This window comes from Candidatus Eremiobacteraceae bacterium, assembly GCA_035295225.1.
Taxonomy (GTDB): Bacteria; Vulcanimicrobiota; Vulcanimicrobiia; order Eremiobacterales; family Eremiobacteraceae; genus JABCYQ01.
This window is the reverse complement of sequence record DATGJI010000055.1, coordinates 1-115343: the sequence shown is the minus strand read 5'-3', so window position 1 is coordinate 115343 and position 115343 is coordinate 1. Positions and strand designations below refer to the sequence as shown.

Here is a 115343-nt window from a genome sequence, read left to right as displayed (position 1 = left end):
TCCTCGAACCCGGCGATTTCGCAGCCGCTGAAGCGCCGACGTATTTCGCAGCGCTCGAAGTCTTCGACCAGCGACGCGTCTCATGGGTAAATCTATCCGGCGACGCGGACGGCGTGCGGCCCGGCTCCGTGCGCGACGGCACAAAGCGCTTCTCGCCACGGCTCATCTACTTGAACACCGCGGCGCACAATCCGAGCGGCGCGTTTCTGTCGCGATCTCGCCATCGTGCGATTCTCGATGCGGCGCGCGAGAGCAAAGCCATCGTCGTCGAAGATCAGACCTGTTGGCCGCTCTGCTTCGACGGCGAGGCACCGCCGCCGCTCATCGCGTCATCGGACGGCGGTCAAGTCGTCTTGATCGAGAGCCTGTCGAAACTGCTCTTCCCAAGCCTTCGCATCGGCTACATCGCCGCCCGCGGCGCCGCGATGCGGTCGCTGTACGCGGCCAAACTGCGCGCGGATACGTTCACGACCACCGTCGCGCAACGCGCGCTCGTGCGATTCCTCGAATCGAAATCCGCCGCGCGCCATCTCCGCAACGCGCGCTTCCTCTATCGCCGGCGGCGCGACGCGCTGCTCGGCGCACTGCGGCGCGTCGTACCGGAAGGTTCCGCCATCAGCGCGCCGCGCGGCGGCGTGAACATCTGGCTTGAGCTGCCGAAGGGCTGGTCATCGGTGGAATTGTTCGGACACGCAGCGCGCGAAGGTCTGCTCTTCTTGCCGGGCGCGCCATTCTATCCGACGATGCCTGCGCACAACACGCTGCGCCTCTCGTACGGAACGCTGCCCGAAAGTGCCGCAAGCGACGCCATGGCGCGTTTCGGCCGCGCGCTTCGTTCGTACGTGGCGGCGCGCCGATCCGGCTCAGCGCTTGCAGGCGACGACGCCGGTCGCGCGATCGTCTCCGCGGTGTGAGGCGCTTGCTCGGCTGTCGGGTTCGTCGTAGCGTGGCAGCGATCCAGATCCGTCCGCCCAAGGTATGCCCGCTCGGGCACGCTGAAGTATCGTCAGACAACACCATCGGGAGAAGAATGAAGACATGGCAACACTGATCGCCGAAATCGCGCCGTTCGCCAACGAGCCCATCCTCACGTTCCGCGACGAGCAGTCCAAACGCGCCATGCGCGAGGCGCTCGAAAACGCGCGGCGCACGTTCGGCGCCGAATACGATCTCATCATCGGCGGCAAGCACGTGAAATCGCCCACGCAATTCGCGTCGCGCAATCCGGCCAAACCGACGGAGATCGTCGGCAACGTGCAGTCCGCCACGGTGGAACAAGCGCGCGAAGCGGTCGCCGCCGCCGAAAAGGCATTCGCGACGTGGTCACGCGTGCCCGCAACGCAGCGCGCCGAGGTGCTCTTCAAAGCTGCAGCCGAAGTCCGCCGCCGGCGTTACGAGTTCGACGCACTGCTCGTTCTCGAAGTCGGCAAGAGCTGGGTCGAAGCCGACGGCGACACGGCCGAAGGCATCGATTTCCTGGAGTACTACGGACGCGAGATGCTGCGCTACGATGGCGTGCATCCGGTCACGCCGATCACCGGCGAGAAGAACGGCATGCGCTACATTCCGCTGGGCGTCGGCGTCGTCGTGCCGCCATGGAACTTCGCGTTCGCGATCCTCGTCGGCATGACGGCCGCGGCGATCGTGACGGGCAATAGCGTCGTGCTCAAGCCGTCGAGCGATTCGCCCGTCATCGCTGCGAAATTTGTCGAACTACTCGAGAGCGTCGGTCTGCCGCCTGGAGTCGTGAATCTGATCACGGGTTCCGGCGGCGCCATCGGCGACGAACTCGTGAAGCATCCGCGCGTGCGCTTTATCGCGTTCACCGGCTCCAAAGAGATCGGATTGCGCGTCAATCAGCTCGCCGCGGAGCCGCGGCCGGGCCAGATCTGGATCAAGCGCGTCGTGGCGGAGATGGGCGGAAAAGATTCCATCGTCGTCGCCGCTGACGCGGACCTTGACGCTGCCGTCGAAGGCGTAGCGCAAGCCGCATACGGCTATCAAGGGCAGAAGTGCTCGGCGTGTTCGCGCGCCATCGTGGAGGCGCCGATCTACGACGAATTTCTGCGCCGGCTCGAAGCGCGCGTCAAGACGATCACCGTCGGCGATCCGGCGGAACCAGACAACTACATGGGACCGGTCGTCAACGAGCGTTCGCTGCAGAAGATCCTGTCATACGTTGAACACGGCAAGAAAGAAGGAAGGCTCGTCACGGGCGGACAGCGCGCCCCGGGCGAGGGTTGGTTCGCGCAGCCCACGGTGTTCGCGGATATCCCGCCCGACGGCAAGCTCGCGCAGGAAGAGATCTTCGGTCCGGTGCTGGCGGTGATCAAGGCAAAGGACTACGATCAGGCGATCGATATCGCGAACAACACGGAATTCGGACTGACGGGAGCGGTCTATTCAAGCGATCCTGCCAAGCTCGATCGCGCGCGCGAAGAGTTCCACGTCGGTAATCTGTATCTGAACAGGAAGTGCACGGGCGCCATGGTCGGCGCGCACCCGTTCGGCGGATTCAATATGTCGGGAACAGATTCAAAAGCTGGGGGCCCGGACTACTTGCTGCTGTTCATGCAGGCGAAGTCCGTCAGCGAGAAGGTCGGCTAGAAGAAGACGCCGGCGGCAGTCAGTGCCGGCGGAACCACACGTGGAGGCCGTTGCACGCGCCGAATGCGACGATCTCTTCTTCGAGACCGCGCAGCCACTCGCGCGACGGAACCGTGCGCTTATCCCATGATATCGTCACGCCGCTCAGTCCGGCCGTGATCTGTCGCGAAACGGTGACACCCGCGAGGTCGGCAGCGGCGCCGATGAACTGATCGAACGCGGCGCCCATCTCCGGCGGCGTGGCCATTGGGCGCGTGAGCACGAAACGCAGCGGATCGGATGGAGCATTTCGATCTTGCTTGGCAGTCGAAGTGTTCCGAGATGGATTCGACATCGTCGTAGTCGCTGAAACAGGCATGCAACGTTCCCCTTGGCGTTCGCCCCCGACGCGGTTTCGGTTCGTTCATGATACCCAACTGAAAACGAAATGGGAAGCGGGCGGGGTAAGAAGTGACGAGCGTCGTACCGCTTTGGTCCAATGCAGCGCTGTGTGCAAGCAGAATTCATGGATGACGAGGCGACCGGCACGATCGCGGACCTGCGCGACAATCTGCGCGACCTCGCTCGCATCAACGCCTGGTTCGGCGGGACACATTCGATTCTCCGCGCGATCGACGCGCTGCCCGTGATGCCGCGCACCATTTTGGACGTCGGGTGCGGCGGCGCCGACGTGACGCGCGCGGTGCTTCAGCATCTGTCCGCCCGTGGTTCGCGCGCGCGCTGCGTGGCGCTCGACCGCTCTCCGCGCGTGCTCTCATACGCGGCGGCCGCGGTGCGCGGCTGCGACGAGATATCGACCGTGCAAGGCGACGCGACCGCCTTGCCGTTCGAAGCGGGCGCGTTTGACCTCGTGATGTGCAGTCTTGCGCTGCATCATCTCACGCCGCTCGACGCCGTCCAAGCGCTAAGCGAGATGGCGCGCGTGGGGACGCACGTGATCGTCAGCGATCTTCGCCGCAGTCACACTGCATGGCTGGCTGCGCGCGCGATCCTCCCGCTCATCACGCGTAATCGCTTCACGCTGCACGATGGACCGATCTCTGTACGGCGCGCGTACACGCCGGACGAAGTGCGATCGATGGCCGAGCAGGCCGGCTGGACGCGCATCGCCGTCCGCTCGGCCTTCGGTGCGCGGCTCTTGCTCACCGGTGGCGAATGACTGCGGACGTCGTCGTCGTCGGCGCGGGGCCGGCCGGCTCGTCGGTCGCGCTGCGGCTCAGCCGCGCCGGCATCGGCGTCGTGCTGCTCGAACGCAAGCGTTTTCCGCGCGACAAGGTTTGCGGCGAATATCTGAGCCCGGCGGCGCTCGCCGCGCTCTCCGAACTGGGAGTCGGTCGTCGCGTCGCTTCGCTCGGTCACCCGATCCGGCGAGTCGCGCTTGCCGCGTTCGGCAGCGGACCGGTCACCATGGCGTTGCCTGCAGGCGGGGCGCTGGCGCTGTCGCGCGCCGACCTCGATTCGATTTTGCGCGATGCGGCGATCGCAGCCGGGGCCGAACCGCTCGACGGCATTTTCCGAGACCTCCGCGATGAAGGTGCGGGCTGGCGCGTTTCGTATCGCGACGGTTCCGGCGTCGAACGGCACTGCACGGCGCGCGCTGTCGTCGGGGCCGACGGCGCATGGTCGAACGTCGCGCGCAGTGCCGGCCTAGCCGGCGACGCGCGGCGGGCAGGCCGTTGGGCTGTCGGCGGACACGTCCGATCGCATGAGGCGAACAGCGATACGCTGGAGATGTTCGTCGGCGCAGGCGGATACTATGCGCGTAATCCGCTCGGCGGCGAGCATTGCAACTCGATGCTCGTCATGCCGAAACCCGTCGCGGACGATGCGCGCGCCGATGCGATCGTCGACGAGGTCACCGCAGGAAGATATCGCTTCGAAGGCGCGTCGCTCATCAAGCGAGTCGCGGTCGGACCGCTGCGCTACGCGCCGCATTCGGTCGCCGCACCCGGCGTCACGCTGACAGGCGATGCGGCCGGCATGCTCGATCCGTTCGTCGGGCAAGGCGTCGCGGTCGCGCTTGAAAGCTCCGTGACGTGCGCGGCCGGCGTCATGGCGCATCTCGCCGGAGCCCCGACGCGTGAAACGGTGAGCGCGATCGCGGCAGCCCGTCGACGCATCGAACGTCCGCGGCGCATGCTCGCGGCCGTGGTCGACTTCATCGTGCGCACACCGCCTTTGCGAGCACTCGCGCTGCGACGAGCCCGCCGCGACATCGCGGCCGCCGAGATGGTGCTTGCCGCGGTCGCAGGCGCGGTGCCGAGCGCGCAGACGATGTCGCCTGCCGCTCTCGTAAGGCTTCTCGCATGATGCGCACCGCGTCGTCCGTCGAGATCGCCGCCGAGCCGCGCGCGGTCTACGATCTCGTCGAGGACATCGCCCGTTGGCCGCAGCTCTTGCCGCACTACCGATTCGTTCACGTTCTGCGCGAGGAGCCGACAGAGCGCATCGCCGTCATGGCGGCGCGGCGCGGCAGCATACCCGTGCGATGGACCGCTGCAGAGCGTCTGTTTCCCGGCGTGCCGCGCATCGAATTCACGCACGTCGCAGGCTGGACAAAAGGCATGGAAGTCGCCTGGCGCTTCGAGCCGGTCGCCGCGGGCACGCGCGTCACGATAGATCACGAGCTCGACCTGCGGCGCGTGCCTCTTGTCGGGGACTTCCTCGCGCGCAGGGTCATCGGCGATTTCTTCATCCATGCGATTGCGAATGCGACGCTCGCGCGATTCAAACAGCTGATGGAGCGCCCAGCGTGAGCCGGGTCTTCGTCACCGGCATCGGCGCGATCACGCCGATCGGCATCGGTCGGAAAGCCCTTTGGGAGGGCGCCATCGGCGGACGGCGCGGCGTCAAATCGATCGATCGATTCGACACGTCGGAGATGCGTTCGAAGGTCGCGGGTCAAGTGGACGATTTCGACGCGACTGCATTCCTCGACCGCAAGCAGGCCCAGCGCACGGAGCGCTTCAGCCAGTTCGCGATCTCGGCGGCGCGCATGGCGTTCGACGATGCCGGCATGCAACTGAGCGGCGACCACGACGATATCGGCGCGTGGATCGGCACGGCGCTCGGCGGCGTCGTGTTCGCCGAGTCGCAGTACAAGAATTATTCGCAGCGCGGGCTGCGCGGCGTCCATCCGACCCTCGCGCTGAACGTGTTCGGCGCGTCATCGTGCTGCAACGTCGCGATTCACTTCGGTCTCCACGGGCCGACGCAATCCAATTCGAACTCGTGCGCCGCGGGAGCCGTCGCGATCGGCGACGCATTCCGCGCGGTACGCGACGGCGTGTGCCGCGCAGCGCTCGCCGGCGGTGTCGAAGCACCGCTCGCTCCGCTGACGTTCGGCGCATTCGACATCATCAAGTCGATGTCGACGCGCAACGCCGATCCGGAAAGCGCGAGCCGGCCGTTCGACGCGGGGCGCGACGGCTTTGTCATGTCGGAAGGCGCATGCCTCTTGCTGCTCGAGCGCGAGGAAGACGTGATCGCGCGAGATGCCACACCTTACGCGGAGATCGCCGGCTACGCATTGACCAACGACGGCGAACACATGACCGCGCCGCGCGACGACGGGCGCGAGGCCGCGCGGGCCATGCTGCGAGCGCTTGCGGAGGCGCGCGTTTCGCCGGACGACGTGGATCACGTCAACGCCCACGGATCGGCAACGCCTCTCAACGACTCGACCGAGAGCCGCGCGATCCGCGCGGTTCTCGGCGCCGCCGCCGATCACATCATCGTCTCCGGTACGAAGGGAATGACGGGGCACGCGCTCGGCGCGACGGGCGCGATAGAGGCCGGGCTCTGCGCGATGTGCATCAAGGAAAGCACGGTCGTTCCAACCGTCAATCTGGAAATGCCCGGGCCCGACTGCGATTTGCGCTATTCCCCGGAAGTCGCGACGCCGCTCGAACAGAAAGTCGTGTTGTCGAACAGCTTTGGTTTCGGCGGCCTCAACGCGGCGCTCGTCTTCAAGTCGGCCTAACCGCGCTCGCCCTAAACAGATCCGAAAGCAGATCCGAAGGGGCCGACGCCAGTCGGCCCATCGAACGAAACCTGGGCCGACTAGCGTCGGCCCCTTCAGACGAGTCTTTCCGGCGCGGCGATCATCAATTCAGCGTTGCGGCGATGAATGGCTTGGTGGTCGGAGCTTTTGATCCGCCGGCGGGCTCCACGGTGACCGCAAGCAGCGTGCCCTTCGGTTGGTGACCCGGCACGGTCGCGGCGCCGTGACCGTGCGCATCGGCTTCGAACGTCGGCTCGGGAACAGGCTTGCCGCCGGGCTGGATGATCCAAGCCTGATACACTTTTCCAGGCGGTAGTGCCGACAAGCCGGTCGCTTCCAATCGCAATACGCCGTCGGCGGCGATGACTCGCCCGCTTGCGCTGCACGCCGTCGCGCCCGGAAGACACGCGATCGCCCACGATTGCTCGCGGTTGCTCGGCGATCCGAAGACGATCAGCGCGGCAATCGCGGCGGCGACCGCGACGATCGCCGCGTAGAAGCGCTTGCGCCGGAACAGCGAAACCGGTGCGCTTGCCCGCGAGCGAGCCATGGCGGCGCCGAGGACGTGTGCTCGAAGCGCTGCCGGCGGTTGCTCGGCGGCAGCTGCGGCCAATCCGCCGGTGGCCGCAAGCGCGGCTGCATATTCGTCGGCACACACGGGGCACTCGCGGATATGCGCGAGCGCGGTCGCCCGCTCGCTTTCGTTCAGCGCATCGAGCGCACAGAGCGAAGCGAGCTCGAGCAGTTCGTCGGTGTGCGCGGTTGTCACGACGGCACCGCCTGATGGAGCGACTCGAATAGTCGGCGCAAGCCGATCCGGATCCGGCTCTTCACCGTGCCGAGAGGCGCGTTGAGCCGTTCGGCGACTTCGCGATACGACAGCCCGCCGAAATACGCATACTCGATCGCTTGGCGCTGATCGTCCGGGAGCGCCGCGACCGCGACTTTGACCGCTGCCGAGCGCGCCTGCTCAAAGACCTGATCTTCGAGCGCGATCTCGGACGGCATCTCTGTCGGCATCTCGGGTTCGCGTTTGCGGACCGCAGCGCTGCGTAAGACATCGAGCGCAGCATTGCGCGCCACGCGCGCGAGCCAACCGGCGAAATTTCCGCCGGCGAATGCCTGAGGCCGCGACCAGATCTGCAAGAAAACGCTTTGCGTGATGTCCTCGGCCTGCTGCTGATTGTCGAGAACACGCCGTGCGATGCCGTAGACCAGAGCTGCGTGGCGATCGTACAGCGTTGCGAACGCATCGTGTTCGCCCGCCGCGACCCGTTTGACGAGCTGCGTATCGTCTACGGCCATGTCCTGCGATTCGCTCGAACGGCTCCGGCCGCCTGGCGTCGCAGGACCGCACCATCGTGGGCAAGCGATGCTCGCCCTCATGCGGCGTGGGTAGGCGATGCTTGTCGTACCGCGCGCTTCGAAATTTGCGAGCGGAGCGAACGCGACTGGTCCGCGGGCGATGAACTGCAGCATGGCTGCATGTGTAACGAACGAACGACCACGACGGCTTGCGATTCACATCACTATCGCGAAGGTTCATCCGCTTCAACCCTTCGTCCGTTACCCCAATGCGCACCAGACGCTTGAGGGAGCCCTATGGGATTCGTTCGCCGCGGTTTCTGCGCATCGATCGCGATTGCCATCGCGATGTGGTGCAGCCCCGCTCTTGCGCATCCGCTCGGCAATTTCACGATCAATCACCTCGTGAAAGTGCGCCAATCCGGAAATCACCTGGATATCCGGTACGTCTTGGACATGGCGGAGATACCGACGTTTTCTGTGATGCGCGCGCGCAGCGCGAGCGCGTCGCTCGATCAAGCGGGGCTGCGCGCATGGGCCCATGACGAGACGCAGCTGGTCATCGACGGTCTGGATGTGGAGAGCGGAGGACGCCGCATCGCCGTCGAGCCGATCGGCTATCCCGCGGTGCGCACGCGGCCCGGAGCAGGCGGGTTGCCGACGCTCTACTACGCCGCCAACTTCTCCGTGCTGCCGCCGAGCTCGGACACGACGATCGCGGACCAGACGTATCCGGATCGCATCGGCTGGAAAGATGTCGTCGTCTACCCGGCGACGGAGCCGACCGCAGAACTCACCCACTATCCGACCGCGCTGCTCGCATCACCGCGAGATGTGACGACCGCATCGCTGACGCGCGCATCTGGCGGGCGCTGGACATTATCGCAGGGTTCGGCTGATCGCGCAAGCGCGACGTCGCAAGGCGCTCCATCGCAGATCCGGTCCAACGTCTTGGCGGACATGCTGGCGCGCGGTCCGAGCAGCGCGGTCGTCATCGCGCTGACGCTGCTCGCCGCGATCGGCCTCGGCGCGTTGCATGCACTCGAACCCGGCCACGGCAAGACGCTGCTGGCGGTCTCGCTCGTGGGAGCGCGCGCGACGCCGAAGCAAGCCGTGACGCTCGCCGCGGCGTTGACGATCGCGCATACGGCCGGAGTCATCGCGCTCGGCCTTGCCTTGCTCCTCGCGGCTCGCTGGATCGTGCCGGAGAACATCTATCCCTGGCTCACCGCCGCGTCAGGACTTTTGGTCGTCTGCCTCGGCGGCGGCGCGCTCGCGCGCTATGTGCGATCGCGTCATCGCGCCGCAGACGGCCATACCCATCATGGCGATCACGACCACGCGCATGACGGCGGCGCGGCACACGGCCATTCGCATGCGATTCCCGGCGACGCACCGCTCTCGTTCGGCAACGTCGTCTTGGTCGCGATGAGCGGCAACATCGCGCCGTGTCCGGCAGCGCTCGTCGTGATGCTCGCGGCGCTCGCGTTGCATCAAGTCGCCTACGGCATCGTTATCATCGTCGCATTCGGCATGGGGCTTGCCGCGGTATTGACCGGCTTAGGTCTCGCGCTCGTCCGCGGCACGGCGTGGATCGCGCGCAGCCGCGCGGCAGAGCGATTCATGGCGCACGGACCAGTGGTGTCGGCGTGCGTCATCTCCGTCATCGGCGCGATCATGTTGGGTCAAGGAATCGCGGGCGGCATCATCCGAGTGCAATCCTGGGCCGTTATCGCCTTGACATTGAGCGCGATCGCGGGCTACGCGATGCACGCAAGCCACGGCCATACGCACCGGCACGAAGGAAGTCACGCATGATCGGTCCAGCAGCGCCCCTCAGCATCGGTGCTACGGTCTTCACCGTCTTCGCGCTCGGATTGCGGCATGGCGCCGACCCCGATCATCTCGCAGCGATCGACAATTTGACGCGCAATGGCCTGTCAGCCGGTCAAAAGGTCAGCCGATTTTTCGGCGCGCTCTTCGCCGGCGGCCACTCGGTCATGGTCTTGTCGATCGCCGCGCTAGCCGGACTTCTCGGCAGCCATCTCGCGCTGCACGGCGCGCTGATCGAGACGGTCGGCACCTGGGTCAGCATCGTGACGCTCTTCGCGATCGCCGCATTCAACATCAAACAGTTGCGCTCGGCCGAAACGAGCGGATCGATCAGCCTCAAACTCGCGCTGCTGCCGCCGCGCCTTCGCGCAGCGACCGGCCCGCTCGCCGCGATGCTGGTCGGACTGCTCTTCGGGCTGGGCTTCGACACCTCAAGTCAGGTCGCGGCATATGCGCTCGCGTTCACCACCGGAAGCGGCGTGATCGGCGCGGTCATCATCGGTCTGATGTTCTCGATGGGCATGGCCGTCACCGACACGCTCGACAGCCTGCTCGTCCACAAATTGTACAGCCGTCATCCGCTCGAGCTCGTGCGCGCGACGCGCACGTGGATCATCGCGGTGACCGGATTGGCGATCTGTGTGGGCGCATACGAATTGGCACAGGTCCTCGGCTGGCAATCGCCCGTGCCGGATCTTGCCGTAAGTGGTGTTCTCGTCACCTCGTTGCTCGCGGTGTTCGCTTTCACGCTTCTCAGTCTCGAGAAGAAAGCGGACGCCGCGGAACTCGTGGCGTGAACCTCAGTGGCGGGCGCGGCCGGCCACGAACTACCGAAGAGGCGTCCGTTGGAACCCGGCCGTCAGCTTCATCCGGAGGTGCGAATAAAGGAATGAACTCTCGTATCATAAGGTCCGCCGGCGGTCTAACGGCGATCGCGGCGCTTGCCGCCGCGGCCTTCATCTATGCGGGCCACGCCGCGCAGGCATCGGACCATCAGGACTCGCCGACCACCGTCGCGCGGCCGGGCGCGGACATCACGGACGTTTTCGTGTATCAGGCGCCGGACAACGCGGCGAACGTCGTTTTGCAGATGAATGTTCACCCGCTCATCCCGACAGGAATGGGTCCGTCCACGTTCTTCGATCCGGCCGTCATGTATCAGTTCAAGGTCGAGAACAACTCGCCGCTCACCGGCAACGAAAACCTCGTACTGCAATTCCAAGCGACGGGCACGGGCGCGTCGCAGCAGATCAACGTCTACGGTCCATCCGCTCCGCTCGTCACGGGAACCAACTCCAGATTCGTGGCGAAGGTCGGATCGGTCACCTATAACACGGTCGCGGGCGCGCTGCCGAATGGCATCCGCGTATGGGCGGGACCGGAGAAGGACAATTTCTTCTTCGACTTAGCGCGTTTCTTCCAGATCTTGCCCGACCGCAATTACCAGAACCAGCCCAACCCGCCGCCGCCGGACCCAGCGCTTGGTTTCCGCGGATTCACGTCCGCCTACAACACGCTGCACGGCACGTCGTGCGACACGTCGGCCTCGCAAGACATCCTATCCGCCAACGGTTTCAACGTCCTCGCCATCATCGCAGAAGTTCCGAAGTCGATGCTGGGGACCGGCAAGATCGGCGTATGGGCCACCACCAGCACGGTCTCCGGTCAATAGGAAGGACACGAAACATCATGCGCATTTCGCTCTCACAAACGGTCGCGCTGACGGCCGTGCTCGTCGCGCTCGCCGGCTGCAGCCACGCGTCCACGACACCCGGGCCGCAAACCGTCAAGACGTACAAGCAGATCGAACGGCTCTCGGAGCCCGCGGTCAAGGAAGCGTTCGAGAATTTTACGGATCACGACGCGACCAACCGCACCACACCGGCGAACGACAGCCTGCTCCAAGGCGAAGTGAACACGTTCATGACCACGGTGGCCGGCCGCAGCCAAGCGACGTCCAACGCGATCATCTCCGTTCTCTTCCCGTTCGAACTCCAGGCCGACATGAGCGTCAATCTTCCCGCCGGCGGACAGCCTGCCGGGCAGTATGGCGCGTATCTCGGAATCCAGACGGGCGGCGCCACCGGTAATACGTTCGGCGGCCGCTGGCTGAACGACGATACGATCAAGACATCGCTCGGCGCGATCTTCGGGAACACGCTCGCGGCGCTCGGCGCCGCCCCCGAAGACAACCACGAGTCGTGGTGTCTCGCCGACGACAACCTTTCGAACGGCCAAGGGACGTTCCAAAGCTACAGCAACACGTTCCCCTACGTCAACGCGCCGTACTGATCGGCGCCGCTGTGAGACGATCGCGGGCCCCCCTGGGCATCCTCGCCTTCGCGCTGATCGCGCTGGCGGCGTGGCCCGCGTTCGTCACACGCATGAACGCCGATGCCGCACCGGCGTCGGTCGTCTCTAACTTTACTCCCGCGCCGGTCACGCGCGATTATCTCGTCCGCGATAACCTCGTCGCGTTTTACGAGCGAGCGGTGCGTCGCACACCCGATGATCAGATCATGGCGCGCATGCTCGCGGGCCAATACCTCATGCGCTTCCGCGAGCGTGGCGATGTCGGCGATTTGAAGCGAGCGCGAATCGCCGCGTCGCGCTCCCTCGTCTTGCAGCCGCGTCACAACGACGGCGCGGAGAGCGAACTCGGGTCGGTCGCGCTATCGCTGCACAACTTCCGCGCGGCGAAAGCCTATTATGAAGACGTGACGCGCATGGCGCCGTGGAATCACGACGGTTGGGCGAATCTCGCCTCGGCAGACATGGAACTCGGTGAATACACGGCGGCTCGCGAGGTTCTGGCCAAATCGCAGGGACCGAATGTCGATGCCGCGTGGGAGACTTCGCTCGCCCGCTACGACGAGCTCACCGGAGACTTGAAAGGCGCGCAAGCGCACCTCACGATCGGCATGCAACAGATCGACTCGGTGATCGACAACCCTGCAGAAGCGCGAGCGTGGTATCATTTCCGCGCGGGCGAGCTCGCCTTTGAGAACGGCGACGCTGACATGACGGTGCGTGACTTGCGCGATGCGCTCACGATCTTCCCCGACGATGCAAGAGCACTCAACACCCTCGCGCGCGTCTATTGCGCGACCCATCGCTGGCACGAAGCGCTCGAGGCTGCAGAGAAGGCGGCCGAACTCGTGCCGTTGCCGGAGACGCTCGGCTACGAAGTCGACGCGCGACGCGCGCTCGGCGACAAAGCCGGCGCCGACGAGACGCAAGATCTGATCTTCGCGATCCAACGCATCGGCAACGCGAACGGCATCAACGATCGCGCGATCGCGGTCTTCGAAAGCGAACACGGGATCCGGCTCGACGATGCAGTCCGCATCGCGCGTCGAGACCTCGCGTCGCGAGACGACCTCTACGCCGAGGACACGCTCGCGTGGGCGCTTGCGATGGATGGCCGATTCGCGGAGGCGCGCTCGCATGCCGCAAGAGCGGTCGCCGTCGGCACGCGCGACTCGCGCGTGCTCTTCCACGCGGGTTGGATCAGCTATCGTCTCGGCGACAAAGCCAAGGCGCGGCTGCTCTTGCAGAGCGCCCTCGCCGCAAATCCACAATTTCATCCGTATTATGCCGATTGGGCTCGTGCTGCGTTGCACGGACTCGCGATGTCCCGTTAAGCGGCACACCGGTCGGTAATTGGGCTGAAATTCTCGTGTAAGACGGCGCAAAATCTGGGCCGAACCTTGATTCTTCGTCCCTCCGCCACGCGACGATTGCAGGGGCCGCGGCGAATATAGTCTGTCCGCAGAAACCGCTCGAGATCAACGCTCGGAAAGCTACAAGGCCCGTCCATGTCACCGCGCCGGAACGACTCCATCCCCGCGATGCATCAACTTCGTAATGGATTGCGCATCGTCAGTACTCCCATGTCCAGTGCCCGCACCATGAGCATCGCATTTGCGGTCCGTGCGGGATCCGTCTACGATCCGCCGCGCTCGGCCGGGCTCGCACATTTCCTCGAACACCTCGTCTTCAAGGCGACGGACGACTTCTCGCGCCCCGAACTCGCGGAGGCGATGCAACGTTGCGGCAATCGATTCGACCCCACCACGGGGAAAGAGACCATCTCGATCGCGGGGACGGTGCCGACGAGCAAGCTGGACGACGCGCTCGCTCTTGTCGCAAGCGTGACACAGCGTCCGCGCTTCGATGGCGATGACGTCGAGACCGAACGACAAGTCGTGCTGGAAGAGCTGCGCGACTGGGAAGACGATCCGAGCAAGCGTATCGAGGCGCTTGCCGACCGCACGTTGTGGGGCACGCATCCGCTGGGCCGTGACACGGGCGGCACGCGATCGAGCGTGCGCGCGATTTCGCGCGCGCAAGTGCGACGCTTCCATCGCCGCTACTTCCATCCGCGCAATGCCGTGCTCAGTCTGGCCGGACCGATGTCGCACCGCGACCTTATTGGGATCGCGCGCAAGCATTTCGGAGACTGGCGGCCCGAGGCCGCGGCGGTTATGCCAAAGCGGCATCCGATCTCGGCCGATGCGCCTGCATTTCCGCAGGGACGTCGTTCTAAGGTATTGCGCCGCAGCGACACGTCGCAAGTCTGGTTTTCGGTTTCCACGACGACGCCATCGTATCGCCACGGCTACGACGCGGTTTTGCGCGCGCAACTGGCGCAGGTGCTGATCGGCGATGGCGATGGAAGCCGCCTCTGGGACGGACTGCGCGAGCGCATGGGGCTGGCGTATGAAGTATATGCCACGCTCGACTTTTACGGCGAATCCGGCGTGATGAGCGCGCTGTGCGCCGTGGGTCGCGGTCGCGCGAGCGCCGCTGTGCGTGAGATGAAGCGTATCTTGGATGAGACCGCTGACGGATTCACACGCGAGGAGTTCTCACGTGGGAAAGCGGCGCTCGGTGCGCAGATCGAGTTGAGTTCAGACTGGAACGCTGCAAATGCTGCGCGCTACGCCGAGCTCGCGCTTTTCGATCAGCCGCTCGTGACGCCGGCGCAGGAATTCGCGATGCTCGATAAAGTGCGCCCGCCGGAATTCAACCGCTTCGTCAAAACGAATATCCGCTGGGATTCCGCGGCGGTCTGCGCGATCGGCGGCGGCCCCGCACTCGCAGCCGTCCGCGACTAACGCTTCACCGCGCCGCTATTAACGACGCGTTGCTCGTCAGTGCTTCATGGCGACTCGAGGATTCGCCGCGGGTTAATAAGGAACAGGCCGCAAAACGGACTTGCCATCTGTCGAAGTTGGCAACGACACGGCCTAGAAATCAAACGCCCTCCCGGGCAGTTAAGATTCACCTCCGAGAACAGGCAACGAGGATCTTAGCCTTAGAAGAGCGCTGGAGAATCCAGCTCCGACCGGACAACTTTGATACGTAGTGAACGAGTCGCTAACAATGCCTCTACCAACTCTATTTGGTCGTCTCGGCTCCCCGGGCTCACGTATACGCTAGTTATGAGCCGGTCCAGAGAAATAGGAAACGAGACACCAACTTTCGTCTGCTCGCCGAGGTCTGGCCATTGACCGACTTTGGGATCTTCATGCAGCAACCTAAACTCGTTCTCGTATAAGTAAGATCGGCGCTTATGGATGTATGGATACAATCCATCGTCTTCCGGTATCATCTCCTTATCATAGTCGATGTACTTGACAAGGCTCCCGTAGAATCTCGTATCACGATTGCCGTCCAGAGCCCAAGTAAGCTGCGCAATCGTTGAGCGTATCGCGACTCCCTTGTTCTGGTCGGCATAAATGTGCCACAGCGCCGCTGACTCGTGCTCATTTAGATGCCAGCAGTTAACAAAGACGAACTGCCTCCACGATCGAAAGAAATCACTTAGCTTTTTTTCCGGATCCTCTCCGGGGTGCTCTTTTTTCCACTCAGGTATGCGGTCGTGGTATCGCGAAAGCCTCGTTTCGATGTTTTGACGCGGAAAAGTCCCCTCGAACCGATCGCCGAGACAATCAGCTCGAGAAAAGAAAAGGCTAGACTGTTCGATTAGGAAGCGAAACCTTTCCAAAGCCATGTAACGCCAGATTGACGCGTCGAGGTTCGGAGGATTATTAACCACACGATTGCTAACGATCATTGCTCATCATCGAAGTCGCATGCGAATAAATCTTAATTACGGCCCAGCCCATCCTATCGAGTGAATTCTCGAGCTATCTCGGTTCCCTTTGTCCCTGCTCTCAAGCCCTGAATTGCTGTGTCGATGGCTTCGACCGTCGGAAGGCCATCCACGACTATTCTTGCGATAAACCCCACACGAGATCCAGCAACCGATAACATGCTGTTGATCATCGACACTATTGAGGCTAAAAGCCGCGCTCTGAATCGTTGCATCCCCAACCATCTATAAACGTAGTAGGTGTCCGAAACGACTTTCGGCTTGAGACTTATTCGGTGGATCCAAGGTATCGGTGATGTTATCCTCAGCCGAGCAATTTCGACGAACTGTCTTTGCGTCTCAAAATTGAATCCCGGTGTCAACATGAGCCTACTGTTCAGACTTGAATTGTCAATATCGGCGAGAAGTTGCAGCATTTGCCTCCAACTGCCGGCCGAGATGCCGGGTAGTTGGATGCAGAAGATTCTCTCTCGATTTAGCTGACGGACTTCTGGGAGGATGCTGGCCGAAGAGAGTAGCTGGCACGGATGGCCAAAAAAGTACCGAATTGATCGCGGCATTATACGGTTAATTCGAAACTTGAACAGATTTCCTGTGTTCGAAGGCGAAAACACGACTTCAAAACATGCCTCGCCATGTGTAACTAAATCGCGAGCCACATCTCGAATGTAATTCGCCATCTCGCGCGTCAAGCCCCCAGGTCCGCGGCCCCGCGTAAACGCAGACGCAATTGCTTCCCGCGAAATACGATCATCGGCCCCGTCGATTTCACAACGCAAGAAACTGTGCCCGACAGGGTCATGCGCCCGATCTTCGACGAATTCGAGTGATCAAACCAGATGTTCCCGTCTGGGCCGATCGCGATGCCGCGCGGCCCTTCTCCCTGCGGCAGAATTGGGAACACGTTCGGATCGAGCGGATAGATCGTGATGAGACCGAGCGGCGTCACCTGCGCGATGGCGTTGAGTTGCGCCATCGAGACGTACATGTTGCCATCGGGGCCGACCACCATATCGGTCGGTCCGGCGCTGCAGGCGGGCGGATTTAGACACTGCGGATCCGACGGGAAGGCCCACGCCGAGACAAGGCCGCTGGAATTGTAGCGTGCGATTTGATTGCTGTTGTAAACGCTGACCCACATGTCTTGATCGGGCCCCATGGCGATACCCGGCAGATATTCGTTCGGATCGAATGTTTCAGGCATGGGAAAGCTCGTCGCATACGCGACGGGCACCGGTGGATTGGCAGGCGTCTTCAATTGCTCGGTATGCTCGTGAGGTCGAAGCGGCGGCAGCGCCGATTGCTTCCCGCCAAAACCCGAGCATCCCACGAGCGCAAGGCCGAGCGCGATGGCACCGCCTTTTAATGCCGCGCGATGAAGATCAGACATCTTTGCGATGCGATTCATTGAAAGCACTCTCACCTTTCTCGGCTCGCTGTGATGCGCTAGTTCGCCTGCGTGCGATGAGGCGATGCAATTCTAATCCATGGTCCGCAACCCAGGCGCGATCGCGATCCGAGGCGTTCGGAGGGGCCTTGGAGGGATCACGACGCTCATTCTCCATGTAATAAGCCTCACAGATTCGGGGTGGCGTCCACTTCAATTGACGACAATGGTCGTGGATGCCGGTCGCCAGTCACTCCAATGCACCTCGACCGTATATGATCCCAACTTATGCGCGCCGAAGGCGGTTGTGTGACCGACCAGTGGATGAAGGTGGCCTCCGTTGCTCGACCACGTTCCCACGATGTCATAAATCTTTGGAGGGCCGACGCAGTCAAAATCAACAGATCTTAAGATATATTCGTAGACTGAAAGGCTGTCGTTCTGCCCCGGACGTATCGTTCCCGACGAGGCGCGGAGAACGAGGAATTCGCATGGTTCTTGGACCGCTGGTTTGGCAAAGGAGTTCTCCGCAACGGACGCACCCGGGGGCGACAAATTGAGGCCGCCGACATCGCCGCTACAGGCCGTTAGAACGAACGTGAACGCGAATAGAAAACAAACTCTCGTTCTCATCAGCTTTCTCCTCGATCCGGCGGGTTGAAGCGCGCAGACCGACCGACGGCTAAATCGTATCATGCACCCCGCGACGCGAGCATCGGTATATGTACGTAGAGCTTCGAACTTGGGACGGCTTAGGGGGTCAACGCAGCCTCGACCGCCATGTCCTCGGACCAAGCCGAACCTTCGACGAGCAACTCGTCGAACTCAATCGGGGAAAGCCGTTTTCGGAGCTCCTCCAGCAGTCGCATATACGCCCATTTTTCCGTCGCTTCGCGTTCGAGAGCGAGTCGCTCGTATTGCGCGTTGACGTAGCCCAAGATGTTAGCCGCCGACGTGGCCCCACCGCTGATCGCTTTTAGCAATGCGAGATGTTGCAGTGCCACATAGGTATTCCACTCGTTGCGCTCACCACGCGCACATCGCAAACCTGCTTGGGCCGATTCTCTTGCGTCCTCCAATCGTCCGAGCGCGACGCAATACGCGGCGCGATTATTGTGGTCAATCGCGAGGTTGGCCACTTCCTTGCCCCGCGACGTGATCTCAAGCGATTCCGTCACGAGTCGAAGCGCGCGTTCAGGATGACCGTCCGCGAATTCGAGCTCACCAAAATTGCCAAGTACGTCCGCCGTGGCAAGTTCGTCGCCGATCTCTCTGCACGCGGCAACGGCCTGGATGTAGTGTCGCCGTCCGGCCGCGAGGTCGCCTTGCGCATATGCACTCACGCCGAGAAGACCGAGGCACGACGCGATGCCGACCTTGTCCCCCCGCTCGCGAAACGCGGCGACAGCACGCTCGATGACGCGATGCGCTTCATCGGTGCTGCCGGTTTGGAGCAAGCTATACGCGAGCATGCGGAGAGAGTAGGCCACGCCGCGCATGTCGCCGACGCGCTCGTAGAGTTTGAGGGCTCGCTCGGCGCTGGCTCGCATCGGTTCGCCCTGCATGAATCGCGCGCGCGCGCGCCAGAGCCGGGCCGCGATGGCCGGTTGGCGTTCTTCATCGATGGATTCGAGGCCGAGCGCGACCCAAGCCCGCGCCTCACCCGCAAGTCCGCCGAGAAACCAAAGCCGCTCTAGGTGACCGGCGATGGCGGCGCCGGTCGCGATGTCGTTCCGCGCGCTCAACCCCCAGCGCATCGCGGCGCGGTAGTTCTCTATGTCGAGCTCGACCGTTGCGAGCCAAACAGCGGCAGACCCATATCCGTAGCGTTCATCGGCCTGGATCGCTTGCTGCAAAAAATAGTCGGCGTGCCGTCGAGCGAGCAGCTGCCCCTCTCCCGCGATCGCAAGCTCCTCAAGCACGTACGCCTTGGTCGTCTCAAGGAGACGGAAGCGCTCCCCGCGTGGCCCCGCCTCAACCGCGACAAGCGACTTGTCGACCAGCGCGGCCACGAGATCAACGAAATCATCGGAATTCAGCCCTTCGCCGCCGCAAACCGCTGTTGCCGCATCGAGCGTGAAGCCGCAAAAGACGCCGAGCCTGTTGAGCAGCCGCCGTTCGTCCGCAGATAAATGGTCGTAACTCCAGTCGATCAGCGCGGTGAGCGTCTTATGCCGCGGCAACGCGGTCCTTGCCCCACCGGTCAGCAGACTGAAACGGTCCCCGAGCTTACGCGCAAGGCTGTGGACGTCCAGCGTGTTGGTCCGGCTCGCGGCCAACTCGATCGCAAGCGGAATGCCATCGAGGCGGATGCAGATCTCGGCGACCGCGGCGACGTTCTCGTCCGTAAGCGCGAAGCGCGTGTCTGATGCGCGCGCACGATCGACGAACATCTCGACAGCGCCGAATGTCGCGGCCTGCTCGGCATCTAAGACCGCAACGTTCTCCGGCACAGACAACGACGGCACCCGGTGCACGACCTCGCTTTCGACGCCAAGCGATTGGCGGGACGTCGCGATAATAGAAACACCGGGGCATCTTCGTAGGATTTCATCGATCAACGCCGCGGCGCTCTCCAGCACGTGCTCGCAGTTGTCGAAGATGAGGAGCGACTGCGCGTTGGCGAGGTTATTGACGATGCTTTCGGTGGGCGTCGCTCGGAGAACGTCGCGGGTTGCGAGCGTCTTCGCGACGACCGCCGGCACGAGCGAAGGATCGGTGAGCGGAGAGAGATCGAGGAACCACACGCCGTCGCGGTGACGATCCAACCTGTCGAGGCCGACGCGAACCGCAATTCTCGTCTTGCCGACCCCTCCTGATCCGGACAGCGTGAGTAAGCGGCTGCCATCGAGCAACGCTTGCACGACCGCTAACTCCTCAGTCCTCCCGCTGAGTGCGGTGAGCTGGATCGGCAAGTTGTTCTTCTGCGAAACGGACATCCGGGCGGGTGCGGCCGCCTCGAGCAGACCGAGCCGCCCGGCTTCGACCACCGCCCTTGTGCGGGTCGTCGCGCCGAGTTTATCGAGAAGATGATGGATATGCGTCTCGACCGTGCGGCGACTAATCGCCAGACGCTGTGCGATCTCTTTGTTCGTCAACCCGTGCCCCATCAATGCAAGAACTTCGAGCTCGCGTTGAGTGAGCAACTCACCCGCTGAAAACGGTTCGTCGTGCGCCGTCTGCGCGGACGCATTTGTCGATTCGAGGTCCTGTGTCATCGCTACACCGCTAGAGAAGCCGACCCCGCCAACAGAAATAACCACGGCGGCCAAGAACTGACCGCGCACGGTGACCAGCGCGTTTCACTCTGACCGACGAGTTACCCTGGCGTCACCACACCGCGAAGGTCTTTGGAGCGTATCTTAAGAGAAAAGCGGAACGGATCTACGCGGGGACTCGCATCGCGTGGAGGACTGCATCGGCGGCGGCGTCGATGCCGAGGCGATCGGTGTTAACGATCAGATCATAGTTGGACGCGTCGCGCCAGTCGACGTGATAGTAGGTCTGCATGTACGCAGCGCGGTGCGAATCCGAGCGCTTGATCTCGCGTAGCGCTTCTTCGCGCGTCGGCGTTCCCCGGCGCATGAGCCGCGCGATGCGGCCTTCGTGAGAAGCGGCGACGAAGACCCGAAAGACATCCTGTCGGTCGCGCAGCAAAACGGGCGCGCCTCGGCCGATCACGACGAGCGGCTCGCCGCAAGCTCGTTCCTTGATAATGCTCTCGGTGAGCTGCACGAGCCGCTCTTCGGACCAGTCGGGCAGACCGTCAGGACCATACGATTCGGGATAGGCCGCCGTGATCACGCGGAATAGGCGATCGACAAAACTTTCGACGTGTTCATCGCGCGAGCGCACGAATGCAGTCGGCGCGCCGATGCGTGCGGCGACAAGATCGACGATCTGATTGTCGAGCAGCTCAGCATGCATCGCACGAGCAAGCCGCTCGCCGACGTCACGGCCGCCCGATCCCAGTTCACGCCCGATCGCCACGATCATAAGGCGCAAATGATTCGCAGCAAGGGCAATCCGCGCCTTGCGAGGCTTTTCCGAACGCGCTTTCGAAACGGCCGCCGATGCGCCGGGTCAATCGCTTACGGTTGGCCTCCGACCGCGTCGTGGAAATGCCCGTGCTTACGAATAATATGCTCTCGATACGCCGGGGCAAGCGATGCTTGCCCTAGTACGAGCTCTATAAAGTGCCGACTTGAGCGACGCTGCAATGGCGCTGCCCCTGGCGAGGCGCATCATCGTGGACGGGCTTTTGGCTAGCACCGAAGACGCCGACGCGCTCGTGTACAGAGTGACGCCGCGCGGTTTTTTTCTCGCACCTCGGGAACCGGGGCGCGTTCATGATTATCGCTACGACGACGATGCCGAGACGTTCCACGTCTTCGACCAGTTCGGCGATCCCGTCGGCGTCGTTGCGCTCGACGACGATGAATGGGTCGCCGTGTTGCGCGGATTCAACCGCGTACCGTTCCACTTCGGCGGCGCGCAGCTGCTGTTAGCCGCTCTTTCGGCTAAATAACCGACGTCATTGAAGGAACCGACGCTCATCGGCTCTCGCCGGTGTCGTGAATGTCGCGCCTGCGTGCAGGGCGCATACTTTACCGACAAAAAGATGCGATGGTTCGCATTTGCACTCCGCACGACGAGGACACCACATGTCCGGCAATACGCCCATCACCGTCGCTTACGGCGACGGCATCGGCCCAGAGATCATGGCGGCCAGTCTCGACATACTCAAGGCCGCGGGCGCGCGCCTCGACATTCACGTCATAGAAGTCGGCGAGAAGGTCTATCTCGCCGGCAATTCAGCCGGCGTATCGGCAGACGCGTGGGATAGCATCCGCCGCACGAAAGTGTTCTACAAGGCCCCGATCACCACGCCGCAAGGCGGCGGATATAAGAGCCTCAACGTCACGACACGGACCACGTTCGGCCTGTACGCCAACGTGCGGCCATGCGTCGCGTACGCGCCCTTCGTCCGCACGAAGCATCCCGGCATGGACGTGGTCATCGTGCGCGAGAACGAAGAAGACGTCTACGGCGGCATCGAGTACCGTCAGACGCAAGACATGACCGAGTGCCTCAAGTTGATCTCGCGGCCCGGCAGCGAGAAAATCGTGCGCTTCGCGTTCGAATATGCTCGCCGAAACGGACGCAAGAAAGTCACATGCTTCACCAAAGACAATATCATGAAGATCACCGATGGCACGTTCCACCGGATCTTCGACCAGATCGCGGCGCAATATCCCGATATCCAGAACGAACACTGGATCGTGGACATCGGCTCGGCGAAACTTGCCGACACGCCTGAAGCGTTCGACGTGATCGTCATGCCGAATCTCTACGGAGACATTCTGTCCGACGTCGCGGCGCAGATCGCCGGCTCGGTCGGACTTGCGGGCTCGGCGAACATCGGCGACACGGCCGCGATGTTCGAAGCGATCCATGGCTCTGCGCCGCGGCGCGCGGGCCAGAACGTGGCGAATCCATCCGGCTTGCTGCTCGGCGGCGTCCTTATGCTCGTGCACATCGGCCAAGGCGAAGTCGCCACGAAAGTCCACAACGCGTGGCTGAAGACGATCGAAGACGGCATCCACACGTACGACATCTTCCAAGAGGGCCTGTCCAAAGAGAAAGTCGGCACGCACGAATTCGCGCAGGCGGTCATAGCGCGGATCGGTCAAGCGCCGGCCACGCTGAAACGCGTCGACTATCCGGCAGCAGCGCCAACCGAGGCGGCGAGCGTCGTCTCAACGCGCAGGCCGGAGAAGAAGAATCTCGTCGGCGTCGACGTGTTCTTGGACTTGACGCGAAGCGTGCCCGACGAACTTGGTCAACGCCTGCAACCCGCAGCGGGCGACCTGAACCTCGCTGCGATCTTCAATCGCGGTACCAAGGTCTGGCCAGGCGGCGCCGCCGAGACGTTCTGCACGGACCATTGGCGTTGCCGATTTGTCTCAAAGACCCCAGGCGGCGTCATCGCGCACGGTCAGATCCTCGGTCTGCTCGCTCGAGTGGCCGATGCTGGATTCGATTTTATCAAGACGGAGAATCTGTACGACTTCGACGGCAAAGCCGGCTATTCGTAGAGGAGAATCACCTATTCCGTCGGTTCGATGACCGTCGCAAAACCAGCGTCACGCAGTGCCTGGACGACGGTCTCGATCTTCTGCCTCCACTTCAAGAAGGCGTCTTCGACAGCGCAGTCCCCGTTCTGAGATAATCGAGGCGCGGTCGCCGCGGTTCGGCTACGAACGACACGCAATGCTTCGTCGCGTCGATCTCCCCAGTCCACGGTGATGCGCCTCTCCACGAAATCCTTGGGAGTGCTAGCGATCAGGAAATGACCTAAACGGCTCGGAAGGAATTTCCGAAAATCAGAACTTCTGCGGATGGTCACCTCTAAGCGAGCGACTGTTTCAAGATCCAGACCGCTTGCGATGCGGACGAGCATTTCGCAGACGAAGGGTGTCGAGAGCGCAAGCAAGTCAAAGACGAGGGTCGTGAGCGAGGCCCAAAAGAACTCGGGCGTCACCTTTCGGAAAATCACGAACAGCGCCACAGCCGCCACGAGCATTAAACAGAGCAACGCCGCGACCAATTTCGATTCAAGTGGGATGCGACCCCCGAAGATCGGTTGATCCGCGAACTCGCTTCGGCCGAGCGAGCTTCTTGCGATGTGGAACCCGAGGAACCCAAGCGAAAACGCATACCCGATACCGACCTGGTTGCCGCGCAAGAGCACAAAGACGACGACCGCTGCCGCAAACGCACCGCCGCTCATATACGCCGCGAGCACCTTTGCGATTGCCCGCAGCATGTGCGCTTTGGGGTTAGGAAACGACGCTACGTCATCCACGATCGTACGCGATCTCTATACGTTCGCGTGAGCGAGGGGACGAGAACTGAATTTCGGCTGCCACGTCCTCACCGGTATGCTAGCGCGGGCGTTTTGGACGGACCGAACCGCTCGGCCTTGCGACTATCGGCGCGGTCGCGGCGAGGCGTCGGAAAGCTCGTGGGCGAAACGGCTACCGCTTTGCGTAAAGCGCCAGAGATAGAAACGGAGCAGCGCCGTGAAGAGCAACCAGGACAGTTTCGGCAGCAAGTCCATCCTCAAAGTCGGCGATAAGCGATACGAGTATTATCGCGTCGAGGCGGCCGGCCCGAACGTCAGATGGTTGCCCTTCAGCCTGAAGATACTGCTCGAAAATCTCTTGCGCTACGAAGATGGTCGCTCGGTCAAGAAAGACCAGATCGAATCGCTCGCAGGCTGGGACCCGAAGCGGCAGCCCGACAGCGAGATCGCATTCCGGCCCGCGCGAGTACTGCTCCAGGATTTCACCGGCGTGCCCTGCGTCGTAGACCTTGCGGCCATGCGTGACGCGATGGCCGAGATGGGCGGCGATCCGGAAAAGATCAATCCGCTGCAAGACGTCGAGCTCGTCATCGACCATTCGGTCATCGCCGACGCATACGGCTCGGCCGGTGCGTTTGCGATCAACGCCGAGCTGGAATTCCAGCGCAACGGCGAGCGCTACCAACTCCTGAAATGGGGACAAGAAGCGCTGCGCCGGTTCCGCGCGCTGCCGCCGGACCAAGGCATCGTCCATCAGGTCAACCTCGAGTATCTCGCGCGAGTCGTTTTCGAGAGAGAACACGATGGAATCCGGACGGCATATCCGGACACGCTCGTCGGGACCGACTCGCACACCACGATGGTCAATGGGCTCGGCGTGCTCGGATGGGGCGCGGGCGGCATCGAGGCCGAAGCGGCCATGCTCGGTCAGCCGGTCTCGATGACCATACCGGAGGTCATCGGATTCCGGTTGACCGGTTCGATGCGCCCCGGCGCGACCGCCACGGATCTCGTACTGACGTGCACGGAGATGCTTCGCCGTAAAGGCGTCGTCGGCAAGTTCGTCGAGTTTTTCGGCCGCGGCCTCTCAAATCTGAGCCTTGCCGATCGCGCAACCGTGAGCAACATGTGCCCCGAATACGGCGCGACCGTCGCGTTCTTTCCTATAGATGAAGAAACGCTGCGCTATCTTAGGCTGACCGGGCGCGACAAGGCGCGCATCGAACTGGTCCGCGAGTATGCCGTCGCACAAGGCCTCTTCCGCACAGACGAGACTCCAGATCCGCAATTCAACGACGTGCTGGAACTCGATCTCGACAGTGTCGAGCCGAGCATCGCCGGGCCGCGCCGGCCGCAGGACCGCGTGCCGCTGACCGTCGCGAAGGATTCGTTCTGCAAAGCGTTCGGCGAGTTGAGCGAACGGCGTGAGGCCAAAGTCGCGGCTGCCACGACCTTCGATGCCGAAGGCAACGAAGCGGCGCTCGCAATGGCGGACCGGCGCGTTGCTTCGTATAACGACGGCACGGCCGTGCACGACCTCGCCGACGGCGCGGTGGTCATCGCGGCGGTCACGAGCTGCACGAACACGTCCAATCCGAGCGTCATGGTCGCGGCGGGGTTGCTCGCGAAGAAGGCCGTCGAGCGCGGCTTGCGCGCAAAGCCGTGGGTGAAGACCACGCTCGCGCCCGGATCAAAAGTCGTGACCGACTATCTTGCGAAAGCCGGGTTGACGCCGTATCTCGAACAACTCGGATTCTACCTGGTCGGCTACGGCTGCACGACCTGCATCGGCAATAGCGGCCCGTTGGCCGATCCGATCGCGCAGGCGGTCAACGACAACGATCTGATCGTCGTCTCGGTGCTCTCGGGCAATCGCAATTTCGAAGGCCGCGTGCATCCGCAAGTGCGCGCGAACTATCTCGCGTCGCCGCCGCTCGTCATCGCGTATGCGCTTGCCGGCCGGATGGACTGGGATCCGATCGCCGAACCGATCGGCCACGATACTTCAGGCGCGCCTGTCTACATGCGGGATCTCTGGCCGACGCCGCACGAGATCGACGAGACGGTCGGGGCGTGCGTCGCAGAGGCGATGTTCCGCCGCCAATACGCCGATGCGTTCGGCGGCGACGAGCGGTGGAAATCGCTGCGCGTGCAGCAAGGCACGCGCTTCGCGTGGGATCCGGCGTCGACGTACATCAAACGCCCGCCGTTCTTCGACGGCATGAAGAAGGACCCGGCCCAACAGGGCGACATCCGCGGTGCGCGCGTTCTGGCGTTCGTCGGCGACAGCGTCACGACGGATCACATCTCACCGGCCGGCAGTATCGCGAAGAAGTCGCCGGCGGGCGAATATCTCATCGCGAACGGCGTCGAGCCGAAAGATTTCAATTCATATGGCGCACGGCGCGGCAATCACGAAGTGATGGCGCGCGGCACGTTCGCCAACATTCGGCTTCGGAATCGCCTCGTGCCGGGAGTCGAAGGCGGGGTCACGCGCCATCTGCCGGACGGCGCGCAGATGACGATCTTCGATGCGGCACAGCGCTACGCTGAGGAAAACGTGCCGCTGATCGTGCTCGCGGGAAAAGAATACGGCGCCGGTTCGTCGCGCGACTGGGCCGCGAAAGGTCCGCGATTGCTCGGCGTCCGCGCGGTCATCGCAGAATCGTTCGAGCGGATACACCGCTCGAATCTCATCGGCATGGGGATCATCCCGCTGGAATACGAGAAGGGGCAGACCGCCGCTTCACTCGGACTTTCGGGCGAAGAAGAGTTCACAATCTCTGGTCTGCGCGATGGAGTTCGTCCGGGGGCGAAACTGCGCGTCGTCGCGACCGCGGCGAGCGGCGAGCGAATCGAGTTTTCAACGACCGCTCGGATCGATACACCAGATGAAGCCGAGTACTATCGCCACGATGGCATCTTGCCATATGTTCTACGGCAACTGAACGCTCGCTAACATCTCGATTCGCTGCCCACAGCGGGATGCTTCGCGGTACCGGCGAACTGGTCGCGTGATGCGAGGTTTGCGTTCGTTCGCGTTCGGCCTTGCGGCGTTATTCGTCGTCGCCTCGATCGCGCAAAGTTCAGCGCTCGCATGCGCGACCGCGCGCGGCAAGCGCGTTGAACTCACGTCGCAATCGCTCGATCCGGATGTGTTCGTCTGGGATTCGATGGCGCGCCTCATCAATTACCAGTCAGGCAAATTCGTCACCGACGACGTCTTGCATCATACACTGCTCGCGCCCGCGGGCACACGCGCCGTCGTTCTCACCTGCCGCGATCGCGTCGTCCACCCGCGTTTTGTGAACGGGGTCGCAGATGCGGTCGGGGTGCGCCTCCTGAGCGGTCGATACCGCGGCCAGTATGGCTGGGTGGTGTCAGAGGACCTCCATATGCTGTTGGGCTCACCGGCCCCCAATCCGCCGCGCTGAAAAGGCGGTGCCCGGGCTCGACCGGAGGTCGCCGTTCCCGGGCGGACGAATCAAAGCGGCCGCATCGTCGACGGGGCACCTCGAAGCTTTGACACGAGCCGCATGCTGAATTACACGATTCGCCGCACGTTCCAAGCGCTGCCATTGCTCTTGCTCATCAGCATCATGATGTTCTTGATTCTGAACAAGATGCCGGGCGGGCCGCTTGCTGCGTACATGCAGAACCCGCATATCACGGCAGCCGATATCGCACGGCTGAGGCACAATTTCGGCCTTGACCGGCCGCTCTACGTGCAGTACTTCGATTGGCTTGGTAAGGCGCTGCACGGCGATCTCGGCTGGTCGCAAGTGAATTCGACGACCGTGGTGGAGGCCATGAGCGAGCGGCTGCCGGCCACGTTCGAGCTTATGAGCGTCTCGTTCGTCCTCGCACTCGCGATCGGCATGACGTTCGGCCTCATCGCGGCGATCAAGCCGTATTCCGGCTTCGACTATTTCGTCACGACGTTCGCATTCTTCGGGATGTCCATGCCGGTGTTCTGGCTCGCGATCATGATGCAGATGCTGTTCTCGGTCAACGGCATCCATTTTCCGCCGGCCGGGATGGAGAAATACACCTTCGGGTATAGGCTGGACTTCTCGCTGCCCTCGGCCGGGAATGTCTCGACCGGCGGCGGCGATTTCTGGGATCATCTGAGGCATCTCATCATGCCGGCGACGGCGCTCGCATTGCTGAACATCGCGACGTGGTCGCGTTTCACGCGCGCATCGATGCAGGAAGTTCTCCACACCGACTATATGCGCACCGCGGCGGCTAAGGGATTGACGTTCTCCAAGATGCTCTTCAAGCACGGCATGAAGAACGGGCTGATGCCAGTCGTCACGATCATAGCGCTCAGTTTGCCGGGTCTGGTCAGCGGTGCTGTCGTGACGGAAACCATCTTCGCGTGGCCGGGCATGGGCCGGCTCTTCATCGTCGGACTGCAGCAGCAAGACTTCCCGCTCTTGATGGGCTACCTGATGATCGTCTCCGTGCTCGTCGTTCTGTTCAACTTGCTGGCCGATCTTGCATACGGCTGGCTCGACCCCCGCGTGAAGTACGACTGATATGGCAGTTCAGACGGGCCAGATCGCTCCTAACCTCGCGCACATCGCCGTCGCCGTGCAAGACGATGACTACGCGCGCGAACGCCATCTGACGTGGCGCAAATTCAAGCGGCACCGTCTCGCCGTCGCCGGCGCGGTGGTGCTGCTGATCATTATCATCGGCGCCGTCTTCGCGCCCGCATTCACCCGGTTCGACCCGGCTGCGATCGACAATGTCTGGCAGGGAACACCGCTTGCTCCCGGTGTCGCCGGGCACTGGCTCGGAACGGACGAAGTGGGCCGCGACCTGTGGGCGCGTCTGCTCTTCGGCGGCCGCATCTCACTGACGATCGGTCTGTTCGCCGTGATCATCGAGGTGCTGCTCGGCAGTTTTATCGGCGCGATCGCGGGATACTTCGGCGGCTGGGTCGACGGTGTGCTCATGCGCATCACCGATGCATTCTTGTGCATCCCGCTCTTACCGCTCTTGCTCGTGCTCACCGCGATCGTGGCGGCCGAGTCGACGAAAGCCGCGCTCAACTTCGGGTCGATCGTGCTGATCATCGGGTTCCTGTCGTGGATGCCGGTCGCGCGGCTCGTGCGCGGCGCGTTCTTGAGTCTTCGCGAAAAAGAATTCTGCGAGGCCGCCAGGGCGATCGGCAGCAGTCATTTTCGCATCATGTTCCGGCATCTTCTGCCGAACGCGATGGCGCCGATCGTCGTTCAGGCGACGCTCGACGTGGCGAACGTCATCATCCTCGAGTCGGTGCTCTCGTTCCTCGGCTTCGGTATACAGCCGCCGACGGCGTCGTGGGGAAGCATGCTCGCGAACGCGCAGGAGAACATCTCCATCGCGTGGTGGGCCGCGGTCTATCCGGGCCTCTGCATCTTTGCGACAGTCCTTGCGATCAACTACATGGGTGACGGCCTGCGCGACGCGCTGGACCCCAACGTCCGATAGATGGTATAATTTCCTCCGTGTGCCCAGGTGGCGGAATTGGTAGACGCGCTAGTTTGAGGGGCTAGTCGGGTAACACCGGTGCAGGTTCGAGTCCTGTCCTGGGCACCATTACAGACGCTAGGACGAAAGCGATGAGCGAACAGAGTACAAAAAAAATTGAGGCGATTTATGCGCTGCGAAAGGCTGCGGAACAAAAGGGCAAGGCGGAACTCGTCGTCGACGAAGAGCCCAGCGCAGAAGCTCGGGATGCGCTCCTCGATGCACAGCTGACGCTCGAGGACTCCACGGTAGAAGCTATCAAGGCCTGTCACGAATGCGGTCGCGAGCACGGTCCGAGCGAACCGCACTACAAAGCCAACGATTGAACGTCGACCACTTATTGAGGTAGCCGCTTCATCAAGCGGAGGCGCGAGCCGTTCTCGCTGTACGAAATGCTATCCATGAGCTCGCGCATGATGAAAATACCGTAACCGCGTTCGGCGCTCGCCAATGGCCGAGTAGCATCCGTCGCGCTCCAACTCTCGAACCCAGGTCCGCTGTCCTTGACCTCGATGACGAATTCGCGCCGCTCAACATAGCAGCGTAATTCGATTTCGCCATCCGAGCCGGCGCCGTGTTCCGCTGAATTGGATAAGGCTTCGCCGACGGCCGATTCGATGTCGGCGAGTTCCTGTCCTGAGAACAATTGAGCCGCGTGCTTGCGTACATCGGCGCGCGCCTTCGCGATGTTCTTCGCTGTACTCTTAAATGTTGATTGGTATTTCGACATGATTCCCGTTCGGCCCGGCGTTGTTTGTGGTGCCAGTGCGTTTGTCATGTCCTCTTTGTCATGAAGTGCGTCGCGCTTTCTGTTTTCTTCTTCCCACAAAGCAAGAAGATACACATAAAGGAGGAAGCAGGCGAGCGCCACTCTTAACCTAGGAGCACGGATGAAGTACGCTATCGGGATCGATCTCGGCGGTTCGCACACGATGGCGGCGATCGTCGACGAGCGCGGCCGGATCGTGAGCAAGTTCAAGAGAGAGCTCACAGCCCACGATCCGTCGTATGTGGTAGCCGAAATCGCGAAGGTCGTCGGCAAAGCGTGTCGTGCGCTTCGCGGCAAGAACCTTGTCGGCATCGGGCTCGGTTCGCCCGGCAACATCGACGGCAAGTCCGGCGTGATCCGCTACTCTCCGAACTTCGGCTGGCACGACGTTCCGCTCGGCGCGCTCCTGCACAAGAAGCTCGATCAACGCGTCCACATCCTCAACGACGCGCGCTGCGCCGCGCTCGGCGAATATGAGCATGGATCCGGCCGCGGCACGAAAGACTTCGTACTGATAACCTTAGGAACGGGCATCGGCGGCGGCATCGTCGCCGGAGGAAGGCTCGTCCTGGGCGCTTCGATGGCAGCAGGCGAGGTCGGCCACCATCAGATCAGGCCTACGGACGGATTTGTCTGCAATTGCGGCAAGACGGGATGTTTCGAAGCGCAGGCGTCGGGCACCGGCATGCTTCGTCATGCGCTCGCCCTTGCACCGTCATTTCCGCGCAGCGTGCTGCTCGCCGGCGATCCGGCGGCATGGGGATCGAAGATGATCCGCGAGGCGATGCTGGCGGGCGATGGGCATGCGGTGGCGACTTGGGCTCGCTGGCTTGACGATCTCTCGGTCGGTGTCGCAAATATCATCGCGTTCGTCAACCCCGAAGTCATCGCGCTCGGCGGCGGGGCCGGACAGGCGGATAAACGGGTTCTTGCCGCACCGTTGACGCAGATGGTGGACAAGCTCACGACGATGTCGCCGCGCGGACAGACGAAGATCGTCTCCGCGAAACTCGGCAACGACGCCGGCGCGGTCGGAGCGGCGACGCTCGCGTTCCGCGGCGGCATCAAAGCTCTCCGCTAGGATTGGAAAGGCGCTAGGATCTGAAGGGGCCGACGTCAGTCGGCCCTTCAGGCGCCGCGAACGGCGGCGGCCACCGAAGTCTTCATGAGCTCGAGCAAGAGTTCGCCGATACGTTGGGCCGCGTCGGGCCGCGCGCTCGCGAGCGCTTTGGCGCGCATTTCTTCCAGCGTCCTTTCGTTTCCCGACGCAAAAAGACGGCGAAGAGCAGAATCGACCGAACCCGGATCCATCGCGACGATACCGGCGCGCCGTGAGATCACGTAGTCGAGATTGCCCGCCTCTTGACCCGAGATAAAATCGCAGACGATCACCGGCAGACCGCACGCGGCGGCCTCCGCGATCGTGCCGGGCCCGGCTTTGGTCAACAGCGCATCGACGGCGCGCATATAATCCGCGACGTTCTCCACAAATCCCAAGATGCGCGCGTCGCGACCGAGGGTTTCGCCGAGCGCTCCGAGTTTGCGCCGCAATCCGACGTTCTTGCCGGCGATCGCGACGATCTGTAGATCGAGCTCGCGCAGCACCGGCGCGATCCCCTGAAGGAGCCGCGGAACGCGGCCGCCGCCTTCGCCGCCCGCCATGACGAGCAACGTGCGGCGAGAGGGATCGAGTCCGAGCGCGGCTTTCGCATCATGCCGGTCAGCAGGCGCCGGCGAAAATCCCGCGCGGATCGGCAGGCCGAAATCATGGATCCGCGAGAGCGGGATGCCGCGATCGGCGCAGACGCCGCGCGCTTCAGGCGATCCCACGACGTAGTGATCGGCTGCACCGGCCGCGGTCCAACTGTGATGGATGGTGACGAGATCGGTGATCACCGTGACGAGCGGCGCGCGCGATCCCGCTGCATCGAGCATCTGTCGCGCGTAGACGTTCAAAAGCGGATGGACGGAGACGACGAGATCCGGCTTGATCTCCTGGAGCATGCGCCGGAAATTGCGGCGGATGAACGGTTTGCCCAACTCGGCGATCACGCGAAAGCGCGTGCGGCCATTGGTGAGATGGAAAATCGCAGGGTATGGGCTCGGCTGCACTTTCAGCATCGAGCCATATGACGCCACGCCCTCGCGCAATGGAAACGTACCGCACGACGCAAACGCATCGACGTGTTGAGTCCGGATCTTCAGGGTCGTGGCAAGTGCGCGCAAACCCGCGTCTATCGCGAGCGCGGATGCGCGATGACCGCCGCCGGTGTCCGAGAACAGGAAGAGGATGCTGCGTTCTTTGGTCGCCGGGCGCTCACCCAGGATTTGCACGATGACGTGTTTCGCATTCGCGCAAACGCTCGCCTCCGCGTGTCCCGCGCACTCCTGCCGCTTAAGCGCGTACCTCGTCGCGGGAAGGCTCCGGATTGCGGCGAAGTGCGCCGCTGAAAGGTAAGGTGTAACGTCAAGAACAGCTCGATCACGGTCAACCCAGGTCTGGAAGGCGTCGTCGTCGGGGAAACAGCTTTAAGCCTCGTCGCAGGCGAGGAAGGCCGCCTCACCTATAGAGGCTACGACATCTCCGATCTGGCACAACACGCATCGTTCGAAGAGACGTCATATCTGCTCTGGAACGGCCGCCTGCCGAATGCGGCGGAGTTAAGCGAATTTCGCAGCCAGATGGCGTCACGCCGCGCGCTGCCGGAATCCATCCTGCAAGGTCTACGCGGTGCGCCGCACGATGCGTGGCCGATGGACGTCCTGCGGACTATCGTTTCGGCGGTCGCGCTGCACGAACCGGTGCGTGCGGACGGCACGCACGTGTCGGACGTGAACACGGCGATGCGACTGACGGCCGTTGCCGCCACGGGCGTGGCCGCATGGGACCGGATCAGACACGGACTCGAACCGATCGCGCCGCGAACCGATCTCGGGCACGCCGAGAACTTCCTGTACATGAAGAACGGCGAACCCCCGAGCAAACTTGCGGCACGCGCATTCGACACCTACCTCGTCCTGCTCGCCGATCACGGCTTCAACGCATCGACATTCGCGGCGCGCGTGGCGACGAGCACGTGGTCCGACATGTACGCCGCTGCGACGGCAGCAGTCGCGACGCTCCAAGGTGATCTCCATGGCGGCGCTCCAGGCAAAGTCATGAAGATGATCCTCGACATCGGATCGCCGGATAAGGCCGAAGCATACGTCCGCGCCATCGTGGACAAGGGCGGCCGGATCATGGGCATCGGCCATCGCGAGTATAAGGTGCGCGATCCGCGCGCTGAACCGCTCGAGAAGATGGCAAGCGAACTCGGGCGCGCGGCTGGAACGCCGCAATGGTACGATATCGCGCGCAAGCTCGAAGACGTCTCCGTCCAGGTGCTCAACGAGAAAAAACCTGGCCGCCGGTTGTATGCGAACGTCGAGTTCTATACGGCGCCGACGCTGTACGCCTTGGGCATCGAACCGGACAGCTTCACGTGCGCGTTCGCCTGTAGCCGGATGGCCGGCTGGACGGCGCACGTCATGGAGCAGATGAACGACAACCGGTTGATCAGACCGCAGGTGAAGTACACGGGTCTTGTCGGATTGCCGTGGCTGCCGATGGAGAAACGGTAAACCAAAAAGGCGGACCATAAAGGTCCGCCCTACATTTCGGCGCCCAAAAAGGCGGACCATAAAGGTCCGCCCTACATTTGCTAAGCCACCGCTTGTCCCAACGGCGCCCCGTCCTCGCACACCACCGAATAGCCGTGTCGGATCGCGACGAGATAACACGCCGAGCAAATCCTGAACTGCGGCGGACCCGCCGAGATGAAGTTCAAGAACAGGTTCGAGCGTGTGGCGTCAGATCGGCAAAAGGCGCAATTGTGCATGGTCGGTTTCCCTCTCAGTGGTTAGACGCGCAACGCGGCGCGCCGTGACGCGGCCCTTCGGCGTGCGACGAGCGTCACACCGCGGCGGCTGCCATACGGTCCACGATCGAGGCCGCGCGCTCACGGTGTTCGGGCTTCATGAGCACGCTGCGCAGCACCGCGCACTCCTCGCTATCCCATACGACGTCCGGCAGCGCCCTTGTGCCAAGACTGCGGGGGAGCCGCCAGATCGCCACATACAGCGGATCGGAATCGTCGGCGGCTAACGCGTCGAACGCGGCCTGCGTTCGCGTTGAAACGGCCGACGCGCGGTCGCGAGCGCCGCGGGCAAGCGGTGCAACGGTGAAAATGTCGAGCGCCGGTTCGACGACCGGCGTCAACGCCGGCAGCGCGCACGCGCGATCGAACGCCGCGAGCGCCGCCGCTCTGCTCGCCAACAGCGCGCGGCCGAGTCCGTCTTCCGTCAGCGGCAGGCAGCGCAGCGTCGTCCACAATGCGGCGGCGCTCGCGCCGGCGCGCGAACACTCGAGGCTGATCTCGCCGAGATGGAGCTCCTTGGATGTGAAGTATGTATACGGCGAGTCGTGTTTGTAGAACGCGCCGACCGCGGCATCGCGGAAGAGCACGCAGCCGCAGCCGTACGGCTGCAATCCGTGTTTGTGCGGATCGACGACGATGGAATCGGCGGCCGCGAGCGCGAGCCATGGGGCAGCATCCATGCGCGCCTCGGCGGCAGAGGCGATGATCCGGAAGAATCCGCCGTACGCCCCGTCGGCGTGCACCCGCCAGCCGCGCTTCGCCGCGACGTCCACGATCTCGTGAAGCGGGTCCACAGCGCCCGAAGCGGTCGTGCCCATCGTCGCGACGACCGTACCGATCTGATCGGCATCCGGATTAGAGACGAGCCGCGCGACGTCCATGCGACCGCGCGCGTCGACGGGCACGACGATCGTCGGAAGACCGAGCACCGCGCACATGCGTCCGTGCGTGTAGTGCGCCTCTTCAGAGAATGCGACGGCGCCGCCCGGGCGCAAGCGCGACGCGATCCAGAGCGCCTCAAGATTGGCGATCGTGCCGGAACTTGTGAGATGGCCGAGGCAGTCGACGGGATAATCGAACATCGACGCGATCTGCGCAACCGCTTCACGTTCGAGCGCTGCAGTGGCGCGCCCGCCGTCGAGCGCGTGATTGTTGGGGTTGATCCTCGCCGCCATCGCGTATGCCGCAAGCGCGACGGGATGCGGCGGTTTGATCATCTGCCCAGCGTATGCGGGGTGGAAGTACGGATAGTTGTCGCGCAGTCGAGTCCCTAGCTCGTCGATCGCCGCGGCCGCACGCTCGAATGGCACATCGCCGGCGCCTGAACGATCGAACGCAGCCCAGCCGGACTCCCATCGAGCGATCGCGTCCATGCCGCGCTCGAGCAGAGCACGGAATTCAAGATCATCCACCGCTGGGAGCGTTGATCGAATACACGAGGTGCGTCCAGCCGACCCGCTGCGTCGTGCGTTCCACGGTCATACCGACGCGCGTTGAGACCGCGCGCGAAGGCGCGTTCTCGGGCCGGATGAGCGAGATGAGCTTCGGCTGTTTGAGCACGTTGAAGCCGTAGTCGCGACACGCGATCGCGCTTTCGGACGCATAGCCGCGGTGCCAGTGCATGCTCTTGAAAAGATAGCCGATCTCGACGAGCGCGTCGCCGTCGACATCTTGTTGCAGAAAGCCGCAGATCCCAAGGAAGACCCCGTCGCTCAATCGTTCGACGGCGAACAACCCGTAGCCGTTGGCCTCATAAGCGGCGAATACGAAATCGAACCACTCTTGCATCCGCTCGCGCGTCCGCAGCGCCTTATAGTACCGCATGCAGAGCGGATCCGAATAAATGGCGAGGATGTCGTCGAGATCGCGCTTTTCTATGAAGCGCAGCCGAACTCGAGCGGTGCGCAGAACTTCGCCGGTCTTTACCACGTCTCGCTAGTCACCGATCGGCGCGAACAAGTCGTCGAGATCCGCGCGCGTGAGGCTCTTGGCAAAGGCCGCATCGGTTGCGATCACGGAATCGGCCAGCGCTTGTTTGCGCGCTTGCAGCGATTGGATCTTCTCCTCGACCGAGCCGAGGGTCACGAGCCGATACGCGGTGACCGGCTTTGTTTGGCCGATGCGATGCGTGCGGTCGATGGCTTGGCGCTCGATCGCGGGGTTCCACCACGGATCGTACAGGATGACGTAGTCCGCTTCGGTGACCGTTAGGCCGACGCCGCCCGCCTTGAGACTCATGAGAAATACGGGCGGCCCATCCTCGCGTTTGAAATCCTCAAGCACTTTCGGTCGGTTCTTCGTGGCGCCGTCGAGATATGAGTACTTGAGCGATCGCGCATCCAGTGCTTCGCGCATGAGCCCGAGCATCTCCGTGAACGACGAGAAGACCAGCACGCGATGCCCCGACTCCACGATCGAATCGATGAGCTCCAGGAATGCCGCGAACTTGCCGGACGCATCCGGGTCCTCGCGCCAATGATCGCCGACGAGGCCTGGGTGACAGCAGATCTGGCGCAGCTTTGTGAGCGCGGCGAGGATCGAGAGCTGCGCGCGTCCGATGCCGTGTTCGTCGACTTCGCGTAAGATCTCGCGCCGCGCGCGCAGCACGATCTCGCGATACGCTTTTTTCTGCGCGGCGGTCATCTCGCACTCGATGGTCTGCTCGGTCCGCGACGGGAGATCGGCGGCCACTTGCGTCTTCAGGCGCCGGATCATGAAGGGCTGCACGCGTTTTGCGAGCCGCGACTGCTTTTCGACATCGCCGTCGCGCATGATCGGCGTCTCAAACACGGAGCGGAAATGACTTTCGTTGCCCAGCAATCCAGGCATGACGAAATCGACGATCGACCAGAGGTCGAGCACCGAATTCTCGATCGGCGTGCCCGTGAGCGCGAGCCGCTGCTCCGCTTCGATGGACTTGATGACCTGTGAGATCTTGGCTTGCGGGTTCTTGATCTGCTGCGCTTCGTCGAGGACGACCGCGCGAAAACCGATATTCGAAAGCATCTGCGCGTCGCGCCGCGCGAGCGCATAGGACGTGACCAAGACGTCGTACTGATCGGCCGTCTTGTAGATCGCTTCGCGGCCCGAGCCGGCCGAAAGCAGAACGACCTTCAGCTCGGGCGTGAAGCGCGTCGACTCGTTGAGCCACGTGTGCGTGACGGAGGTCGGACAGACGATGAGATTCGGGGCGCTGCCGCGAGCTTCGCGGCGGTTCTCGAGATACGTGAGGACTTGGAGCGTTTTGCCGAGCCCCATGTCGTCGGCGAGAATGCCGCCGAACTTATAGCGCCCGAGATACGAGAGAAAATCGAGGCCGCGCCGCTGATAGGGCCGCAGAACTTTGTCGAGATGCGCGGGTGGATCTACTTCGGCGATGCCGGCGAAATCGCGCACGGCCTCGCGCAGTTCGCGAAGCGGCGCGGGGAGCTGTGTATCGCCGCACGCCTTTGCGAGGTCGTCGTACACCGATAGCATCTGCGCCGCCGTGAGGCGCGCTTTTCCGCCGCGCTCGAGCGTGCCGCCGAAACCTCCGGTCGCTTCGCGCAGCAACGCGAAGGACGAGAGGTCGATGAATCTGCCGTCGGAGAGGCGATGGTATCTTCCCGTGCTGTGCCACAGCGCCTTGAGGTCGTCGGGCGAGAGCTGCTGACCTTCGAGAAGAAGCTCGACGGAGATCTCCAACCAGTCGATCGGCCCGGTGGATACGGCGGATGGACGTTTCGCCTTCGGCTTGCCGTCGGGCTGTTCGCGCGCCGTGTCGACCGAAACCGAAACTTTGAGCGTCTTGGGTCCGTCGACGAGCGACGCGACCGTGTCATCCATATCAAGCTGGAACTCGGTGCGCCATTGCGGCAGCACTTCGGTCCCGAACGCGTACGCTGCGTCCGTGGGTTCGATGCGCCATGCGGTTTCGTCGTAATGAGGCGGAGCGTCGGCCGCTTGTTCGTCGTCTGGACTTTCGAGGAGATCGCGCCAGGGCACGAGCCCGGCGGCTTCCAACCGCTCGCGGACGTGAGCCGCCTCGGCCGGGTCGCAATGCGCGTAGCGCGGCACGCTACCGGGCACGCCCGTGTCAACGCGCAGGAGCGTGGAAAATTCACTCGGCGTGACGCGCCAATTGGCGCCGCTTGCGGCGTCTTCGATGGCAGCACAGGCGGTGATGCCGTCGCCTTGCCAGCGTAGTGTGAGCAGAACCTGCCGGCGCATGTCGGCGGGCATGAGCATGAGCGACGCTGCCGTGGGCGTGTCGAGCAGTTCGTGCGCGCGTTCCAGGAATTGCGGCACTTCGGGCGGCGTGAGAGCGATGACGGGCGATGATTTCAAGCGCTCGAGAATTCTCAGGCTGAAGCTGCCGTTGTGCAGATGGAAGGTGGCGCCGTCGAACAGCCACGCCGGCGTGCCATCGACCGATCGTACCATGGCCACGTCGACCGGCGATTCGTCCGGCCGCAAGAAAGTGCCGGTGAGGTGCAGGTCGCCTTTCTCGTCGCGCGAGCCCGAGAGACGCAAGCGCAGCGGCGCGAGGACGATCTTCACCGCCGGCATCTGATCCGGCGATGCGGCGAGATGATCGTCGAAGCGGACACGCGGATGAGCGATGAGGCGCAGCAAGAGCTGCGCGAAGTTGCTGCTGAGGCGCTGCGTATGCTCGGATGTCGCGCGCGCAAGCGCATAGTCGGCGGGCGTGCCGAACATCGCGCCGAGCGTGGAGTCTGAAAGCAGCGCGGCATCGTGGCGATCCCATTCCTCGCCCCCGAGATTCGCCTGCCGCGTGGTCCGATACAACTGCTGCAGTTCGGCGTGCGTGCGCGCGACGCCGTGCAGCTTCGGAGCGTCGAGCCGCAGCTGAGCGTGGAACACTCCGAGACGATCGTCGAATCCGAAGACCACCCAGAGCCTGCGCCGCGGAACGACCGCCTCGTGATGCGGAGCGAGCATGTCGAGCAGATCGCGCAACGCGGGTGGCGCTGCCGGGCCCGAGTGGCCGTTGGTGGCGGCTGCCGAAGCGCGACCCGGTTCCACCGTCGCGGTGGAGTGGCCGTTCGTGGCACTCGCCTTCGCCTGATCGGTCCCAGCGTGTCCGTTCAAGACAGCGCCGCTGCCGTTCGTGCCGTCGGGCGGCGGCTCGGGAGTCTGCGATGCGAGTTCGATAAGCATGTACAGCGCAGCAACGGCGTGCTTGCAGTCGTATCCGTACCTGCACGTGCAGTTGCAGCGAAGGCCGAGCGGCGGACGCGACGTGTCGCGCGTCAATGTGGTGGTGTGCGTCTCAGTATCGGCGACGGTCGCGACGAGATCGACACGGCGAAGATTCAACGATCGGACTTTGCCGCGCTGATACGCAGCAAGACCCTGAGCGATGATCGGTTTGGGAAACGTTCCTTCGATTGCGAGCGGCATCGGCAGCCATGCCTGCCAGGGTCCGAGCGGCGGACCACCGCGCTCCGGAGCAACGCCCTCTTCGAACCGAAGCATCACTGGCTGGTGCGGCTTGGTTTGCGGACGAATTGACATACTTGCCATAATTCGGCGACGACGTGCGGCCTCCCGCCGGAATGCTTGGAATAGTGCGGACGGCCCCCAGACGTCCCAGGATGAAGAAGGCATCGAGGCAAAACATCATCCAACGACAGACTGCGCTTTGACAGGAGCTGTGTTGTGATCCGATTTTCTCGGGTTCAATTGGCATTCGTCGCCGCCGGTATCGTCGCGATCGCACTCGGAGCGAACGCGCCGCGCGCCCTCGGCAGCAGCGACGCGCTGCAATACGTCACCAATTCTACCGTCCAGATGCCCGGTATTCTGAAAATGTTCGGAGCCGGCAAGAACGCGTCGTCGACCTCGACGACGACGATCTCGGCAGAGCGCACACGTCACGACGACGGCAAGGGGAACACGGTCATCGTCCAGTGCGATCTCAAACGCGTCGTCAATATCGACGACAACGCGAAGACCTACTCCGTCCTCAATTTCGACGATATGATGAACGAGATGTCCGCAGCGATGAAGGCCGCCCAAGCCAAGTCCGGCAGTCCGGCGCCCAAGATCAACGGCAGCGGCAGCATGACGTTTTCGTTCGATGAGAAGCCCGACGACCAGACTCAGACGATCGCTGGAATGACGGCCCACCACGCCGTCGACACGATGACGATGACGTCGACCGGCACGGGCGACTGTCCGAGCGCGTCGTTCAGCATGTCGATGGACGTCTGGTACGCGCCTTCGCCCATCAAGATGTCGTGCCCGATGAAGCTGCCGTCGGCAGCGCCGTCCGGCCACGCGGCAAACCCGTGCATGCAGAACATGATGGTGCAGGCGAGCAACGTGCGCGGCACACAGGGCCGCATCCCGCTGAAAACCGTCATCAGCATCCCGATGGGACCGATGACCATGACGACGACTGAGCAGGTCACCTCGGTCAAGACGATCCCATATGATGCGTCCTTCTTCGACATCCCGGCGGGCTACACAAAAGTAGACGCCATGACCTCGACAACGCCGCACTAGGGACGACAGCGGTGGGAGATCGCGCGGTGAGCGTCCGCATCGCGCAGCTGTTGGCCGCGATCGTCCTTGCCGTCTCCGCGATCTTCCTCTACAAGTTCTACGACGCGTATCTCGACACCGCGGCGTCCAACGCGGTGCGCGCGATCGGCACGCGCGCGGCGCAGCGCGAGTCGGCACGCATCGAAGGCACGCTCAACGGAATCGAAGCGCTCGCCGCTGCGGTCTCGTCGAACGGCTATCGCCGCGACACGTTCGCGGCGGCAGCGCGCGAAGCGCTCGCGCGCGACCCGTCGCTGCAGTCCGTCGACTACTTCAACGCCGACGGCACGCACGTCATCCAGATAACGCGAAACGGTCCGACCGATCTCACCCATCCAGCTGCGCGACCGCTCGACGTGTCATTTGAAATGGTCACGGCGGTGAACATCGTCCTGGAACGCGCGGACCTCACGCATTCGACAACGGCCTCCGACGTGCTTCGGCCGCCGCGCCGGCGCGGCGAAAACGAAAGTCCGCTCTGGGTCTTCGCCGCGTCGCCGATCATCACGAAGCGGGAGCCGAACGGCGAGATCGTCGGAAGAATCGACATCCGCTCGCTGATCATCAACGATCTGCGAGCCGTCGTTCCGCCCGCGAAGTTCACCCTGGACGACAGCACCGGTCGCCTCGACACGAGCTGGCCGCCAAGCGGCTGGACTCCCGACCGGTCGGCGCAGGGCTTTCCGATAACGTTTGCCGACCGTCAGTGGCGCGTGCTCGTCGAACCGGCGGAGCCGATAGGCCCGGCGCAAGTGGGCTGGTTCATCATCGGCGCGATCGCGCTCTGGCTGCTCTTGGCGTGGCCGATAGAGATCGTCGGTCAGATCAACCGCCGCGTTCGCGTGCTCAACGAAGGCCTCGAAGAGCGAGTAGCCGCGCGGACCAGGCAGCTGCAGACGACCGTCGCTCAGACGCGCCGGCTCGCCGCCGTCGTCGAATCGGTCAGCGAAGGCGTCATGCTCGTGGACATGGATGGGATCGTGCGCTATGCGAACGCCGCGCTGGGCAAAGAATTGCGTTGCGGCGCGCGCGACCTCGTCGATAAGGCCGTCGTGGATCTCGCGCCGCTCGCGCTGTCGCGCAACGCGCTCGACGAGATACGCTCGACCGTCGCCAAGCTCGGCTACGTGTACGTCGAGACGGCGCGTACGCGCACGGACGGCAGCAGGTACTGGGCGGGGATCGCATATACCGCGCAGCGTGACCAAGACGGCAGGATGGTGGGCCTCATCGGGGTGTCGCGCGACATCACGGACCGGCGTGCGCTCGTGGACCAGCTCGTGACGGCGAAGGAAGATCTCGAGCGGCAGATGCGCGTCCGCGCGGATTTCATCGGCACAGCCAGCCATGAATTGCGCACGCCCGCCACGACGTTGCGCACGCTCTGCGCCTTGCTCGTCTCCAAGATCGCGCCGCGGTACGCGCTCGCCGAGGACGACAGAAATCTCATCAGTCTCTTCGATCGGGAGACAAAGCGCTTGAGCGATCTCGTCGACGACCTGCTCGAGGTAGGTCAGATCGACGCCGCGCAAGCGCATCGGCCTGAGGCCGACGTGGATGTCGGCCTTGTCGCTCGATCCGAAGTCGAGAGTTTCCGTCACCTTGACGACCCCGACGGACCGCCGATCGACCTTCGTCTATCGAGTCGGCCGGCCATCATGCGCGGCGACGAAGTCGGCGTGCGTCGCATCGTGGTCAACCTCATCAGCAACGCGCGCAAGTTCACGCCGCGCGACGGAAGCGTGCAAGTCTCCGTCGAGCGATCCGCGAGCGGCGTGCGCCTCGCTGTCACCGACACGGGCGCCGGTATACCGGAAGCGGACCTTCCGCATATATTCGATCGCTTCTATAGAGTAGACAGGCCGGGAACGGCCATCCGCGGCACCGGCTTGGGGCTTGCGATCGTCGCGCGCTTGGTGGAGCAGATGCACGGCCGCATCGCCGTGTCGAGCGAAGTCGGCAAAGGCACGACCGTATCGATCGAATTTCCCGCCGTTGACGCACGTGCTGTCAACGGCGAGCTGGCCCAGCCGACGAAGACCGCGTGAGGCGCGTCCTGTTGGTCGACGACGAGCCGGTTCTGCGCTCTGTCGTCCGGCAGTTCTTGGAATTCTCCGGATACGAAGTTGCGGAAGCAGCCGACGGTCGCCACGCGTTGGCGCTTGCGCGTGAGCGCCCGCCGGAGATCGTGCTGACCGATCTGCTCATGCCGAATATCGACGGTCTCGATTTTTGCCGCGCGCTCCGATCTGACGCCGCTACGCGCGACGTGCCGGTGATCTTCGTGACGGCTCGCAATGCGGATGCGCTGCAGCGCGCGGAAATGGCTCGCCTCGGCAACGGATTCATCATGAAGCCCTTCGAACCCGATGACCTCTTGAAGATCATCGACGAAATCCTCACCCGCGCATAATCTGTTGGGCGGACCTTTATGGTCCGCCGTGTGGGGCGGACCTTTATGGTCCGCCGTGTGGGGCGGACCTTTATGGTCGCCGTGTGGGGCGGACCTTTATGGTCCGCCGTGTGGGGCGGACCTTTATGGTCCGCCTGACCTTCTCGCCGCCTTCGCGTAATCCATCAGGATCCGATTGAACGCCGCCGTGTCTGCGCGGTCGGCATCGTCGAGATTCAACCTCAGCGAAGCTTTCGCGTCGGTGGCAGTGAGCGGGTTCACGGCGTTGAGCTTCACGATCGGCGGGCTTGCCGTCCACGGCGTGAGATCCGGCGCTGCCGCAAGATCCTTTTTCATAGTCGTGGCCACGGCGTCGAACTGGCTCATCGGCTGGAGATGCAGGAGCATCTCGATCGTAGCGATCATCCCGCTCGTCGTGTAATGCGTGCTGTCGACGAACGATCTCTTGATCAAGGATCCGACGATAAGCGCTTCGGCCCGATGATCGCTCACGTGGTCCGGCCCAGCCTGCGCGTCATCCTCCACGACGAATACGATCGTATCTTTCCAATAACGGCTGTGACTCAATGCCTCGATCATGCGGCCGAGAGCGTAGTCGTTGTCGGCGACCATCGCAAACGGCGTGGGCATGCCGGGCCGCGTCGCCGATGTGTGATCGTCGGGAAGCCGCACGATCTCTAACACGGGCATGTTGCCGTTCTTGACAAAGCCGCTGAACTCGCGCAGCCATTCATCCATACGCGATTGGTCGGTCACGTGAAGATCGAAACCGCGATAATGCGTATCGAGCCGGCCGAGAAGCGAATCGACCACCGGCTTCTCGGGCTGGCCTGCCTTCGTCGCGAAATCGGTGTACTCGCCGTAATCCCGAACCGACAGGCCCTTGGCGATCGCATCATCCCAGAGATATCCGGCAGAAGGGCGCGACGCGGCGCTGCCTTCGAAATCGTAGTCGCGGCCGCGGTCGGAGTAATTCGACGGCCAGAGCTTGTCGACGTAGTCCGTGGAGTATGCGGCCGTCGACCAATTGTGGCCGTCGGCCGAGACTTCGGCGTCCACATCGAAGTTGTCGAGCAGCACAAATGTGTTCGCGAGCCTGTGGATGTTCGGCGTGACATTCCGGCCGAAGATCGCAAGCGAGGCATCGCCGTTGCCGCGCGGGTCATCGCCGAGCACTTCATCGTACGTGCGATTTTCCTTGATCACGTAGATGACGTGCCGCAACTGCCCAGTCATAGCCGCAGGGAGATTCGGGCTGTCGACAACGGCGGTGCGATTCACAAGGTTTCTGTTCTCGAGAGCCGTCTGCAAGCCGGATTGGAGCGTCGAGTCCATCGGCATCGGCACTCGCTGGAGGTCGCCCGTGGCGAGCTCCGCGACGTAGTATTGTCTGGGATCGGTTCCCTGCTTTGCTTTCGACCACGCGTCGGGATGAGGAAATTGCGGATTCGCGTGGCCTGCAACGCCGTGGCCGTCGAGCGCGATCAATTGCGAGCCGTCGCGAGAAACAAGGATGTCGGTCGGATACCAACCCACCGGCACGGCGCCTTTGAGGTTGTGGGTCGTAAGGTCAATCGCAACGATCGCATTCACGCCTGCGTCTGCGACGAACAGCGTCTTACCGTTCGGCGAAAAAGCAAGCCCATCCGGCGTAGAGCCTTCGGGTAGATTCGGCGCAAGGCCGACGTCGATTTTGTCTCGCACCGTGTTCGTCGCCGTGTCGATCGAATAGACCGTGTTCTCGTTCGCGCACGCGACGTACAGCGTGGCGCCGCCGGGAGTCACAAGCAATGCGTTCGGGTGCGCGCCGACCGCGACCCGAGCGATATTTTCGCCGGACGCGGCATTCACCACATCTACCGCAGAGCCCGTCCAATCGCTGACGTACGCGAACTGGCCGTTGGGAGAGACGGCGACCGCATAGGGCTGAACACCGACCTTCGCCGCCCAAAGTTTGGCGCCGCTCGCGCTGTCCACGGCAACGAGTTCATCCGTGCCGTTCGACGCGGCGTAGACGATCTTGCCGTCCGGTGAGACGGCGAGCCCGGCGATCCACTGCGGCCCGGTGCCGATCGTCCACATCCCAAGATCCTTGAGCGTTCCTTCGCTCGCGTCAAAAGCGAATCGCTGAATGCCGCCGTCCGCGGCGGTCGAAGCGTACAGCGTCTTGCCGTCGGGCGAGAACGCAAGGCCATAGAAGGTCTTTGCGATGGGCGATGTGTCGGCGACCATTCCGGATTTTTCGTTGACGATGGTGACCGTCTGCACTCCGTAGCCCGCGTTTGAAACAGCGACCCAGCGTCCGCTCGGATCCTCGACGACGCGCAGCGGCAGCGTGCCGAGCGGCGTGACCGCGCCCGCGGGGGTGATGGTCCAACCGTTCGGCAAGATCGTTCCGCCGGCAGCGCGCAGGCAAGTAGCGGAAGAACCGGCGACCAAAGTAGCAACGATCAGCACCAGAGCAGCGGGGCGCACGCGTATCATCATAAACAAGAGTTTGGGCGGCGATTGCGCCGCGCCTGCCTTGAGGCAAGCGTGCAAAGAATCCTGATTCTCGGCGGTGGCTTCGGCGGCGTCTACGCGGCGATGCGGCTACAGTCGCGCCTCAATCATCGGTCCGATCTCGACGTGACGCTCGTCAGCCGCGACAACTACTTTCTCTTCACCCCGATGCTGCCGCAAGTCGCCACAAGTTCGGTCGACACGCGGCACATCGTGCAGACGATCCGCAGGATCTGTCCGCGCATCAAACTGCTGCAAGCAGAGATCGAGACGATCGACCTCGCCACTCGCACAGTGACGATCAGCCATGCCGAGGGCCACCGCCACCAGTTGGGCTACGACCAATTGCTGATCGCGGTCGGCGGCGTCACCAATTATTTCGCTCTGCCCGGCGTGGCCGAACATGCGCTGCCGGTCAAGACACTGACCGACGCCATTCGCATCCGCAACCACGCTCTCGACATGCTCGAGCAAGCGGAGCTCGAAGAAAACGCCGGGCTGCGCGGGCAGCTGCTGACCTTCGTCGTCGCCGGCGCTGGCTTTGCGGGCGTCGAGACCGCGGCGGAACTTGATATCTTCGTCCGGCGCGCGGCGAAGCTCTACCGAAATTTCACCGCAGCGGATATCCGCACCGTCCTCCTCGACGCGCAGTCGCGCGTGCTGCCCGAGTTGAGCGAGCAGCTCGCAGCGTTTACGCAAGCCACGCTCGTCAAGCGCGGCATGGAAGTGCGGATGGACGCGCGCGTACGGAGTGCCGATGCGGAGGGAATCGATCTCGCCGACGGCACGCGCATTGCTACGCGCATGTTCGTCTGGGCCGGCGGAGTCGGGCCGAATCCGGTGATAGCGGCGTTGCCATGCACCAATTCGCGTGGGCGGATCCCCGTGGACGAGAATCTTGCCGTGTCCGGTTATCCCGGGGTGTGGGCGATCGGCGATTGCGCCGAAGTCGCGTCGGCGCCCGGCGCAAAACCGTATCCGCCGACGGCGCAGCATGCTTTGCGCGAGGGGCAGCAGGTCGCAGACAATATGATCGCCCTGGCGGACGGCGAACAACGCAAGCCGTTCGCCTTCACGATGATCGGCCAGATGGCAAATCTCGGCGAACACAAAGCGGTCGCGATGGTCGGCGGATTCAAGATCTCGGGCTTTCCGGCGTGGTGGCTCTGGCGAACGTACTATCTTTCACGCATACCCACGCTCGAACGCAAGATCCGCGTGGCGATCGACTGGACCCTCGACCTGCTGTTCTCGCGCGATACGGTCAAGCTCTCGATGCCGGCAGATCCATAAGGGGTTTTGCGTCGTGTCGAGAACGCTCGATGCGATAGGCGGTTACATCGAGATCGTGGACTCAGGCATAGCTTCTCAAGACCGGACGTGGGCCGTCGTCGCGCATCTCGCCGCGCTGACCGGGCATCTGATCCCATTCGGCAGCCTCGTCGGACCGCTCGTCATCTGGCTCGTCAAACGCGACGAATCGGCTTTCGTCAACGAGCACGGCAAAGAAGCCGTCAATTTTCAACTGAGCACGTTCTGCTACGGCGTTCTCTACTTCGCGGTCGGCCTTGGCGTCGTCATAGAAGCCGGAGTTCACTCGGCTAACATCGCGGTTCTCCCGGTCTCTCTCTACTGGGTTATCGCGCTGGGGATGCTCTTGTGGCTGAGTTGGACGGTCTGCGTCATCGTCGGCGCCGTGACGGCGGCCGGCGGAAAGCCGTTCCGGTATCCCTTATCGATTCGTTTCATCTCGTAGCAGGCGGCCGCGGCATCTATCAGACAGGCGACGATCGCAGCGCTTGCGGGTGGTTGCGGCCCTAGCTTAAACCAGATGAGTGAAAATGCGCGGGCGCCGGGTGCGTCGAACGAGCGGCCCACGATGATCATCCGCGCGGAGCACCTGACCAAACAATTCAAGACCTTGCGCCGCAAAGACGGCGCGTGGGCCGCGCTTGCCAATCTCTTCTCGCGCGATTATGAGACCAAGGTCGCGGTCTCCGACGTATCGTTCGACGTCGCCGAGGGTGAGATCATCGGCTACATCGGTCCGAACGGTGCCGGCAAGTCCACCACCATCAAGATGCTGACCGGCATTCTCGTGCCCTCGAGCGGCACATGCACGGTGAACGGCATCGTGCCTTGGAAAGACCGCCAAGGGAATGGCCGGCAGATCGGCGTCGTCTTCGGTCAACGCACGCAACTGTATTGGGACCTGCCGCTCATCGAATCGTTCCGGCTGCTGCGCGCGATATACGGTGTGCCGGAATCCGTCTACGATCGAAATCTGGCCGAGTTCACGGAGATACTCGGCCTGGACGAGTTCATCCGCACGCCCGTCCGTCAGCTGAGCCTTGGGCAGCGCATGCGGGGCGACTTCGCCGCCGCGATGCTGCACGAACCAAAAGTCGTTTTCCTCGACGAGCCGACGATCGGACTCGACGTCGTGGCCAAGGAGGCGATACGCCGCTTCATCCAGCGCGTCAATCGCGATCGCGGCACGACGATCCTTTTGACGACCCACGATCTGAACGACATTGAAAAACTGTGCGAGCGCATCGTGCTGATCGATCACGGTCAGAAGCTCTACGATGGAAGCATCGACGGCATTCGCGATCGTTTCGGCCGGAAGCGCGTGCTCACCGTCGAACTCACCAGCGATTGCGCGAACATCCGCGTGGACATGCCGGGGTCGAAAGTGGTCTCGCGCGACGGCCCGCGCATGACGATCGAGTTCGACCGCGATGTCGTCCGCGCCGAACAGCTGATCACCGCCCTCGCAGCGCAATGCGAACTTAAGGATATCACGATCGCCGAGCCGGAGCTCGAGACGATCATCCGGCAGATCTATCAGGGTGGTGCAGACGTAATGAAGGCGGGTTTGAGCCCGACGCTGGCGGTGACATGACGCAACGGATTTTTGCGATGGTTGCCGCCGCGGCGTTCGGCGCGCTCGTCATAGGGCAAACATCGCTTGCCCGCTCGTCGCATTATGCGACTGATCCAACCCCAGCGCCGTCGTCGGCAGCCACGCCCATGCCGTCTGCCGCGCCGGAGCAAACCGCCGCTCCTGCATCGTCACCAGCGCCGGCTTCGACGACCGCGGCCACGGCGACGCCCGACGACTATGTGCTCAGACCGGATCTCAACAACGGCCGCTGGGTCGAGGGACCCACGTTGCCGTCGCCGCGCCAGAACGCGGCCGTTGCCGTGCTGAACGGCCGGATCTATCTCATCGGCGGCTTCGGTTCCGATTTGCGGCAGCACGATACAACTTTCGTTCTTCAGCCGCCTCTGGTCACGAGCACGCCGATTCCGGAATTTCAAGGCGGTCCGATTCCCACGAATGTCGGTACGTGGCAGACAGCGGCGCCAGTACCGGAAAGCGTGGACAACGCCGCCGCCGCCAGTTACCTCGGCTATATCTATCTCGCCGGCGGCCGCATCGAAAACAAAGTCACGAACAAGGCGTGGCGCTACGATCCGGTCGACGACCGCTGGGCGGAGCTGCGCTCGATGCCCGTTCCGCGCCACGGCGCGACTCTGCAGGCGATGGACGGCAAGCTCTACCTCATCGGCGGCGCCGCATCGCACGGCAACGATGACACCTCGATCGAGGTCTTCGACATCGCGCACAACAGTTGGAGCCTCATCCAGAACGCGCTTGGCAATGCGCGCATCGGCGTCGCGTCGACTGTGACCCAAGGGAAGATCGCGGTCCTCGGCGGCATGACGCGCGAAGGCGCATTTCTCTCGTCAACCGACTACTACGAACCGCAGCGCAATCGATGGTCGAGCGCCACGAATATGCGCACTGCCCGCGCGAACTTCGGACTTACGATCGTCGAGAACCGGCTCGTCGCGATCGGCGGCATCACCCCGCCGCCAACTCCCGACGAGGAACCGGCGCCAACGCAGACTATGGAGATCTCCGCGGGCTACGGCAGCGGTTGGATGACCGGACCGTGGATGCCGTTTCCGCGGCAAGGCATGGCGGTCGCGGCGCTCGGCGACGTCATCTATATCATGGGCGGTTCGCCCTGGTATGGCGTCGGGCCGATCGCCGACGTCCGCCGCTACGTGAGCCCGCTGATCAAAGTCCGCTTCGGCGCTCGCGCGCACTGATGGCGGCGGGCGCCTACGTCGAATTTGCGCGACGCGCGTTCAACCGCGAGAGCGTCTACCGCGTCCAGGTGTTCACGCGCATCGGTTCCATCTTGCTGCGCGTCTTTCTCATGGCGACGCTCTGGACTGCGCTCTACCGCACGAACGGGCAGCAGGCCGGCATCACGCTGCCCGGCATGATCACCTACGTCACGCTCGCGCTCGTCATCGGTCTCATCTACAACGTGGACGGCGCATACGTCATCCGCGAGAAGATCCGCGAGGGGTCGATAGCGATCGATCTGATGCGTCCGATCAGCGTGCCGCTCTATGTCTTCGCCGACACCATCGGTCAGACGCTGTTTTCGGTCGTCCAGATCATTCCCGCATTGCTGTTATCATTGCTGATCGTCCGCATTCAGCCGCCCGTGAACCTTGTGGCGGCCGGCGCCTTTCTCGTCAGCATCTGCCTCGGATTCTTGCTCAATTATTTCATCGATCTCATCATGGCCACGATCACGTTTTGGACCATGGAGATCTTCGGCGTCCAGATCATGGTGCAGTTCATCGTCTCGCTGCTTTCAGGCGCGCTCGTTCCCCTGACGCTCTTCCCGCAAGGCCCGCTGCAGCGCATCGTGCTCGCGTTGCCGTTCGCCGGACTCTACAACGATCCGATCTCGATGTACATCGGGCTCATCTCCGGGCCGGCGATCATGCAGCATCTCGCGATGCAGGTTATCTGGGTCGCCGTCTTCGGCGCGTTCGCGACGCTGCTCTGGCGCATCGGCGAGCGTCGCGTGGTGGTGCAGGGTGGCTAGCCGCGCAGCAACCGCCGGCGACTACTGGCGCGCGTATCGAGAGTTCTGGCGCCTCAACTTCCTGACGCTCATCGAATACAAGGGGAACTTCTTCATCTGGCTCTTGTTCAGCTTCGTCTACCACGGCGTCGCGATCGGCGCGATCTGGGTGACGATGACGCGCTTTCCCTCCATGATGGGCTGGACGTATCAGGAAGTGTTCTTCCTCTACACACTGTTCATGCTCGGGCATACGCTGAACAACACGCTGTTCTTCACGGTCGGCAACGTGCCGGAGCTGATACGCGAGGGCACGTTCGATCGCTACCTCGTGCGACCGCTCAACCCGCTTTTCCAAGTGCTGTCCGCGCCGGGGCAGATCTGGCCAGACGAGCTAGCGCTCGCGCTCGTCTTCTTCGCGATAGCCCAAGCCGTCGTGCACCTGCAATGGTCGATCGCGACCGTCGGGTTGCTGTTCGCCGCGATGATCGGCGGCGCGTTCATCGACTTCGCCGTTCAGCTGGTGGTGGCGACGCTCGCGTTCTGGTTCATTCGGCTCGACGCGCTGCGTTGGGTCGTGATGTCGCTCGAAAACGATTTCACGCGCTATCCGCTCTCGATTTATACGCGCAGCGTACGCATCGTTTTGGGCTATGTCTTCCCGTTCGCATTCATGAACTATTTCCCGGCGACGGCGCTCTTGCACAAGACCGCCGAGGCCACGTACGCGCTCAATCCGCTGCTCGGCTGGTTGACGCCGGTGGTAGGAGCAGTATGGTTCGGTGCCGCGTACCTATTCTGGAGACGCGGACTGGACCATCATCAGAGCACAGGATCATAGCGCAAAGGCGCTACCAGTCGATCGCCCGGTCCATGAGCCACCGGTAATAGGTCTGATTCGGCGACTCTGTTGGGTGCGGCCAGAGGTTCAGTCCGCACACGATGCATTGAAGTTCGTGCTCGCTGTAGCCGAGCACCGGATAGCGATACTCGGTCTTGGAAAGGCCGGGTGCGCGGCACTTCGGACAACAGAGCTTGAGCGACGTCTCAGCGATCACGCGCGGTGCCTTTTGCCCGGCGCGGGCCTGTTCCTTGAGACGGCCGTCAACGAAATGAGAGACTCGCGGGAGCGCGAGCGGCGAGCATATAAGTCACAGACATGGATCTTACCAAGGAGTTCCCGCGCGGCCCGCGCGAGAGGCTCGCGGGATTGAACATGCTCGCGCGCACGATCGACAAGGCGCGCGCAAAACAGGCCGGCTCGCTCGGGCCGTATATATTCGACTGCTCGATGGATCGCCGCCTCTTCGAAGCGCTCCGCACGGACGGCGAGGAGTTCTTCGCCGTCGTCGCCGAGACAGAGGACGACGACGCGCGAGTCGTCTCATGGCTTTCGCGCACAGGCCACATGCCTACCGGCGCCGTGCTCGATGCGCTCAACGCGGACATCGACGGCTGGGCGCCGAAAAACGAAGATTCGCGCGCGCGCTTCGAACGGCAACGCGACGAGATCGCACCGGGAAGGCGCGATGTGCAGACCTGGACTGATCTCATCGACCTGGAGGAAGGCCGGCTCAAAGCGAGATGAAGCGCTTTGCGATCGAGGATCGCGTGCGCTGGAGCGACATCGACGCCGCCGGAGTGATCTTCTACGGCGCGTATGTCAGGTTCTTCGAGATCGCGGAAAGCGAATTGTTCCGCGCCGCCGGGATGTCGCTCGGCGATCTGTACAACAGTTTCGATTGCTGGCTGCCGAGGGTGCGTTACTCGTGCGAATTTCGCGCGCCGGCGCGGCTCGACGACGTGCTTCGAATTTCCGCGTGGTTCAAGCGCCTAGGCGCGCGTTCGATGACCTTGGGTTTCGAGGTGGAGAAGCAGGACGGCGTGCGCGTTGCGGACTGTGAGATTGTGCTCGCATGCGTCAGCCGCGCGACGTTCCGCGCGATGCCGCTGCCCGATGCGCTCCGCGCCGCGCTTGCGCCGTTTAGTGATTGACGTCTAGGTCCGCAAGACAGACGCCGCACGGTTCCATGCCGACCTCGTGTGCTTGAGCGGCGGTCAGGTTAAGCAACGGGCCCGTCCCGTCTTGTTCGAGTTTGCGGTGACAATCGCTGCCGACGCGGTGATAGAGCCGGTCGCCGATCTTGCATATAATCTCCATAAAATATGACATTCGCGCGCCCGGAGGAGCGAACCCGCTTTCGCTCATCTGAATGAGAGTGCGATAAGAATCGCTTGCGTGGGAATCGCCGGTTAGGAATACGGCGTTACGATAGTCGAAGGGAGTCCACGTCATGATCGTACACACGTCGCCGATACGAGGCGGCTGGCGCAGATTGAAGATCGAGCAGCACCTCGACCACGTCGCCGCACCCGCCGTGCTCGATGAGGTCATGCGCGCCGCGCATGACGGCTGCCCGAATCTGCTCATCGACTTAGACGCTGTGGACTCGGCCGACGATCATGGCATCGCGGCGCTCGTCACGGCCATCGGTCGGATCCGCCGCATGCGTGGGAACACGCGGGTGGCGGTGCTCGTTCGCAGCGCCGAACTCGCCGATGCCGTAACCCGTGCGTTGCCGGTGTCCGGCGTCGACATCTGCCGCGATCCGAGCGCGGTCGGCTGTTCGATAACCGAAGTCTCCGCGGCGTAAGCGCCGCGGGATATCCAGCCGGCTCGCCGAAGCGGCCGGCGTGACCAAGAAGGATGTATCGATGAAAATTCTTTGCCGCAGTGCACGCGCGACTCTTTGCGCGTTCGTCGCCGCCGCCGTCGCCTCTCCGTCTGCAGCACTCGCCGCCGGAGCGACATTGCCGCTCAGCGTCGGCATCGGCGCGTACGTGCCCGCATCCGCCGGATCGTCGATCGAGTCCGTCGCTACGCCGCCCGGCGTGAGCGTCAAGCAACAAGGCAACGTGGCGATCGAGTTCGCAATCGAACCGAATCTTCTGTCCGGCGGGTATCGCATCGACGCGGGCTTCATCTCCAGCCGCGAGGCCGTTTCGACGCCGGGCGGCCAACCGGTGTCGCTTGGGCCGATGGCGCCCATCTTCACGCCGGGTTCCGAATCGATCACGCAGATCCCAATCACGTTGGAGCAAGACGCCGGCGTCGGCCACCTCGTGCGCCTCGGCGGCGGCCTCGGCTATGATTTCGTCAACATCAGTGGAGGGAACAACGGCGGTTCGGGTATCAGCCGGCCGGGCAGCGGATTCGTGGCGGACGCCTTCGGTCAGATAGGCCTGGGCTCGTCCTCGGCATTTGAGGTCAAATACTACCTCACGCAGCACTCGGCTCTCAACGGCTTTGTCATCGGGCTGACGACGCGACTCTAGTCGGATAGTTTTGGAGGCGGCCCCGGATACCGGCGTACCGATGCCGAAGTGCACTCGGTGCGAATATTGGTCACCGGGGCGACCGGCTACATCGGGGGTCGGCTCGTACCCGCGCTCACCGCTCTCGGACATCGCATCCGTTGCATGTCACGCGATCCAAAGAAGCTTGACGGACGGTTCGAAGGCGTAGAAGTCGTCGCCGGCGATGCGTTAGACGATGTGTCGCTCGCAGCCGCGTTTGCGGACGTGGACGTCGCGTACTACCTCATCCACTCAATGGGTTCCAAGGAGGGTTCGTTCGCACAACGCGATCGCGATGCCGCGCGCACGTTCGCGAGTGCGGCAAAGTCGGCCGGAGTTCGACGCGTGATATACCTCGGCGGTCTTGGTGAGCCGGATGCAAACCTCTCCGCGCATCTGCGCAGCCGCCATGAAGTAGGGTCCACCTTGCGCGAGTTCGGACCGCCGCTGACCGAGTTTCGAGCAGCGATCATCGTGGGCTCAGGGAGCGTTTCGTTCGAAATGATCCGCTACCTGACCGAGCGTTTGCCGGTGATGATCGCACCGAAGTGGGTGATGACTCTGTCGCAGCCCATCGCCGTTACGGATGTGATCGAATATCTCACACGGGCGCTCGCGCAGCCGCAAACCGCCGGCAAGATATATGAGATCGGCGGTCCCGACGTGCTCACGTATCGAGAGCTGATGCTTCAATACGCGCGCATCCGCGGTCTGAAGAGAACGATGCTCATCGTGCCGTTCTTCACACCGCGGCTCTCATCGTATTGGGTTCACCTCGTCACGCCGATTTCGGCCGGCATCGCGCGACCGCTGATTGACGGGTTGTGCAGCGAGGTGATCGTACACGACGACGCGGCACGGCGCGATTTCCCGGTCGAGCCGATCGGGTACGATCAAGCGGTGAGGCTTGCGCTGGACCGCTATCAAGCCGACGGACCGCAGACCACCTGGTTTGACGCAGTCGACACGCGGTCGCGTACGGAGGATTTTCACGAAGTCACGCAAGGTATGCATATCGACCGTCGCACGCGCGAGACCACAGCGGACCAAACGGCGCTCTTCGACGTCGTGCGCGGGCTAGGCGGCAGGCGCGGCTGGCTTTTCGCGAATTGGCTGTGGGCGCTCAGAGGCGCGTTGGATCGACTCGTCGGAGGCGTTGGCCTTCGCCGGGGGAGGCGGTCGCCGACGCAGCTTCGCGTAGGCGACGCCTTAGATTTCTGGCGCGTCGAAGCGGTGGATTCGCCGCGTTTGCTACGGTTGCGAGCAGAGATGAAGCTGCCGGGAAAAGCGTGGCTCGAGTTCGCGATTGACCCTCACGAGGGCGGTGCCGACCTGCGACAGACGGCGTTCTTCGAACCGCGTGGTCTGCTCGGTCAAGTGTATTGGTACGCTGTCATGCCGTTCCACAATTTCATCTTCGGAGGCCTGGCAGAACGCATCGTCGCTGAAGCCGAAGCCGCGTCCGCGCCGCAAAGAAGCAGGACGAATGCCTGAAAAAATCGTCGGCCTTGGCGTATCACTCGTCATCTGCTTCGCGGCGGCCGGTCTCGGCTCGCTCGTCACGGCGCCGAACATACCTGGCTGGTACACGCAGCTCGTAAAGCCATCGTGGAATCCGCCCTCGTCGGTGTTCGGGCCCGTATGGACCGCGCTCTTCGGGACAATGGCTGTGGCCGCTTGGCTCGTGTGGCTCGACGCTGGATCCGGCGCGCGTATCGCGCTCATCGCGTTCGCAGCGCAGTTGGTGCTCAATATAGCCTGGTCAGCGCTGTTCTTCGGCTTACACAGCCCGCGCGCGGCGCTCATCGAGATCGCAGCACTTTGGCTGACAATCGCGCTCACGATAGCAGCCTTCGCGTCGGTCTCGCGGGCCGCAGCGTGGCTCTTGGTCCCGTACCTCCTCTGGGTGACGTTCGCAGCGTATCTGAACTACACTATCGTTCGGCTCAATCGGTAGGGCCATAAAGAGGGCACGTGTCGAAACGTATGTCAGGAGGATCGCCGATGAAAAATCCAATGTGCACCCACCTCGATCACATCCACAACGTCAAGCCGAGTGCGAACGGCTGCGAGGACTGTCTCAAGATAGGCGCCACCTGGGTCCACTTGCGAGAATGTCTGGAGTGCGGCCACGTCGGCTGCTGCGATGATTCGGTCAACAGACACGCCACAAAACACTTTCACGCGACGAAACACCCGATCATGCGATCGGTGGAGCGCGGGGAATCGTGGAAATTCTGCTTCATCGACCAAGTCATGTGGGAGTAGCGCCTCGTTACTTTGTATCACAAAGTAAGCCGATTTACAATCTAATCCGCCTGTAGCCACGCTTCGCTGCGCAAAGGCTAACTTGACGATGAGCCGCCGTACGGTGTATACTGAAGGTTCCGTTAGTTGGAAACTTGCAGAGCTGGTCACAGACCGCTCTTACCGTTGTGCGGAGATTATGAAAGATCCCAAAAATCACTCCCAGTTCGGAAACATCGATAACCTGCTCGCTCAAATCGACAACAAGTATTTGCTGGTGAACGTCGCGCGCGTACGCGCACAACAGCTCGTCAATCACACCGAACCCCTCGTCGAAGGCTCCAATCCGGAGAAAGCCGTGAGCACGGCGTTCGCGGAGATCGAAGAAAAGAAGCTCGACGTCACGATGGACGAGAACGCGGTTTAGTAGTTCGGCCAGAGCCCGGGCGTAGCCAGTTCGATCAGATGGCCGTCCGGATCATCGAAGTAGATGCTCCTTCCCCCGCGCGGCCAACGCACCTCGCTCCGAATCTTGACGCCAAAAGACGCTAGGCGATTGATCCAAGACTCGTAAGAGTCTTGCGGAATCGCGAATGCCATGTGCACCGGACCTGCGCCATCGTGACCGGGGACGGTGCCCCCCTTTGTCTCCACGTCCTCAAGCGTTGCGCCGCGCTGGAACAGCAGCAGCGAGCCGGATCGCTTTGCGTCGAGCGCGATCAGCCGCTCGCTTTCGAACATCGGCGTAAGACCAAGCACGCCGCAGAAGAACCCCGCCGACCGGTGCACGTCTTCGACGTACAGCGCCGATTCGAGCAGACCGGTGATCTGCGGGGGTGCTGCGCCGGAATGCTCGCCATCAGGCGCGGTCACGCCGCCACCTAGCCGCCGCCCGCGGGGTTTCGCGCACGATCACCTCGTCGATCGACACCCGCGCGCCGACAGCCGCTTGCAGCTTCTCGGCCAATACCGTGGCGATGTTCTCGGCCGTTGTCTGCCGATCGGCGGCGTTGAACTCGGCCCGCTCGTTGAGATCGCAGTGATCGAACTCAGCGACCGTCCGTTTGAGGATGTTGTAATCGACGACCATGCCGTGTTCGAGCCGCTCTGCGGACGCGCAGATCTCTACGGTGTAGCGGTGGCCGTGTCGCCGGTTGCATGGCGAGTCGTACGGTAGAGCGAGCTGGTGGGCCGCATCGAAATGGCACGAATACTCGATCGAGATCATCGGCCGGCGGCTCCGCCCCACATGAGAAAGTGCAGCTGCGGAAGCACACGAACGTCGAAACGGCGCCAGCGAGAATCGGCAAGCACGGATTCCGCAAGTTTTCGGAGCGCCGCATGATAATCCGTGCCCGAACCAGCGCTGCCGCTCTCGGGCTGCAAGACGATCGGCGTGCCGGCGGGCAGCACGGATTCCAATCCGAGCAGACAATCGAGGGTCTCTTCGAGATCGCGCGCGTCGCTGATGACGAACTTGAGCTGCAAGCGGCCTTTCGCCGCGGCGAAGAATTTCTGCAAGATGATCGGCTTCGGCTTGTAGCCTGACGATCCAACTTTCGGACTGACGCTGAACAGCGCAACGCGCGGAATATCCGCGAAGATCGTGCCGCTGGTCTCGACGGTGACATGCGTCTCGGCATCGAGCGCGTCGACCAGCGGACCGATGTCTTGGGCGAGCGGTTCACCCCCGGTGATGACGACGCGGGGCACGCCGTGCGCCTGCGTCGCGAGCGCGTCCACGTCGGTCACCGTGCCCTTCGTGCCGTCGAGCGCGTATGGCGTATCGCACCACGCGCAGCGAAGCGGGCAACCGTCCAGCCGTATGAAGAAGGTAGCGGCGCCGCTCAGCGTCCCCTCGCCTTGGACGGAAAAAAACGTCTCGTTGACCCGTAGTGTCGCGGATTCGCGCATCGAGCGAATGTTCGCGTCATCCGCGAGGCGCCCCCGCCGCGGGCGTCGAAGCCCAGGCGCCTCTTACGCGACAAGCGTTTTTCGCCGTTCTCTTCAGACGGCTTGCCCGAGGAGTACACACGCATGGCGGCTCCAAGCGTTGGGGGTGTCCGCAACGTCGCCTTCGTCGGTCCGCATCACAGCGGAAAGACGACACTCGTCGAAGCGCTGCTTGCGCTCGGCGGCGCGATTCCCCGCAAAGGCGCGGTGACCGATGGGACCGCGACGACGAATCACGATGCGGAATCCATCGCTCATCAGATGTCCGTGGCGCCGGCCTTCGCCCACCTCCAGGTGGGCGACATCCGCGTGAATCTCATCGACTGCCCAGGGGCGGTCGATTTTTTTGAAGAGACGAAATTCGTGCTCTTGGCTGCTGACGCCGCCGTCATCGTCGTCGAAGCCGATCCCAATCGTCTCCCGCTCGTCGAGTCGCTCGTCGATTACGTCGAGCGGATGCGCATGCCGCACTGCTTTGTCGTCAACCGCATGGACCGGCCCGGCGCGGACTTTCCGACAACCTACGCGCGCCTGCGCGAGAAATTCGGCGGGCACGTGGTCGCAGAGCAGGCGCCGATCGGGCAAGGCGACTCGTTTGCGGGCTTCGTCAACGTCGTGAGCATGCAGGCGTTCAAATACGGCGCCGACGGCAAAGCCGCTCCGACCGCGCTGCCGGGCAACGCGGAAGATAAAACTCACGAGCAGCTGCTGGAAGCGCTGGCCGATTTCGACGATCATCTAATGGAAGAGATCCTTGAGGGCACGGAGCCTCCGCTCGAAGAGGTCGAGCGCGATCTGAGCGACGACGTGAGCGCCGACAATATCATCCCCGTCGTCGTCGCAAGCGGCATACGGGGCTGCGGCGTGCCCGAGCTCCTCGACCTGATCGTCCGCCAATTCCCGGACGGCGCGCAGGTGGCGCGAACGGCCGAGGACGGCACGAAAGTCACGCCGGCGCAAAGCGGTCCGGTCATCGCTCAAGTCTGCAAGACGTTCGTCCACCCGCAAAGCGGCAAACTCTCGGTGGCGCGCATCTTCAGCGGCACGCTGACTCCCGATGCGCAGCTCACGAGCGTCGGTCATCCCGATGTCAAAGAGCGGCCCGGCGGACTGTACGACCTGCAAGGCAAGACCCAGTCAGCTATCGCAGCCGCCGGGCCCGGAAGCGTCGTCGCCATCGCACGGCTCGAGGCCACGCATACTGGCGACACGCTGTGCACGGGAACCGCGAAAGTCCGCATGCCGGTTCCGAAATTGCTCAAGAGCGCGTTCGCGATGGCCGTTCGGCCGCACGATCGGGCCGACGAAGCAAAACTTTCGCAGCTGATCGTGCGCATGAAAGAAGAAGATCCGAGCATCGCTGCCGAGCGCGCCGAATTCACGGACGAGCTCGTGCTGCGCGGTCACGGTGAGATGCACCTCACGATCACGGTCGAACGGATGCAGCGCAAGTACAACGTGCGGTTGGACACGCAACTGCCGCAGGTGCCGTACCGCGAGACCATCATGACCAAGACGCAGCAGCAGGGTCGCTACAAGCACCAGACCGGCGGACACGGTATGTTCGGCGACGTGCACTTGGAGATCCAACCGCTGCCGCGCGGAAGCGGCATCAAGTTCGCCGACAAGATCGTCGGCGGCGTCGTTCCGAAGCAGTTTTTCCCCGGTGTTGAGAAAGGCGTGCGCGAGGCGCTCGAAAAGGGGCCGATCGGCGGATATCCCGTTGTCGATGTCGGCGTGACCCTCTACGACGGTTCGTATCACAACGTCGATTCCAACGAGGCCTCGTTCAAGATGGCGGCCGCGCTTGCGATGCGCGAGGGGTTGCCCAAATGCCGCCCCAGTCTGCTCGAGCCCATCCAGCGCGTTGAGATCACGGTGCCGAGCGGCTACACGAGCACGGTGATGCAGCACGTCACGGGCAAGCGCGGACAGATCTTGAGTTACGGTGCGAGTGAAGGCCGCGAGGGCTGGGATACGGTGCAGGCGCTCGTGCCGCAAGCAGAGCTCGGCCGATATCTGACCGAACTGCGCACAGCGACTCAAGGGCTCGGATACTTCGTCGCCGAGCACGATCACTTCGAGTTCGCGCCGCCGAAAGTCGTCCAGACGGTCACCGAGGCGCGACGCGAGCCGGTCGCCGCTCGATAGCCCGATCTAAAAACCAAGAAGCCGCGATCGCCAGCCGCTTTATGAAGGATGGTCCATGACCCACGCCTACTGCCGACGCGCCGACGCTAGCGCCGCGCCGAGCGGCAACGGACGCAAACCTTTTGCTCTTCCGGGAGCAAAGCAGCGCTACGCGCCGGACCGCCCTGCACGTGTCGATCACATAGCGCTGACGCTCTCGTTCGACTTCGACGAAAAGATATTGTTCGGCAAGTGCGCCACGACGTTTACCGCCGTGGGCAAGCAGCTGAGCTCGATCGAGTTCGACGCGGCGCAGCTGACGATCCGTCGCGTGCGCGGCCCGCGCGGCGCGGCGCTGCCGTTCAGCATGCAAGGTGCGAAACTCCGCGTGCAGTTGCCGAAACTCGCGGCCGGCCGATCCACATCCGTTATCGTGGAGTACGAAGCGCGCCAGCCGCGCCAGGGCATCTACTTCATCGGTCCGGATGAAGGCTACCCGGCCAAGCCCGTCCATGTCTGGACGCAAGGCCAGGATCAAGACGCCCACTACTGGTTTCCGTGCATCGACTATCCCAACGCCAAAGCCACGACCGAAGTGACTGCGACGGTGCCGAAAGCGTTCTTCGTGCTCAGCAACGGACGGTTGATCGGCACGACTGAGAACAAGAGCGCAAAGACCAAGACGTATCATTGGAAGATGGAGACGCCGCACGTCACGTATCTCGTGTCGTGCGTCGCGGGAAAATTCTCGGGTCGCACGTCCACGGTGAAAGGAACGCCCGTCTCGTACTACGTCCATCCTGGACGCGAGGCCGACGGCGAGCGATCGTTTGGAAAGACGCCTGCGATGGTGAAATTCTTCAGCGATCGTCTCCGCTTTCCGTATCCGTATGCGCAATACTCGCAGATCGCCGTCTCGGATTTCATCTTCGGCGGCATGGAGAACACCACCGCGACAACACAGACCGACACGACGCTGCACGATGCGCGCGCGCATCTCGATTTCTCAAGCGATGGACTCGTGGCCCACGAATTGGCCCACCAATGGTTCGGCGATCTCCTCACGTGCAAAGATTGGTCTCACGCCTGGCTCAACGAAGGCTTTGCGACCTATTTCGAGGCGCTGTTCAAAGAATTCGATCTTGGGAAAGATGAGTTCGACTATTATCGCCTTGAGATGCAGGCGCGCTACCTGCATGAGGATTCTCAGCACTACCGCCGGTCGATCGTCACGAGCATTTTCGGCGAACCGGTCGAGATCTTCGACCGCCATCTGTACGAAAAAGGAGCCTGCGTGCTCCACATGGTCCGGGCGGAACTCGGCGACGACCTCTTCTGGCAATCGCTGCACGCATACGTCACGACCAATCAGCGGCGCAACGTGGAAACCGTGGATCTCGGCCGCGCGATAGAAGAGACGACGGGCCGCAACTTTGCTCCGTTCTTCGACCAATGGGTTTTCAAGGCCGGCCACCCGGAGTTTCGCGTGCGTTATACCTGGGATGCCGAAGGTGGTCAGGCTCGCGTCGATGTGGCGCAAGCGCAAACGGTCGACGATGCGACGCCGTTGTTCCGCGTGCCTATCGCAGTCGAATTCGGCTTCGGACGCGGCAAATCCGAACGACGCCAGATCGTCTGCGACGCCTCGCAGCAGACGTTTGCATTCGCCCTCGCTTCGGAGCCGCAGACTTTCTGTTTCGATCCCGACGCTGATATCATCAAGACGATCGAACTCGAAGTTCCGACCGAGATGCTCGTGCGACAATTGGAACGCGACTCGCGGATTGCCACGCGCATACAGGCGATCAGAGCGCTTGCCAAAGAGGCGTCGCCTGATGCGGTGGCGGCCATCGCGCATGCCTTGCAGCGGGACCCGTTCTGGGGGGTCCAAGCAGATGCTGCGCGCGCCCTTGGCCGGATCCGAGGTGCCGAGCCGTTTCGCGCACTGCTTCGGGCTCGTTCGGTCAAGCATCCAAAGGCGCGCCGCGCCGTGGCGGAGGCGCTCGGCGAGTTCCACACCGACGCCGCCTTTGAAGCGCTCGAACCGCTCTTGAAGAAGGATGCATCCTATTTCGTCGAGGCACAGGCCGCGCATTCCATCGGCAAGACGAAGGCGAAACGCGCGTACGCCACGTTGACGAGCGCACTTGCGAAGAAAGAATCGTGGCAGGAGGCGATCCGCGGCGGCATTTTCGCGGGCCTTGCCGATCTAGGCGATGAGCGCGCGGTACCGACTATTCTCGCGTGGACGGCCTACGGACGTCCGGCCGCCGCACGGCGCACCGCCGTGACCGCGCTGGGCAAGCTCGGTGAAGGACGCAAGGATGTACGGGATACGTTGCTGGACCTGCTGGACGACCGCAACTATCATGTTCGCATCGCGTCGATCGACGCGTTGCAGACGATGCACGAGAGCGCAGCCATCGAGCCGTTAGAGCGGTTGGCCGCGCAAGATGTCGATGGACGACTGAAGCGGCGCTGCATGGAAGCGGCAGCGAGCATACGAGAACATTTGAGCAAACCGGCGGAAGTGCAGAGGATGCGCGACGAGTTGTCGAGCGTGCGTGACGCGCACCGGGCGCTGCAAGAACGCCTGGCGTCTCTCGAAGCTGCGGCAAAGCCGGCACGCAAACCCCGCCGATCGAGAAGCTGATTTTTGAAGGGGCCTATCGAGGAGAATATTTGAAGGGGCCGACGCTAGTCGGCCCCCGGATGACGGGAGCAGAAAACTGGAGATACGTACCATTCTCGTCGTCGAAGATGAGCGCGACGTGCAAGGCGTCATCGATCTGTCGCTTCGTCTGATCGGCAAATTCGACGTCACGTCCGTGACCGACTTCGCGGCCGCGACGGATGCTATCGAAAAGCGATGTCCGGACCTCATCCTCCTCGATCGCATGTTGCCGGATAAAGACGGCCTTGACGTGTGCCGGCACTTCAAGAGCGGCGCAAAGACGAAAGAGATTCCGATCGTCTTCCTCAGCGCACGTTCGGACCCCGCCGATATCCGCGCCGGCATGGATGCGGGCGCTTCTGGGTATATCACCAAACCGTTCGACCCGGTCGTTCTCGCCGACCGGATCAAGGCGATCTTCGGAGATGCCACGACGAAATGACTGACGAAGCGCGCGCAAAGGCGAAAGTCGTCATCGCGGACGACGACGACGATATCCGGCGACTGGTGCAGATCACCGTATCCAACGCCGGCTGCGACGTGACCCCGACCGCCGACGGCGAAAGCGCCCTGGAAGCGATCCGGCGGATCAAGCCGGACCTCGTGATCTTAGACGTTCTCATGCCGCGCATGGACGGTTGGGAGGTCGCGAAAGAGCTCAAGAAAGATCCAGCCACGGAAGCCATTCCCATCATGTTCCTCACGTCAAAGGGCCAGGAGCACGATGTTCTGGAGGGTTTCGAAGCCGGCGGCCTAGACTACGTGGTCAAACCTTTTTCACCGCGCGAACTCCAGGCACGCATCCGCTCGCTCCTCGCCAAGCGCTGACGTAGGGCGGCCTTTGTGGTCCGCCGGCGCGCCGTAAAGGCGCGCCCTACATAATTCTGACGTAGGGCGGACCTTTATGGTCCGCCGGCGCGCCGCAAAGGCGCGCCCTACATAATTCGGCCGATAATATAATTGATGGTCCCGTCCCTTCCATATCTCTTGCGGATACTCGGGTGCCTTGAGCTGGCACTTGTTCTCTTGCTCGCGGGCATCTTTGCGATGCGCATGTGGCGAGAGAACCGCGCCCGCGTCGCGGCACGGACCCGTAGCTGGCTGCTCGAGCACCTCCCGCCGCTCTTCGACGGCGAGTCTGAGCTGCGATGCGACGGCCGCCAGGTATTCGTCGGCGGCGTATTCGTGATGGAGCTGCCCCCGCCGCGCGGCACCGTCGGCGACGCCGTGCAGGAGACGATCGTCGACCATCTCGTTTTTGTCACGGGCGAGCTGCGCGATCGGCTCGTACGAGTGCTGGAAGAATCAGGCTATGTCGCCGAGGCCATGCTGCGGCTGAAGTCGCGCAGCGTGGAATCGCGCGTGAAGACGTGTATGCTTCTGGGCGCGATGCATTCGCCGATCGCCGTACCCGCGCTGATCGAAGTGTTTCGCGACGACCCCGATCCGTTCGTGCGCATCGGCGCCGCGGAGGCGCTCGGTGCGATCGGTTCCGAAGTCGCGATCGCGCCGATGCTCGCAGCACTGCGGAATCCGACGCGCTGGCAACAAGTGCGCGTCGCCGAAGTGCTTTCAAGAATGGGCATGACCGCGGTACCGGCGCTCACCGCCGCTGTCGAAGACGCCGATATCCGGATCGCGGCGCTCGCCCTCGAGATTCTCGCCGATATCGGATGGATGGCGGATTTCGCTCCCGCCGAGCGAGCGCTCCGCCACGAATCGCCTGAAGTGCGTGCCCGCGCGGCAGAGGCGCTGGGGCGCGGCGGCGCTATGGATCGTGTCGCTGCGCTGTATGCTGCAGCCGGAGACGCCGCATGGTTCGTCCGCGTGCGCGTGATGAAGGCGCTGCACGCCCTCGGTCCGCCCCCCGCAGACGAGGCGAAGCGTGCGCAAACAGATCGCTATTTCGATGTGCTCGAAGCCGGCTTGCACGACGAGGTCTGGTGGGTCCGCAGTCACGCGGCCGAAGCGCTTGCCGATGCCGGTGAGCACGGCCGGGCTGTGCTTTCGCGGGCGCTGGTCGAAGAGCCGGGCTCGCCTGCGCGCAAGGCCGCGGTCGCGGCGCTCCAACGACTCGTGCTTTTGTCTGCATCGCGCGCCGCGATACGCGTTCCGGTCGGCCGGGCATGATCGCGGCTCTCCATTTTTCGTGGTATGGTTCGCCGGCGTGGAACGTCGCGCGCCACATCGTGCTCGGATATAATGCGCTCGTCTTTTTCTATGTCGTCTTCGTCGACCTCACGTACCTCCTGTTCACGTTTATCGCGCTGATCGAGGTGCGCCGCTATCTGCGCACGCGCGACAAGGAACGCCTCGAGCAGATATTCCGCTCGCGGCTCGTCCCGCCGATATCCATCCTTTGTCCAGCGCACAACGAAGGCGCGACGATCGTCGAATCCGTGCGATCGCTTCTACGCTTGAAATATTCGAAGCACGAAGTCGTCGTGATCAACGACGGATCGAAGGACAACACGCTTGCAGCGATGATCGAGGCCTTCTCGATGGAGCGGTTGGACTTCGGATACGACATGACGGTGGCGTGCAAACCGGTGAAGGCCCTCTATGCGTCCGCGGCTTACCCCAAGCTCATCGTCGTGGACAAGGAGAACGGCGGGAAGGCAGACGCGCTGAACGCCGGCATCAACGTGTCGCGCTATCCGTTGTTCTGCACTGTCGACGCGGACGCCATCCTCGAAGAAGATGCGTTGCTGCACGTCGTTCGTCCGATGCTCGACCGGCCGACCTTTGTGCCGATCACCGGCGGGATCATCCGCGCTGCAAACGGCTGCCGCGTGGTCAAAGGCCGCGTCGAGGCGGTCGGACTGCCGCGCAAGCCGATCGAACTCTTTCAGATCGTCGAGTACATGCGCGCCTTTCTCTGCGGGCGAACCGCGCAGTCGACGCTCAATGTCATGCTCATCGTTTCGGGAGCGTTCGGATTATTCCATAAGGCGACCGCGAAGACCGTCGGCGGATATTCCTCGGATACGGTCGGCGAAGACAAAGAGCTCGTGGTCAAGATCGTTCGTTATCTCAAAGAGAACAAGCGCGACTATGAAGTGCTCTTCGTGCCGCAGACGGTCTGCTGGACCGAAGTTCCCTCGTCGTGGCAGACGCTCGGGCGACAGCGCAATCGCTGGCACCGCGGGATGTTTGAAGTTCTCTACAAGCATCGGGCGATGTTCTTCAATCGCGCCTATGGTCGAGCAGGCTTGTTCGGGATGCCTTACTTCCTGCTGATCGAGGCGATCGGACCGGTCGTGGAGCTTTCGGGATACATCTTGCTGCCGCTGGCGGCGATCCTCGGGCTGCTCGCGCCGATCAATGCCCTCATCTATACGCTCTGCGCTGTGGTGCTCGGCATCATCCTCTCGGTCTCCGCCGTGCTGCTGGAAGAGGCATCGTTCCATCGATATCCGCGCTGGCGAGATCTCGCCGTGCTCAATCTCATCGCGATCGCCGAGAACTTCGGCTACCGGCAATTGACGCTCTGGTGGCGGCTCAAGGGCACCTGGGATTACGTGCGCGGACAGAAGCAGTGGGGCGCGCAGGTCCGGCAAGGTTTCGGCACGGCCGCCCAACATGCTGAGGCCAAGGCCGGCTGATGCCCGGCCGCCTCGCGGATCTGCTGCGTGCGTTCGCCGAAAGCGATGACGTGGCGGCCGTCTGCACAGCGCTTGCAAGCGGGGTCGGCCGCGCCACCGGTGCGGCGTTTTCGATAGCGGCGGTGCGTGAGACCGACGGCGACTTTGTCGAAGCGTTCGGCGATCAGGCGGCGCCGTGGCGATTGGTGGCGCGCCTTCAAGGCGCATGCAACCGCGCGCGCGCCAAAGGCGACGCACGCTTGCTCGCGATGCTCAACGGTGAAGCCGTGCGCGCGATCGACCTCTCGGCGCTCCCAGAGGACGACGGCGAGTTCGTCCGTCTCTTGCGCGAGTTCGGCGTCCGTCGCGTAGCCGCGTGGCCGATCGCTGCGGGCGACCCGTGCCGGGGAACAGTCGTCGCATTTGATCCAGGCCCCACAGCGATTGACGACGATCAAGCGGACGACGTGACCTTACTGGCCGATCACGCCGGCCGAGCATTGGCGCGAGCCCGCCGATTTGAAGCGCTGCGCGCGGAGAGCGAGCGCGGAACAGCGCTCATCGCCGAAAGCGCCGAGGGCATCTGCACGTTCGATCACGAGCTTCGCGTCAGTCTCTGGAACCATGCCGCCGAACGGATAACCGGAATCCTGCGCGACGCGATCGTGGGCAAGACCATGAGTGCGGCCGGGCTCCAACCCCACGCGCCCCAATTCCCGCACGCATTCAATTCGTTCGCCGAGGCATCGGCAATTTTTATTGAAGAACCCGGACGCGCGATAGACGTGCGGCTTTCGGCCGCGAACGGCCAACCGATCTGGATATCGCTTGCCGCTGCGCTGATCGGCGCCAGCGCGCGACGGCACAGTCTCGCATGCTGCTTCCGAGACATCACCGAGCAGAAGGAACTCGAAAGCCTGCGCAGCGACTTCGTCAGCCTCGTCACGCATCAATTGCGGACACCGCTCACGGCGATCCGCGGATACGCAGAACTGGTCGCCGCGATCGAGATGCCGTCCGAGCGGGTTCGCGAGTACGGCGACATCATCGCCGGCGCTTCGGCGCGCCTGGCCGACTCGATCACGGACGTGATGGATTTCGAGCGCCTGGCGGCAAGCCGCGACGGGCTGCGCGTCACCCCGGTCTCGCTTCGCACCGCATTGGAACTGGGCGTCGCCGCGATCAAGCTGCCGCCGTCGCATCGCGTCGAATTGCCCGAAGGCTTGTCCGAGTTCACCGTTGCGGCAGATACGGACCGATTATCGCGGCTCTTCGCTCACGTGTTGGGAAACGCTGTGCGCTATTGGCCTGATGGGGGATCGATTGAAGTGGCGGCCTCGCGCGACGGTGATTTCGTCCGCTGTTCGATCATCGATCACGGGCCCGGCATCGCCGTTTCGGAACGCGCAGACTTGTTCTCGCCATACCATCGCGCGGCGCGGGGCCATCCTTCGGCCAGTCAAGGCCTCGGTCTTGGGCTCAGTCTTGCGAAGCGCATCGTCGAAGCGCACCGCGGGCGCATCGCGCTTGCGGAAACCCCTGGCGGCGGCGCGACGGTGACGGTCTGGCTCCCTGCGGCGTCACGACTGAATGGATCGACTGAACGCATCGGCGTCACGGATCTAACGGAAGGCGCCGACGTCAGTCGGCCCAGGCGAACATAACGCGGGCCGACTAGCGTCGGCCCCTTCATAAATTAGGCCCTCTTATATTGGGATCTATTCCTTTGCGATCATCACCGACGTCGACTTGATAACCGCCGAGACCTCGTCGCCGACGTGAAGCTCCATCTCCTCGACGGACTCGCGCGTGATGACGGCGACGAGACAGTTGTCGCCGACGCGCATCGTGATTTTTGCGGTGAGACCGTCCACATCGATGTGCTCGATGGTCCCGGGGAGCCTATTGCGCGCGCTGAGCTTCATCGCGAACCTCGATCGCATCATGCGCGGTGGAGACGGCAAACGCAGCCAGCAGCACTGCGGCGATCTCGGGGTGGTCGATGTCGGCGCCGAGCAGCGCGCGCACCCGATCGAGCCGGTAGCGAACGCTGTTGCGGTGCAGGAACAGCGCCTCGGCCGTCTTGCTCACGCTGCCGCCGCACGCATAATACGTTTGCAATGTCTCGCCGAGCCGGCTGTTCCGATCGGCATCGGCGCGCTCAAGCGGGAGCAACAAGCGCCTGCATGTGTCCGCGGAATCCGGGTCTGCGCCGCGGGCAAGGCTGCGCAGCACATCGCGCGCGCGGACACCGCGCTTAGAAAACACGGAACACGACCAGCGTGCCTGACGGATCGAGGCTATAGACGCCCGATGAGTCGGCATGGAGGTTGGTCAACGGAACGCCGAACGTGCGACCGGGCCCCGGATTCGGAACACCATTCTCGGCGACCAACAGAAGAGATTGTATCGAATAGTTGAGCGACCCGGACGAGCCGTAGCGCGCGATTGAATACGATCCGCTCGTCGGCGCGCCGTTGTACGCGAAGATGTCGATACCGGAAATCGCCGCATTGCCGATGTCGAGCGGAATCGGATTGAGCGTCGGACCGGCGCCGGTCGTCGGCGGTGTCGTCAGCACGACCTCATGCGATGTTCCGTCTTTATGGAAGAGCAGGAATTGGCTGATCGCCTGGCCGTTGGCGAAGACGGCATCCGTCCCGTAGAGAGTTTTTGCCGGGCCGGCGGTGTAGGTATACGTTCCAGATCCCGTCTTATTCGCGCTGAAGTCAAATGCTGCCCAAGCGACTGTTCCCGAACCATTGTCGCACGCGATAAAGACGTGCGACGCGTCTGCCGAGATATAACGCTTGCCGCATGAGCCGAGCGTATCGGAGAACGGCCCGGGGCTCGGCGTGCACGTGGTGGGACCGCCGACGCCCGGATTCGCACAGCCCTCAACATTGCCCGAGGCGTCGACAAACCATTCGTGGTCGAGACTCGTGTTCGCATCGATCGCAATCGCCGTGGGTTGGTAACCAGCCGGCAGCGCGTACTGCACCGTCACGGCGTTGTTCGTCGTGATGTCGCCGAGATCCACGAGCCACGCCCCGCCCGAGTTGCCGGAGAGCAGTGCGCCAAAACTGCCTGTAAAGTTCGGATCGAGCGTGAGATCGACGGGCACCTGATTCGTCAGACGAAGCGGGATGACGCTGATGGGCGTTTGCGGAACTCCGCCCGGTCCATTGTGCGGCTGTTCGCTATGGTGGTGGAACGCGGTGATCGCGATGCCCAGACCCACGAGCGCCAGCAGCGTGTATATGGGCTGGCTCTGCGCGGGAATGCTGCTGCCCGTGTCGATCGGCGTGGAACAGCCGCTCACGTTCATGCCGAGCAATGAGACGACGATCGCGAGCGCGATCACTCTGCGCACGAAGATTTCCTCCGGAATGGGGGAATATGCGGTCAGGTGTTTTAGTCCGCGGCCGGTCATTCCCTTGCGTGAGGAGTATTTTCCCGAGTGCGAGAGCAGATGAAGATCGGGTTTTCTACCATCGTCCGGATCGAGCAGATCACGGCTTTAGGCACGTTCGCGCACGTCGCGCAGGTCATCGCCGAGATGGGTGGGCGCATCGGGGCGGTCGACGTCTATCGCGTCGGCAAGAAAACCGTGCTGCGCGATATCAGCATCGACGTGCAAGACGAGGACCACCTCGCCATTGTGGTCGCGGCGATCGGGAAGATCGAAGGCGTGCGAGTCGTCAACGTGAGCGACCGCACGTTCCTTGCGCATCTCGGCGGCAAGATTGAGATCACGCCGCGCATGCCGGTGACCAATCGAGAGATCCTCTCGCGCGTCTACACGCCCGGAGTCGCGCGCGTCAGCTTGGCTATCGCCGCAGATCCGGCGAAAGCATATGCGCTCACCATCAAGCGCAACACGGTGGCGATCGTCACGGACGGCACGGCGGTGCTGGGCCTCGGTGACGTCGGGCCGTACGCGGCGATGCCGGTGATGGAAGGCAAGGCGATGCTCTTCAAGGCGTTCGCCGGCGTCGACGCGTTTCCGATCTGCCTGGATACGAAATCCACGGACGAGATCGTCGAGACCGTCGTCCGCATCGCGCCGGCATTCGGCGGCGTCAATCTCGAGGACATCTCATCGCCGCGCTGTTTCGAAATCGAGCGCCGGCTCGACGAATGCCTCGACATACCCGTCATGCACGACGACCAGCACGGGACCGCGATCGTGATCCTCGCGGCGCTCTTGAACGCGCTCAGAGTCGTCGGGAAGAATCTCGCAGACACGCGCATCGTCGTGAACGGCATCGGGGCGGCGGGCGGCGCGTGCGCGAAGATACTCTTGTCGGCCGGCGCCGCCGACGTCATCGGCGTGGATCGCGACGGCGCGCTCGTGCGCGGCAAATCGTATCCCGAGAACGAGATGTGGCAGTGGCTCGCCGACAACGGCAATCGCGAACGCTTCACGGGTCCGCTGTCGCAAGCGATGAAGGGAGCCGATGTCTTCATCGGCCTGTCGCGCCCGAATCTGCTCACCGTCGACGATCTGAAGTCCATGGCGAAGGATCCGATCGTCTTCGCGATGGCAAATCCGCTGCCCGAGATCGCACCGGACGTCGCGGAGCCGCACGTGGCCGTGATGGCGACCGGACGCTCGGACTATCCGAACCAGGTCAACAATCTGCTCGCGTTCCCGGGTGTCTTCCGCGGTGCGCTTGATACGCGCGCGCGGCACATCAACGAAGCGATGAAGTTGGCGGCGGCGCACGCGATCGCGGGCGTCATCGGTCCAGACGAACTCTCGGCCGAGTATATCATCCCGAGCGTCTTCGACACGCGCGTCGTCGAAGCGGTCGCAAAAGCGACGTCGGCCGCGGCGGTGGAATCGGGTTCGGCGCGCCGGACGCCGGCGACCGAGGACGGCGTTCCTAGCGCCTGAGCGTATCCGTCGCCGTCGCGAACGAATGTCGCTATGGCGCGCCGGTGCCGGCCGTCACGGTGATGGTCGTCTTGTGATCGTTGCCCGCGATCATAACAGCCCGCTTGGTGTTGTCGCTCGGCACTGCAAGGGTAAATGTAGCGGCGCCGCCGATAGGCGTCTTCAAGACTCCCTGACGAACCGTTCCCTTCGGCATGTGGGCGTCGTACCACGCCACAACCTTGTCGAACGAATCCGCCGTGGTGAGAAGCGCTACGTCGCCGCCGTGGGTCGCCTGTCCGACATGAAATCCGCTGCCCGAAGCCACAGCCGCGCCGGGGTAGATCGGAACTCCAAGTTTGCGGGCGTCGACAGAATCGGCGACCGTATGCGTACCCGTCTTGTCCTTGAACGTGACGGTGTGGTGCGCAGGATCCACCGTCGTGACGTTGCCGTTCTTATCGGTAAACGTTGATTTGCCGCCGCACGCGACGCTGCCCAGCGTGACGAGCGTGACGAGCACGACGGCGGAAAACCGGACTGTGATCTTCATGACGAAAGACTCCTGAACGGACGTTCGCCCCTCTACTTCCCGCACCATACCCGTTCGTCCGCCAACACACGCAAGCCAGGAAAAGGCCGCGACCCGGGACGAACCGAGCCGCATGAAGAGCGAACCGAGCGTTCGCGAGACTTTGCCGGAGGGGCTTACTCCGGACCGTCTGCGCGAGATGTACTATTGCATGATTTTGACCCGCACGTGCGACGACCGCGGTTTCGCACTCAACCGCCAAGGCAAGATCCCATTTGCCGCCACCTGCCAAGGGCACGAAGCCATTCAGGTGGCCGCGGCGTTCGCGCTGCGCAAAGGCACGGATTGGCTCGTGCCCTACTACCGCGATACGTGCATGGCGCTCTCGTTCGGCGTCACGCCGCGCGAGCAACTCATGTGCCTCTTCGCGCGCAAAGATGACATCTTCTCGAGCGGCCGCCAGTTCCCGAACCACTACAGCGTGCCGGATCGGAACATCGCGAGCATCTCATCCATCATCGCGGCGCACGTCACGCACGCGGTCGGCATGGCGCTCGCACATAAGATGCGCAAGGAAGACTCGGTCGTGCTGACGTCGTTCGGTGAAGGTTCCACGAGCGAAGGCGAGTGGCACGAAGCCATGAATTTCGCGGGCATCCATAAGCTGCCCGTCGTCTTCTTATGCGAGAACAACGAGTTCGCGATCTCGGTGCCGCAGAAAATGCAGATGGCGGTGAAGAACGTCGCCGATCGCGCAAGCGCCTACGGCATGCCGGGCGTCATCTGCGACGGCACCGATCCGATCGCGTCGTACACCACCGTGCGCGAAGCCGTAGAGCGCGCGCGCGCCGGCGGCGGCCCGACGCTCGTGGAAGCGAAATGCTATCGCGCGATGTCGCACACGTCCGACGATAATCAGCTGCAGTACCGCACGGCCGATGAGATCGAGGCGTCGAAGAAGCGCGATCCGGTTCCGCGGTTTGAAGCGTGGCTCACCGACCGCGGCTATATCGATGCGGCCGGCATCCTGGATATGAAAGCGCGCGCGCAACACGAAGTGGACGAAGCGACCGACTGGGCCGAACACCAGCCGATGCCGAGCGAAGAAGATCTGTACACTCACGTCTACGCCGAAGGACCGCTCTCGTAATGGCTGTCAAAAACCTTTTGGAAGCAGTCCGTGAAACGCTGCACGACGCGTTGGCGCGCGACGAGCGCGTCTTCATCATGGGAGAGGACGTCGGTCCGCGCGGCAATGTCTTTTTGATCACAAAGGATTTTATCGAAGAATTCGGCCACGACCGCGTGCTCGACACGCCGCTCGCCGAGGCCTCGATCGTCGGCGTGGCCGTCGGCGCAGCCATGGCCGGCATGCGGCCCATCGCCGAGATCCAGTTCGCCGACTTCATCTATCCAGCGTATAACCAGATCGTGGGCGAAGCCGCGAAGATGCGCTATCGGACCGCCGGCGGGAACACCTGTCCGCTCGTGATCCGCACGCCGTACGGCGGCGGCGTCGGCGGGGCGCTCTCGCACTCCGTCAGCATCGAAGCGCTGTTCTATCACGTGCCCGGTTTGAAGATCCTCGCACCGTCGACCCCGGCCGACGCCAAGGGTCTGCTCAACACCGCCATCAACGACGATGATCCCGTGCTGTTTCTCGAGCACAAGAAGACCTATCGTCTGATCAAAGGCGAGGTGCCGCCAGGCGATTACCAGATCCCCATGGGCAAAGCGGATATCGCGCGGCCCGGCAGCGATCTCACCGTCATCACCTACGGATTGATGCGCCATTTCGCGGTGCAAGCCGCCGACGAATTGTTCAAAGACGGCATCGACGTGGAAGTCGTAGACTTGCGCTCGATCCGGCCGATGGACCGGGAGACGATCGTCAAATCGGCGACCAAGACGCGACGCGTGCTCATCGTCCACGAGGACAACAAGTTCGGCGGCGTTGGTGCGGAAGTTTCGGCGATCATCGCGGAGGAAGCGCTTTTCGAGCTGGACGCGCCGATCCGCCGCTTGTGCGGACCCGACGTTCCCGCCATGGGCTACTCAAAAGCATACGAAGAAGCATTCATGCCAAGCCCGGCGCGGATCGCGACGGCGATGCGCGATCTCGCGGCGTATTAGATAGAAGGTTCGCAAGTGGCACAGGTGCGCATGCCGCAACTCGGCGAGACGGTCACCGAAGGCACCGTTGGGCGCTGGCTGAAGAAGCCCGGCGATCAGGTCGCGAAGTACGAGCCGCTTTTGGAGGTCGAGACCGACAAGGTCGCGTCGGAGATTCCGTCTCCGTTCGGCGGCACGCTCACGTCGATCTCGGTCGAGGAAGGACAAACAGTGCCGGTGGGCGCCGTGGTGTGCGAGATCGCTGAGAGCGGCGTCGCGGCGCCTTCTAAGACCGCCACCCCCGCTGCGTCCGCAGAGGCTCCGTCGCGGGCTCCGGTGCAGACCGCCGCACCTTTGGGCTTCAGCGGCGCGACGTCGCGGACCGGCGACGGCAACGGCGTTCGCTATTCACCGGCAGTGCGCAAGCTCGCGCGCGAGCATCAAATCGATCTGAGCGGCGTCAGCGGTACCGGCCGCGGCGGACGCGTCACGGCGAACGACGTTTCGGCGGCGTTGAAAGGCCTGCCATCTGCGCCGGCCGTTGCGCGATCGTCTCCCGGCGCGCCGACCTCGGCCGCCACGCCCGTGCCGCGACAAGCGCATGCTCCGGTCGAAGCGCACGCCGGCGACGAAGATACGGTCATCCGTCTTTCGCAGATGCGTAAGACGATCGCGGAACGCATGTTGCAGGCGGTGTCCACCATTCCGCATGCGTGGTGCATGATGGAAGCCGACGTCACCGAGCTCTCGCGCTGGCGCGACCGCGAGAAAGCGGCCTTCAAAGCGCGCGAAGGAGTCAACCTCACGTACTTGCCGATCGTCGTGCAAGCGGTTTGCCGCGCGATCAAAGAAAATCCCATCGTCAACAGCGCGTGGGGCGGCGATCACATCATCCAGCGCAAGCACATCAACGTCGGCATCGCGATCGACGTCGAGGAAGGGCTCATCGTTCCCGTCGTGCGTGATGCCGACCGGTTGAGCTTAGCCGGCTTGGCGCAATCGATCGCCGAGCTCGTCGAGAAGGCGCGCCGTCGCAGATTGACCATGGCAGAACTCGCGGACGGCACGATAACCGTGGACAACACCGGCGCTCTCGGCAACATTGCTTCGGTGCCGATCATCAACCCGCCGCAAGCCGCGATCATCACGATGGAAGCTGTCGTGAAGCGGCCATGGGTCGTGAATGACGCGATCGCAATCCGTTCGATCATGAATCTGTGCTTGTGCCTCGACCATCGCGTGCTTGATGGCGCCGTTGCTTCGCGATTCTTGACCGCGGTCAAAAAGGGCCTGGAGAATTACGCAAACGCCTGACGCCTATCGTCAGGATCGCCGCTTTTAGGCGGACCTGCTAGCGGAGCGCGATGCAAGTCCTCCGATGCATGCGACGGCCAATACTGCCGTCATCGCCACCTGTAGAAGTCCATGGAGATGCCAGGCGCTCACGCAAACATGGCTCGCAGCGTCGTGCTCATGCGCTTTCGGGGAGACAAACATGGCGATCGTCGCGCACGCGCCGGCGTCAGCCTGGCTCTGCGCGAGGTTCCACACGCTCACGCCTGCCGTCAAAATCAACGCAATGAGCAAGGTCCATCTCGGTGCGCCATTCGGCGCGTAACATAAGACGACGATGCCGGCGACGCCGAACAGACCGAAGATCCCGTATGCAAGAAGAAACTGAAGTAACGGCGCGTCCATTTACCCTCCCTTTGATGTCGACGATGCGGCGATTTGTCCCAAGCAGCGCGCCTGCTGGCCTTATTCTGGATAGCCTTTGCGCACAAGCCTCAGCGATGTCTCATCCAGTACATAGATGATCGAACCTCGATCTAAATTACCAAGGTGGCTATCTTGGTCTAGCGCTGAGAACAAGACATCTAGCTGATTCTTGTTTTGAAATACGTGGATGAGAATTCTCTTCGTTTGACTTGACCCGCAACTCAGTCCCGAGTCGCGAGTGAAAAATCTGCAGGCAGTCTGCACTGCGCCGAAGTCACTCGCTCTCATCCTGGTTGTGCCCTCAGGCGTTTGCAAATCGCCGGGAAAATCTATCGCCAACGTCGCGGTCGACAAAAACACGCTGACGATCAATTGCAAAAAGATGCACACGCGATGCTCCGTTTCACCCGCGACTATTCGGTCTGCAGTTGTACATTACACCTCGACGTGTCCGAAGAGGTGGAACGAACCTTTTATTATCCCGCCGATTTGGGGCACGACCGCGATCTGCTCCGGATCAAATACCACGTCCACCAACCCGCCGTAGGTCTTGACCAAAACCCAGCGATATCGGCGCCCCACGAGCGCATTCTGAAACTCACACGTCTCGAGGACGCGGCCGTTGAAGAGTGCGCGAGCGTCGCGCTGCTCGTCACGAAGAACTCCAATCGGGCTGAAATACTCTGGCGCGAAAACTGTGCCTGCCGCGTCGAATTCGCTTTCGGAGTCGAAGGAGGTAAGCTCTCGCGCGCACGCGCAGAGCTTTATTTCGCGGATCATCGGAAGGGTGAGCTTGCCCAACAGATACTTGCCAACGACGTCAAACGCGAGCGGATGTGCTCCGTTTTCCGGCTCGCCGTCGACCGGATCCATCCAGCCGTAGACCGCGCCATCGACCGTGTTAGGCGGTCGCTCGATATCCTCCGTGATCGCGAACGTCATCTTGGACTTGCCGCGAAAATACGGCGTGATACAGCGAAATGCTCCCCCGAGCATCGCCACCCATAGCTCGGCCCCATCACTCGATTTCCAGCGGCAATAGTAACCGCCGTCGAACTGAATCTTTTCGCCGGCCTCGATGACCGAATCGATCAGAGTTCGGTATTCCCGATGTGATCCTACGCGCGCGCCAATTGAGGAGTACGTGCTTGGCATTACCGTTTAACCAGGCGTGATAGCCTCGCCACTCCGGCGCCTCCCCGTACTGACGTTTTGCTTGGTGGTGCCTCATTTGATATAATGCCGGACAAAGACCTGGGCCGGCCAAACCGAAGCGGCATTCCCGACGACCGCCGACGCGTGCGATTGCAAAGTTAGACCCGCTCTGATCTTGATAATCAATGCAACGCCCTGCTGATTCGAAGTCGGACTCCGAGATGCCCGTGCCCATCCCTACGGGCTCGGTCACTTTCCTTTTCACCGACATCGAGGGCAGCACGCAGCGATGGGAACGGCATGGCGACGCCATGCGCTCGGCCGTCGAACGACATGACGCAATCGTGCGGCGCGCGATCGAGACCAATCGCGGACACACGTTCAAAACCGTCGGAGATGCGTTTTGTGCGGCGTTTGACGATAGCGCAGATGCGCTCGCTGCCGCCGCGGCTGCGCAGCATGAGCTCGCAAAAGAAGGCTTTGCGGATGTCGGCGGACTTCGCATCCGGATCGGTGTCCACTCGGGGCAGGCGGTCGAAAGGAACGGCGACTACTTCGGACCTGTCGTGAACCGCGTCGCCCGCCTGATGTCTATCGGTCACGGCGGTCAGGTGCTCATCTCTGAGAGCGTGCGCGAGCAAGTATCAGATCGGCTCCCACACGACGCGACGCTCGTCGATCTCGGCATCCGTCGGCTCAAGGATCTCACGAAGCCGGAGCATGTCTGGCAACTCTGCGGCGAAGGCCTTGCGACGGAGTTCCCGCCGCTCGGCTCGCTGGACGAACTTCCGAACAACCTGCCGCTGCAGGCCACGGCCCTACTCGGTCGCGACGAAGATCTGAACGCTCTCAAACGACTGATCGGTGAGCACCGCCTGGTCACGATCACCGGTGCCGGAGGAGTCGGAAAGACGCGCGTGGCGCTGCAGATCGCCGCCGATTTGATCGAGCGCTTTGCCGACGGCGTCTGGTTTGCCGACATCTCGCCGATCACCGACCCGAAACTCGTCGCGAGCGTCGTCGCGAGCGCGCTTGAGATCAACCAGGCGTCGGGTCAGCGCGTGGACGAGCTGATCGCAAAGCGGCTCAAGCGCAAGCAAGTACTGCTCGTCATCGACAATTGCGAGCACCTCATAGACGCTGTCGCATCGCTCGTCGGCGCGACGCTAGCCGCCGCGCCTGAGGTCCGCATTCTTTGCACCTCGCGTCAAGCACTCGGGATCACCGGCGAGTCCACGTACCGGCTTCCGTCGCTGAGTGTGCCGGATGCCGACTCGGCGCTCAGCGCGCCCGATGCGATGCAATACGGAAGCGTCGCGGTCTTTGTCGACCGCGCGCAGCACACGGGTTCGGGCTTCGCATTGACCGACGCGAACGCTCCGATCGTTGCGGACATCTGCCGGCGTCTGGATGGCATACCGCTCGCGATTGAGCTCGCCGCCGCACGCGTGAAAATACTTTCCATCGCAAATCTGGCGCAGCGTTTGAACCAGCGATTTCAGATCCTGACCGGCGGCAGCCGCACGGCGTTGCCGCGACAGAAGACGCTCGCCGCGCTGATCGACTGGAGCTTCGACCTGCTCGTACCCGACGAACAGCGTCTATTCATGCAGTTGAGCGTCTTCGCCGGCGGGTTCAGCTTGGATGCCGCGGTTTCGGTGTGTTCGATAAACCGAGATGAGATCGCGCTGCTGGACCTGCTTATGTCGCTCGTCGACAAGTCGCTGGTTGTCGCAGATGTCCACGGCGAGCGCGAACGATTCCATCTGCTCGAGTCCACGCGCGCCTACGGTCAGGACAAACTCAAGTCGATGGGTGACTGGGAGTCGCTGACCAGACGGCACGCGCACTCCTTCTGTGAGTTCGCGCAGGCGGCCGATCTGCGCTACGCCACCGGCTCGGCCTTTGTATGGCGAGCGAACGCCGAAGCCGACTTGGACAACTATCGCGCCGCGTTGGAGTGGGGCATCACGCAGGGCCACGACGACGTCATCGGCGGCACGATCGCCGGTCTGCTCGGCCGGCTATGGCGAAGCGGCGGCCTCGTGGCTGAAGGCCGCTACTGGATCGGGTTTGCGCTCAAGCGCATCGACGAGAACGCACACCCGAGCGTCGCCGCGCGACTGTGGCGCGGGTTCGCGCACTTGTCGATTGCCAAGGCTAAAGTCGAGGCCGCCGAACGCGCGGTGGCGCTGTACGAACGCGTCGGCGACGCCAAAGGCCTCGGTTGGTCGCTGATCAACCTCTCGTTCGGCTTATTTCAGATGGGTCGCATCGACGAGGCCGCGCAATCCGTCGAGCAAGCGCGTCAGAGCTTCCAAGAAGCGGGCGACAAACTTGGCCTGATGAGCTCGGTCCAGCAGCTTGCCTCCATCGCCGATTCGCGCGGCGATACGGCCACGGCGCGCCGACTCAATGAGGAAGTGATCGCAGGCTTTCGAGCGCTCGGCAACGAGACCGGCGGAGCGCTAGCGCTTGGCAATCTCGGCGAGATCGAGTTCAAAGAAGGTCATTGGTCAGAAGCCGTGCGGCTTGCAGGCGAAGCTCTCGCCATACATCAGCGTGTGAAAGACCAACATAACACAACCCTTTGCAACCTCAACCTCGGCGTATACCGTGTCGCGCTCGGTGACCTCGACGGCGCGCGGCAGGCCGCAATGCAAGCGTTGAACCTGGCTCGCGAACTGCAGGGCAGATCATTTGTCGCGATCGCGTTGCAGCATCTCGCGCTCATCGCCGCCCTGCAGGGGGAGACGCAGAGGGCAAGCAGCCTCTTGGGCTACGTCGACGCGCTGATCGAAGCGCTGGGCATGGAACGCGAGCTGACCGAGCAATGGGGCTACGACGCGTTGATGGCGTCGCTGCGCCGAGAACTCAGCGACGTCGAGATCGAGAAGTTAGCCGCAGAGGGCGCAGCGTGGTCGGAGGACCAGGCGGTTGCTGCGGCCGCGGGGTGATGTATTCCACAACGTCGGCTGGGTTGGATCGACGCGGCACAACGCGTCGCTAAAGTCCTATCCCAGCACGCGCACGTTCGAGCGCCACGCCGCGAAGACCGACGCAACCACCACGAGCGTTCCGGCGACCGCAAAGGTCAACGGCAGCGATGAGAGGCTGGCCGCCCAGCCGAGCAGCCCTGATCCGAGCGGCATGAACCCCAAGACCGTCATCGTGTAGATGGACATCACGCGGCCGCGCAGCGCGACAGACGTATTCGTCTGGATGAGGGTGTTGGCCATGCCCATGAAGAGCATGATTGAGGCGCCGAGCACGATAAGCGCGAGACAAGCAGGCCCTACCGACCTGGTAAACGATAGCCACGCGAGCGATATCCCGGCGACGACGGCCATTGAGAGCATGATCGTTCCTCGCCTTTGCGATCGACCCATCATCGCCGTTACGATCGAGCCGCTTAGTGCGCCGCCGCCCGCCGCCGCCATGACGATGCCGAGCGCCTGCGGGCCGCCCACCAACACGCTCTTCACAAATCCGGGCAATAGCTGCAAATAAGGCCGAGCGACGAGTCCGACCAGTGCCAGCAAAGCAAAGATCGGGCGCACGCTAGGGTGCGATGCGACGTATGCGAACCCGTCGGCTGCGTCGCGCCACACGCTCGTCTCGCGCAGCCTCTCGGAGGCCGGATGCGGGCGCATCATCCAGAGCGCGACGAGCACAGCCGCGAACGAGGCCGCGTTGATATAGAAGCACGGCGATATGCCGACCGCGGCCACGACTAACCCGCCGATGGCCGGGCCCACTAACGCGGGGCCGTTGAATGCGGCAGAATTCAGGCCGATTGCGCTCACGAGTTCTTTCTTGCCGACCAATTGCGGCAGCATCGCCTGACGCGTCGGAGCGTCGAACGCGTTCGCGCCTGCGGAGACCGCCGCCATGATCAGCACGTGCCAAATGCGCACGAGGTGGAAATCCACCAGAATGCCGAGGACGAGCGCCGACAGCCCCATTGTGGTCTGGGTGAAGGCGAGGATTCGCTTGCGATTCAGCCGGTCGGCGAGAGCGCCGGCGATGCCCGAGAGCAATAATACCGGAGCCGCGCGCACAAGGCCCACAAGGCCCAGGTAGAAGGCGCCTTCGGATGCTCCGTTGGCAAGTTGCACCACAAGCCAGCCCTGCGCCAACATCTGCATCCACGAGCCGATGTTGGAGACCAGCAGACCGAACCAGAGCAAACGGAAATCGCGAAACGCGAAAGCGCCGAAACGAACGGCCGGGCGTTCATGGATCTCGGGTTCAACGATTTCGGCGGGCGCTTGCGTGAATGACACTTGGACGCTTGCGTTCTGAACAGAAACAGCCGAGCCTTTCGGCTCGGCCGTTCTCTGATTGGCCGATGGCGCTGTCGCCGCGCTTTCGAAAGGAAGGTTCCGGACCTTCTATCCGCTCAGCGTAGGCTTCACTGGGACGCGATCCCCAGGTCCATCATCCGGCGGGAGCCGGATCCCCAACGGCAGGGGTGCCATTTCCGAGTCGTTCCGCTCTCTGCGATTGCAATCGCAGCATCCGTTGTGTGCTTTGCGTCTCGGCACCGCGCGGTCGGTGTATGTGAAGTATACGTACGGCGCGCGCAACATACAAGACGAATGTTCGTTCGTTTTGCAAAGAAATTGTGGATAACTTCATGCGATGCAGCGCAACAGCGCGTCAAGGCCGTGGTTTAACTGTTCTTTCGTGATGACGAGCGGCGGCGCGATGGCGATCACATCGCCCAGCGGGCCGCACGGGAGCGCGATGACGCCGCGCCGCAACGCGCTCGTGATCGCGCGCGCCGCGATGTCGCCGCCGGCGCATTGCACGCCCCACATGAGCCCGCGGCCACGGATCTCCACGATGTTCGCATTCGATGATCGCGCCGTTTCGAGGCGCGGCCGGATCTCAAGCTCCAAGTCGGCCGCGCGCTGCACGAGATCGCGATCGCGCATCTCTGCGATGGAAGCGAGCGCCGCAGCACAGCCGGCCGGATGACCGAGAAACGTGCTCGTATGGATCGCTTCGCCGGACGACTCCGGCCAGCGGTCCATCATCTCTGCAACGCCGATGCATGCGGAGATCGGGAAACCCGATGCCATTCCTTTGCCGACGCAGAGCAGATCCGGCGCGACGCCTGCATGGTCGCATGCGAACCAGCGGCCTGTCCTCCCGAATCCCGAGTAGATCTCGTCGGCGATGAGCGCCGTCGCCGTCGCCGAGCAGATACGCCGGATCTCGCGCAGCCACTCGACCGGTGCGGGCCGGACGCCGCCGCGGCCCTGGATCGGTTCGACGATGATCGCGCCGATCTCGGCGCCCTCGGGAGCGCGGAGCAGCTCTTCAACTGTGCGGGCAGATGCGCGCCAATCGGACTCGCTTGGGTACGGAAGCCGTCGCGAGAACCCGCCGAGCTGACGCCGAAACGGTGCCCGGAAGATATCGCGATCGGTGACTTCGAGCGACCCGTAGCCCAAGCCGTGATAGGCACCTTCGAAACAGATCACGCCGGGCTTTCCCGTGGCCACGGCCGCCGTCTTCAACGCCGACTCGACGGCGTCGGAGCCGGTCAGCCCGAAGATCACGCGTTTCGGTCCGTTGCCGGGCGCGAGCGCGCACAGCTCGCGCGCGAGCGCGATCTTGAGCTCCGAGGGATGGACGTCGCCCATCGCGTGCAGCAGGATCGATGCTTGTCCGCCGATCGCCGCCGCAACGCGTGGATTGCTATGGCCCACCGCTGCCACGGCAAAGGCCGCACTCAGATCGATATAGCGATTGCCGTCGGCGTCCTCCAGATTCGCGCCCGCGCCGCGCGCGAGAAAGATGGGCCAGTCCGGCGCGACATATGTGACGTTGCGGCTTTCGACAGCGCGCAGTTCGGCCGCGAGCGCGCGGCTCTTCGGGCCGGGCGGCTCGACGATGATATGCGGAAGATCAGAGCCGGTCAACTCAGACGACATCGGATCTCACAGCGGTGAACTCCAGCGGGTCGGGTTTAAGTGCGGCCGGCTGCTGCATGGTCCCGAGCGTCACGCACGTGCCGACGAGCTCGTCGCGATCGCCCCAGAGCGCGCGAGCTATCTCGTCGGCAGCCGTGCCCGCGACGCCGAGCCGCTCGATCGGCTTCGTCAACACCGGTTCCCTTCCGAACTCCAGCGGTTTGACAACGGCGATCCGTCCGAACCCGTGGTTCGTGGGCGGCCCCTGCGGTTCGACGACGATGAGATGGTCGGGCGCGCCATTGTTGTCGGGGCCGCTGAGTATCGCCGCGAGGCCATGCGTGGCAGCGGGCAGCGCGGTGACGTACGCGCGACGCAACACGTCGGCGCTTGCTGCAGCCTCCTCTGGCGACGCCGCCGTGCGCGGCAAGCGGAGTCGCGCTTGCTCCATCGCGGCATCGAGAGCGGCGGCGAAACGAAGCGCGCGCGAAGCGTCTCCCACGACGTAGATCGTCTGCGGCGACATGCAGCCGGCCTGATCGAACACGCAAACGTCGAGCGCGGCTCCCTCGGCGGCGGTCGTCAGGTCTGCATTCGGTGAGACGACGCCGGCGCTGTACAAGGTGCCGTGCCCTTTGAATCGCTTGCCGGACGGAAGCCTGCTTCGAACGGCCTCGAGCGTCGCGTCGCTTCCGAATGCGATGACGATATCCGCTTCAGAGACCGCACGCGCCTCGGCATCGACATCGCCGCCCTTCCACGAAAGCGCCTGCAGCGTCCCCGCGAGCGGCGCTCCGATGACGTTCCACTGCCGCTCGACGATATCGGCGAGGACGCTTTCCGTGCTCGCAGCTTTCAGGAGCACGCGAGTTCCGGTCATCGCGGCGCTCAGCGCTGCGTGCAGCGCCGGACCGATGACGTTGCCGGGAAGGATGACGAGCGCGCGCAGCGGATGTGGAAAGCTGTGAGCGCGAAGGTCTTGAACGGTCTCGCGAACGCGCGCCCCATCCCACGCGTGAAACGCGTTGTCGAGCGCTTGCTCGATGACCGGCTCCGACCAGAGACCGCCGGAAAGCCGCGCGCGCGCTTCGCGCCGAACCGCTGAACCGGCGTCACGCCATTCGTCGACGAACCTGGAAGATGCCGCTGCGAGCGAATCGACCGCAACGCCGCCGCTCGTCATGAATCGGTCACGCTCAGTATCGCATCGGCTGCGATGCTGCAGCCCTTGGGCGGCGCGCCGGGATTGCGCCCGATGATCTCGATCCCGCCGTCTCGCGTGCGAGCCAAGTCGCCGGTGAGGATGGACGCGACCGAGCCGCGGTTGCTCAGATCGTAGACGCGAAGCAACCCTGGCGCGCCGGCCGGAAGCTCTTCCGCGGTCACGGGATCGACGATGATCGCGCGCGTCCAATGCGGGCCGACCTTGACATGTTCTCGCCGATAGTTGCCGGCGACTTCATCCGCGATGTTGGCGTCATACCACTGGCTGCCGAGTTCGCACATCCCGTATTCGGAGACGCAGAACGATCTCGGCACGCCGAGGTACTCTTCAAACCATCCATATAATACGTCGCGCTCGACCTCTCGGGACTTTCCTTTGAATCCGCCGGTCTCGACGATGCGGCTTCCCTGCGGCAGGCGGTAGCGTTTGCCTTCCATTCGGCAGCGATCGAAGAGATGGACGAAGGCGAACGCGGTGCCGAAAACAACGCACGGCTCGACGGAGCGAAGTGCACGCGCGAGGTCCGCCATCTCAAGTGAATCACCACGAAGAAAAAAGCCGCTCTCGCGCGATCCAAAGCGCGCGGCGAGTGCGCTGAGCATAAAAGAGAGCGACGAATGCGGGGCCTCTTGGAACGGCGGCGCGAGGAAGATATGCCGCATGCCGGCGGCATCCGGCAGCACCATCGTCCGATAGTGCGTCTCGAGGGACGTCGTATACAACGCCGCCGCATCGAGTTCGTGCCGCGATGCGCGCCCGCTCGACGTGGTTCCGCTCGAGACAAACGCGAAGGCGCTGCGCTCGGCCGGAAAGCACGCGAGCCGCGCCTCGCCGAAGGATGCCGCAGAGATCGGCGGCGCGTCGCGCCAGCCGGCGACGTCCCCAGGCCGTCGACCCATGCGGTCGCAGAACGCGCGGTACGGTGCGTTGCGCTCGTATTGGTACGCGAAGAGCTTGCGCGCCACGCGTTCGAATTCGTCGTCGTCCGGTGCGCCCGTCATGTACCGGGCGATCCGTTCATCGAGCGAGCGCGCGATCTCGTCGCGGTGGTCTGCAGTTGGGGCAAAGGTCATGGTGCGCGGCACACTTGCACGGGGGGCGGGCCGCACCTTTCCAGAATTGCCGTCGTCGAATGATCGTCGAGCATTTCCCGGTCGGCTTGCTAGGGTGCAATTGCGTCGTGCTCGGGGACGAAGCGACCAAGTCTGCCGTGGTCGTCGATCCGGGCGATGAAGTGGACCGGATCGGAACCGTCTTACGGCGTCATGCTCTGAAAGTCGTCGCCATCGTCGCGACGCATGCCCACATCGACCACGTCGGCGCCATGGCCACGCTTAAAGATATTACCGGCGCGCCGGCTATGCTTCACGAAGCCGATCTGGAGATCTACCGCATTCTGAGCGAGCAAGCCCGATGGCTCGGCGTGCCGTCGCCTCCAGAGACGACGATCGATCGCTATCTCGAAGACGGGGGCCGAGTCGAATTCGGCGCCCAAGGCCTCGACGTCGTGCACACACCCGGCCATTCGCCCGGCAGCGTGACATTCGTCGCACACACGGATTCGCCGCTCGTCATCGCCGGCGACACGCTCTTCAACGGCAGCATCGGACGTACGGATCTTTGGGGCGGTTCGTTCGACGCGATCATAACGTCTATTCGCACGCGGCTCTTGACGCTGCCGGAGGACTGGCCTGTCATATGCGGCCATGGTCCGGATACCACGATCGGTCACGAGCGCGACACGAATCCGTTTCTCGTTCGAACAGAAGAGGTCTAGCTCGTCCGTTAGAGCGATGGGCGGCGCATCGGCGGCGAGGCGCCGCCGAGCTTCGTAGTCGTGTCCGCCTTGGCACGTTTCAACAGCGCGCGTTTTGGTTTGCCGAGGGCGACCAACGCGGCATCGATCGTGTCCCGGCCGCACGTCTCGCAGGCCCATGCCTCTTCGGTCACTTCCGATGCGCATCGCGTGCAGAACAGGTAGATCTCGGTCAAGCGTGCCCCTCTCGTCGTCGTCCGCGTTGATATAGTGACCGGGCAAAGCCTGCACCCGTTACGGCCGATATATCAAGTATGACCGTGAGCGGCGTCACCGACCCTCATCAACACGACGACGAGCCGTCCTTTCTTCGGCTGGCGCGCGTGTTCGCGCGCGTCCGCGGCGATGCCGCGTTTGCCGCTTTGCACACCGAGCTGGCGGCGTTCGGCTTCCGAAAGTTCACCATCGCGACGTTCGGCGACGATCCGTCGAGTCCGGTGCGCTACCGCTATCATGGTGACATGAGCGATCCAAATCCGGGCCCGCTCGATTCGCACATGCTCGCGTTCGCGCTGACGAGCGCTCAGCCGCAGCTTTTCGCCGGCGTCCAATCCTCGCTGCCGGCCCCGAAGCGGCCCGCGGCACTCGCTGCGCCGCTCTACGTCGGTGGAACGCTGCGCGGGTTCTGCGTGGCCCAGAGCGATGGATCGTTCGCGCCTGGCGCGCTCGCCATCGCCGAGACCGCCGCCGTGCTCATCGGACATCGGCTCGATGCGATGCAGCGCGAGCGCGCGGAAAACGCCGCTTCGCGCGCGCGATCGCTCCTGCTCGCGACTTCGCGTACGCTTGCGAACGAGTCAGACGTTGAGGCGCTCTTCGGAAAGTTCCACGCCCACATCGGCCGCGCGATGGATGCGTCGATCTTCTGGGCCGGGCTTCTCGACGACGCCGGAGAAGAGCTCGAGATCGTCTATTGCGTCGAGCATGGGCACGCCGCCGCGCGCGGGATGCGCATCAGACTCACTGAAATCGGGCGCGCGGTCATCGAAAACGCGGCCGCAAAGGTGTTCAGGCAGCTCGAGGACTGGCTGCCGTATGATAGCCGCAACTTCACGGGCACGCCGGATCCGGTCTCGGCGATTTTCGCGCCGCTGAAGCTCGCCAATCGAGTCATCGGGCTCATGTGCGTGCAGACGACGAAGTCGAACGCCTACAGCGACGCGGATGTGGATCTCTTCGTCGCCGTCTCGGAGCAGGCTGCGATAGCGGTTGAGAACGCCGCCAATACGCGCGCGAGCGCGCGCCGCGCGGCAGACTTGAACCTCATCGTGGAAGTGGCGCGCGCGCTGACCTCGGAGTTGGACTTGCGCGGCCTTTTCGGCAAGATAAAAGATCAAGTGCGCCGCGTGATCGATGCACCGCTCTTCATGGTCGCGTTCGCCGGCGAAGCGCACACCGTCACGCTCGAGTACCTCGTCGAAGGCGACCGGGAGTTTCCGCCGCAACGTTATCCGATCGAAGGAACGATCGTCGGGCGCGTGTTCGAGACCGGTGCGCCCGTGCTCGTGGCGAACATCGCGGAGCGCGAGCGGCTGACGCAGACGGCGGTCGGAGAAGGCGTGGTCAAAGTTCAATCCGTCCTCGCCGTGCCTTTGACCATCGGCGGCGAGATCATCGGCGCGCTCGCGGTTCAATCGTATGCGCAGTCCGCGTATAGCGACCGCCATGTCGAGCTGTTGACCGCGATCGCAGAACAGTCGGCCGTTGCGGTGCGCAACGCGACCCTCTACGAGCGGGCAAAACTTCGCGCCGATCACGACGCCTTGACGGGACTTCCCAACAAGCAGACGCTGCTGGATCGACTGAGTTTCGAACTCAAGCGGGCACAGCGCGAACACGGACGGCTTGCGTTGCTGATGATGGACGTGGATCAGTTCAAGGGGATCAACGATTCGTACGGCCACCAGTTCGGAGACGCCGTGCTCAAAGTGGTGGCCGGTTCCTTGCATGCCGTGGCTCGCGGAAGCGACGTCGTCGGGCGCTTCGGCGGCGACGAGTTCTGCGCGATTCTGCCCGGAGCCGACGGCGATGCGGCGCGAGCGTTCGTCGAGCGACTTCGCGCGGACGTCGAGGCGCGCCCCGTGAGGCACGGCGGCCATTCCCCCGTCCCCATCTCGCTCTCGATCGGCTTTGGTGCGTACCCCGAGGACGCGGATAATCTGGAGCAGCTCGTCGCTTCGGCAGATGCCGCGCTTTACGCGGACAAACGCGGCGAGCGCGCGCGCCGATCGGGCGACGACGTGCTCGAATGGACGCCGGGAGCCGCCCTTACGCCCTTCTTGGCGTTGGTCAGCGTGATCGCGAACAGCGGCCGGCGCCGTCGCGAGCACATGCGTACGATGCATCGCTTTGCGACAGCGTATGCCGGCGCTGCCGGATTGGACCCGAAGACGACCGAGACGCTGCTACAGGCAGCCACTCTCGTCGATGTCGGTGAACTCGCGCTACCAGGGCGCGTGTTCGCGAAACCCGGCGTCCTTGACGACGCGGAGCGAACGCTGGTTCAGACCCATGTCGAGCGAGGCTCGGAACTGTTGCGCGGCTATCCCGACGGCGCCGCAGCCGCTGAAGCGTTGGCTTTCCATCACGAACGCATTGACGGCTCCGGTTATCCGCGCGGGCTGCGCGGCGATCAGATCTCGGAGCTCGGCAAGGTGCTAGCCGTTATCGACGTGCTCGCGGCGATGGAAGCTGATCGTCCGCATCGGCGCGCCTTCACGCGAGCCGACGCGATCGCGCGGCTTCGTGCTGACACAGGTTTTGAACAGCGCATCGTGGAGACCCTCGTCCGCGCAATAATGTAGGGCGGACCTTTACGGTCCGCCGGCGGGCCATAAAGGCCCGCCCTACATATTCACATCTTAACGCAGATCCGCGATGACATATCGATCCGGGCGATAAATCGCGCTTCCGACGCCGCGCAGCATGAAGACGCCGAAATGCGCAGGCTTGAAACCGAGTCCGATGAGCGTCCTGTACGCTTCGACCGTCTCCGTGCTGACGCCGATCTCGATGTCGGTCAACCCGTTCTCTACGGCAAGTGATTCGCATGCGCCGATCAGCGCTATGAAATTCGACTGGGCGTTCTGTCCGGGCCGCGCCGCCGCAAACTTGACGTAAAAACTCCTCTCGTCAGCTTCGGAGGCGCCGCCGAAATGGCACAGCGCGATACCTTCGAGGCGATCGCCGGACCGGATGAGGATCGTGTCGCCAAGTGATTGCGCCGCGATTCCATCGATCTCTCGGCCGAGATCGAGACCGGCAAGCACGTCGTCGCAGAGATCCCGCGCTTCGTCAACCGCCGATACTCGTTGGTTTCGATCCAATCGCGAAAAACGACTGAAGGTCTGCGCAGGAGGTTCGCTTGGAACCTTATGCATGATCGCGGTCAGGAAGCGCGGCCAGAAATCAAACTTCTGATAGAGCGCTTGATGCTGCGTGCTGTCCGCGAACGTGAAGAGCGCCGCGTGTCTCGTGCCCCACGCGTCGAAGCGCGCGACGGTCTCCTCCATCAAGCGCTTCGCTATCCCTTGTTTCCAACGCGTCGGGTCAACCGTTAAGGGACCGAAAAAACCGAACGAGCCCCAATTCGCTAGCATGTTAGAGCCGACGACCTTATCGCCGTCGTGCGCGACGATCGCACCGGCCGGATTCGTGCCGAATCGGCCCTGAACCATCGCGCGGCCGCGCATAAAGGTCTGCGGGTCGACCCCAAGATACGCGGCGAACGCGCCGCGAAATATGCCATCTGCCGCGGGCAGATCAGCAGCGGTCATCGGCCGGACGATGACGCGAGGCGTATTACTAGCGAGCAAGCTGCGTCAGCTGAATAAGGTTGCCGCAGGTGTCCTTCAGCTGCGCGATAGTCGAGCCGGTCACTTCGGTCGGCGGCATGGTGAACTCGGCGCCGCGCGCTTTGACCCGCTCGTAGTCAGCTTTGATGTCGTCGGTGAAGAGCATCACCGCGGGCTGACCCTGTTGGAATAGCGCTTGTTGGTATGCTTTAGCTGCCGGATTGTCGTTCAGCGCGAGTTGCAGTTCGGTCCCGTCGGGATCGCCCGGCGGAGTCACGGTCAGCCAGCGATACGGGCCGTTGCTAAAATCGCTCTTCTTCGTAAAGCCCATCACGTCAGTGAAGAAGCGAAGCGCTTTCTCCTGATCGTCCACATAGATGCCGGTCACCTTGATCTTCATCCTTTTTCCCTCACCTTCGTTTTTTTCGTCCGGGTGATTTCGCGGCTGTGGCCGCCAGCCTTTTCTTCTTCGTGTCCAGATTGTAGGCGATGGCGGCGCGCACGAGCTTCGTGAGTGCGGGCCTGTTGATCGTATCCCCTTCCGAAAGATCTATCGCTCGCCACTCTTTGCCGCCTAAGCCGTTATTGAAGAGCCTGTCCGGATCTTTGATCTGCGCTCCGTGGGCAAATGTGACTTTGACTTTCCCTTTGTGGGCGTTGCCGACCGCGATCGTTCCGTCGCGTGACCAGACCGGGCTTCCCAAGTATTTCCAGTCTTCGACGATCTCCGGGTCGGCGTCAAGCACGCACTTGCGGACAGCGGCGAGCGTCTTGCCTCGCCAGTCGGTGAGTTCCGCGAGCATCTGGTCGACACGTTCCGATGGCTTCATTTGACTGAACCTCTATTCCCGACGCGACAGCACCTCACACGTTACGGGGGGGGCGCGGAGTTATGCTCCGAGCGCATTCCATTTCGCCACGTACTCGCGCACGGCAAGACAATAGGTACCGTGGCTCCACGTGAGCGGCGATACCGAAAGCGGCGCGCCGCTGTACGGATCGGCTTGCTCGGCTAACACGCCGCTCGGAAGCGCGCGCGTCCGCGCCCACGCCAATATATCGCGCGCGCTCGCTAGTTCGGCGCGGCAGCGCGCCGTCGCGATGTCGTACTGCGCCAACCACAACGTGCATACGAACCACGGGTTGCCCGGCACCACGTCGAAATCATCCGTCACGCGCTGATACCAATCGTGATCGTAGCGCGCGCAGCCGCCGATCTCGGTCTTCACCCAGAGCCGCTCGCGGACGGTCTGCACGGTCGCGGCGACGAGCGGATCATCCGGCGGCAACATCCCGAAGTACCAGAGCCCGAAGACGCTGCTCTCGATCGTGTCGTCGCGGACGATAGAGCCGTCTTCGCCGACGTTGACCATCCGGGAAAAACGATTGGACGACGGAGACCAGAGATGTCGCAGCGCAGCTTCTTTGATCTCCCGCGCGGCGGTCTCATACTTCGCGCACAGCGCGTCATCGCCGAACAACCGCGCAAAGCGCGCGGCCGCCTCGAGCCCAGCCCAGACGGTTCCGGTGGTGAAGGCGGTGATGCCATGGCGCTCTTCCCACAGATCCCATGATGGACTCGGCAATCCGGTGTGCGGCTCCCGATACGCGACCATGAAGTTCGCCGGATTGACGATGAGCCGGCGATAGAGCGCGCGCAGAAAGTCGACGTCGCGGAATCTGCGGTAGTGCTCCCAGAGCGCGTAGACCACGAGCGCCGTCTCGTCCTCTTGGATCGGCAACTGCGGTCTGCCGAGCGGATCGAGCCAGGGGTGCCACGACGACGCAAGCGATCCGCCGGGATTGTACTTATGGAGGAGATAGCCGTCATCGGTCACGGCATGGGAACAGAATTCGAAAAAGCGCGCGGCCGGGATGTTGTAGCCGGCCTGGATGAACGCACAGGCCACGAGCGCGCCATCACGCGGCCAGACGTACGAATACGTGTCGCGCGCTTGCCGGAGAATATCCGAATCGTTGGCCGCCACGATCGCGCCGCGTTCGTCGGATTGAGTTTGGATGATCAGTAGGCTGCGCTTGTAGAGACCGCCGAGGCTCTCGTCCAAGTCGGCGAAGTCGGCGGGCTCCTTGTTCACCCAGAGGTGCCAATAGTTTTCCGTGCGCGAAAGCAGCGAATCTGGTCCGCGCAGCCGCACGAGGTCGTCGAGCGCCGCCACGTCCTGCCACGTCTTGCCGAGTGCAAGCCAGTGGAAGAAGAGCGCCTCTTCCTGCGATCCGATGTTTGGCGCGTGCAACGCGATCGTGCCGTCTACCGACCCTTGCGCGATAGAATTGCGGCCGAGCAAGCCGTCTTCGGCATCGCGCCACGTGCCCTCCGCGCCGTGCAGCTCTTTGATGCCGGTCGCCCACGATGCGATCCCTACCGTGCTCGCCTGACCTTGGCCGACCTGCCCATTCATGAGGAAGTAGCGCCGGCGCTTGTACGCGACGACCGCCTGCACGTCGGGCCGGTAGGCAAACGTGTCGCCGATGCCGTTGCCTTCGATGTGCAGATCGTAATGGAAGAAGATGCGGATCTCGCGCGCGCGGTCGGCGAGATTCTTGACGGCGATGCGCCGGATCATGAGGTCGCGGTCACGGTCGACCGTATCTCTGCATGAGACGGCCACTTCGAGACCGTCGTGCTGCAGTTCGACCGACGTGACGAGCGTCTCCGGCACATACTCGATCGTGCGCCGCCATTCATCGTCGGAAAACCAGGCAAACGCGCCATCAGCCCAGAGGCCCGTCCGGCAGACATCGCCTGGGCTGTGGTTCTCTGCGCCGACATACGGGAAATAGATGTCGCGGAGCTGATAGCGGCCGTCGAAGGTCACGAGCATGCGGCCGTTGCCGATAGGAATATCGCGCGGCATGGACGCTCTACTTACTCTGGCGGGGCGTCGCGCTCCCGCCGCGTCGTCATCAGGCCGCGGCGGAGGAGAATGACGCGATCGCAGCTCCGACCGAAGCGTGCACACGGAACAAGCGCGTCAATGCGGTCAATTCGAGCATGCGCGAGATGAGCCCGCCGTCCGCGACCAACACGATCGATGCGCCGATGCGATGCATCGCGCGCAGCGCGCAGACAAAGGATCCGAGGCTCGTCGAGTTGAGCGCTGCGACTTTAGTCAGGTCCACGACGGCATCGCTTCGCCCGCCGGCAATAAGACGCTTGAACCGCGATCTGATCAGCGAAGCAGCGCGGGCATCGAGGTGATTATCTATCGAAAGCACGGCGATATCGGGCTCGCCGCAAAGGGCGACCGCCGTTGACTTCGCCTGGAGCAGTGACGCGTAATACTTATCGCGGGCGTGCATAGCCGTCCCTCATGCCATAGAGACCTCTAGACGTAAGCGGTTGTGACAGTCGCAAACGCAACGGGACGGGTTGTGACGCGGCGCAACGAGGCGTCGACGAGGCGCAGCGTGCCGATACTACATTAGTGATGGAGCTTCACATGAAACGTGTCGTGCATATGATGAAGGGCGGGGCGTCTGGCTCGCGACGATAACCACTTCGAGCTGTCGCGACCGGCGGCGGATGAGACGCGCGGCGACGCGGAACGACTCGCGCAATGCTTTGCCGACGGCCGTGGCGCGGGCGCCATCGCCGCGGCGCACGGTATTCTCGCGCGCTGCGGCGTTCGACGGCTCGCCGTCGCGACCGTGCAAGGCGACGCATCGCACCCCGTGCGCTACGTCTACAACAGCGACATCGGACGGTCTGAAACCGAGCCGCTTGATTCAGCGACCCTGGCTGCAGCGCTCGCCGCGGAGTCCTCTGCGATCTTGGCGCCCATCGTGCCGCTCGCACGAGCAAACCCAGCCGTGCCGAAGCATCTCGCGCACGCGATGGTATGTCCCATGCGTGCCGGCGGCGCGCGCGTCGGGTTCTGTCTTGCGCAAGGGGAGCACGCGTTTACAGACCACGACCTTGCTCTGCTCGAAGCGTGCGCGACGTTGGCCGGCCATCAAGCGGTGCTCGATGAAGAGGTTCGCAGATCCGAGGAGCGCTCGCGTGCGCTCCACCTCCTGCTCGAAACAGCGCGCGTGCTCTCCAGCGAATTCGACATCGCCACGCTGTTCCGCAAGTTCCACGGCTTGATCGCCCGCGTGATGGATGCACCGAACTTCGTCGGCGCTCTGCTTGCCGATGATGGGAAACGGCTGGAGCTGCGCTATGCGGCGGAGGTCGATCAATCGACGACGGAATTGATGCTCGTGCCGCCGGATTCGCTGTCGAGCGTGGTCGTCCGCAGCGGCGAAGCGGTGATCATCAGGCGCCCTGAGGATTGGGATCGCTACCGCACCGTTGAAATTCTGGAAGGTCCGGGCCCCGGCTCCGCGCTTTTCGTCCCCATCAAACTCGGCGATCGCGTACTCGGTGTGTTCAGCGTGCAGAGCCACCGGATCGAAGCGTACGGACAATCGCACCTCGATCTCCTCACCGCGGTCTCCGAACAGGCGGCGGTCGCGGTCGAAAATGCGCGCAATCTGCACGCCAGTACGCAGCGCGCCGCGGACCTCAACTTGCTGGTTGAAGTCGCAAGCGCCGTGTCGGCGGAGCTCGATCTGCGCCGCGTCTTCGCTCAGATCCATGCGCAAGTCAGGCGCGTCATCGACGCACCGCTGTTCTTCGCGGCGCTCGAGATCGGCGAAATCGATGCCGTGCGCCTGGAATATCTCGTCGAAGGCGACCGCGTCTTCGATCCGCAGCGCTTTTCGACCAAGGGCACGATCGTCGGCGTAGTCTTCGAAACCGGGCGGCCGGTGCTGGTCCGAGATGCGATCGAACGGGACCGGCTCACGAAGCAGACGATCGGGCAGGGAGCGGCGACCGTGCAATCGGTCGTGGCGGCGCCGATGGCGATCGGCGGGCGCACGATCGGCGTGCTCTCGGTGCAATCCTACGAGAAACACGCCTACGACGAACGCCATCTTCGGCTGCTGTCGGCGATCGCCGAACAGTCCGCCGGCGCAGTGCAGAACGCGCGGCTGTACGAACAGGCGCGCGATCTCGCCGATCACGATCCGCTCACCGGACTGCTCCACCACCGCGCCATTCAAGAGCGGATCGCCACGGAATTGAAACGAGCGCAGCGCAACGGCGGTCGAATGGCGCTTGTCATGCTCGACGTCGACAATTTCAAAAGTTTCAACGATACGTACGGACATCCGGTCGGCGATCGCGTGCTGCGCGGTCTTGCAACGTCGATGCGGCGCGCCGCTCGGGCGAGCGACAGCGTCGGCAGATACGGCGGCGACGAGTTCTGCGCCATCCTACCAGACGCCGGCCCCGGTGCTGCGCGCTCGTTCATCCAACGGCTCGTGGCTGACATCGCGCGCGAACCGTTCCGCGTTGACGGCGGCGAACCGGTGCCGATCGCGGTCAGCGCCGGCTTCTCAGTTTACCCGGAAGACGGCGAGCGGCGCGAGGCGCTCGTCGCAGCGGCCGATCTCGCGCTATATGCCGGCAAACGCACGGAAACGATCGCGCTGGCCACAGGTGAAGCCCCGGCCGCCCGCCTGATCGGCGACTTTGCGCCTTTCGACGCGCACGTGCTCGCCATCGCAAATGCGGGCCCATACTCGCACTCGCATCAGATCGCGGTCAATTGGCTTGCGGCCGACTACGCGAAATACGTCGAAATGCCGGCGGCCGATCGAGCGCTGCTGCTTCGGGCCTCGGTGTTGATCGACGTCGGCGAGCTCGCGATTCCGACCTCGGTGTTACGCAAACCGGGAGCATTGGATGAGACCGAACTCCGTCTCATGCGGTCGCATCCATCGCTCGGGTACGACATCGTACGGGCTGCAGCCGGTCAAGACGAATTGGCCGAGATCGTGCTTTCGCACCACGAGCACTTCGACGGCAAAGGCTATCCGCGCGGACTCGCGGGTGAACATATCCATCGGATCGCGCGCGCGCTCGGCGTGCTCGATGCCTTTGGCGCCATGACAGCGGATCGACCCTTCAGGCGCGCGCGCGACCAGGCCGACGCGATCATCGAATTGCAAAAAAATGCGGGCTCGCAATTCGATTCCGCCGTGGTGGAAGCCGTCGTGGAGATGCTCCGCGCCGGCTAGCTGGCCGGCCGATCCGCGATCTCGCGATCGATGCGCACGAGCGCTAACGCGAACCGTCCGCCCTCATCGCGGCGCATGAGATAGCCTTCGTCGGTCTTCTCGAAGATGGCGAAGCCTTCGCGGCGCGCCTCGTCCAGCGATGTGAAAATCCGTATGCCTTGCATGATTCGTCGGCTAGCTCGCGAGCTCGTCGCGATCGAAAGCTTCGAGGATCGTGCGAGCGTCGGCGAGGCGTCCGACGACCGGCACGATGCGCGTGATGCCCGCGACCTCGAAGAGCCGTTTGACCGCGCTGTTCGTGCAGACGATAGCGGCAGCACCGCCCGCCTCTTCGACTTTGCGAATCGCGGAGATGAGCGATCCGAATCCGGAGCTGTCCACGACCTCGACATCCGACATGTCGATGATGCAGAGCACGGCGGACCGCTGGAGCATGCGGAGCATGGATCGCCCGAAGCGCTTGGCGTTTGACGCGACGAGGCGCGTTCCGACCTGGACGGTCTCGATGCGATCGTCCAGGAGCGAAACTGCCCCGCGCGTGAAACGCGCGGATGCACTGCGAGCGATGGTGGCGGCGTTCTTCATATACCTTGACCTAGAGCCGGTACCGCGGCTATTCCCAACCGGCCGGTACGTGTGCGGCGATCTACTTGTAGTACGCCGCAGCCATGCGAATGGTTCTCGTTCATGAGTACCATTCTCGTGCCGAATTGTTACTATTTGATGAGAAACGTGAGAGTAGGGGTCGCGATTATCAACTAATCGCATTAAGCTTCAATTAAACTTGGCGAAGCTCTCCGCCGCCGTGGTCGGCGTCTCAGACTTGCGATAGTTGCCGATCGCCACGTGGAGCGCCTCAAGCACGCGCTCGGGATAATCTTTCTTGCGCTCCGGGTATCCGCCGAGAAAACTTTCAATATCGGCGGGTTGCAGCGCGGCCGCTTCGTCCACGGTCTTGCCTTTGATCAAAGTGGTCAGAATCGCGCACGTCGCGACGCCGAATCCGCAGCCCGTGGTGAAGTACGAGGCGTCGGTGATGCGCTTTTCTCCGTCGATCTTCAGATAGAACGTGTACATATCGCCGCAGGAGTCCGAGAAGTACTCGCCCGTCGCGGTCGGGTTCTCCATCTGGGCGAACCCAGGCCGGTTCGTCACGAGTTCCTGGAACTTGGGGAAATCCATCAATTGCCTCCGGCGGTTCCGGACTCGGCCGGAACGAGAAATTCGCAGGTGTCGTCGCCGCGCGCAATCGACGTCCGCTGCTGCGGCTTGTCCGAGAGCGACTCGCCCATGAGCGTGTGCACAACGCTGCAGACCTGCGGATGCGAGACCGCGGTCTCCTTAAATGGGCAGTTGTGCTCGCGCAGCACGAAGCCTTCAGGCCGGCGTTCGACGTCCGCTAGGACGCCGTGTTCGCCGAGGATCTTCGCGATCTCGTCCACGCGCTGACCCACATCCTTGCCTTCGAAGCGATGCGCGTGCCTTCGCGCGCTGCGCTCACCGATGTTGCGGAAAATCGTGGCCACGGCGTCGACGCCGCCCTCGCGGCGCACTTCGTCGAGGACCGCGTTGAGCAAGACGTCGTAGCGTTGCGGGAAGAGCCGATCCCCGTCGTGCGTCAGCGAGAAGAGCTGGCTCGGCTTGGTGCGGCCGCGCCGCGCTTTTGCTTCGGCCACAAGACCGTCGCGCTCGAGCCGCGCCAAGTGCTGGCGCACGGCATTTGCCGTCAGGCCGAGCTCGGTCGACAGTTCGCTCGCCGTCTTCGGCGTGCGCTTCAACGCCGCGACAATGCGCCCGCGGGTGGTCTGGAAGAAGCTGTCCTCTCGCATGGTTTCAAAGGTATTATAGTAAAAGTAGCCAAGATAATCAACACAATTCTTGACTATCTCCGATAACCGACCTACAATGACGTAGGACGGACGAGCCATTTTCGTCCCGCAACGAGAGGACCGCATGCCCGACCGAATTCTTGAAATCCGCGATCTCCACGTGAGCGTGGGCGATGCCGAGATCATCCGTGGAGTCGACCTGACGATCGACCGCGGCACCGTGCATGCCCTCATGGGCCCGAACGGCTCCGGCAAGAGCACGCTTTCTTTTGCGCTGATGGGGCACCCGAAATACATCATCACCAAAGGCGACGTCCTCTTCGAAGGCAAGAGCATTCTCGGAATGGGACCGCACGAGCGGTCTCTCGCCGGCATGTTTTTGTGCTTCCAATATCCGTCTGCCGTTCCCGGCGTGAGCGTCGCCAACTTTCTGCGCAACTGTCTTATCGCGCGCCACAAGAACGCCGCGCCGCTGACGCCCAAAGAATTCAAGCAGCTGCTGGACAACGCGTGCGCACGTCTTAAGATGGATCCTGCAACGCTGCGCCGTTACGTCAACGACGGTTTCTCCGGCGGTGAGAAGAAGCGGCTTGAGATGCTGCAGGCGCTCGTGCTGCAGCCGACGCTCTCCATCCTGGACGAGACCGATTCCGGACTCGACATCGACGCGCTCCGCGTGATCGCCGAAGGCATCGAAGCGCAGCGCTCGCCCGAGCGCTCCGTGCTGCTCATCACGCACTATCAGCGCATCCTCAACTACGTCAAACCCGACGTCGTGCACGTGCTCATCAAGGGCAAGATCGCCAAAGAAGGCGGGCCGGAACTGGCGCAAGAGCTCGAGGCTCAGGGTTACGATCCGCTCATCAATGAACTCGTGGAGGCCTAAGTATTCATGGCGCTCAAGCAGCAAGAACTCGTCGACCAAGATTACAAGTACGGATTTCGCGACGACGACGTCAAGTATTCGTTCAAGTCGCGCAAGGGTCTGGATCACGAGATCGTCGAGCAGATCGCGCGCATCAAGGATGAGCCGCAGTGGATGCGCGACCAGCGCCACCGCGCGCTCGACATCTTCTTGGCCAAGCCGCTGCCGCCGTGGGCGAATTTGGAACTGCTCAACCAGATCGACTTCGCCGACATCTTCTATTATATGCGCGCCTCGGACGTCGAAGGCGTCACCTGGGACGAAGTCCCTGAAGAGATCAAGCGCACGTTTGACCGCCTCGGTGTGCCGCAGGCCGAACGAGCCTTTCTCGGCGGCGTGACCGCGCAGTACGATTCCGAAGTCGTCTATCACAGCATCCGCAAAGACCTCGAAGCGCAGGGCGTGATCTTCACCGACATGGGCACCGGGCTGCGCGAACACGAGGAGATCGTCAAGAAGTATTTCGGCACCGTGATTCCGGCGGCCGATAACAAATTCTCCGCGCTGAACTCGGCGGTCTGGTCCGGCGGCTCGTTCGTCTGGGTGCCCGCGGGCGTGCACGTCTCTGTGCCGGTGCAAGCCTACTTCCGCATCAACGCGGAGAGCATGGGTCAGTTCGAACGCACGCTCATCATCGCCGAGCCGGGCTCGTTCGTGCACTACATCGAGGGATGCACGGCGCCGAAGTATTCGAGCAATTCGCTGCACTCCGCCGTGGTCGAGCTCATCGCCATGGAAGGCGCGCACATCCGCTACACCACGATCCAGAACTGGTACAAGAACATCTACAATCTGGTCACGAAGCGCGCGGTCGCGTACAAGAACGCGCACGTCGAATGGGTCGACGGCAATATCGGGTCAAAGCTGACGATGAAGTATCCGGCCGTGTACCTGATGGGCGAAGGCGCGCGCGGCGAAGTGCTCTCGGTTGCATATGCGAATTCCGGCATGCACCAGGACGCAGGCTCTAAGATGATCCACGCGGCGCCGAACACCACGTCGATCATCACGAGCAAGTCCGTCAGCAAGGGCGGCGGCCGCACCACGTATCGCGGTCTCGTGAAGGTCCACGAAGGCTGCCACGGCGTCAAGTCCAACGTTCGCTGCGACGCTTTGCTCATGGATCCGGCGTCTCGTTCGGACACCTATCCCACCATGGAGATCGACGCGCAGGATGTGCGTATCGAGCACGAGGCGACGGTCTCGAAAGTTGGCGAGGAGCAGCTGTTCTACGTGATGAGCCGCGGCCTCACGGAGGTCGAAGCCACCACGATGATCGTCAACGGATTCTTCGAGCCGTTCGTCAAGGAACTCCCGATGGAGTATGCGGTCGAGCTCAACCGTTTGATCGCGTTGGAGATGGAAGGGTCCGTCGGGTAAGCATGACGAGTCCGACCCTCAGCCCTTTCGCGCCGGATCGTGCAAGCATCGAGGCGCTTTCCAAGCGTAGCGCGTCCGAGCCTCAATCGGTGCTCGCGGCACGGCTTGCCGCCTTTGAGAAATACGAACGCTCCCCCGTGCCCGGCGAACGCAGCGAGGGCTGGCGCCGCACGCGGCTTACCGGCATCGACCTCTCGCCCGTGCAGCCGGAACGCTCCGTCTGCGAGATCCGGCTATCGGCCGCGGATGCCGATCGCGGCATCGTCGTGCAGACCCTTGAAGCAGCCGCGCTGAGCGGCGCACCGGCGCTCTCGAATATCGATATCGGCCACTCCATCGCGCATTTCTCGGCGCTCGCGCAGGCGCTTTGGATCTCCGGCGGCGCCATCCGGATTCCCGCGGGCGCGCACGTCGCCGAACCGATCGTGGTGGATTGGAAGGCGGGCACGTATCCCCGATTGGACATCTACGTGGGCAAGGGCGCCCGCGTGGCGATCCTCGAGAACCACGCGCTGCCTGGCCGGCTCACGGCCGGCGTCGTGGACATCCACGTCGACGACGACGCAACGCTCGCCTATGTCCACGCGCAGAATGCGCCGCGCGACGCGGTCGTGTTCTCGCATCAGCGCGCGCGGATCGGGAGCAACGCAAAACTGATCACCCTGAATTTCGCGATGGGCGGCAAACTCTCGCGTGCCGATGTCGAAGTGCGTCTTGAGGGGCGCGGGGCCGAGAGCGACATGCTCGGGCTCATCTTCGGTGAAGGCGACCAGCAGTTCGGCTTCCAGACGCTGCAAGGCCACCACGCGCCGGACACGCGCAGCGATCTCCTGTACAAGAGCGCGCTGGACGATCGGTCGCATTCCACGTATACCGGCGTGATCTCGATCGGCCACGACGCTCCGCGCAGCGAGGCCTACCAGGCGAACCGCAACTTGCTGCTTTCGAGCGGCGCGCGCGCCGATACGGAGCCGAAGCTCGAGATTTTGATCGACGATGTCGCGCGCTGCACGCACGGCGCTACGGTCGGTCCGATCGACGAAGAGCAGATGTTCTATCTGCAGAGCCGCGGCATCGAGCCCGGCGCCGCCACGAAGATCATCGCCGAGGGGTTCTTCCAGGACGTCTTCGCCAAAGCGGGCGATGACCGGCTGGTGGCGCCGTTGCGGGATCTCGTCGCGCCGCACATCGGCCGGCTGGGCGCGCACTAGGTATCATGCCGAAGGTCGCCGTCGCGAAAAATGGAGATATCGCTCCCGGGTCCGTACGAGTGGTGGACGCAGCCGGCAAGCGCATCGCGCTCTGCAACCATGACGGCACGTTTTACGCCATAGACGACGTCTGCACGCACGACCGCGGACCGCTGGACCAAGGCGAACTGATCGGTTGGGAGATCGAATGCCCGCGCCACGGCGCGCGCTTCGACGTGCGCACCGGTCAGGCCACGCGGCTGCCGGCGATCATGCCCGTGAAGACGTATCCCGTCACCGCGGACGGCGATCAGATCTCTGTGGAAGTACCGGAATGAGCGGGCGCGTCCTCATCGATCAGCCGGGTCTTGACGAAGCCGCTGTCGAGCGGATCCGCGCAGATTTTCCGATTCTCCTCGAACGGCCGCACGGCAAGCCGCTCGTGTTCTTGGACAGCGCGGCGTCGTCGCAGAAGCCGGTGCAGGTCATCGCCGCCATGGACGACTACTACCGGCGCTACCACGCGAACATACACCGCGGCGTCTACCACATCAGCGAACTCGCCACCGAGGCATATGAAGAGGCGCGCCGCAAAGTCGCGGGTTTCATCAATGCACCGTCGGCGGATGAATGCATCTTCGTTCGCAACGCGACGGAAGGTCTGAATCTCGTCGCATTCGCATGGGGTCGGCGCAACATCCGTCGCGGCGATGCGATCGTGGTGACCGAGATGGAACATCATTCCAATCTCGTGCCGTGGCAGGTTTTGGCGCAGGAGACCGGCGCCGCGCTCCGATTGGTGCCGGTCGACGATGCAGGATTGCTCGACCTCTCGCAGCTCGACGCGCTGCTCGATGGGGCGAAGATATTCGCGTTCACCGCCGTGAGCAACACGCTCGGCACCGTGAACGACGTCGCGCTGCTAGCCGCGCGGGCCCGGGCAGCGGGCGCGATCAGCGTGGTTGATGCGTGCCAAGCGGTTCCGCGCATGCCGGTCGACGTTCAAGCGTGGGGCTGCGACTTCGCCGCGTTCTCGGGCCACAAGATGCTCGGTCCTACCGGCATCGGCATTCTCTGGGGTCGTTTAGCGCTGCTTGAAGCCATGCCGCCGTTCATGACGGGCGGCGGGATGATCAACGTCGTGCGCTTGCAGTCATCCACGTACGCCGACGTACCGGCGCGCTTCGAAGCGGGTACGCCCGCGATCGCCGAAGCCGTCGGGTTGGGTGCCGCCGTGGATTATCTGGAATCGGTCGGCATGGATGCGATCCACTCTTACGAGCTCGCGCTCACCAGGATCGCGCTCGACCGGCTGGCGGAGGTCAGCGCTGTAAAAGTTTTTGGCCCACCGATGGCTCATCGGACCGGCGTGATCTCGATGACCGTCGGAGACATACATGCCCACGATCTGGCCACGATCCTCGACAGCGAGGGCGTCTGCGTCCGCGCCGGTCACCATTGCAATCAGCCGCTGATGGAAAAATTGGGGGTCCCCGCCACGGCGCGAGCGTCGTTCTATCTGTACAACACGGCGTCCGAGATCGACGTGCTCATCCGCGGCATTGAAAAGGCCAAGGGCATCTTCGGCATCGCATGAACGATTTCGGCGGCGTCGATGATCTGTATCGGGATTTCATCCTCGATCATTATCGTCACCCGCGCAACGCTGGCACGCTTGAGAATCCCGACGTCACGTTTGAGGACAACAATCCGTTGTGCGGCGACCGCATCCGCATGGATGTCCGCATCGCCGGCGATCGGATCGAAGATATCCGTTTCGCGGGTCGCGGCTGCGCGATATCGCAGGCGTCTGCATCGCTTCTCACGGAGGCCGTCAAAGGCAAGACCGTTGCCGAAGTGCAGCAACTGAGCGATGACGCCGTGCTCGAGAACCTCGGCATTTCGATTTCGGCGGTGCGCCTCAAGTGCGCGCTCCTGGGCATCAAGGTCCTCAAATCCGCACTGGCCCTCAAACGCTGATGTAGGGCGGACCTTTATGGTCCGCCACCGCGTTCCATGTGGGGCGGACCTTTATGGTCCGCCACCGCCATTTCAAACCGCCTGCACCATCACCGCCGTTCCGTAGCACAACACTTCGGTGATGCCCGGCGCGATTTCCGTGGCGTCGTAGCGTACGCCGATGATCGCATTGGCGCCGACCGCGGTCGCATGTTGGATCATGATATCGTAGGCCTCAGTCCGCGCGTGTTCGCACAACTCGGTATACAGCGTTATGTTTCCGCCGAAAAGCGACTGAAGGCTCGCGCCGATGTTGCCGATTATGCTGCGTGACCTGACCGTGATGCCACGGATCAATCCGAGCGTTCGCGTTATCGCACGTCCGGGCAGTTCAAATGCGGTCGTCACGAGACTATGGTCCATGTGGTCGTTCCTCCATAAGCGAGATAATGCGGCGATTGGCCGCAATCGTGCAGGAATACTCGGTTCCCGGCGTCGCAACTAGTCGCGTGCGCTCCTAGTGGAACGCCTTGCATGGGCGCGTCATCGCACGCGCTCGCTTCGTTATGAACGGACCTGCCCGACGATATGCCGGTACACCCGATCCACCACTTGAGCATCGGTACAGACGCGCTCAACGTCGCGAAGAAGTTTTATGGCGTGCTGTTGCCCGCGCTTGGTTTCGATCTCGTCTTCGACAAGGATGAGTCGGTCGGATACCAACGCGAGGGATTCGAGATCATCGTCCTCAAGGGCGAAAGCACCGCCGACGATCTGTACGACGGTAAGCACCGCGTCGGCTTCGACCATCTGGCGCTGAACGCCGACTCGCGAGCTAAGGTGGATGAATGCGCCAAGCTGCTCGACGAGATGGGCGCCGAAGTCGACGATGAGCCGGCCGTGGTCACGGAATACGGCGACGACTACTACGCGATGTGGGTACGCGATCCAAGCGGTCTGCGCATCGAGGTCGTCTACCAGGGCGCTTAATACGCCGAGCCGTCACCCCACCACAAACGTCGGAACCGCTTGCCCGCCGCGCGCGACATTGACGATCGCGGTCGGCGAAAGCCGTGTCAGCAAACCGCCAAGCTCGCCGCCCCGAAACACAAATGGATTGCAGTCCACGAGCAGTCGCTCGAGGTGCACGCCGTCTTCCGGAGCATCCGGATCGAAGATGGGGAACAGCTCGTACCGCTCCGGCGCGCGTGTCTGCACGACGTAGTCGCCCTCTAGCGCAGCGTCGAGCGCGCCGCGCCATTCATCGGCAGTGCATTCCCAACCGACCACGACGCCCCGCCCGCCGTAGTTGTCGTTCGGCTTGAGCACGCACAGCTGCTGGGCCATCAGCGCTCCGGCCTTGGACCCTTCGTCAAGCCGCATCATCGGCGGGATCAGCTGATAGAGCGCTTTTCGCTGCTCATCGCCCAATCCGACAGGGTTCGACGGATCGACGACCGCGGAGAGCGCCAGCTTCTTATGCGCGATCTTGCAGCGAAAAGAACTCGCGACGCACGTGCCGCCGTGACGGTACGCGGCCGCCAACGGATGGTCCAATCCGTAACGAGCCAGAAAATCGCTCACCAAGAGCCGCCTGTAGACCATGTGCACGCGCGTGTCGCCGATAAAGAGCGCCGCGCCGTCGTAGCGCAGATCATCGGGCGACGCCACGATCGCTGCGATGCCATGATCCGTGAGATCGCGAGCGACGAGGTGGAACTCGGCGGTAGTCGGAGCGTCCGGCATGTCCACGATAGCGATGGTCGGAGAGAGCGGCGCACCCGGCGCGCGTCTCTCGCGAAATTCGCGCCAGACCGAAAGCAGTGACTCGCGCAACGCGATGTCGACCGGAAGATGATCGATCGGCTGCTCCGCGGCGAAGCGCTGCATCGGCGGCAACTCCAGGGCGATGCGTGCTTGGCCCGCCTCGTATGCCATGCCCGCCGGACTATCGGCGTTGTATTCGATGGCGATCGGCGCGCCGTCAAAATACATATCGAGCCGCGAGACCGCGGTCGAGCCGCTGTAGCCGGGATCGACGGCCGCGAGCTCGATTTCGGCTTCGCTAAGTCCAAGCGATCGCGCAAAGGACGTATCCGCGAGCGCCTTCCGTTCAACCACGGCAAGCGCAGCGACGAGCGCATGCGTCGCATCGCGCAGCACCGCAAGCCGTTCCTTCGTTATGAACGCGGGCCGCAGCGAGCGGCATTGCAATTTTCCGCCAAACGTGAGGCCGGCAGCGCGCATGCTGTCCGCAAATTCCGCCACGAGCGACGGGGTGACGACCTTCGCGTCGAGACAGAGCGCGTTATAGCGCTCGATCGAGCGCGCGAGGGCGGTGTCAGTCGCCGTCGCGTGCGCAGCGGATACCAAGGAAACCAAGGCGGAAATTTCGCCGGTAGAAGTTGCGGAACGACGCGCGCAGGATCGCAGGGTCGGTGAACCAGGAACCGCCGCGCGCAACGCGATGATCGCCGTCGAACCAGGTCTGCGAATAGTCCGGATACGGGTAGGCCGCGAAGCCGGGATAGCCTTGGAAGTCCGACGATGTCCATTCCCAAAGGTTGCCGGCTGCATCGCGCAGGCCGACGGCGGAATCGCCGGCGGGGAACGATCCGACCGGCGTGGTCGCCCATTTCAATGCGGCAGCGTTTGCAAACTTGGGTTCATAGACTCCGTCGCCCCATGGGAACTGTCGCTTGCGGCCCGTGCCGGGATCGACACTTGCGGCGGTCTCCCACTCGATCTCCGTGGGCAAGCGCTTGCCTTGCGATCGAGCGTAGGCGTCCGCTTCGAACCACGAGATGCCTGTGACCGGCGCATCGAGGCGCAGCGGACCTTCATCGAAGAAGCGACGCTCGATCCACGGCGGCCCTGACCATCCGAGCGGCTCGGCGATGCTATTCTCTTCCTTCCACTTCCAGCCGTCGTCAGACCACCACTCGCGCCGCGTGTAGCCGCCGGACGCGATGAAGTCGGCATACTCGCCGTTGGTCACGAGGTCGGTGTCGATCCGGAATGCAGGCACATCGACGTCGAACGCCGGCAGCTCGTTGTCGTATTCGAACGACTTGCCCGTGCCGCCGATGCGAACGCTTGCGGCCGGAATCGCGATCTCGCCGCGCGGCGAACGCCGCTCGCCGACCGGCGCGGCGGGCCCGGGGCGTTTCGTGTCGTGCGGCATCGCGTTGAGCAGCGCTGCGAGCGTCTCTTGATGCTGACGTTCGTGTTCGAGCACGAGATCGAAGACGTACCCGTTGTTGAGAAGGACGTTGCCGTTGGACGTGCGATCCGTCGCTTCCAACGCACGGAGCACGCGATCGCGTACTTCGTTGAGATACGATTCCATCTCGTCGCGTTTTGGTAGAACCTTCGCATTTTCGCGCGGCGTCTTGATCGGATCGAAGAGAATGTCGTAGCGCGGATCGATGCTTGCCTGCTTCAGCGCCTGCTGCAACACCCAATAGCCTTCGAAAACGCCGATGTGCGCGAGATGCCAGAGCACGGGTCGAAAGCCCGGCAGCGGCGCTTGATGCAGGACGTCCTCGGAGGTGGCTAGGTCGAAGAGTTGGAACGTGCGCGCCCTGGTCTTTTCGAGCGCAGCCCGGCGCTCATCGGCCGTGGGCGAGACAATCATGTCCGACATACTTGCGGATTCCAGTACGCCCTTCCTCGCCAGCCCGCTCGGCGAAACCAGCGTGGAAGCTGCGGCCGAGTTCCTACGCGCGGGCGCAAAACCACGCGCCGCCTGGTCCTCTGGACTCGAGCTCGAACTCATAGGTTTTACCGCACCCGACTCGCAGCGCATCTCACCGGCGCAGGTCCGCAGCGTGCTAGAACGGCTCGCACCCGATCCATCGAAATGGGAGCTGGAAGGCGACGACATCGTCGCGGTCGCGATTCCCTCTGGTCGTATTACGCTTGAACCCGGCGGTCAGATCGAATTTTCAGGAAATGCTCGTGCGACGCTGCACGAGATCGAAGCGGATCTGCGCGCATATCTCGCCGACTTGGTCGCCATCGGCGATGAGCTGGGTCTTTACTTTCTCGCGATCGGCTTCGACCCGCTGCGCCGCCTCGACGAACAGAAGTGGATCCACAAGCGGCGCTACACGGTGATGAAGCCATATCTGCGCTCGCGCGGTGCGCGCGCGTGGGATATGATGACGCGCACCGCGTCCATTCAGACCAGCATCGACTATAGCGATGAGGTCGACCTCGGTAAGAAATTCGTCCTCGGCAATCGGCTCGGCCCGATCGTCGCCGCGATGTTCGCCAATTCACCGTTTGCCGACGGCGTCGCCACCGGTCGGAAATCCGAACGCTACGCTGCGTGGCTTGAAACGGATCCCGATCGATCCGGCGTGCATTCGAGCGCGCTATCGCCGAAATTTTCGCTCGAGGCCTTCGTCGAGCGCGTCTTCTCGACACCGCTGATCTTCGTGGATCGCAACGGTCAGTTTGAACCTGGTGACGGACGGACATTGCGCAAGCTGCGCGGCGCGACGATGGCGGATTTCACGGATGCGCTAAGCACGATTTTCACCGAAGCGCGCATCCGTCCGGGTTACGTGGAAATGCGCAGCGCCGACTGCGGTCCCGCTGAGGACGCGCTTGCGTTGATCGCGTTTTGGAAAGGTCTGACGTGGGATTCGGCAACGCTCGACGCCGCGCTGGACATCGCGCCGATGTTGAGCGCCAAAGAATTTGTCGATTTGCAGACTGACGTCGCCGCTCGCGGCCTAGAGGCCCGTGCTCATGGCGTAGGCGTCCTCGGGGTCGCACGCGATGTCGGCGCACTCGCAGTCCAGGGGCTAAATTGCGTAGCGAAAGATGAAGCTCATTACCTCGATGCGTTAAACGAGAGGATTGTCGCCGTTGGCTCGCCAGTGGTTATCCCGTTGAAGGCAGCCCCAAGCGAGTTGTCACGATTGGTGGACATGCGACGGCTAAGATGATCGTTCGTTGATTCATGCGGTCGCGTCCTAACTTCAGTGTCAATTCAGTTCTCGACACTCGGAACCGCAAGACACTTTGGTCGCTCGAGTAAGAGGCGCCGTTACGCCTTACATTGTTCGACCGAACAGTTCTAATACTCCGCCGCGGGAATAGCGCGGCCTAATTGTGGCACTTGCCAAACTGCTTCCTAACTTGATCCTGAGTCTCGGAATCGTTGTCGATCTTGAAGGCCGCATGGTAGCTGGCTACTACAAAATTCATCGCATCACCCAAGCTGTCGGTAATTCCACTCCGAGCATCGTTATTTAGAAATTGATTCAAGCCGACTGTCCCGCTGGATATTCCCGCTACAGCTTGCGAATGGATTGCGTTTGCGTGTATGAGATTGATGAAACCCATAAGTGACGTTGTCAGCTCGATCGGGAACTGCCAGGGGTGTCGCTCACAGTAATAATACGATGGAAAGTTCGTAATACTAGAGAGCTGCGTGCCATCGCATTGGGAGACGGTAACATACTGTAACTTGCCGTTGCTCGGTGTTGAACCAGACCATCTGTTATAGTGCTGCTCTCCGGCGGCTGTCCACGTGAGAAGAATGGCGGTCGGGTTATTGGTCCCGCTGCAATTAGCCGCAACGTCCGTCGGTTGAATTTGAGTCGCCTTCACACCAGCGGACGCGAAACGGCCCGCGAATTGACCGTAAACGGTTGTGAAAGCCGTGTCAGAAATGTCCGGATTGGGAGATTCTAGGAACACGATTTTGCCGTCTGAAGTTGCGCCGAGGCACGCGCCGCTTAGCGCAAGCATCGTGACGAACGACAATGCAAACGACCTCATTAGCTTGTAAATCTGCATTTGCGCGATCCCCTCAGGAAAGACTGTATCGTCGCAGTGGTAGCCCAAAGCGGGTTCGGTCACTTACGTCATGCAGCCGGTCACGCCCAAGCCTGGGCAAGTCGGGGATATAGTAACACGTGTCGCGGAGAATACAACTGTGGTAATTACTAGGTCTAGCGATGAGAGGATCCTTGCCTCGAGCGTCTCGTCGTAATCTCCGTCGGCCACGTAGTGCGGTGAACCGTGTGGAAGAGGGTTGCTTAGCAAGAATGCGGCGCGAGTGGCGTTTGAGCTACGGTGGTAGCAGCTTAATCTATTTGTGTTAAGGGTTTGTAGACGCGTTCGAGCGCAAATGAACTATTCGGCAATCTAAATTGAGGGAAGCGATTGGCGCAAGAAGTCGACCAGTTGACTAAACACCGACTGCGAAGTTGCGCTGCTCTCATCGAAGTGATCCGTGAATACCGCGTGCGCATTTGGGCAAATCGGGGGGATGCTATAATTTCCTACCAGCTTCCCACGCGCGTCCGTCACAAGCGCTTCAAGAGCCTTCATTCTATCAACTGACACAAACGGATCATCAGTAAAGCGAAATGCGGCAACTTGCATTCCGCCACGAATCCTTCGTTGAAGCGAGGCAATTTCGTCGCCGGTAAGGCCGAGCGATGATTTGTTCCCCGGGTGCCACGGAACCGAAAAGGGTAACGCCGGTTCAGAGATCACGGGTGCGAGCAGATATTCGTCAGCCGCCATAGCGAGCGCAAAGTTCCCGGTTACGCATAAACCGACGACACCGATACCCCTAGGGCTAATTCCGGCGTATACGAAACGACCGAGCGCTCGAACCCAATCAACAATCGGACTCGAGCGATGAGCGCTGAAGAGGCTGAACTCTCGTGTGACACACATCCGAAGGAACTGCTCAGCGACGCTACAGTTAGATTCGGGTTGGTTCGGTCTGCCAAAAAGTATCGGAACAATTGAGGTGAATCCCGCGCTAGCTACCCGCTTCGCAAATGCAAACAGCTGTGGATTCGCGCCCGATATTTCGTGCAAGATGATTACAGGTGGACCCGAGCCTAACCGAAAAACTTGTGGGCTTCGGCCATGGAACGGTTCGCTAAAATCCTCCCAGAGGACAAAGTCCTCAAACGCGCGACTGTCCGTGTTGTACCGGCAACTGCTGGCCGCCTCGGCCGCAGTTGGAATTGACGCCAAGCTCGAGACGATGGCGCCGCCAAGAAAGTCTCTGCGCCTCACTGGTTAGGGTCGTCTTCGTTTGTTGACGGGTCAGCCATGCAAGCGCTATCGTCGCCGTTGAAAGAGGTGAACGCATAGTGAGGGACCGGAATATTCCGGTCGGCTGGCTCATAAGAAATATTGGGGCGTGTTTCTGTTGGCTTCATGGGCTGGCCTCCCGTAAGCAATGCCATGACATCACCCCGTACCGTTGTGCTCACTGCCCAATATGAATGGCCCCAGAAGTCGCATCGAAAAATCGTTGCATCGATAAGATTGATGTTCGAGCGATCGGGCATGTCGAGGTTGCAAAAGAGTTGACCGGCTCGGCAATGGCCGTGCAGCTCTCGTGAGAGTTCTAGCGCGTAGTCGGCCGTCGAGCCGTAGAGCGTAAAGCCATCAGCGACACGCGCCACACGCTCGGAAGCCTCGAAGAACGTAGCGGAGTCGACGTCGGGTTCGAATGAAATCACTTCGTGAATGTGGTGGCATTCTGGCCGATTTGCATCAGTCGTGGAATCCGGGGATGCAATGACGCATTTGACGGCCGCGTCGCCGGTTACTGATGTCGTTTGTGAATGCGATTCTTCCAAGTAGACAAGCGAATCAAGTAGCAACCTATTTCCCATGCTGTGCGCGACGAGATCTATCTCGGGCGGCGCGCTGGGGTCATTCAGCAGTCTAAGCAGCAGCTCTCGGAAGTGCGTCGCTGACCAAGAGAGATTAGTTTCATCGTCGAGGTACTTCAACGTCTTGCCGTTCGCAGGCCAACTGAACATCAACACTGGTATTTTCGGCGTGGTGCCGGTCGAGCTGTAAAGTGTGGGAAACGTTGAGGCATCTTGATAAGCCTGATCAAACCTGTTGTTGTAGCCGTGTATGTAGATTATCATTGCGCTCGGCCGCGGATTCGAATATGATCCGAGCGCCTCTGCAAGCCCTGGTTCGGACGGAATTGGAGAGTTTGTAGCTCTTGAAGCATCGAACGACACCGGGGTAAGCGTGCCGAAACGAAGGCAAAGCTCAGGTTCGGTCTGACCTTGTTGAGCCGGAACCCCCGCGCCGGTGGGCGTACTCTCCGTGGGGCAGTACGGCGTCGAGCGGTCACGCTGAAACATATCTGCGACAACATTTGTGGAACCGTCGTTGACGTCTCGATCGGTAGCGTAAAACAGCTCTTGATTGTGAAGCGGGGGATTTCCACCGGCTATGCTTATAAGACCGAGCGAAAACGAGCGGTGTACGGTTGACGTCGTCGACAGGTGTACGCCCGTCGCGCAGCGCTGTTGCGCAGAACGGTAGCTGCAATATACGTTGTATAGTCCCGCGGGTATACCGGGTCGGGGGTCGTCCGAAGTCCCATTCGTAGTCGCGAACTCGTAGTATGCGTTCATGAACCTTCGCCCGGCCAAATCGAAACGGACTACCGCAGCACCTGTCACTATCGCCGCTGAAATCGGAGTGCCCGGAGTCTCGACACATGTTGCCTCTCTATTTACCGAACGACAGCTCACGAGGGTCAGGCTTCCCCGGTACGCCGGCTGTTTTGCGCCAGCGCCAGGAGCTAGCGGGCCCGTATTTACCCTCGGCGGAAGCTCCCACGACAAATGGCCTTCGAGTACGATCACGCGGCTTAGCCCCAAGAGCCTCGTAATATCATCGAGTTGAGGAGTCGGTGTTGGACTCGGCGACACCAATGAGCTCAATCTCGAGCCCGAAGTCAAGGTGGCTAACGGAGAATTTCTGGCGCGGGCGGCCGGAGGTGTCGTCAACGCAACCATAGCCAGGAGCCCGGCAATCACCTTTTGTCCAATGTACCTGTCCAAAATTTACCTCCCTCAGTCTATCGCGCGCTTCTTGACAAGTGCCATGCCCCATCGATTCCGTCGTTTCCGTATCCAGTCGAGACCGAGGCCCATGGAATAGGCTGGCAACCTACGGTCGGATCTGGGTCCGCGACAGCGACTGAATTCTGGTCCACGGGAGCGATGCAAAGAACGTAGTGTGCTCTGCCGCAGTCAAGAAGCAATAGTACGAGGTCGCCTTGCGCAACAATCGCGTCGACGTCCACCTTCAAGCACGCGGGCATCGCGATTCCCGATAGCCCGAGTGAGCTAGTGACAGGCACAACGAGATTGGACGGGAGCGCATGATTGCACGAGGGCGGAATAGCTCCCGGCACCAGGCAGCAATTGACGGCGCCTGGGATCCAGCGTTGCGCAAGGGCACATTGCGGGGCGGGTGTCGCGCATCCAAAATGTGCAGCAGCCATCCGAAAGCAGGCCGCCCAACACCACTCCGAGTTCGGGGCCTGGCTCTCATACGGGAAGGCAATGTTTCCCACGGCTTCGACTGACTTCGGGGAGCGAGCGCTCGGGTTTACGGACTCTTCGCTTCCTTGATCCGCCACAATCCTGCGCCTCTCGGCATCGTCGCCAAACGCCAAGTACCGGCAACGTTCGCCAGCGTGGCCACCGCGCGATTTCACATGACCACCCAACTGCAACTGGGATCATCGCGGTCACCTATCCAGAGAATACCAGCCAGTCCCCCTCCTGTAACTGGTAAACTCCGAAGTTCTAGTAATGCGTCGTCGTTTATTCTAAGGTTCGTCGTCTAGTCACGGCACGGTGGTTCAAAAACGATCCAGAAGAGCCCCATACCGCGAGATTGGGCGCGCCTGCTGGGACCGTCTTCACCACCACGTTGGTGACCGAGTCGATGATGCTCACCGTGCTGTCGAGCTGCTTAATCACGCACAAATAGCGGCCTGTCGGATCGAGGGTGATTGCATTCGGCAACTGCCCGACCGGTATGCAGCACTGCACCCCGATCGGCTTCGGCTGCAGGGTAGAATCTCGACAACACCGTTTGAAGCATTGCCGCCGCCACAACACTGCGCAGCGCTTGCGGCTCCGCGACACCGCGATGCCGCTTAGCCCAGCGCTCGCGAGACGGGCTTTAGGCCGTCCCCTCACGCATTGTCGGGAGCCCGACCGTGCCGTTTGCTAGGCCTAACGTAAGTGTGGTAGATTTGCGCTAGCCCTGTCGGCTACGGCCGGGAGCGGGATTGGGAGCCGCAATCCGTGAGTGGACTTTCGATCGGAAGATTCGACCCCGTCCGCGCGTTCGCGGTGTTTCTGGTCGCCATCGCGTGCGTCATGCGGGCACGGCGACCAATCGTCGTCGGCGACACCGACACCGACACCGACGCTGACCGCTGCCGATTCATCGGCGGCCGCGCTTCAATCGCCGAACGCTACCGAATCATCGAGCAGCACCGACTCCCCAAACCCGGCTTCCTCAGCGGATGTCGCGGCTGCAACCGATGAGTCGTCCACAACCGCCGTCGCTGAATCGCCCGGCCCGGTATCATCGGCCGGCGATGTATCGGGCAGCTCGGTGGCGGGGCAGTTCGGACAAGCGGCACAGGCCCTCGCCAGCCCCGCTCCCGTGAGCGGCGCGAGCGCTGCGAGCGACACAAGCGACGCAAGCGGCGCCGACTCCGGAGAGCCGACGCCGAAGCCGGAGTGGACACCCACTGGAGCGGGGACGCTGACGTCGATTCCGATGCGGCCGGAGCTGACGATCGTCACCGCGGGTGAAAGCACCGATGGAGATCTGGAATCCATCAAGCGCGTGACATCAATCAACGCCACAGGGCTGAACTTCTCATTCGATTCGAAGACGCAGTTAGGTTCGGTCAACACGACCCGCATGACGCGCGCGCAGGACCTGGATCACTCGACCGCATTCTTCCAAGATTTCTGCGATGGCTCGCCGCCGAAGGACTACCCAAACACCGAGACGCCCGTGGAAGGCAATCACCCGGGAACGACGACGCTCGAACTCTCGCGCGACTTGTTCGCCGCGTTGCAGTCAAAGGGCTCAGCCAAAATGACCTTCTATATGTCGGCCATGTGCATGGCGATGTGGTCGTCGGCGCCCGTGCGTAAGGTCGGCGAAGGCGGCGTGCCGATCATCCTCAACGACAAACCAGCGGTGGTCACGGCGATCCACATCCAGTCCGGAGAACCGGGATGCGTGCAGATCCCCGCGGCGATACGGTTCAATTGCTACGATATGTGGGTGCTCGACGATCCGAATGATCCCATCGTCTTGCGTTTCGTCCTCGAAGACGAAGAAATGCAAGTCGTCAAGATCTACCAACCGGGCCCGCAGGCGACCAGCGAGCTTGCATCCACGCTTGAGGCCAAGCAGCCGGCCGACATCTACGGGATATACTTCGACTTCAATCAAGCGACGATCCGGCCGCAATCGCAACCGACGCTGTCCGCCATCGCCCAATTGCTGTCACAGCACCCGCAGTGGAAGCTCGAGATCGATGGGCACACCGATTCCATCGGCACCGCCCCCTATAATCTCGCGTTGTCGCGCAGACGGGCAGCGTCGGTCAAGGCCGCTCTCGTCGCGACATATCACATCGCTCCATCGCGCCTGACCACCGGCGGCTTCGGCGCGACTCGGCCAAAGGCGAGCAACGCCACGCTCGAGGGCCGCGCGCTGAACCGGCGCGTGGAACTCACACGCCTATGAGCACGCGCACGCGCCGCGATGTGCTGCGGATGTTCGGAGCCGCCGGGCTCGCGTCGATCGTCGGCGGGCCGGCACGTGCGGCGTCGGCTCGGCCGTACCACGTCCGAGTTCTGGCAAAAGGGCCCGTCGGCTACTGGCGCTTCGAGGAGAAGTCGGGCGTCGTCGCGCGCGATTCGTCAAGCGGCCGGCGCGATGGGACCTACAAGGGCGGCGTCACGCGAGGGCAGCCTGGGGCGATACAGAGCGAGCCTGACGAAGCGATCGTGCTCAATGGCTCGGATGCGTTTGTTGAGATTGCGGACAGCACGGTCTTCAGCCAACCCACGAGCGGAAAAGGCCTTACGGTTGAAGCGTGGATGCGGCCCGACGCGCTGACATTTGAAGGCCAGACCGCGCAGCGCTATCTCCACTGGATCGGAAAGGGAGAACCTGGCGCTTTCGAATGGGGCTTCCGATTTTATAGCAAGGACTCGCCGACCCGGCCGAATCGCATCTCGGCGTACATCTGGAATGCGAGCGGCCCGCCCGGCACTTCGAATGAAGGCGCAGGCGCATATTTCCAAGACGAACTGACGCAAGGCGAAT

107 protein-coding genes and 1 tRNA gene (1 of these 108 running past the window's edge) are annotated in these 115343 nt (G+C 62.8%); 65 read left to right on the top strand and 43 right to left on the bottom strand.

Annotation, left to right across the window (positions count from 1 at the left end; genetic code table 11):
- Together VKT51_10260 and pruA are read left to right on the top strand one after the other, a co-directional pair.
- Nucleotides 1–914, top strand: the 3' portion of a protein-coding gene (locus VKT51_10260; GenBank protein HLJ84543.1) for a PLP-dependent aminotransferase family protein. It extends 685 nt beyond the left edge of the window; the window shows 914 of its 1599 coding nt (coding positions 686–1599); its start codon lies beyond the left edge, outside the window; its stop codon occupies nt 912–914.
- Between the two features lie 124 nt (nt 915–1038).
- On the top strand, nt 1039–2607 hold the full coding sequence (pruA, locus tag VKT51_10255; protein HLJ84542.1) for an L-glutamate gamma-semialdehyde dehydrogenase: 1569 nt from the start codon (nt 1039–1041) through the stop codon (nt 2605–2607).
- Between the two features lie 19 nt (nt 2608–2626).
- Here pruA and VKT51_10250 read toward each other — a convergent pair whose 3' ends face one another.
- On the bottom strand, nt 2627–2941 hold the full coding sequence (locus tag VKT51_10250) for a hypothetical protein (GenBank protein ID HLJ84541.1): 315 nt from the start codon (nt 2939–2941) through the stop codon (nt 2627–2629).
- A gap of 144 nt (nt 2942–3085) precedes the next feature.
- Between VKT51_10250 and VKT51_10245 the strand changes: the two genes are divergently transcribed.
- Genes VKT51_10245 through VKT51_10230 form a run of 4 tightly spaced genes read left to right on the top strand, consistent with a single transcriptional unit; the run spans nt 3086 to nt 6589 of the window.
- Complete coding sequence (locus tag VKT51_10245; GenBank protein HLJ84540.1) at nt 3086–3766, top strand: methyltransferase domain-containing protein; 681 nt, start codon at nt 3086–3088, stop codon at nt 3764–3766.
- The gene (locus tag VKT51_10240) at nt 3763–4917 is read left to right on the top strand and encodes an NAD(P)/FAD-dependent oxidoreductase (GenBank protein ID HLJ84539.1); all 1155 of its coding nucleotides are present in this window, start codon (nt 3763–3765) and stop codon (nt 4915–4917) included. Before VKT51_10245 ends, VKT51_10240 begins: the two co-directional genes overlap by 4 nt.
- Nucleotides 4914–5363 carry an SRPBCC family protein gene (locus tag VKT51_10235; GenBank protein HLJ84538.1) on the top strand — a complete coding sequence of 150 codons (450 nt, stop codon included), beginning with the start codon at nt 4914–4916 and terminating at the stop codon, nt 5361–5363. The genes VKT51_10240 and VKT51_10235 overlap by 4 nt, the downstream gene beginning before the upstream one ends.
- Nucleotides 5360–6589, top strand: a complete 1230-nt coding sequence (locus VKT51_10230) for a beta-ketoacyl-[acyl-carrier-protein] synthase family protein (GenBank protein ID HLJ84537.1) — start codon at nt 5360–5362, stop codon at nt 6587–6589. The genes VKT51_10235 and VKT51_10230 overlap by 4 nt, the downstream gene beginning before the upstream one ends.
- A 124-nt stretch (nt 6590–6713) precedes the next feature.
- Here the strand turns inward: VKT51_10230 and VKT51_10225 are convergent, their stop codons facing one another.
- Together VKT51_10225 and VKT51_10220 are read right to left on the bottom strand one after the other, a co-directional pair.
- Entirely contained in the window at nt 6714–7379 is a 666-nt protein-coding gene (locus VKT51_10225; protein HLJ84536.1) for an anti-sigma factor, read from the bottom strand.
- A complete protein-coding gene (locus VKT51_10220; GenBank protein HLJ84535.1) occupies nt 7376–7915 on the bottom strand; it encodes a sigma-70 family RNA polymerase sigma factor in 540 nt (179 codons plus the stop codon). The genes VKT51_10225 and VKT51_10220 overlap by 4 nt, the downstream gene beginning before the upstream one ends.
- 297 nt (nt 7916–8212) lie before the next feature.
- Between VKT51_10220 and VKT51_10215 the strand changes: the two genes are divergently transcribed.
- The 6 genes from VKT51_10215 (at nt 8213) to VKT51_10190 (ending at nt 14868) form a co-directional block, all read left to right on the top strand.
- Complete coding sequence (locus VKT51_10215) at nt 8213–9733, top strand: hypothetical protein (protein HLJ84534.1); 1521 nt, start codon at nt 8213–8215, stop codon at nt 9731–9733.
- The gene (locus tag VKT51_10210; GenBank protein ID HLJ84533.1) at nt 9730–10545 is read left to right on the top strand and encodes a hypothetical protein; all 816 of its coding nucleotides are present in this window, start codon (nt 9730–9732) and stop codon (nt 10543–10545) included. Before VKT51_10215 ends, VKT51_10210 begins: the two co-directional genes overlap by 4 nt.
- 92 nt (nt 10546–10637) lie before the next feature.
- A complete protein-coding gene (locus tag VKT51_10205) occupies nt 10638–11420 on the top strand; it encodes a DUF4331 family protein (protein HLJ84532.1) in 783 nt (260 codons plus the stop codon).
- A gap of 17 nt (nt 11421–11437) precedes the next feature.
- The gene (locus VKT51_10200; GenBank protein ID HLJ84531.1) at nt 11438–12040 is read left to right on the top strand and encodes a DUF4331 family protein; all 603 of its coding nucleotides are present in this window, start codon (nt 11438–11440) and stop codon (nt 12038–12040) included.
- Between the two features lie 11 nt (nt 12041–12051).
- The gene (locus tag VKT51_10195; protein HLJ84530.1) at nt 12052–13392 is read left to right on the top strand and encodes a tetratricopeptide repeat protein; all 1341 of its coding nucleotides are present in this window, start codon (nt 12052–12054) and stop codon (nt 13390–13392) included.
- 174 nt (nt 13393–13566) lie between these two features.
- Complete coding sequence (locus VKT51_10190) at nt 13567–14868, top strand: pitrilysin family protein (protein HLJ84529.1); 1302 nt, start codon at nt 13567–13569, stop codon at nt 14866–14868.
- A gap of 1689 nt (nt 14869–16557) precedes the next feature.
- Here the strand turns inward: VKT51_10190 and VKT51_10185 are convergent.
- The 3 genes from VKT51_10185 to VKT51_10175 all read right to left on the bottom strand — a co-directional run bounded on the left by VKT51_10185 (nt 16558) and on the right by VKT51_10175 (nt 21252).
- Nucleotides 16558–17277, bottom strand: coding sequence for a hypothetical protein (locus tag VKT51_10185; GenBank protein HLJ84528.1), 720 nt, complete (start codon nt 17275–17277; stop codon nt 16558–16560).
- Nucleotides 17278–18008: 731 nt separating this feature from the next.
- Complete coding sequence (locus tag VKT51_10180; GenBank protein ID HLJ84527.1) at nt 18009–20474, bottom strand: LuxR C-terminal-related transcriptional regulator; 2466 nt, start codon at nt 20472–20474, stop codon at nt 18009–18011.
- 166 nt (nt 20475–20640) lie between these two features.
- Entirely contained in the window at nt 20641–21252 is a 612-nt protein-coding gene (locus VKT51_10175; GenBank protein HLJ84526.1) for a cytidylate kinase-like family protein, read from the bottom strand.
- A gap of 208 nt (nt 21253–21460) precedes the next feature.
- Between VKT51_10175 and VKT51_10170 the strand changes: the two genes are divergently transcribed.
- Complete coding sequence (locus VKT51_10170) at nt 21461–21784, top strand: hypothetical protein (protein HLJ84525.1); 324 nt, start codon at nt 21461–21463, stop codon at nt 21782–21784.
- Between the two features lie 136 nt (nt 21785–21920).
- Nucleotides 21921–23354: an NADP-dependent isocitrate dehydrogenase gene (locus VKT51_10165; GenBank protein ID HLJ84524.1), complete on the top strand. Its 1434-nt coding sequence runs from the start codon at nt 21921–21923 to the stop codon at nt 23352–23354.
- A gap of 11 nt (nt 23355–23365) precedes the next feature.
- Here VKT51_10165 and VKT51_10160 read toward each other — a convergent pair whose 3' ends face one another.
- On the bottom strand, nt 23366–24124 hold the full coding sequence (locus VKT51_10160) for a hypothetical protein (GenBank protein HLJ84523.1): 759 nt from the start codon (nt 24122–24124) through the stop codon (nt 23366–23368).
- Between the two features lie 217 nt (nt 24125–24341).
- On the opposite strand from VKT51_10160, the gene acnA reads away from it, so the two are divergent.
- The 6 genes from acnA (at nt 24342) to VKT51_10130 (ending at nt 29970) form a co-directional block, all read left to right on the top strand.
- On the top strand, nt 24342–27083 hold the full coding sequence (gene acnA, locus VKT51_10155; protein ID HLJ84522.1) for an aconitate hydratase AcnA: 2742 nt from the start codon (nt 24342–24344) through the stop codon (nt 27081–27083).
- A 58-nt stretch (nt 27084–27141) separates the two neighbouring features.
- Nucleotides 27142–27558, top strand: coding sequence for a hypothetical protein (locus VKT51_10150; GenBank protein HLJ84521.1), 417 nt, complete (start codon nt 27142–27144; stop codon nt 27556–27558).
- A gap of 102 nt (nt 27559–27660) precedes the next feature.
- Complete coding sequence (locus VKT51_10145; protein ID HLJ84520.1) at nt 27661–28665, top strand: ABC transporter permease; 1005 nt, start codon at nt 27661–27663, stop codon at nt 28663–28665.
- Nucleotide 28666: 1 nt separating this feature from the next.
- A complete protein-coding gene (gene opp4C, locus VKT51_10140) occupies nt 28667–29605 on the top strand; it encodes an oligopeptide ABC transporter permease (protein HLJ84519.1) in 939 nt (312 codons plus the stop codon).
- 21 nt (nt 29606–29626) lie between these two features.
- A tRNA-Leu gene (locus tag VKT51_10135) sits at nt 29627–29713 on the top strand.
- A gap of 23 nt (nt 29714–29736) precedes the next feature.
- Nucleotides 29737–29970 carry a hypothetical protein gene (locus VKT51_10130; GenBank protein ID HLJ84518.1) on the top strand — a complete coding sequence of 78 codons (234 nt, stop codon included), beginning with the start codon at nt 29737–29739 and terminating at the stop codon, nt 29968–29970.
- A gap of 11 nt (nt 29971–29981) precedes the next feature.
- Here VKT51_10130 and VKT51_10125 read toward each other — a convergent pair whose 3' ends face one another.
- Nucleotides 29982–30515: an ATP-binding protein gene (locus tag VKT51_10125; GenBank protein ID HLJ84517.1), complete on the bottom strand. Its 534-nt coding sequence runs from the start codon at nt 30513–30515 to the stop codon at nt 29982–29984.
- A gap of 19 nt (nt 30516–30534) precedes the next feature.
- Between VKT51_10125 and VKT51_10120 the strand changes: the two genes are divergently transcribed.
- Nucleotides 30535–31494 carry an ROK family protein gene (locus tag VKT51_10120; GenBank protein HLJ84516.1) on the top strand — a complete coding sequence of 320 codons (960 nt, stop codon included), beginning with the start codon at nt 30535–30537 and terminating at the stop codon, nt 31492–31494.
- Nucleotides 31495–31541: 47 nt separating this feature from the next.
- Here the strand turns inward: VKT51_10120 and VKT51_10115 are convergent, their stop codons facing one another.
- On the bottom strand, nt 31542–32747 hold the full coding sequence (locus VKT51_10115; GenBank protein HLJ84515.1) for a glycosyltransferase: 1206 nt from the start codon (nt 32745–32747) through the stop codon (nt 31542–31544).
- 147 nt (nt 32748–32894) lie between these two features.
- Here VKT51_10115 and VKT51_10110 point away from each other — a divergent pair, with 147 nt between their 5' ends.
- The gene (locus VKT51_10110) at nt 32895–34034 is read left to right on the top strand and encodes a citrate/2-methylcitrate synthase (GenBank protein ID HLJ84514.1); all 1140 of its coding nucleotides are present in this window, start codon (nt 32895–32897) and stop codon (nt 34032–34034) included.
- Between the two features lie 331 nt (nt 34035–34365).
- Here the strand turns inward: VKT51_10110 and VKT51_10105 are convergent, their stop codons facing one another.
- The 3 genes from VKT51_10105 to VKT51_10095 are packed head-to-tail and all read right to left on the bottom strand — an operon-like array spanning nt 34366 to nt 39808.
- On the bottom strand, nt 34366–35742 hold the full coding sequence (locus VKT51_10105; protein HLJ84513.1) for an aminotransferase class I/II-fold pyridoxal phosphate-dependent enzyme: 1377 nt from the start codon (nt 35740–35742) through the stop codon (nt 34366–34368).
- The gene (locus VKT51_10100; protein HLJ84512.1) at nt 35735–36259 is read right to left on the bottom strand and encodes a GNAT family N-acetyltransferase; all 525 of its coding nucleotides are present in this window, start codon (nt 36257–36259) and stop codon (nt 35735–35737) included. The genes VKT51_10105 and VKT51_10100 overlap by 8 nt, the downstream gene beginning before the upstream one ends.
- 6 nt (nt 36260–36265) lie before the next feature.
- Complete coding sequence (locus tag VKT51_10095) at nt 36266–39808, bottom strand: SNF2-related protein (GenBank protein ID HLJ84511.1); 3543 nt, start codon at nt 39806–39808, stop codon at nt 36266–36268.
- 183 nt (nt 39809–39991) lie between these two features.
- Here VKT51_10095 and VKT51_10090 point away from each other — a divergent pair, with 183 nt between their 5' ends.
- From VKT51_10090 to VKT51_10080, 3 genes are read left to right on the top strand one after another with little or no spacing between them, the layout of a single operon-like run.
- The gene (locus VKT51_10090) at nt 39992–40840 is read left to right on the top strand and encodes a hypothetical protein (protein HLJ84510.1); all 849 of its coding nucleotides are present in this window, start codon (nt 39992–39994) and stop codon (nt 40838–40840) included.
- A 26-nt stretch (nt 40841–40866) separates the two neighbouring features.
- The gene (locus VKT51_10085; protein ID HLJ84509.1) at nt 40867–42927 is read left to right on the top strand and encodes a PAS domain-containing sensor histidine kinase; all 2061 of its coding nucleotides are present in this window, start codon (nt 40867–40869) and stop codon (nt 42925–42927) included.
- A complete protein-coding gene (locus tag VKT51_10080) occupies nt 42924–43292 on the top strand; it encodes a response regulator (protein ID HLJ84508.1) in 369 nt (122 codons plus the stop codon). The genes VKT51_10085 and VKT51_10080 overlap by 4 nt, the downstream gene beginning before the upstream one ends.
- A gap of 123 nt (nt 43293–43415) precedes the next feature.
- Here VKT51_10080 and VKT51_10075 read toward each other — a convergent pair whose 3' ends face one another.
- On the bottom strand, nt 43416–45749 hold the full coding sequence (locus tag VKT51_10075) for a beta-propeller fold lactonase family protein (GenBank protein ID HLJ84507.1): 2334 nt from the start codon (nt 45747–45749) through the stop codon (nt 43416–43418).
- A 78-nt stretch (nt 45750–45827) separates the two neighbouring features.
- Here VKT51_10075 and VKT51_10070 point away from each other — a divergent pair, with 78 nt between their 5' ends.
- The 6 genes from VKT51_10070 to VKT51_10045 all read left to right on the top strand — a co-directional run bounded on the left by VKT51_10070 (nt 45828) and on the right by VKT51_10045 (nt 51533).
- Nucleotides 45828–47087, top strand: a complete 1260-nt coding sequence (locus tag VKT51_10070; protein HLJ84506.1) for an NAD(P)/FAD-dependent oxidoreductase — start codon at nt 45828–45830, stop codon at nt 47085–47087.
- A 13-nt stretch (nt 47088–47100) separates the two neighbouring features.
- Complete coding sequence (locus VKT51_10065) at nt 47101–47550, top strand: DUF4870 domain-containing protein (GenBank protein HLJ84505.1); 450 nt, start codon at nt 47101–47103, stop codon at nt 47548–47550.
- Between the two features lie 123 nt (nt 47551–47673).
- On the top strand, nt 47674–48699 hold the full coding sequence (locus VKT51_10060; protein ID HLJ84504.1) for an ATP-binding cassette domain-containing protein: 1026 nt from the start codon (nt 47674–47676) through the stop codon (nt 48697–48699).
- Nucleotides 48696–49916: a kelch repeat-containing protein gene (locus VKT51_10055; protein HLJ84503.1), complete on the top strand. Its 1221-nt coding sequence runs from the start codon at nt 48696–48698 to the stop codon at nt 49914–49916. Before VKT51_10060 ends, VKT51_10055 begins: the two co-directional genes overlap by 4 nt.
- Nucleotides 49916–50713, top strand: coding sequence for an ABC-2 family transporter protein (locus VKT51_10050; protein HLJ84502.1), 798 nt, complete (start codon nt 49916–49918; stop codon nt 50711–50713). Before VKT51_10055 ends, VKT51_10050 begins: the two co-directional genes overlap by 1 nt.
- Entirely contained in the window at nt 50706–51533 is an 828-nt protein-coding gene (locus VKT51_10045; protein HLJ84501.1) for an ABC-2 family transporter protein, read from the top strand. Before VKT51_10050 ends, VKT51_10045 begins: the two co-directional genes overlap by 8 nt.
- Nucleotides 51534–51543: 10 nt before the next feature.
- Here the strand turns inward: VKT51_10045 and VKT51_10040 are convergent, their stop codons facing one another.
- On the bottom strand, nt 51544–51750 hold the full coding sequence (locus VKT51_10040) for a hypothetical protein (protein ID HLJ84500.1): 207 nt from the start codon (nt 51748–51750) through the stop codon (nt 51544–51546).
- Between the two features lie 101 nt (nt 51751–51851).
- On the opposite strand from VKT51_10040, the gene VKT51_10035 reads away from it, so the two are divergent.
- From VKT51_10035 to rpoZ, 8 genes are all read left to right on the top strand, one after another.
- A complete protein-coding gene (locus VKT51_10035; protein ID HLJ84499.1) occupies nt 51852–52280 on the top strand; it encodes a DUF5069 domain-containing protein in 429 nt (142 codons plus the stop codon).
- Nucleotides 52277–52687: a thioesterase family protein gene (locus VKT51_10030; protein ID HLJ84498.1), complete on the top strand. Its 411-nt coding sequence runs from the start codon at nt 52277–52279 to the stop codon at nt 52685–52687. Before VKT51_10035 ends, VKT51_10030 begins: the two co-directional genes overlap by 4 nt.
- A gap of 299 nt (nt 52688–52986) precedes the next feature.
- A complete protein-coding gene (locus tag VKT51_10025) occupies nt 52987–53346 on the top strand; it encodes an STAS domain-containing protein (GenBank protein ID HLJ84497.1) in 360 nt (119 codons plus the stop codon).
- A gap of 61 nt (nt 53347–53407) precedes the next feature.
- Entirely contained in the window at nt 53408–54028 is a 621-nt protein-coding gene (locus VKT51_10020) for a hypothetical protein (protein ID HLJ84496.1), read from the top strand.
- A 57-nt stretch (nt 54029–54085) separates the two neighbouring features.
- A complete protein-coding gene (locus tag VKT51_10015) occupies nt 54086–55543 on the top strand; it encodes an SDR family oxidoreductase (protein HLJ84495.1) in 1458 nt (485 codons plus the stop codon).
- Nucleotides 55536–56006, top strand: coding sequence for a TspO/MBR family protein (locus VKT51_10010; protein ID HLJ84494.1), 471 nt, complete (start codon nt 55536–55538; stop codon nt 56004–56006). The genes VKT51_10015 and VKT51_10010 overlap by 8 nt, the downstream gene beginning before the upstream one ends.
- A 47-nt stretch (nt 56007–56053) precedes the next feature.
- On the top strand, nt 56054–56317 hold the full coding sequence (locus tag VKT51_10005) for a UBP-type zinc finger domain-containing protein (protein ID HLJ84493.1): 264 nt from the start codon (nt 56054–56056) through the stop codon (nt 56315–56317).
- Between the two features lie 178 nt (nt 56318–56495).
- Nucleotides 56496–56723, top strand: coding sequence for a DNA-directed RNA polymerase subunit omega (gene rpoZ / locus VKT51_10000; GenBank protein HLJ84492.1), 228 nt, complete (start codon nt 56496–56498; stop codon nt 56721–56723).
- Here rpoZ and VKT51_09995 read toward each other — a convergent pair.
- The 3 genes from VKT51_09995 to VKT51_09985 are packed head-to-tail and all read right to left on the bottom strand — an operon-like array spanning nt 56720 to nt 58210.
- Nucleotides 56720–57169 carry a VOC family protein gene (locus VKT51_09995; protein HLJ84491.1) on the bottom strand — a complete coding sequence of 150 codons (450 nt, stop codon included), beginning with the start codon at nt 57167–57169 and terminating at the stop codon, nt 56720–56722. The genes rpoZ and VKT51_09995 overlap by 4 nt on opposite strands.
- Nucleotides 57156–57524, bottom strand: coding sequence for a 6-carboxytetrahydropterin synthase (locus VKT51_09990; protein ID HLJ84490.1), 369 nt, complete (start codon nt 57522–57524; stop codon nt 57156–57158). Before VKT51_09990 ends, VKT51_09995 begins: the two co-directional genes overlap by 14 nt.
- Nucleotides 57521–58210, bottom strand: a complete 690-nt coding sequence (locus tag VKT51_09985; protein HLJ84489.1) for a 7-carboxy-7-deazaguanine synthase QueE — start codon at nt 58208–58210, stop codon at nt 57521–57523. Before VKT51_09985 ends, VKT51_09990 begins: the two co-directional genes overlap by 4 nt.
- Nucleotides 58211–58333: 123 nt before the next feature.
- Here VKT51_09985 and VKT51_09980 point away from each other — a divergent pair, with 123 nt between their 5' ends.
- The 7 genes from VKT51_09980 to VKT51_09950 all read left to right on the top strand — a co-directional run bounded on the left by VKT51_09980 (nt 58334) and on the right by VKT51_09950 (nt 68301).
- Complete coding sequence (locus tag VKT51_09980) at nt 58334–60400, top strand: elongation factor G (GenBank protein ID HLJ84488.1); 2067 nt, start codon at nt 58334–58336, stop codon at nt 60398–60400.
- Between the two features lie 55 nt (nt 60401–60455).
- Nucleotides 60456–63032 carry a M1 family aminopeptidase gene (locus tag VKT51_09975; protein ID HLJ84487.1) on the top strand — a complete coding sequence of 859 codons (2577 nt, stop codon included), beginning with the start codon at nt 60456–60458 and terminating at the stop codon, nt 63030–63032.
- A 25-nt stretch (nt 63033–63057) separates the two neighbouring features.
- On the top strand, nt 63058–63495 hold the full coding sequence (locus VKT51_09970) for a response regulator (protein ID HLJ84486.1): 438 nt from the start codon (nt 63058–63060) through the stop codon (nt 63493–63495).
- Nucleotides 63492–63881: a response regulator gene (locus tag VKT51_09965; GenBank protein HLJ84485.1), complete on the top strand. Its 390-nt coding sequence runs from the start codon at nt 63492–63494 to the stop codon at nt 63879–63881. Before VKT51_09970 ends, VKT51_09965 begins: the two co-directional genes overlap by 4 nt.
- Nucleotides 63882–64016: 135 nt before the next feature.
- A complete protein-coding gene (locus VKT51_09960) occupies nt 64017–65183 on the top strand; it encodes a HEAT repeat domain-containing protein (GenBank protein HLJ84484.1) in 1167 nt (388 codons plus the stop codon).
- Nucleotides 65180–66658: a glycosyltransferase gene (locus VKT51_09955; protein ID HLJ84483.1), complete on the top strand. Its 1479-nt coding sequence runs from the start codon at nt 65180–65182 to the stop codon at nt 66656–66658. The genes VKT51_09960 and VKT51_09955 overlap by 4 nt, the downstream gene beginning before the upstream one ends.
- On the top strand, nt 66658–68301 hold the full coding sequence (locus tag VKT51_09950) for an ATP-binding protein (protein ID HLJ84482.1): 1644 nt from the start codon (nt 66658–66660) through the stop codon (nt 68299–68301). Before VKT51_09955 ends, VKT51_09950 begins: the two co-directional genes overlap by 1 nt.
- Nucleotides 68302–68355: 54 nt before the next feature.
- Here VKT51_09950 and VKT51_09945 read toward each other — a convergent pair whose 3' ends face one another.
- The 3 genes from VKT51_09945 to VKT51_09935 are packed head-to-tail and all read right to left on the bottom strand — an operon-like array spanning nt 68356 to nt 70010.
- Entirely contained in the window at nt 68356–68562 is a 207-nt protein-coding gene (locus tag VKT51_09945) for a TOBE domain-containing protein (protein HLJ84481.1), read from the bottom strand.
- Nucleotides 68540–68905, bottom strand: a complete 366-nt coding sequence (locus VKT51_09940; protein ID HLJ84480.1) for a helix-turn-helix domain-containing protein — start codon at nt 68903–68905, stop codon at nt 68540–68542. The genes VKT51_09945 and VKT51_09940 overlap by 23 nt, the downstream gene beginning before the upstream one ends.
- Nucleotides 68895–70010 (bottom strand): hypothetical protein, encoded by a 1116-nt coding sequence (locus VKT51_09935; protein HLJ84479.1) that lies wholly within the window; start codon nt 70008–70010, stop codon nt 68895–68897. Before VKT51_09935 ends, VKT51_09940 begins: the two co-directional genes overlap by 11 nt.
- An 87-nt stretch (nt 70011–70097) precedes the next feature.
- Here VKT51_09935 and VKT51_09930 point away from each other — a divergent pair, with 87 nt between their 5' ends.
- Nucleotides 70098–71537 carry an NAD-dependent malic enzyme gene (locus VKT51_09930; protein ID HLJ84478.1) on the top strand — a complete coding sequence of 480 codons (1440 nt, stop codon included), beginning with the start codon at nt 70098–70100 and terminating at the stop codon, nt 71535–71537.
- A 31-nt stretch (nt 71538–71568) separates the two neighbouring features.
- Here VKT51_09930 and VKT51_09925 read toward each other — a convergent pair whose 3' ends face one another.
- A complete protein-coding gene (locus tag VKT51_09925) occupies nt 71569–72069 on the bottom strand; it encodes a hypothetical protein (protein HLJ84477.1) in 501 nt (166 codons plus the stop codon).
- A 112-nt stretch (nt 72070–72181) separates the two neighbouring features.
- On the opposite strand from VKT51_09925, the gene VKT51_09920 reads away from it, so the two are divergent.
- The 3 genes from VKT51_09920 to VKT51_09910 are packed head-to-tail and all read left to right on the top strand — an operon-like array spanning nt 72182 to nt 75474.
- A complete protein-coding gene (locus tag VKT51_09920; protein HLJ84476.1) occupies nt 72182–73198 on the top strand; it encodes a thiamine pyrophosphate-dependent dehydrogenase E1 component subunit alpha in 1017 nt (338 codons plus the stop codon).
- Nucleotides 73198–74181 carry an alpha-ketoacid dehydrogenase subunit beta gene (locus VKT51_09915; GenBank protein HLJ84475.1) on the top strand — a complete coding sequence of 328 codons (984 nt, stop codon included), beginning with the start codon at nt 73198–73200 and terminating at the stop codon, nt 74179–74181. Before VKT51_09920 ends, VKT51_09915 begins: the two co-directional genes overlap by 1 nt.
- A 15-nt stretch (nt 74182–74196) precedes the next feature.
- Nucleotides 74197–75474 carry a dihydrolipoamide acetyltransferase family protein gene (locus tag VKT51_09910; GenBank protein ID HLJ84474.1) on the top strand — a complete coding sequence of 426 codons (1278 nt, stop codon included), beginning with the start codon at nt 74197–74199 and terminating at the stop codon, nt 75472–75474.
- Nucleotides 75475–75498: 24 nt separating this feature from the next.
- Here VKT51_09910 and VKT51_09905 read toward each other — a convergent pair whose 3' ends face one another.
- Together VKT51_09905 and VKT51_09900 are read right to left on the bottom strand one after the other, a co-directional pair.
- Nucleotides 75499–75858 carry a hypothetical protein gene (locus VKT51_09905; protein HLJ84473.1) on the bottom strand — a complete coding sequence of 120 codons (360 nt, stop codon included), beginning with the start codon at nt 75856–75858 and terminating at the stop codon, nt 75499–75501.
- Nucleotides 75859–76314: 456 nt separating this feature from the next.
- Complete coding sequence (locus VKT51_09900) at nt 76315–76881, bottom strand: hypothetical protein (protein HLJ84472.1); 567 nt, start codon at nt 76879–76881, stop codon at nt 76315–76317.
- Nucleotides 76882–77261: 380 nt separating this feature from the next.
- Between VKT51_09900 and VKT51_09895 the strand changes: the two genes are divergently transcribed.
- Nucleotides 77262–79991, top strand: a complete 2730-nt coding sequence (locus VKT51_09895; protein HLJ84471.1) for a tetratricopeptide repeat protein — start codon at nt 77262–77264, stop codon at nt 79989–79991.
- A gap of 57 nt (nt 79992–80048) precedes the next feature.
- Here VKT51_09895 and VKT51_09890 read toward each other — a convergent pair whose 3' ends face one another.
- From VKT51_09890 to VKT51_09875, 4 genes are all read right to left on the bottom strand, one after another.
- Nucleotides 80049–81320, bottom strand: coding sequence for an MFS transporter (locus VKT51_09890; GenBank protein HLJ84470.1), 1272 nt, complete (start codon nt 81318–81320; stop codon nt 80049–80051).
- Between the two features lie 351 nt (nt 81321–81671).
- Nucleotides 81672–82979 (bottom strand): aspartate aminotransferase family protein, encoded by a 1308-nt coding sequence (locus VKT51_09885; protein HLJ84469.1) that lies wholly within the window; start codon nt 82977–82979, stop codon nt 81672–81674.
- Nucleotides 82969–84141, bottom strand: coding sequence for an aldehyde dehydrogenase family protein (locus tag VKT51_09880; protein ID HLJ84468.1), 1173 nt, complete (start codon nt 84139–84141; stop codon nt 82969–82971). The genes VKT51_09885 and VKT51_09880 overlap by 11 nt, the downstream gene beginning before the upstream one ends.
- Nucleotides 84138–85256, bottom strand: coding sequence for a hypothetical protein (locus VKT51_09875; GenBank protein HLJ84467.1), 1119 nt, complete (start codon nt 85254–85256; stop codon nt 84138–84140). Before VKT51_09875 ends, VKT51_09880 begins: the two co-directional genes overlap by 4 nt.
- Before the next feature lie 59 nt (nt 85257–85315).
- On the opposite strand from VKT51_09875, the gene VKT51_09870 reads away from it, so the two are divergent.
- Nucleotides 85316–85960, top strand: coding sequence for an MBL fold metallo-hydrolase (locus VKT51_09870; GenBank protein HLJ84466.1), 645 nt, complete (start codon nt 85316–85318; stop codon nt 85958–85960).
- A gap of 8 nt (nt 85961–85968) precedes the next feature.
- On the opposite strand, the gene VKT51_09865 is transcribed toward VKT51_09870, so the two are convergent.
- The gene (locus tag VKT51_09865; protein ID HLJ84465.1) at nt 85969–86175 is read right to left on the bottom strand and encodes a hypothetical protein; all 207 of its coding nucleotides are present in this window, start codon (nt 86173–86175) and stop codon (nt 85969–85971) included.
- Between the two features lie 147 nt (nt 86176–86322).
- Here VKT51_09865 and VKT51_09860 point away from each other — a divergent pair, with 147 nt between their 5' ends.
- On the top strand, nt 86323–88803 hold the full coding sequence (locus tag VKT51_09860) for a diguanylate cyclase (GenBank protein ID HLJ84464.1): 2481 nt from the start codon (nt 86323–86325) through the stop codon (nt 88801–88803).
- A 57-nt stretch (nt 88804–88860) separates the two neighbouring features.
- On the opposite strand, the gene VKT51_09855 is transcribed toward VKT51_09860, so the two are convergent.
- From VKT51_09855 to VKT51_09835, 5 genes are read right to left on the bottom strand one after another with little or no spacing between them, the layout of a single operon-like run.
- On the bottom strand, nt 88861–89775 hold the full coding sequence (locus VKT51_09855) for a GNAT family N-acetyltransferase (GenBank protein ID HLJ84463.1): 915 nt from the start codon (nt 89773–89775) through the stop codon (nt 88861–88863).
- A 28-nt stretch (nt 89776–89803) separates the two neighbouring features.
- Complete coding sequence (locus tag VKT51_09850) at nt 89804–90193, bottom strand: VOC family protein (GenBank protein HLJ84462.1); 390 nt, start codon at nt 90191–90193, stop codon at nt 89804–89806.
- Between the two features lie 10 nt (nt 90194–90203).
- On the bottom strand, nt 90204–90623 hold the full coding sequence (locus VKT51_09845) for a DUF1801 domain-containing protein (GenBank protein HLJ84461.1): 420 nt from the start codon (nt 90621–90623) through the stop codon (nt 90204–90206).
- A gap of 60 nt (nt 90624–90683) precedes the next feature.
- A complete protein-coding gene (locus VKT51_09840; protein ID HLJ84460.1) occupies nt 90684–92669 on the bottom strand; it encodes a glycoside hydrolase family 15 protein in 1986 nt (661 codons plus the stop codon).
- A 49-nt stretch (nt 92670–92718) separates the two neighbouring features.
- Nucleotides 92719–93114: an STAS domain-containing protein gene (locus tag VKT51_09835; GenBank protein ID HLJ84459.1), complete on the bottom strand. Its 396-nt coding sequence runs from the start codon at nt 93112–93114 to the stop codon at nt 92719–92721.
- A gap of 348 nt (nt 93115–93462) precedes the next feature.
- On the opposite strand from VKT51_09835, the gene VKT51_09830 reads away from it, so the two are divergent.
- Nucleotides 93463–95883, top strand: coding sequence for a diguanylate cyclase (locus tag VKT51_09830; protein ID HLJ84458.1), 2421 nt, complete (start codon nt 93463–93465; stop codon nt 95881–95883).
- On the opposite strand, the gene VKT51_09825 is transcribed toward VKT51_09830, so the two are convergent.
- The 4 genes from VKT51_09825 to VKT51_09810 form a co-directional block, all read right to left on the bottom strand.
- On the bottom strand, nt 95880–96047 hold the full coding sequence (locus VKT51_09825) for a hypothetical protein (GenBank protein ID HLJ84457.1): 168 nt from the start codon (nt 96045–96047) through the stop codon (nt 95880–95882). The two genes, VKT51_09830 and VKT51_09825, sit on opposite strands and share 4 nt — an antisense overlap.
- A 10-nt stretch (nt 96048–96057) precedes the next feature.
- Nucleotides 96058–96468, bottom strand: a complete 411-nt coding sequence (locus tag VKT51_09820; GenBank protein ID HLJ84456.1) for an STAS domain-containing protein — start codon at nt 96466–96468, stop codon at nt 96058–96060.
- Between the two features lie 189 nt (nt 96469–96657).
- Nucleotides 96658–97065 carry an iron-sulfur cluster assembly scaffold protein gene (locus VKT51_09815; protein ID HLJ84455.1) on the bottom strand — a complete coding sequence of 136 codons (408 nt, stop codon included), beginning with the start codon at nt 97063–97065 and terminating at the stop codon, nt 96658–96660.
- Nucleotides 97065–97712, bottom strand: a complete 648-nt coding sequence (locus tag VKT51_09810; GenBank protein HLJ84454.1) for a helix-turn-helix domain-containing protein — start codon at nt 97710–97712, stop codon at nt 97065–97067. The genes VKT51_09815 and VKT51_09810 overlap by 1 nt, the downstream gene beginning before the upstream one ends.
- 124 nt (nt 97713–97836) lie before the next feature.
- On the opposite strand from VKT51_09810, the gene sufC reads away from it, so the two are divergent.
- From sufC to VKT51_09780, 6 genes are read left to right on the top strand one after another with little or no spacing between them, the layout of a single operon-like run.
- Nucleotides 97837–98598 (top strand): Fe-S cluster assembly ATPase SufC, encoded by a 762-nt coding sequence (gene sufC / locus VKT51_09805; GenBank protein HLJ84453.1) that lies wholly within the window; start codon nt 97837–97839, stop codon nt 98596–98598.
- Between the two features lie 6 nt (nt 98599–98604).
- Entirely contained in the window at nt 98605–100017 is a 1413-nt protein-coding gene (gene sufB / locus VKT51_09800) for a Fe-S cluster assembly protein SufB (GenBank protein HLJ84452.1), read from the top strand.
- A 2-nt stretch (nt 100018–100019) separates the two neighbouring features.
- Nucleotides 100020–101228: a Fe-S cluster assembly protein SufD gene (gene sufD, locus VKT51_09795; GenBank protein HLJ84451.1), complete on the top strand. Its 1209-nt coding sequence runs from the start codon at nt 100020–100022 to the stop codon at nt 101226–101228.
- 5 nt (nt 101229–101233) lie between these two features.
- The gene (locus VKT51_09790) at nt 101234–101545 is read left to right on the top strand and encodes a non-heme iron oxygenase ferredoxin subunit (protein HLJ84450.1); all 312 of its coding nucleotides are present in this window, start codon (nt 101234–101236) and stop codon (nt 101543–101545) included.
- Complete coding sequence (locus VKT51_09785; protein HLJ84449.1) at nt 101542–102804, top strand: cysteine desulfurase; 1263 nt, start codon at nt 101542–101544, stop codon at nt 102802–102804. The genes VKT51_09790 and VKT51_09785 overlap by 4 nt, the downstream gene beginning before the upstream one ends.
- Complete coding sequence (locus tag VKT51_09780; protein ID HLJ84448.1) at nt 102801–103187, top strand: SUF system NifU family Fe-S cluster assembly protein; 387 nt, start codon at nt 102801–102803, stop codon at nt 103185–103187. Before VKT51_09785 ends, VKT51_09780 begins: the two co-directional genes overlap by 4 nt.
- Nucleotides 103188–103259: 72 nt before the next feature.
- Here VKT51_09780 and VKT51_09775 read toward each other — a convergent pair whose 3' ends face one another.
- Nucleotides 103260–103589: a YbjQ family protein gene (locus tag VKT51_09775; protein ID HLJ84447.1), complete on the bottom strand. Its 330-nt coding sequence runs from the start codon at nt 103587–103589 to the stop codon at nt 103260–103262.
- Between the two features lie 165 nt (nt 103590–103754).
- On the opposite strand from VKT51_09775, the gene VKT51_09770 reads away from it, so the two are divergent.
- Complete coding sequence (locus tag VKT51_09770; protein HLJ84446.1) at nt 103755–104156, top strand: VOC family protein; 402 nt, start codon at nt 103755–103757, stop codon at nt 104154–104156.
- Nucleotides 104157–104168: 12 nt separating this feature from the next.
- Here the strand turns inward: VKT51_09770 and VKT51_09765 are convergent, their stop codons facing one another.
- Both VKT51_09765 and VKT51_09760 read right to left on the bottom strand, forming a co-directional pair.
- Nucleotides 104169–105539, bottom strand: coding sequence for a hypothetical protein (locus VKT51_09765; protein HLJ84445.1), 1371 nt, complete (start codon nt 105537–105539; stop codon nt 104169–104171).
- Entirely contained in the window at nt 105508–106812 is a 1305-nt protein-coding gene (locus VKT51_09760) for an SUMF1/EgtB/PvdO family nonheme iron enzyme (GenBank protein HLJ84444.1), read from the bottom strand. The genes VKT51_09765 and VKT51_09760 overlap by 32 nt, the downstream gene beginning before the upstream one ends.
- Here VKT51_09760 and VKT51_09755 point away from each other — a divergent pair.
- Nucleotides 106802–108124 carry a glutamate-cysteine ligase family protein gene (locus VKT51_09755; protein ID HLJ84443.1) on the top strand — a complete coding sequence of 441 codons (1323 nt, stop codon included), beginning with the start codon at nt 106802–106804 and terminating at the stop codon, nt 108122–108124. The genes VKT51_09760 and VKT51_09755 overlap by 11 nt on opposite strands.
- A 160-nt stretch (nt 108125–108284) precedes the next feature.
- Here the strand turns inward: VKT51_09755 and VKT51_09750 are convergent, their stop codons facing one another.
- The 3 genes from VKT51_09750 to VKT51_09740 all read right to left on the bottom strand — a co-directional run bounded on the left by VKT51_09750 (nt 108285) and on the right by VKT51_09740 (nt 111094).
- Entirely contained in the window at nt 108285–109043 is a 759-nt protein-coding gene (locus VKT51_09750) for a hypothetical protein (GenBank protein HLJ84442.1), read from the bottom strand.
- Between the two features lie 288 nt (nt 109044–109331).
- Nucleotides 109332–110222, bottom strand: a complete 891-nt coding sequence (locus VKT51_09745; protein ID HLJ84441.1) for a dienelactone hydrolase family protein — start codon at nt 110220–110222, stop codon at nt 109332–109334.
- Nucleotides 110219–111094 carry an alpha/beta hydrolase gene (locus VKT51_09740; protein ID HLJ84440.1) on the bottom strand — a complete coding sequence of 292 codons (876 nt, stop codon included), beginning with the start codon at nt 111092–111094 and terminating at the stop codon, nt 110219–110221. The genes VKT51_09745 and VKT51_09740 overlap by 4 nt, the downstream gene beginning before the upstream one ends.
- Before the next feature lie 2193 nt (nt 111095–113287).
- On the opposite strand from VKT51_09740, the gene VKT51_09735 reads away from it, so the two are divergent.
- The 3 genes from VKT51_09735 to VKT51_09725 form a co-directional block, all read left to right on the top strand.
- On the top strand, nt 113288–113533 hold the full coding sequence (locus VKT51_09735) for a hypothetical protein (GenBank protein HLJ84439.1): 246 nt from the start codon (nt 113288–113290) through the stop codon (nt 113531–113533).
- A gap of 70 nt (nt 113534–113603) precedes the next feature.
- Nucleotides 113604–114758: an OmpA family protein gene (locus tag VKT51_09730; GenBank protein ID HLJ84438.1), complete on the top strand. Its 1155-nt coding sequence runs from the start codon at nt 113604–113606 to the stop codon at nt 114756–114758.
- The coding region (locus tag VKT51_09725) for a hypothetical protein (GenBank protein ID HLJ84437.1) at nt 114755–115343 on the top strand (589 nt) is incomplete at its 3' end. The genes VKT51_09730 and VKT51_09725, both read left to right, overlap by 4 nt.

What these genes read in the sequence shown, in the direction of transcription:
- VKT51_10180 (HLJ84527.1), bottom strand. Translation starts at nt 20,474, where the DNA reads ATGACACAGGACCTCGAATCGACAAATGCGTCCGCGCAGACGGCGCAC.
- VKT51_10215 (HLJ84534.1), top strand. Translation starts at nt 8,213, where the DNA reads ATGGGATTCGTTCGCCGCGGTTTCTGCGCATCGATCGCGATTGCCATC.
- VKT51_10185 (HLJ84528.1), bottom strand. Translation starts at nt 17,277, where the DNA reads ATGAATCGCATCGCAAAGATGTCTGATCTTCATCGCGCGGCATTAAAA.
- VKT51_09870 (HLJ84466.1), top strand. Translation starts at nt 85,316, where the DNA reads ATGATCGTCGAGCATTTCCCGGTCGGCTTGCTAGGGTGCAATTGCGTC.
- VKT51_10060 (HLJ84504.1), top strand. Translation starts at nt 47,674, where the DNA reads ATGATCATCCGCGCGGAGCACCTGACCAAACAATTCAAGACCTTGCGC.
- VKT51_10245 (HLJ84540.1), top strand. Translation starts at nt 3,086, where the DNA reads ATGCAGCGCTGTGTGCAAGCAGAATTCATGGATGACGAGGCGACCGGC.
- VKT51_09785 (HLJ84449.1), top strand. Translation starts at nt 101,542, where the DNA reads ATGAGCGGGCGCGTCCTCATCGATCAGCCGGGTCTTGACGAAGCCGCT.
- VKT51_09775 (HLJ84447.1), bottom strand. Translation starts at nt 103,589, where the DNA reads ATGGACCATAGTCTCGTGACGACCGCATTTGAACTGCCCGGACGTGCG.
- VKT51_09905 (HLJ84473.1), bottom strand. Translation starts at nt 75,858, where the DNA reads ATGGACGCGCCGTTACTTCAGTTTCTTCTTGCATACGGGATCTTCGGT.
- VKT51_10030 (HLJ84498.1), top strand. Translation starts at nt 52,277, where the DNA reads ATGAAGCGCTTTGCGATCGAGGATCGCGTGCGCTGGAGCGACATCGAC.
- VKT51_09815 (HLJ84455.1), bottom strand. Translation starts at nt 97,065, where the DNA reads ATGGATTTCCCCAAGTTCCAGGAACTCGTGACGAACCGGCCTGGGTTC.
- VKT51_09955 (HLJ84483.1), top strand. Translation starts at nt 65,180, where the DNA reads ATGATCGCGGCTCTCCATTTTTCGTGGTATGGTTCGCCGGCGTGGAAC.
- VKT51_09915 (HLJ84475.1), top strand. Translation starts at nt 73,198, where the DNA reads ATGGCTGTCAAAAACCTTTTGGAAGCAGTCCGTGAAACGCTGCACGAC.
- VKT51_09770 (HLJ84446.1), top strand. Translation starts at nt 103,755, where the DNA reads ATGCCGGTACACCCGATCCACCACTTGAGCATCGGTACAGACGCGCTC.
- VKT51_10050 (HLJ84502.1), top strand. Translation starts at nt 49,916, where the DNA reads ATGGCGGCGGGCGCCTACGTCGAATTTGCGCGACGCGCGTTCAACCGC.
- VKT51_09840 (HLJ84460.1), bottom strand. Translation starts at nt 92,669, where the DNA reads ATGCCGCGCGATATTCCTATCGGCAACGGCCGCATGCTCGTGACCTTC.
- VKT51_09920 (HLJ84476.1), top strand. Translation starts at nt 72,182, where the DNA reads ATGAAGAGCGAACCGAGCGTTCGCGAGACTTTGCCGGAGGGGCTTACT.
- VKT51_10205 (HLJ84532.1), top strand. Translation starts at nt 10,638, where the DNA reads ATGAACTCTCGTATCATAAGGTCCGCCGGCGGTCTAACGGCGATCGCG.
- VKT51_10200 (HLJ84531.1), top strand. Translation starts at nt 11,438, where the DNA reads ATGCGCATTTCGCTCTCACAAACGGTCGCGCTGACGGCCGTGCTCGTC.
- VKT51_09945 (HLJ84481.1), bottom strand. Translation starts at nt 68,562, where the DNA reads ATGAAGCTCAGCGCGCGCAATAGGCTCCCCGGGACCATCGAGCACATC.
- VKT51_10190 (HLJ84529.1), top strand. Translation starts at nt 13,567, where the DNA reads ATGTCACCGCGCCGGAACGACTCCATCCCCGCGATGCATCAACTTCGT.
- VKT51_09880 (HLJ84468.1), bottom strand. Translation starts at nt 84,141, where the DNA reads ATGACGAGCGGCGGCGTTGCGGTCGATTCGCTCGCAGCGGCATCTTCC.
- VKT51_10250 (HLJ84541.1), bottom strand. Translation starts at nt 2,941, where the DNA reads ATGTCGAATCCATCTCGGAACACTTCGACTGCCAAGCAAGATCGAAAT.
- VKT51_09965 (HLJ84485.1), top strand. Translation starts at nt 63,492, where the DNA reads ATGACTGACGAAGCGCGCGCAAAGGCGAAAGTCGTCATCGCGGACGAC.
- sufB (HLJ84452.1), top strand. Translation starts at nt 98,605, where the DNA reads ATGGCGCTCAAGCAGCAAGAACTCGTCGACCAAGATTACAAGTACGGA.
- VKT51_09780 (HLJ84448.1), top strand. Translation starts at nt 102,801, where the DNA reads ATGAACGATTTCGGCGGCGTCGATGATCTGTATCGGGATTTCATCCTC.
- rpoZ (HLJ84492.1), top strand. Translation starts at nt 56,496, where the DNA reads ATGAAAGATCCCAAAAATCACTCCCAGTTCGGAAACATCGATAACCTG.
- VKT51_10145 (HLJ84520.1), top strand. Translation starts at nt 27,661, where the DNA reads ATGCTGAATTACACGATTCGCCGCACGTTCCAAGCGCTGCCATTGCTC.
- VKT51_10220 (HLJ84535.1), bottom strand. Translation starts at nt 7,915, where the DNA reads ATGGCCGTAGACGATACGCAGCTCGTCAAACGGGTCGCGGCGGGCGAA.
- VKT51_09950 (HLJ84482.1), top strand. Translation starts at nt 66,658, where the DNA reads ATGCCCGGCCGCCTCGCGGATCTGCTGCGTGCGTTCGCCGAAAGCGAT.
- sufC (HLJ84453.1), top strand. Translation starts at nt 97,837, where the DNA reads ATGCCCGACCGAATTCTTGAAATCCGCGATCTCCACGTGAGCGTGGGC.
- VKT51_09825 (HLJ84457.1), bottom strand. Translation starts at nt 96,047, where the DNA reads ATGCAAGGCATACGGATTTTCACATCGCTGGACGAGGCGCGCCGCGAA.
- VKT51_10020 (HLJ84496.1), top strand. Translation starts at nt 53,408, where the DNA reads ATGAAAATTCTTTGCCGCAGTGCACGCGCGACTCTTTGCGCGTTCGTC.
- VKT51_09810 (HLJ84454.1), bottom strand. Translation starts at nt 97,712, where the DNA reads ATGCGAGAGGACAGCTTCTTCCAGACCACCCGCGGGCGCATTGTCGCG.
- sufD (HLJ84451.1), top strand. Translation starts at nt 100,020, where the DNA reads ATGACGAGTCCGACCCTCAGCCCTTTCGCGCCGGATCGTGCAAGCATC.
- VKT51_09925 (HLJ84477.1), bottom strand. Translation starts at nt 72,069, where the DNA reads ATGAAGATCACAGTCCGGTTTTCCGCCGTCGTGCTCGTCACGCTCGTC.
- VKT51_09875 (HLJ84467.1), bottom strand. Translation starts at nt 85,256, where the DNA reads ATGACCTTTGCCCCAACTGCAGACCACCGCGACGAGATCGCGCGCTCG.
- VKT51_09850 (HLJ84462.1), bottom strand. Translation starts at nt 90,193, where the DNA reads ATGAAGATCAAGGTGACCGGCATCTATGTGGACGATCAGGAGAAAGCG.
- VKT51_10235 (HLJ84538.1), top strand. Translation starts at nt 4,914, where the DNA reads ATGATGCGCACCGCGTCGTCCGTCGAGATCGCCGCCGAGCCGCGCGCG.
- VKT51_10005 (HLJ84493.1), top strand. Translation starts at nt 56,054, where the DNA reads ATGAAAAATCCAATGTGCACCCACCTCGATCACATCCACAACGTCAAG.
- VKT51_09755 (HLJ84443.1), top strand. Translation starts at nt 106,802, where the DNA reads ATGTCCGACATACTTGCGGATTCCAGTACGCCCTTCCTCGCCAGCCCG.
- VKT51_09985 (HLJ84489.1), bottom strand. Translation starts at nt 58,210, where the DNA reads ATGCGCGAATCCGCGACACTACGGGTCAACGAGACGTTTTTTTCCGTC.
- VKT51_09885 (HLJ84469.1), bottom strand. Translation starts at nt 82,979, where the DNA reads ATGTCGTCTGAGTTGACCGGCTCTGATCTTCCGCATATCATCGTCGAG.
- VKT51_10130 (HLJ84518.1), top strand. Translation starts at nt 29,737, where the DNA reads ATGAGCGAACAGAGTACAAAAAAAATTGAGGCGATTTATGCGCTGCGA.
- VKT51_09845 (HLJ84461.1), bottom strand. Translation starts at nt 90,623, where the DNA reads ATGAAGCCATCGGAACGTGTCGACCAGATGCTCGCGGAACTCACCGAC.
- VKT51_10120 (HLJ84516.1), top strand. Translation starts at nt 30,535, where the DNA reads ATGAAGTACGCTATCGGGATCGATCTCGGCGGTTCGCACACGATGGCG.
- VKT51_10095 (HLJ84511.1), bottom strand. Translation starts at nt 39,808, where the DNA reads ATGCTTCGGTTCGAAGAGGGCGTTGCTCCGGAGCGCGGTGGTCCGCCG.
- VKT51_09990 (HLJ84490.1), bottom strand. Translation starts at nt 57,524, where the DNA reads ATGATCTCGATCGAGTATTCGTGCCATTTCGATGCGGCCCACCAGCTC.
- VKT51_10210 (HLJ84533.1), top strand. Translation starts at nt 9,730, where the DNA reads ATGATCGGTCCAGCAGCGCCCCTCAGCATCGGTGCTACGGTCTTCACC.
- pruA (HLJ84542.1), top strand. Translation starts at nt 1,039, where the DNA reads ATGGCAACACTGATCGCCGAAATCGCGCCGTTCGCCAACGAGCCCATC.
- VKT51_09760 (HLJ84444.1), bottom strand. Translation starts at nt 106,812, where the DNA reads ATGTCGGACATGATTGTCTCGCCCACGGCCGATGAGCGCCGGGCTGCG.
- VKT51_10010 (HLJ84494.1), top strand. Translation starts at nt 55,536, where the DNA reads ATGCCTGAAAAAATCGTCGGCCTTGGCGTATCACTCGTCATCTGCTTC.
- VKT51_09975 (HLJ84487.1), top strand. Translation starts at nt 60,456, where the DNA reads ATGACCCACGCCTACTGCCGACGCGCCGACGCTAGCGCCGCGCCGAGC.
- VKT51_09980 (HLJ84488.1), top strand. Translation starts at nt 58,334, where the DNA reads ATGGCGGCTCCAAGCGTTGGGGGTGTCCGCAACGTCGCCTTCGTCGGT.
- opp4C (HLJ84519.1), top strand. Translation starts at nt 28,667, where the DNA reads ATGGCAGTTCAGACGGGCCAGATCGCTCCTAACCTCGCGCACATCGCC.
- VKT51_09790 (HLJ84450.1), top strand. Translation starts at nt 101,234, where the DNA reads ATGCCGAAGGTCGCCGTCGCGAAAAATGGAGATATCGCTCCCGGGTCC.
- VKT51_09740 (HLJ84440.1), bottom strand. Translation starts at nt 111,094, where the DNA reads ATGATAATCTACATACACGGCTACAACAACAGGTTTGATCAGGCTTAT.
- VKT51_09960 (HLJ84484.1), top strand. Translation starts at nt 64,017, where the DNA reads ATGGTCCCGTCCCTTCCATATCTCTTGCGGATACTCGGGTGCCTTGAG.
- VKT51_10025 (HLJ84497.1), top strand. Translation starts at nt 52,987, where the DNA reads ATGATCGTACACACGTCGCCGATACGAGGCGGCTGGCGCAGATTGAAG.
- VKT51_09820 (HLJ84456.1), bottom strand. Translation starts at nt 96,468, where the DNA reads ATGAAGAACGCCGCCACCATCGCTCGCAGTGCATCCGCGCGTTTCACG.
- VKT51_10165 (HLJ84524.1), top strand. Translation starts at nt 21,921, where the DNA reads ATGTCCGGCAATACGCCCATCACCGTCGCTTACGGCGACGGCATCGGC.
- VKT51_10055 (HLJ84503.1), top strand. Translation starts at nt 48,696, where the DNA reads ATGACGCAACGGATTTTTGCGATGGTTGCCGCCGCGGCGTTCGGCGCG.
- VKT51_09855 (HLJ84463.1), bottom strand. Translation starts at nt 89,775, where the DNA reads ATGACCGCTGCTGATCTGCCCGCGGCAGATGGCATATTTCGCGGCGCG.
- VKT51_10240 (HLJ84539.1), top strand. Translation starts at nt 3,763, where the DNA reads ATGACTGCGGACGTCGTCGTCGTCGGCGCGGGGCCGGCCGGCTCGTCG.
- VKT51_10150 (HLJ84521.1), top strand. Translation starts at nt 27,142, where the DNA reads ATGCGAGGTTTGCGTTCGTTCGCGTTCGGCCTTGCGGCGTTATTCGTC.
- VKT51_10035 (HLJ84499.1), top strand. Translation starts at nt 51,852, where the DNA reads ATGGATCTTACCAAGGAGTTCCCGCGCGGCCCGCGCGAGAGGCTCGCG.
- VKT51_09835 (HLJ84459.1), bottom strand. Translation starts at nt 93,114, where the DNA reads ATGCACGCCCGCGATAAGTATTACGCGTCACTGCTCCAGGCGAAGTCA.
- VKT51_10175 (HLJ84526.1), bottom strand. Translation starts at nt 21,252, where the DNA reads ATGATCGTGGCGATCGGGCGTGAACTGGGATCGGGCGGCCGTGACGTC.